Source organism: Uniformispora flossi, assembly GCF_049534875.1.
Classification (GTDB): domain Bacteria; phylum Actinomycetota; class Actinomycetes; order Streptomycetales; family Streptomycetaceae; genus Yinghuangia; species Yinghuangia aomiensis.
Window position 1 is genome coordinate 1 of record NZ_JBMULZ010000019.1, and the last position, 115,343, is coordinate 115,343.

Sequence of the window (115,343 nt, forward strand, 5' to 3'; positions counted from 1 at the left end):
CTACGAACGCAAGCCCGAACACTTCCTCGCCTTCACCGCCATCGCCTGCACCCTCATTTGCTATCGCAGACTCACCAAATGAGATGACGTCTTAGCCGCGGACATGGACGGCGCCGCGGCGTCCGCCGCCGTGGACCGGGACGCCGCCGACGCGCAGAACGCGGGCGCGGAGATGACGCCGACATTCGTGATCAACGGCAAGAAGCTCGTGGGCGCACTGCCGAAGGAGCAGTTCTACGAGGAGATCGACAGCGCTGCGCGCCTGGCCCGCAGCGGCGCCCGGCTGCCGTACTGAGCCGCGGGTCGGGCTCAGCGGCGGCGCCCCAGGTGGCGGGCTACCGGCGGGACCACGACCGCAGCGACCGCGACGTGGGCCAGTGCCAACACCACACGCGTCTCCGCGGCCGCGTAGGCGGGCAGGAACGGGAGGACGAGCGAGACCGCGGCGACCGCCCCCGCGGCGACGGCGTACGTCCGGCCCGGGCGGGTCGCCCAACGAGCCACGGCAAGCGCGAAGAGGAATCCCGCGGCGGCGAACATCGCGGTGAAGCCGACGAAGCCGCCGACGGGGATCGCCTCCGCTTCCGCCTTCGACGTGCCCATGTCCAGCGAAACCCCGGCCGCCCGCACGATCGCCTCGTACACCCCGGCAACCGCGATTCCGGCGAGCGACGCGGCGCCCGCAACCTGCCACGCAGGTCGGGCCGCCGCATCGAAGCGCGCCGAAGTACCTTTCACCGTCTGGCTGTTGGTCGCGACTGCCATGTCATCCTCCGCGTGTTCAGGCCGTGTCTGTGCTGTCGCAGGTTCAGACGGTCGCCGCGGAAGAAACTCATCGCTCCGAGGCGAGAAAGTTTGGAGCCGAAGCGCCGTGTTCCTCGGAGGCGTGGACGATATGGGCCTAGGCATGCGGAGACCGCGTGCCTGTTCCCGAGCCACGGACGGAATCGGCGCGGCTAACTCAGCGTCCCGGGGTTCACCGGCAGCACCGGCGGGCACGGCACCGCCCGCACGGTGAAGCGTTCGGGCGGCTGCGGCCTGGCTGGTATGTCGTAGGCGAAGCAGCGGAAGACGGTGGAGTGGCCGAAGGTCGTCGTGCGGCGTTCCTCGGCTTTGACGATGCCGGTGATGCCGCCCGGGGCGCGGTTCAGGGTGAGGACGCGGATCTTCTCCTCCCAGAAGTCGACGCGCAGGGTGTCGCCCAGCGGTGAGGCCCCGGCGTCGATCTGGCCGGCGACGACGGTCGCCCAATGGCGGGCGTGTTCGAGGGCGAGCTGCTCGGTGCGTTTCAGATCGCGCCGTTGTTCGAACTTGAGCGTGACGACGACTCCGCCGACCACCAGTCCGACGACCAGTACGCCGACGACGAGCAACGAGAGGCAGCTGAACCGCGGTGTCCCCCTGGCCATGCGCAGCCCGCCCGGGTCACTCGGCGCTTATGGCGCGGCGCAGGGCGGCGTCGTGCTCGTCCGCCACCGGGTCGGCGGGGTCGGCGATGTAGACGGCGACGGCGTAGGCATCGTCGTCGTCGGCCAGCCGTTCGCGGACGGTGCGCCACGCGGCGACGTTGGGGTGCGGGACGTCGGTGCAGGCCAGGGCGGGGGTCATCGCGGCGATGGCCTCGTCGAGGAGTTCGGGGCCGATCTCGTAGGTGGCGGTGCCGCCGGGGTGGCCGCAGAGCACGGCGAGGGCGACTGCCGGGAGCGGGCCGGTGCCGTCGTTGGTGTGCGGGAACGCGGTGCAGGCCGGGCCGCCGCTGCGGGTCGCGACGCCGAGCGCCCACTGCGCGGGCGGCCGCCAGCCGGGGATGCGGGCGGCGAAGCGTTCGCGGGCGACGGCAAGTTCCTCGAGGGTGCCCCATTGTTCGTCGGTGGCCATGCGCGCGCTCCCTTGTGATCAGGTCGACGACGAGTCCCGACCGTACCGTGCGGGAAATCCGTGTGCCGGGGTGGTGGCCGCGCGGCTACCGTGGCGGAGCGCCGCGGTCTCCGCGCGGCCGTAGGAATCCCGAAGGGAGGCAAGGCCCGTGCGTCACGCAGGTGCGGAAGCACGTAGTGCGGCGGATCGTCCCGCGGCAGCCGAGCCGTAGGTCCCGACCGTCCCAGCATCGACCCGTATCCAGGGGAGCGCCGCAATGTCCGACCTCACGACGGCACCCTTGGAGGTGCCGCATGCTGTGAATTCCATGTCCGTCGACTCCTCCGACTCTCCCGACTCTTCCGACTCGTCGGGCAGCGGGGCTCCGGCCCGTCCCGACCCGGCGGCGTTGGATTCCTCCCTCGCGTTTCTGGCCGCGCTCGACGGCCTGGCGCCGGACGACCCGGCGCGCATCCGCATCGAGCAGGCGCTCGCCGCGTTCACCAAGTCCGGCCGCAAGCGCCGCCGCGACGCGCAGCGAAAGGCCCGGGCCGAGGCCCGCGCCGGAATCTTCGCGCGGACCGCGACCGGCGCCCGCGACCGGGTCGACGATCTGCCGCTCGACGACGACGCCTTCCCGGCCGGACCGATCGGCACCGTGCCAGGACTGCGCTGCTATGTGTGCAAGGCGCCGTATGCCGAGGTCGACGGGTTCTACCACGCGATGTGCCCGGGCTGCGCCCGCGAGAACCGGGCGCGGCGGCAAGCTCGAACCGACCTGACCGGCCGCCGGGCCCTGGTCACCGGCGGCCGGGTCAAGATCGGTTTCGAACTCGTCCTCAAGCTGCTGCGCGACGGCGCCGAGGTCGTGGTGACGTCGCGTTTCCCGCACGACACGCGCTGCCGGTTCGCCGCGGTGCCGGACTACCGGGTGTGGCGCGACCGGCTGTCGATCGCCGCACTGGACCTGCGCGACCCCGGGCGACTGCTCGCATGGTGCGACGAACTCGTCGACGAGGGACGCCCGTTGGACATCCTGGTCAACAACGCGGCGCAGACGGTGCGGCGGGCGCCGGAGGCGTACGCTCCGCTGCTCGCCGCCGAGCGGGCCGCGCTCGGTGCGGCGGCGTTCGAGCCGGTCACCGCGCTGCCGGGCGGGGCCGCGACGGCGTCGCCTGCGGGGGCGTCGCTCGCGGGGATGTCCCTCGCGGGGGCGTCGCTCGCCGGGATGCCGCTCGCGCTGCCGCTGGACCCGAGCGGACTGGTGCCCGACACGGCGCCGGTCAATTCGTGGACGCGGCGCGTGCACGAGATCGACCCGGTGGAACTGCTGGAGGTCCAACTGGTCAACGTCACGGCGCCGTTCCTGCTGGTGAGCAGGCTGCTGCCGCTCATGCTGCGGTCGCCGCGGCCGCGCCGGTACATCGTCAACGTGTCGGCGGTGGAAGGCCAGTTCGGCCGCCGCTACAAGGCGCCGGGGCATCCGCACACCAATATGGCCAAGGCCGCGCTGAACATGCTGACGCGCACGAGCGCGGCGGACCTGGCCGGGCAGGGCGTCTACATGACGAGCGTGGACACCGGCTGGATCACCGACGAGAAACCGTTGGCGGACCGCGAGCGGGTGTTCCGGGCGGGCTTCCGGACGCCGCTGGACATCGTCGACGGCGCGGCCCGGATCTACGACCCGGTGGTGCGCGGCGAGCAGGACCCGGGGGCGGAGCCGCTGTCCGGGTGCTTCCTCAAGGACTATGCGGTGGCGCCGTGGTGACCGGCGCAGCCGTCGGATAGCCACCGGTGGTGCGCCGGGCGTCGCCCTTTTCGGGGGAACGTCCGGCGCACCCGCGCGTCCGCCGCCGCGGCGGCCGGGGCGCGCATTACTCGGCTTCGGCGAGGATCAGGTACAGCCGCTTGCGCGTGTCGGCCATGACCTCCAGCGCCTTGGTGCGCTGGTCTTCGTTGCCGGTGGCCATGACCTGCCGGAGCGCGTCGTTGACCTGGAAGACGGCGCTGCGCAGCTCGTGGAAGGCGGCGTGGTCGAAGCCTTCGCTGACCTCGTCCCACGGGGTGGTGCCTTCGGGCTGGCGGCCGACCTCTTCGCGGCCGGTGTCGGTCAGCGAGAAGAGCTTCTTGCCGCCGGACTCCTCACCCGCGATGACGCCCTCGTCCTCGAGGAGCTGGAGCGTCGGGTAGACCGAGCCGGGGCTGGGCTTCCACACGCCCTGCGTGCGCTCGCCGATCTCGCGGATCATCTCGTAGCCGTGCATGGGCCGCTCGGCCAGCAGGGCCAGGATCGAGGCGCGGACATCGCCGCGCCGGGCGCGGCCACGGCCGCGTCCCCGGCCGCCGTGCGGACGGCCGAAGGGGCCGCCGCGGCCGAAGTCCGGGCCGCCGAAGCCGCGCGGATCCGGGCCCCAGGGGCCGAAGGCGGGACGGCGGGACTCTCGTTCGCCCCGTCCGGGGCGGTGCTTGTTGCCGTACATGGTGGTTCTCCTTCAGTGGATGTGGTGGCGCCGGCCTCTGCCGGTGCTATCGCGATCCCTTCGCGATGGCTCAACGATATATCGGAACCGGCTCGCGATGCAACAACAAGAATCGGCCAGCTTGTCAAGGCCTCCGTACGCCGACCCGCAAAGCGCATGAACTCGGCCGCGCCGCAGGGGCGTTGACCGCCGGAACCCGGGTACATAACGGGCAAGTACGGCGCATTGCCGGATACGCCATAGGATCGACCGGTCGCGGCGGGTAATCGTCGTCCGGTCAACCGGTGACCGCCCGCGACGGCGACCGAAACGCCGCGGAGTCGCGAGGGAGAAACGCTGTGTGGTGGGCCTGGCTGGGAATCGGCGTCGCGGCTTATGCAGTGCTGCTCGGTGCGGTGATCGCGGTCCTGCGCGCGGCCAAGTCCCGGCACGCCGCCGAACGCGCCCACGACGCGGCGCACCGGGAGGAACAAGCGCAGCGGACCGGGCAAGCGGACGAGGCGGACCCCGCCCCGCACCCCGAATACGTGGCGCTCCCCACTCCTGACGGATCGTCAGATAGCTGCTAGCTTTCGCTTCATGTTCCTCTCCCTTGGGCTCCCCACCCACCTCGTCGACGCCGGGCCGGATCTGATCGGCGCCGAAGCGGTCATGACGATGGCGAAGGCCGCCGAGGCGGCCGGGTTCGACGCGGTGTTCACCACCGACCACCCCTTCCCGGGCGACAAGTGGCTGGCGCACGGCGGGCACCACACCGTGGACCCGATGGTCACGCTGTCGTTCGCGGCGGCGGCGACCAGCACGCTGCGGCTGCACACGAACCTGTTCGTGCCCGCGTACCGGAACCCGTTCCTGTCCGCGAAGATGATCTCCTCGCTGGACGTCATGTCCGGCGGCCGCGTGATCCTCGGCGTGGGCGCGGGCTACCTGGAGCCGGAGTTCGCCGCGCTCGGCGCGGACTTCGCGAACCGCAACGACTACCTCGACGAGGCGCTGCGCGCCATGCGGGCGGCGTGGACGGGCGAGAGCGTCACCTTCCAGGGCTCCGGCTACGCCGCCGAGGGCAACACGATGCTGCCGAAGCCCGTGCAGCCGCGGATCCCGGTGTGGGTGGGCGGCAACAGCAAGCGGGCGATCCGCCGCGTCGTCGACCTGGGCGACGGCTGGCTGCCGATGCCGGCGCCCGCCAAAGCCTCGAAGAGCCTCAAGACGCCGGGCATCGAGACGCTGGACGACCTGCGGGCCCGCCTCGACTACGCGCGCGAGTACGCCGAGTCCGTCGGCCGCACCGACCCGATCGACGTCATCTTCATGCCGCGCGGCCTGAGCATGTTCTCGGGTGCCGGCATCGACGCGGACGCCGTCGTCGAGGACCTCGCCGAGCAGGCCACCGCGGGCGTCACCGGCGTGACCATCGCGCTGCCCGCCACGACCCGCGCCGAGTTCCTCGAGCAGGCCGCGCTGTTCGGCGAGCGGATCGTGCCGCGCGTCAAGAAGCTCTGAACCCGGCGCTCCCGCCTCACCCGCGGGAGCGTCGGCGACGGCGGGCGGCTAGGGCGTGTCTGCGCCGGTGCCGCCCGCCGCGGACCTCATGGGCACGCCCGTACCCGCTGACCGGATCGGTCCGGTCGGGGACCCGATGCGGCCTGGCTGCCCGCCCGCCGCGGCGGCCAGGCTGGACGCATGACCCGAGCCTTGATCGTCATCGACGTCCAGGAGTCCTTCCGCGCGATCGCCCCGCTGTGGGAGACCATCTCCAACCCCAAGATCGCCGACGAGGTGCGCCGCCTGGTGCGCATCGCCCGCGACCGCGGCGACCTGGTCGTGTGGGTGCTGCACACCGAGCCCGGCGACGGCAGCCCGTTCGACCCCGCGTCCGGGCACGTCCGGGTGCTCGACGAACTCGACCGCGCCGACACCGAGCCGCTGATCCACAAGACCAGCCACAACGCGTTCACCAGCACCAACCTGCAGCAGCTCCTCACCCTGCGGCAGGTCCACGACCTGGTGGTGTGCGGCATCCGCACCGAACAGTGCGTCGAGACGACCGCGCGCGTCGCGAGCGACCTCGGCTACCGCGTCACCGTCGCCATCGACGCGACCGCCACCAACCCCATCCCGCACCGCGACCTGCCCGAGGACATCTCCCCCGCCGACCTCCTCGCCGACCCGCGGACCCTGCAGGCCGCGGACGTCATCCGGCGCACCGAATACGCCCTCGCCGGCCGGTTCGCCGAGATCCGCACCGTCGCCGAGCTGGAGACCGAACACACCGCAGCCGCCGCCGGATGACCCCGCCCGCGGCGTACGGCAGGATGGCCGGATCGTGACGACCGTCGCCTTCTTCCTGATGCCCGGCGTACACCTCCTGGACCTCGCCGGGCCCGCACAGGTGTTCTCCACCGCGGCCGACTTCGGACAGCCGTACGACCTCGCCTACGTCGCCGAATCGCCCACCGTGGTCAGCGGCCAAGGCCTGCCGCTGACCGCGGACACCGCATGGCCGCCGCTGGGGCCCGACGACCTCGTCGTCGTCCCCGGCTGGCGCGCCCCCACCGTGGACGCCGTCCTCGGCACCCCGGTCGGCGACCCGGTCCTGGCGGCGCTGCGCGGCCACCACGCCCGCGGCGGCACCGTCGCCAGCGTCTGCGCCGGAGCGGAAGTCCTCGGCCGCGCCGGACTCCTCGACGGACGCCGCTGCACCACGCACCACGACGTCCAGGAAGACCTCGCACGCCGCTGCCCGCGCACCACCGTCGTCCGCGACGTCCTGTTCACTTCCGACGACCGGATCGTCACCTCCGCGGGCATCGCCAGCGGCATCGACCTCGCCCTGCACCTGGTCGCCGTCCGGCACGGGCCCGCGTTCGCCGCCCGCGTGGCCCGCGACATGGTCGTGTACGCCCGCCGCAACGGCCACGAACCCCAGACGTCCGCGATGCTGCGGCACCGCTCGCACCTGGACGACGTCGTGCACCGCGTGCAGAACCTCCTCGACGAACGCTTCGCGGAAGCCCTGCCGCTCACCGACCTCGCCCGCGCCGCCGGCGTCGGCGAACGCACCCTGACCAGGCTGTTCACCCGCGCCACCGGCGGCCTCACCCCGCTCCGCTACCAGCAGGCCCTACGCCTGGAACGCGCCGAGCACCTGATCGCGCACGGCAGCACGGTGGAGGCCGCCGCACGGGCGGTCGGGTTCGAGGACCCGCGGATGCTGCGGCGGCTGCGGGCGCGGGCCGTAACCACCGTTTGACGGCTACTGCCGGTAGGAGCCCAGGAACTTGCCGATGCGGGTGATCGCGTCGTCCAGGTCGTCGACATGCGGCAGCGTGACGATGCGGAAGTGGTCCGGCGTCGGCCAGTTGAAGCCCGTCCCCTGCACCACCAGGATGCGCTCCTGCAGCAGCAGGTCGAGGACGAACTTCTCGTCGTCGACCAGCGGGCACACCTCCGGGTCGATACGCGGGAAGGCGTACAGCGCGCCGCGTGGCTTCACACAGGAGATGCCGGGGATGGCTGTGAGGAGTTCGTAGGCCTTGTCGCGTTGTGCGCGCAGGCGCCCGCCGGGGAGGACGAGTTCGCGGATGCTCTGGTGGCCGCCCAGTGCCGTCGCGATGGCGTGCTGCGCGGGGACGTTCGCGCACAGCCGCATGTTGGCCAGGATGTTGAGGCCTTCGATGTAGTCGGCGGCGTGCGTCTTCGGACCGGACAGCATGAGCCAGCCGGAGCGGAAGCCCGCGACGCGGTAGGCCTTGGACAGGCCGTTGAACGTCAGGCACAGCAGGTCGGGGGCCAAGGACGCCAGGGGGATGTGCTCCGCGTCGTCGTACAGGATCTTGTCGTAGATCTCGTCGGCGAGGAGCAGCAGCTGGTGCTTCCGCGCAAGCTCGACCAGGCCTTGCAGGAGTTCGCGCGAGTAGACCGCGCCGGTCGGGTTGTTCGGGTTGATGACGACGATCGCGCGGGTGCGGTCGGTGATCTTCGCGGCGATGTCGTCGAGGTCGGGGAACCAGTCGGCGGTCTCGTCGCACAGGTAGTGCACGGGAGTACCGCCGGACAGCGACACGGAGGCCGTCCACAGCGGGTAGTCGGGGGCGGGCACGAGGACCTCGTCCCCGTCGTCGAGCAGCGCCTGGAGGGCCATGACGATCAGCTCGGACACGCCGTTGCCGAGGTAGACGTCCTCGACGTCGACACCGTGGATGCCGCGCTCCTGGTAGTGCTGCACGACCGCGCGGCGGGCGTGGAACAGGCCCTTCGAGTCGCAGTACCCCTGCGCGGACGGCAGGCCGAGGATGATGTCGTGGAGGATCTCGCCGGGCGCCTCGAAACCGAACGGGGCCGGGTTGCCGATGTTCAGCTTGAGGATCCGGTGGCCCTCGTCCTCCATCCGCTTGGCCTCGTCGAGGACCGGTCCGCGGATGTCGTAGCAGACCCCGGCGAGCTTCGCCGACTGTCGGATCTGACGGTACGGCAGTTCCTGCGTGCTCACCGGTGGTTCCTCCCGAGGCGGAGCGGGTCGCGCGCGCGGCCGGACGCGCCGGGGCCGCGTGCGCGCGTACCGGGCGAGTCTTCCATGCCGGGACGTATCGCGCCTCCCCGGCACGGGTCGGTGGCGGCGGGTGCTGCGTCGACGGGCGTCGGGTCAGCGGCTGCCGGGTCGGCGGGTGCCGGGGAGGTGCGGGGCGTCAGCGGCGGCGGAGCTGGGCGAGGAACGCGTTCGGGTCGGTGTTCTTCGCCTTGGCGGTCGCCGCGTCGCGCTCGGTGGCGTAGGTGATGAACACCTCGGTGCCGAGGCAGTCCAGCAGCGCGGCGGCGACCTGCTCGGGCGTGGCCGCGGTGGCGGGGTCGACGGGGAACGGCGGGTCGTTGCCCTCGCGTTCCGTGGAGAACTCGGTGAGCGTGGTGCCGGGCACGAACAGGTGCGCGGCGACGCCGGTACCGCCGAGTTCGAGGTGCAGCGCCTCGGTCCACAGCTCGACGGCGGCCTTCGACGCCGCGTAGGCGCCCACGCCGTAACTGAACATGTGCACGCCCATGCTGGACAGGTTGACGATGTGGCCGTCGCCGCGTTCCAGCATCGCGGGCAGGAGCGCGGCGGTGAGGCGCACCGGCGCCTCGAAGTTGACGGCCATGACCTCGTGCAGGTCGTCGGGCGTCAGCGAGGCGGCCTTGCGGCGCTTGGGGATGCCGGCGTTGTTGACGAGGACGTCGACGGCGCCGCCGAGTTCCTCGACGGCACGGGCGGCGAACGCGTCGATGTCGTCGAGCCGGGCGAGGTCGACGGTGAGCGCGACCGAGTCCGGCGTGTAGGCGCGGCACTGCTCCAGCACCGCGGCGAGGCGGTCGGCGCGACGGGCGGCAAGGCCCACGGTCGCACCTTCGCGGGCGAACGCGAGCGCCGTCGCCGCGCCGATGCCGGACGAGGCGCCGGTGACCAGGACGCGCCTGCCTTCGAACCGTCCCACGCGTTCGCGTCGTGCCGTCATCGTTATCGCCCTTTGCCGTGCGTGCCGCGGCCCGGCCGTCATCGCGCACATGTTCGTTCGCGCGCGTGTTCGACCGACATGCCTCCGATCTGACGGATCATGGAGGGCCGAGGCGCCGGAATCAAGAGCTGACGCGCCGTCAGTCCCCCGCCGCGGCGAGCGACCCCGGCGCCAGGTGATGCGGGAACGCGAACACCTCGGCACGGCCGGTCGTGCGGGCCAGGGACTGGTAGCGGCGGTGCACGAAGCGCCACCGGCCGTCGGCGCGGCGGTACTGGTCGTGGTAGACGCCGAACGCGTTCGTCCAGCGGCCGCTCTCGCGATCCTGCCGCAGCTCGCAGATGTACAGGCGGCCTTCGGCGGCATCGGGGTCACCGCCGACCGAGGTCTCGACCACGGTGTTCAGGGGGACGAACTGGAAGAACTCGAAGCGCTCGATGGCACCGGAGATGAAGCCGGACACACCGTCGGGGCCGTGCAGACGCAGGGGCTCGCCTACACCGGTGTCGACGACGACAAGGGCGTCGGGGGCGAAGATCCGGTGGAACTCGGGCCAGGCGCGGCGGGAGACGGTGTCGGCATAGTCGGCTTGCAGGCGGGTGACGGCGATGTAGTCGGCCGTGGAGTCGGTCGTCATGGGGCCTCCTTGATCGGGTTGATCGGGAGGCAACAGCAGAGCGGAGATGGCGTGGAGGATCAAGAGGAACCCCGGTGAACGGCCGACGACGTGGCAGGATTCCGGGCATGACCGCCGTCCCGCCGATTTTCCCCGCCGCGCCCGTCCGCGTGGAAGGCCTAGGCCTCGTCCTCCGCCAGTGGACCGAAGACGACCTCGACGCCATGGTCGCCGTCTTCGACAACCCCGAAGCCGACCGCTTCACGCCGATCGTCTCGCCGTTCGACCGCCAAGCCGCCGCCGACCGGCTGACCCGCTCGCGCGCCGACCAAGCCGCCGGGCGGCGGATCTGCCTGGCGATCACCGAGGACGACGGCGTGCCGATGGGCGAGGTGCTGATCTTCCGCGACGAAGCCCGGGCCGCCGGTGCCGAAATCGGCTACGGGATCGGCCCGCAGTTCCGGGGCCGCGGTCTCGCGTCGCGTTCGGTGCGGCTCATGATCACGTTCGGCTACGACACCATCGGCGTCGACCGCCTCGTCCTGCGCATAGACGAACACAACGAGGCCAGCCACGCCGTCGCCCGTGCCACCGGCTTCGCCCCCGACGGCGAGAAGCCCGTGCTGGAAACCGTCAAGGGCCGCGAAAAGCGCCTCGGCACGTGGGTGCACCGGCGCAGCTGACCCTCACACCCCGAGTTCCCCGCTCAGCACCGACACCGCCTGCCCGATCAACGCCACCCGTTCGCCGTGCAGTTCGACGACGACGGTGCCGCCACGCGCGGACACCTGCCGCCCGACCACCCGCGTCCGGCCGACCCGCGGCGCCCAGTACGGCCCCAGCGCACAGTGCGTCGAGCCCGTCACCGGGTCTTCGGGCACACCCACCGCGGGCCCGAACACGCGCGACACGAAGTCGATCCCGGGCTCGTCGCCGGCCGCGGTGACCGCCACACACCGGTAGGGCAGCCGCGCGACGGCATCCAGGTCCGGCGCGAGCTTCCGCACCACGTCCGCCGACTCGGCCTCGACGAGCAGGTCCCCACCCGCCGCGGCCACCGTCACCACACCGGCGCCGAGGATCTCCGGCAGTCCCACCGGCGCCTCGGTCTGCCGCGGCGGGATCGCCGGGAAGTCCAGACCGATCCCGTCCGGCATCCGGCGTGCGGAGAGAATCCCGCTGCGCGTCGCAAAGCGGGCCACCGGCCCCTCGAAGCCCTCCGACGCGAACAGAACGTGCGCACTCGCCAACGTCGCGTGCCCGCACAGGTCGACCTCGGTCGTCGGCGTGAACCACCGCAGATCGAAGTCCGCCTCGTCCCGCCCGCTCGGCACGAGGAACGCGGTCTCCGCATGCCGCATTTCGGCCGCCACGGACTGCATCCAGGCGGCATCGGCGGCGTGCTCGGGGTCGGGGAGGCAGACACCGGCGGGGTTGCCGGTGAAAGGACGGTCGGTGAAGGCGTCCACGACGTAAATGCGCATGGGGGCAAGGTAGCCGCTGGGGCACCCCCGAGGCAGCCGCCTTTCGTTGGGCTCCGCGAAAACGCCCGGCGGCAGCGACCTGAGCGCCACAGTGGGGGCTCCGGGAGCCGCTGTGGCCGTCCATCCACGCCATGCTCCAGCACACCGCCGCCGCACTCGAGCCGGCAGCCGCCGCACTCGAGCGCGACAGCGGCAACACCCCCCAACCCCCCAACCCCCCGACGAGCCCTTCACCTCCCCACCCCCCGCTGTTACCGTCCGCCCGTGACCGCCTCGATCGACACCATCGACACCCACGTCCACGTCGTCTCCCCCGACACCGCCCGGTACCCGCGCACCCAGGGCACCGGGGACGGCGCCGACTACTGGTCCGACGGCACCGCGACGGCCGAGCACGTCCTCGGCGTCCAGCAGGCCGCGGGCGTGGACAGGTGCGTGCTCGTGCAAGGGGTCGGCGCCTACGGCTACGACTGCCGCTACGTCCTCGACGCCGCGGCCGCGCATCCCGACCGGACCCGCGCCGTGGTCGCCGTCGACCCCGCGGACCCGGCCGCGCCCGAGCACCTCACGCAGCTCCTCGAAAGCGAACACATCTGCGGTGTCCGCCTCTTCGCCGTCTCCGGCGGGCCCGGACGCCCCACCCCCGCGTGGATCGACGCACCCCACACCGCGCACCTGTTCGACGTCGCCGCGGCGGCCGGCATCACCCTGGTCCTCACCGCGTTCGCCGCCGACCTCGGCCGGTTCGCCCCCGCGATCGTCGCCCGCCCCGGCCTCACCGTCGCCCTCGACCACGCCGGCTTCCCCGACCCGGCGGCGGGCGACGCCGGACTCCGACCGGTGCTCGCCCTCGCCGAACTCGCGAACGTGCACCTCAAGATCAGCACGCACCTCTTCACGTCGTACGCGCCGCACGACCCCGCCGACGTGGTCGACCGCCTCGCCGGCACCTTCGGCGACGACCGCCTCCTCTGGGGCTCCGACCACCCCCAGACCCGCACCCCCGACTACCCCGGCATGGTCACCCTCGCCCGGCACGCCCTGCGCCGCCGCCCGGCCGCCGGCCAAGCGGCGATTCTCGGCGGCAACGCCGAGCGCCTGTGGTGGAGTTGAGCCGGGCCGACACACGGCGAAGCCCGACCGGCGGCACTACAACGCCCGGCCTCACGTGCAGGCCGGCACCTGCTCGGCAACCACGCCGCCCGTATCCACCTGCGCCACCGGCACATACCCCTGCTTGCCCTGCACGATGATCCGCGCCCACGTCGGGTCCGGCTTCCCGCTGGTGTACTGCGTCTGTCCCTGGACGGTGCACTCAACCATCACCCGCGTGCCGTGATCGGCGCTCAGCACCGTGCGCCCGCGGATCTCCGGCTGCCGGTAGACCGCCATCGCGACCCGCGACTTCACCGTGCCCTCGATCGCGCCGGGTGCCGCTATCGGGGCCTCGTCGGAGGTCGCCGACGGGCTCGCCGAGCCGGACGCCGCGGCGTTGTCCGCGTTGCCGCCGTCCGGCTTGTCCTCGCCGCCGCCCATCTTCACCACGACGACCACCACCACCAGGAAGAAGATCGCCAGCAGCAACGGGGCGAGGAACCGCGGGCGCTGCGCGGGGGCGTCGAGCGGCGCGACCGGGTCGACCGGATCGTTCTGCACGCGGAACCGTTGGCGAAGACCGCCCAGGACCATGGCACCCCCAAAACCGTTCGGGACGGACAGCCGACACGGCCACCCCGTCCGGACTCGTACCCGCCGACCCGGCGTCACACGACCGGTAGCGTGGCACCATCTTCCCGTCCCGGCGAGCGAATCCAGGAGTCCGACCGCGTGGCAGCCCCCGATTACGCCGCAAATCCACTGCCCGCAACGGTGCTTGACACCCCGTCAGACGGAACTCCGGCGACCGGAACTTCAGCAGCCGAAACGTCGACAGCCGAAACATCGACAGGCGGAACGCCGGCAACCGGGACTCCGGCAGACCAGCCGTCCACCGCCCTCGCCCTCCCCGGCCAAACCGCCCCGCGCACCGGGCTCGCCGACCTCCCCGACACTCCCGCCAACCGCATCGCCGTCGGATTCCTGCTCTCCCACCACGGCAACACCCGCACCGCGTACACCCGCGACCTCGCCGACTACGGAGCCTGGTGCGCCGAGATCGGCATCGAGATCCTCGACGCCCGCCGCGTCCACGTGGACGCCTACGTCGAGCACCTCAGCCGCTCCGGCGCCGCCCCCTCCACCGTCGTGCGGCGGCTCTCCGCGGTCTCCGGGTTCTATGCCTACGCCGTCGACGAAGGCCTGATCGACCGCAACCCGGCCGCCCGCGTCCGCCGTCCGAAAGTCGGTGAGAACGTCCAGTCGACCGGCCTGTCCCGGGCCGAGGCGGGGCGGCTGCTGGCCGCCGCGGAAGCGCATTCGCCGCGCGCCGCCGTGGTGGCGAACCTGCTGCTGTTCTGCGGGCTGCGGGTGTCCGAGCTGTGCCATGCGGAGGTCGGCGACCTGGGCTGGGAACGCGGGCACCGGGTACTCACCGTCACCCGCAAGGGCGGCAAGCGGCAGCGCATGGTCGTCCCGCCGCGCGCCGGCGAGCTGATCGACACGTACCTCGACGGCCGCACCGACGGCCCGCTGGTCGCGACCGTGACCGGCCGCCCGCTCGACCGGCAGGGCGTGTGGCGGCTGCTGCGCACGCTCGCCACCACCGCCGTGCCGCACCTCGCGGACAGCCTCCACCCGCACGACCTGCGGCACGCCTGCGCGACGCTCGCGCTCGACGCGGGCGCGTCCCTGCGCGACGTCCAGGACCTCCTCGGCCACGCGGACAGCCGCACGACCCGCCGCTACGACCGGGCCCGGCACAACCTCGACCGCTCCCCCACCTACGCCCTGGCGGGCCTCATCGACACCCCGGACCCCCGCGACTGAGCCCGCACCCGCATCGTCAAGGCCCCGCACGACCGGGGAGCCGGCACCTCACGGCGTAGGCAGCCAACTCACCTTCCCCGCCAGCAGCACGTACCCCACGAACGCCACCGTGTCGATCAGCGCGTGCGCGAGGAGCAGCGGCATGACGCGGCCCCACCGCTTGTAGAGCCAGCAGAAGATCAGCCCCATCGCCAGGTTGCCGAAGAACCCGCCGATGCCCTGGTACAGGTGGTACGACCCGCGCAGCACCGAACTCGCCAGCGCCGCCTTGGGGAACGACCACCCGAACTGCCGGAGCCGGTGCAGCAGGTAGCCGAGGACGATGATCTCCTCGACGGCCGCGTTCTGGAACGCGGACAGCACCAGGACGGGGATGCGCCACCACACGTCGGGCAGCGTCGTCGGCACCACGGTGAGGTTGGCGCCGGCGCCGCGGGCGGCGAGGTAGAGGCCGAGGCCGGTGCCGCCGATGGCCGCGGCGACGGCGGCGCCGCGGCCGAGGTCGAGCCACTTGTGCCGGGTGTCGACGCCGAGGTCGCGGATGGATTCGCCGTCGCGGGTCATGAAGTGCGCGACGAGGAAGATCGGCACGAGCGCGGTGGCGATGCCGAACAGCTGCCAGGCCAGGTCGAGCCACGGCCGGCCGGGCGCGGCGGACCGGTTGAGGACGGCGGCCTGGTGGGCGAGCCCGCCGGGCCGGGTGACGGAGCCGACGAAGGAGATCAGCGAGGACAGCGCCGACGCGCCGAGGGACAGCGCGAGGACGAGGATCACTTCGTCGCGCAGGATGCGGCGGCGCGGCGGCGGGGCTGCCGCGGCGGCCGGGCGCGGCGGGTCTTCGGCGATCACCGGGACAATCTATAAGCGGCGCCGCTACCCCGTCCCCGGTCCCCCGCCCGTCGGCCGCGTCCACTTCCGGTGCTGCACGTCCAGCCCCGCGACCACGCCCTTGCCGCCCTCGGCCATCCGGATGCCGCCGACGTTGCCGCCCCGCGAGCATTGGATCCGCAGGGTCCGGCCGCGGCGTCCGAAGCCTTGGCCGCCGCGGACCGAGATCCAGCCCGGGTCCTGGATCCGGGACAGCGGGGTGCGGGCGACGGAGCGTTCGCCGTCGACGCCGACGACCATCGAGTAGGTGCCGTCGTACGACCAGACGTCGAGTTCGCCGTGCATCTTGCGCGGGACCACGTACAGGGTGCCGCCGACGGCGAGGATCAGGGCGGCGATGATGACGATGACGATTCCGGCGGTCATCCAGGAGGCCCGTTCGGTGGTTTCCTCGCCGGTGAGTTTCACGGGCGGTGACGGCGGCACGTTGGTGATGTCGGTCGCCAGCGCGAGCGGCCGGTTGAGGTACTGGGTGACCGCGGGGCCCAGCGGCGAGTCGACGGTGCCGGTGACCCGCGGGCGGACTTCCACGGTCGAGGTGCCGCCGCCGAGCCCGGTGCGCGTGCGGGCGGCGGACATGGTGACGTTGATGCGCACCGGGGGCGCTTTCGGGTCGACGATCACCGGGTCGGCGGGCAGTCCGGAGACTTGGGCGCCCGACACGGCGAGGTTCGACACCCGTACGGGGACGCGCGCGGTCGTCGCCTTCAGTTCCAGTACGAGCGGCACGTTCGACGACACGTCGAAGGTGCCGTCGAGGGTGTCGGGGACGATCCAGCGTGCTTCGACGCCCTTGCCCTTCTCTGCGTCGACCGCCGCGGCGCCCTGCTTGGCCCGGGCCTGCCCGGCCCATTCCTGGAGCGGGCCGGAGAGTTCGGGGACGGTTTTGGCGTGCCCGGCGGGGATGGACGACAGCACGGTGCTGATGGCCTTGTAGACGACATCGGCGCCTTGTTCGAAGTCGACGCCGAACCCGGCGATGTCGCGCTGCGCGCCGATCTTGTCGAAACGCGCGCGCAGGGCCTTCCATTCGGGCGTGCTCGGGTCGATCTTGGCGTACGGCTGTCCGGCGGGGACGTCTTCCCTGGCGTCGGACAGCAGGACGACGCCGACCGGTCGCGGCGGATTGTCCAGCGGCGTCTTGTCGATGAGGTCGGCGGCGGAGGCCAGGGCGAGGCCGAGGTTGGTGCCGCCCGGGTCGTCGACGGAGAGGCCGTCGAGGAGTGATTTCGCTTCGGCGGCCTGGACGAACTTCTTCTGCGTGCCGGGTTGGACGGCGAAGCTGATGAAGCCGACCCGGTCGACGGACCGCATGCCGTCGATGAGCTTCTTCACTTCGGTGCGGACGGCGGTGTCGTAGCCGGCGTCGCCCATGGAGAGGGACTGGTCGACGAGGACGAGGTAGTCGACGCCGACGTCGCCGATGCCGAGCGCGGTCAGCAGGTCCTCGCGGCTGCCGGGCGCCGCGGGGCCGGCCGCGGCGTGCGCGGTGCCGACCGGGGCGGCGAAGAGCAGCGCGGCGGCGAGCGCGGCGATGGCGGCGCGCAGGCGGCGCGGGCGCGGCCGTCGGGCGGGTGACTTCACGCGGGCTCCCAGGGGACGGGCTCCGGACGGGGCGAGGTGCGTGGTTCAGGACCGGTGGTGCGGCGGTTTCGGGGCCGTGGAAGTGGCGTCTGGGGCGAGGTCTCGCGGGGCCGCGGCCGGCGCGGTGGCGGCGTGGTCCCGGTGGTCCGGGGCCGGCGGCGATCCGTTGTCGGACCCGTCGTCGGACAGCAGCAGGACGGCGACGGCGATGACGCCGATCAGGATGACGACCAAGGCGACGAGGATGCGGGTGACGAGGGTTTCGCGCTCCATCTTCCAGCGCACCGTGGCGCCTTGCTGCACGTGGGGCAGGCTCGGCCGCCCGCCCCCGCGGAACGGGCCGCGGCCGCCGTGGGTCCGGTTCTCGTCGGCCGGTGCGGCGCCCGGCGCGGGGTTCCCCGGGCCGGAGCCGGCGGGGAGCGCCCGGGTGTCCGCCGTCGAGGCGGGCGCCGGAAGGTTCCCCGAGGCTTCGGGTGGTGCGGGCGGTCCGGGTGGTGCGGGCGGTCCGGGCGGCGGTGCCGCGTTCTTGCGGCGACGGCCCTTCCGGCCCGGCGGGGCGGCCGGGGCCGCCGCGCCGCCTTGCGGGGCCGGCTGGGCGGGCGGGGGCTGGAACTTGCTTTTGCGGATGGCCCGCCGGTGCTGCCGGGCGTGCTTGGCCTCGGCGGCGAGCGCTTCGCCGAACTGCAGGCGGCGACGCTCGGCTTCCGGTGCGCCCCAGGCGCCCTGGGTGACGGCGAGGCGGAGGCTGTCGACGGCTTCGCGCGCCTGCGCGCCGTCGACGCGTCGGGCGACGAGGCCGCCGTACAGGGCGTCGAAGACGGCCACCGCGGGGACTTGGCTCTTGCGCAGCCAGTCGCCGACGGCGGCCAGCATGGGTTTGCGGTCGGTGCCGCCGACGACGGCGACGCCCGCGCGGGACGGCGCGCCGCACAGGCTGTCGGCCCACAGGTCGACGACTTCGCGCAGCGACAGGCCGCCTTGCCGGACCCGGGTGAGGGTGCGGCTCTGCTCCAGCGACGGGTCGTACTGGATGAGGGCGTGCCACCAGGTGTCGTCGAGGATCTGGGTGTCGTACAGGCCCGGGTTCTCCAGCGCGCCGCCCACCGCCCCGGCGATCGCGGCCGCGGTGGAGTCCCCGCATTCGAGCGCGAACGTGCGCAGCAGGAGGCGGCTTTCCCGGCTGACCGGGCCCGCGCCCGGGTTCAGGACGAGTCCGGTCCAGGCGGCCGCCCAGCGCGGGAACGCGACGCGGTCGTGCACGTGGCGGTCGCGGACCGCGTCCAGGTAGCGCTCGACGGACAGCCGCCGCTGCTCGGCGCCGTGCGGCAGGTAGCCGCCGACGACGAGGAGCAGGTCGATGCGGACCGCCGTGTCCGGGTCGGCGATGTGCCGCCGGGTGAGGGCGGCGAACAGGCGCGCCTGGTACTGCTCGTTCCCGGCGGTCTCGGTGAAGGTGGGCCAGAACGCGCTGACGACGCGGTTGAACTCCTCGCCGTTTTCGGTGAGGTCGGCGACGGCGATGGCGTCGCCGGGGGTGGGCAGGCTGCCGGTGGCGTGCCGGGAGCCGAGGATCCGGTAGGGGCGCAGCCAGACCGGCACCGACGCGTTGTCCGGGTCGAGGACCGCCAGCCACTGCCGCCGGTCCTCGGATTCGTACGCGAGGAGCGCGCCCGCGACGACTTTCTCCTGCCACAGGAAGTCGCGGACGGCCTCCAGGCGGCGCGCGCGGGCGGGGCCGATGCGGCGCAGCATGCGGACCATCCGCTCCGGCGGTGCCCCGTCGGCGCCCATGCCGGTGAGGAGCACGTAGGCGGCGGCGTTGCCGAGGCCGAGGCGGTCGGCGAGGGCCCAGATGCGGGCGTCGCGGTCGGGGGTGCCGGGGTCTTCGGGGGCGCCGAGTTCGGCGACGATGGCGGCGACGGCCGCGTCGGCGGCTTTGGCTTTGCGGGTGAAGACCTCGGCGGCGTCGGCGCAGCCGGTGTGGCCGCGGACGGCGGCGGCGAACGCGGCGCCGAGGAGGGCGCGCGTTTCGTCGGGCTTGAGGCGGCCGGGTTCGGCGCCGGCGAGGCGCCGGGCGAGTTCGTCGGCGTTGAGGGTGCCGTTGCGGCTGGCTTCGATGAGCCGGGTGACCCAGTCGAGGTCGCGGACGGCGGTGACGAGGCTGCCGCTCAGGCCGCGGGTCTTGGCCAGGTCGACGGGGGTGCGCATGGCGGCCAGGCGTTCGACGAGGTCGTCGAGGCCGTTGCGCTCCAGGAATGTGGTGACGACGGCGTAGTAGTCGGCGGCGGGCCCCTCGGGCGGGAGCGGCAGGCGGCGGTTGACGGCGAGGCGCCGGGCGCCGGGGATTTCGGCGAAGGACACCCAGGGCTGGGCGCGGGTGTCGGTGCCGGTCCAGGTGTGCGCGGTGAGGTGGGCGCGGACGCCGTAGGGCAGGAGGGCGGTGACGGCGTCGACGATGGCGAGGCGGGTGTGCCGGTCGGCGTTGTCCGCCCCGCCGATGGAGACGGGTCCGGCGAGCATCCAGGCCGCGACGGTGGCCGCCCATTCGATGCCGAGGCCGCGGATCTCCGCGAGGATGTCGGCGCGCGTCGCCGCCGGGTCGGGCAGGCGCACGGACACGGGGGCGCCGGGCACGAGCGGCGCTTCGTCGAGGGCGTCCAGCAGACGGGCCGCGGACAGGCCGGCGGCGGCGGCTTCCGGGTACGGCACGAAGAACACGCGGGCGGAGACGATGGCGCGGTTGAAGCCGTCCTTCTCGCCGCGTGCTTCGACGATCTTGACGACCCACATGGGGCTGCGGTCCTGCCCGCGGGCGGGCGAGACGGTGCACCAGGGCAGGCGTTCGGGGCCGTTGTCGATGCGGTCCGGCGTTCCGGGGAACGTCCGCCACACGACGTTGCTGAGCGCCTTGTACGTGTTCGGTTCGGAACTGCCTTCGAGGACTTCGTAGTCCGAGGTGGATCCGGGGGATTTGCCGAACCACACCCACTGGGCTTCCAGTTCCGCCACCGTCACCGCCTCCGGTCCATCACGGCCGATGTCAGATAGAGCAGCGGTTCGACGACGTTCATCGGTTCGATGACGTCGAGGATCAGCTGGTCGTCGGCTTCCGCGACCACGCGGTGGAAGTCGTCGGGGCCGGGCTGTTCGGGATCGACCCGGCCGACGCCGAGCGAGCTGGTGATGAAGTACTTCACCCGGTTCGGGTGGAAGTTGTTGCGCAGCGCCTGGTCGATGTAGCCGAGGTTGCTCTCCGGGATGGCCCGGGAGATCCAGGTCATGAACGCGGCCGGGTCGGCGATGCGCGGGACACCGGCGTCGTCGGTGTGCACGAAGCCGCCCTGTTTGGCGCGGACGAACACGCGGGGGTCGTCCCATTTCGTCAGGCAGACGGCCAGGTGCTGCGGAAGGCGGCCGTCGACGAGGCTGCCGTCGGCGATGGCGGCGATCCGGAGGTTCTCCATCACGCCGCCGAAGTGCCGGAACGAGTTGCGCTGTTCGAGTTCGCCGATCGGGTCGAGCAGCAGAATGAGGCCGCGACTGTTGACGAGGTGGGTGATCGCCGGGTTCTTGCTGTGTGCGTTCTCGTCGTCGTACGTGCGGCCGGGGGCATCGGTGATCTCCAGCAGGAACGTCTGACTGCGGCCGGGGCCGCGGCGCAGCAGGCCGCGGCGTTTCTCGGTGACGGTGAAGTCCCAGAACTGGTGCGAGATGCCCGCGGTGGCCATCGGGAACGTGCGCTCTTCGGTGAGCATGCGCCGGAAGTTCTGCGCTTCCTTGAGGGCCAGGTTGCTGGCCGGGGTCAGGTTGACCGATACCGCAGGGTGCACGAACTGGTTGACGGCGAACTGCAGCGCGGCGAGGAACGTGGTCTTGCCGGAGCCGGGCGCGCCCCACAGGGACAGCGGGACGACGGCGGTGCCGGTGTACGCGTCGAACGGGACTTCGCGGTGGAGCGCGGGGGCCTCCGTGTCGAAGGGTCCGTCGTAGGTGTCGTACGGCAGGTCGTCCGGCACGTCCTCGGGCAGCAGGGGCCCGCCGCGGGCCGCGAACGGCGGCGGCGCGGACGAGTAGACCGTCTCGTCGTCGTCCGGGTCGGGCGGCGGAGGCGGCGGGTAGGCGTGCGGGTCGGTCATCGGGGGGATCCGCCTCCTCGGAAAGGCAGCGTGCGGCTCGCGGTGTCCACGAGCAGCGGAAGTACCGGTGCGGACGCGGGTGCCGGGCCGGTGAGCAGGGCGGCCCAGACCTGCGGGTCGTCCGGGCCGAAGTGGCCGTCGGCGCCGAACTCTTCGCGGAAGGAGCCGAATTCCCACACCCAGGAACTGCGGTTGCGCCGGTCGGGCTCGGTGTGGCGGTCGTCGACGAGGACGCACCGCAGCCCGTCGCGGCTGCGCAGCGCGGCGAGGTGGGTGCGCCAGTCGAGGCGTTCGGGGCAGGGCATGACGAGGTCGGCGCCGCGCGAGCGGGGGTGCGGGGGCCGGCTGCCGACGGTGACGAGGATCCGCGTGGCGGCGCGCCACCGCCAGGCGGGGTCGGTGCGGTGCGTGTCGAGGTGGTGGACGACTTCTTCGAGCGGGGCCGCGTAGTGGTGCAGGACGGCGGCGGGCTCCCACGCGGCGAGGGCGTCGAGGTGGTCGGCGGGGTCCGCGAACGGGACGGTGCGCAGCGGCGGCACGTGGGTGCCGAGGCCGAAGACGTCCGGGCGGCGGACGCGGCGGCGCGGGTCGTGGTCGGTGTAGCCGGCGAGGGCGAGGCGGAAGCGGCCGGCGCCGTCGTCGAGGCGGGTGAGGCGTTCCGCGAGTTCGGCGGCGAAGTCGAGGCGGCGGCGGACGCGTTCGGGATCTTCGTCGGCGAGTTCGACGGCGCACACGATGTCGGCGTCGAGCCCGCCGCCGAGCACGCGGCGGGTGCCGGCGCCGAACAGGGCGGTGCCGGTGGGGCCGCGGCCGTCGAAGTTCCCGTGGCCGTTCCCGTTCCCGTCACCATTCCCGTCACTGTTCCCGTCGCCACTGCCGTTGCCGTGGCCTGGGAGGATGCCGGGCGGGGCGCCCGGAAGGACGGCGGTGAGCGCGCGGGTCGCGCCGTCGTGGTCGATGCCGACCTCGATGCGCCGGGCGTCGACGAGGCGGACGGTGATCTCGTGGGCGCCGCCGGGGGCCGGGTAGGCGCCGGCCATCAGAACGGGCCAATCGCCGTCCGGGCCGCCGTACGGGTCGACGACGTGCAGCAGTCGCTCGGTGGGTGCGTCGGCGCCGTTGCCGGTGCCGGACGCCGGGAACGCCAGGGCGACGCTCGTGCTGGGGGTGCTGCCGGGGAGGGCGAGGGTGCCGCGCGGGAAGAGTTCGCGGGTGATGACCCGGGTGGTGCGGTGGGCGGTGTCGGCTTCGACGGCGACCAGGGCGTAGGTGTGCCGGGTCGGGATGCCGCCGACGAGGTCGTCGACGAGCCGGTCGAGGGGCGCGGTGCCGTCCGGGACGAGGGTCGCGGACGGCGGGTACTCGGCGGACAGGTGCCGGGCGGCCTGCACGCATATGCGCCAGTGCGGGTCGCGGGAGACGAGGATCCACGCGCTGCCCTCCCCAGGCGTGGTGCGTTCGTGCCGCCACCGTCCGGCCCAGCGGCCGGTCCACGCGCCGAGGGCACGCCCGAACAGCGGGTCGACGGGGGCGGGGCGGCCGTGCCATCCGGTGCCGTCGACGGTGCCGACGCCGCCCGCCAGGACGTAGTCGCCGGTGTCCTCGGCGGCGGGCAGCCAGTCCGGGTGGAGCAGGAGTTCGGGCCAGGGGGTGCGCGGCTCCGCGGCGTCCGGGATGCGCACCGCGCCCGCGGGATCGCGGTCGACCCGGACGGCGGCGGCGCCGTGCCGGGACAGTTCGACGAACCACACCCGGTCGAACTCGCCCGCGGCCAGCGCCACGAGCACCTGGTCGGCGCCGCCGGGAGCGAGCGCACGGGCGCGGGCGTCCTCGGCGCGGATGTCGCGCCACGCGTCGCGTTCCGGTCCCGCACGGCCGTCGCCGCCGCCGCCGTCGCGCGGCGGCGGCAGGTCCGGGAGGCCCGGGAAGCGGGGGAAATGCGGCAGGTCCGGCAGGTCGGTGGTCTCGGGGGTCGGGAGCGTGCGGCCGTCGCGGGCCGGGTCGGGTTCCTCGCGCACCGGCCGGGCGCGGAGTTCGGTCTTGAGGTCGTAGCCGCGGCGGGCCGTGTCGAGGTCGCCGCCGGCCTCCCACGCGCAGAACCGGCAGGCGCCGCGTGCCGGGAACGCGGACAGGCACACCGGGCAGATAGCGGCCGGTACGTCACCCGGCGCACGCCGGTGCCGGGGCGTCACCGCCGCTGCCCGGGTCGTCTCGTGGCGTGCGCCCGCACGCGCGCCCGGGCGCTCCGTGCCCGCGCCGCTTCGATCCTGCCGAATCCGCCCCGCACGGCCGCCACCCCGTCCCCCAGCCGTCGTGGTCCCTGCCCGCCGCGCGGGCGACCGCACCCGGATGTCCACGCGGCGTGACCTGGTGATGAGCCGATGGTAGTGGTTGGCGGCCTTTCCCGGAGGTCATTCCCGCCCGCCGTCGCGAGATCGTGAGGAGGGGTCAAAAGCAGCCAATACCCTTTCGGGAAAGCACGTTTCGGCGCACGGCGGCGGCGCGCCCGCACTCCGGCGAACACGCGTTCGGCCAACAGGCCCGGCAGCGGCCCGGATACGCGCCGTGGAGGCGCATCACGGGATCGTATAGCGGCGGACCGCGCCATCCAATCCCGCGGTGTACAAACGGCGTTCGCCTTCGCGTCCGGCGGCTGCCGGGACGCACGCCGCGGGCGTGCGGATCGTGTGGGCGCGCGTGCCGTCGTCGCGGCTGAGGACGTGGACGCTGCCGCCGCGCAGCGCGGCGTACACCCACTGCTCGTCGGCGGCGACCGCGACCACCGGCTCGCCGAGGGACTCCCGCCAGCCTTTGACGCCGGACGCGTGCACCGCGACCACGTCGCCGCCCGACGTCCCCGCCACCACCAGCCCGTCGCCGGACAGCGCCGGGTCCCCGCATATCGCCGTGCCGAGCCGGGCCAGCACACGCGCGGTGCCGCCGGGCGGTTCGACGAGCCACAGCGTGCCGGCCGCGGTCCCGCACACGACCGCTTGGCCGACGGCCAGCGGCCCGCCGAGGACCGCCCCGTCCAGCCGCCATTTCGCCCGGCACTTCGCGATGCCCGTGCCGAACTCCCAGGTGCGCACGCACCCGTCGATCCCGGCGGTGACCACGGATGCGCCGCACACCGCGGGGCGGCGCACCGGACCGACCGCTTCGCGGGCGGTGCGCGCCGCCATCGCGTCCAGCCGGGCGGACACCAGGTCGCCGTTCGCCATCGTCGCGAGGACGGTGTCCGCGCCTGTCACGCACACGCCGTGCACGGCCACGCCGGTGCCGGCCGAGCCGACGGTCGGGCCGACCCACAGGTCGTGTTCGCGTTTGCCGCTGGAGGCGTGCACGATGCGCAGGCGCCCGCGCCCGGTGCCGACCACCAGCCGCCCGGACACCACGGCCATCGCGCCGGGGAGCACGAGGTCGCCGGATTCGGCGGGGAGTTCCCAGCGCTCCCGGCCGTTCTCGGCGTCCAGCCCGACGACCCGGCCCTGGCAGTGCGCGATCGCGACGACTCCGGCGGACAGCACCGGAGGGCAGCGGATCCAGTCCCGCCCCCGCCATTCCCAGTCGGGACGGGGTCCGCCGGTCCGAGGCGGGACCGACCGCCCGTCGGCGGGGCGCGGACCGGCGAATCCGCCGAGCTCGACGGAACCGCCCGGATTGGCTGAACTACCTGAATCAACGGAACTGCCGGAGTCGACGGAGCTGCCGGGCGCCGGGGCCCCGAACGGGCCCATGCCGAGCGCCATCTCCTCGTCGACGGCGACCGCGGCGCCGACCACGGCCGTGGGCTCGCCGTCGGACCGGGGCACCGCTCCCCCGGACGCCTCTTCGATCCTGCGGTCGTAGTCCCGCATCAGGCGCCGGTGCTCGGGCGGCAGCGTCCGCCACAGCGGCACCGTGTCGCCGGGCAGCCGCATGCTGCCGGCGTCGGCGGTGCGCCCGACGTGGCGGCGCGCGACGGAGTTGACCCACACCGCGGTCGGGCGGCCGTCCGGGTGCCGCACCAGGCAGCGGCGGATCAGCCCGGCCAGGTCGCCGTCCGGCAGCCCCGAGGTGTCCGGCGCCTCGCTGCTGATCTTGCGGAGCACGGTGACGATGGACGCGCCGTCGTAGGGCGGATGCCCGGTCAGCGCATAGAGCAGCGTGCCGCCGAGGGCGAACACGTCGGACGGCCCGGCGGCCTGCGCGAGACCCGCGACGTGCTCGGGCGACATGTACTGCAGCGACCCGATGCGGTCGCCGGTGCGGGTCAGCCGGGGGTCGCCGACGAGGCGCACCAGGCCGAAGTCGATCAGCCAGGCGCGGTCCCGCCCGATCAGCACGTTGGAGGGTTTGATATCGCGGTGGTAGACGCCGAGTTCGTGCATGCGGACGATGGCCGCGGACGCCTGCTCGGCGATCCGCCACACGACCTCCGGCGGCAGCGGCCCGCCTTCCCCCACCAGGTCCTGCAGGGCCGGGGCGCGCAGGAACTCGGTGGCGAGCCAAGGCTTCTCGGCTTCGCTGTCGGCGTCGAGGAGCCGCGGGACGCCGTCGCCGACGACGGTGCCCATGGCGCGCACCTCGTTGGTGAAGCGCTGCCGGAAGCCCTCGTTGCGGACGATGTCCGGGTGGGCGATCTTCACGGCCGCCAACTGCCCCGCCCAGGTGCGGGACCGGCCGAGATAGACCTCGCCGAAGCCGCCGGCCCCGATCCGGCACAGCAGGTCGAAGTCGCCGACCCGGGTGGGACCGGCGCCGTCCAACGGTGCGATCACGCGAGCACCCCCTCCCGTCGTGTCGTCCGGCCACGTTAGCGGGACAGGACGTGCGTTCGCCGCGACTTGGTCGCGCCCCTGCTCAAGGCGTGTTCCCACGGCGCCGATGCGGTGCCGGTACGCCGCCGTCGCGGTGCTCTCGGGTTACCCGGCGGGATCTCCGAACCGGGCACGGACCGCGCCCAGAACCGCTTCCGCCCGCAAGAAATCCGGCCCCGGTGCGGACGGCATCGGGAAAGCCCGCAGGTCGCGGCTCAGCGGCACGGCACCGCGCGCCTCGGCGAGGGCGAGGACGAGTCTGCGGTACGCGGCACCCGCCGCCGTCTCCGGTTCGGCGGGCCCGCCGATCCGCACGGCCCGGCGCCCGCGCTGCGCCGATCCGACCGCGAGCCGGACGCTGCCCGCCGCGGACGCCGTCCACCAGGTCGCCGCCGACACCGCGGCGGCCGCCGGATACGGCAGCAGGCCGAGGATGTCGTCGAACAGCCGGACGCGGTCCCGCATCGGCCAGTCCGCGGCGTCCGGCACGAGCGTGACCGGCCCTTCGAGCAGCAGCGCCGCGACCGAGGCAAGCCAGCCGAGCGGGTACGGCTGCCTCCCGCGCGGCTCCCCCGGCGCGGGCAAGGTGAGCAGGGCCGGCTGCGGCGGGTGTTCCGCCAGGTCGATGCCGAACAGCGCCTGCATCAGCTCGTCGAGGGCGGGGCGGTGCAGCGCCAGGTCGACACCGGACAGCACGTAGTGGCTGGTGCCGACGATCGGACGTCCGAACTCGTCCAGGAACGCCGACCATTCGGTCCACGTGACGGTGTTCGCGGTGCCGTCGGAGCTGCGCTCGAACCGCACCCACGGGAGTGCGTCGGGGCCGCGTACCGCGGGCAGCGGCGTACCTATGGCGCGCGCCCGGATCTCCGCGCCGAACCGCGGGTAGTCGGCGGGCGGTCCGGAGGCTCTCAGCACCCGGTAATCGCCGTGGCTGTCCCCCGGTTTGGCATGCCACGCCCACTCCGCGGCTATGGTGCGTTCCGTCATTCAGGAAGTCTCCCCGGCGAAAGCTCCGACCGAACTGGCAAGCCAGACCATGGGTTCCCAGACGTTGACCGGCTGGACGGGGCGGCCGCGCAGCCGGAAGGCGTCGCCCTGGTAGTCCCATCCCACCGACGTCGTGCCGAAGTAGCGGACCCGGTCGCGGTGGAACCAGGTGCCGAGGACCCTCAGTATCGTGTCGACGTCGGCGTCCCCCCGGGCGGCCAGCCGCCGCAGGGCCGGTTCGATGCCGGCCGCGCCGGGCGCGGACGCGCCGCCGAGGACGCGGTCGCGGACCCGGGCGTCGTCGCATTTGGACACGCACACGGCGACGAAGTGCGGCAGCCGGTCGGCGGCTTCCTCGGGCCGGCCGTCCGGCCTGAGCCGCGGGATGAACCGGCTGAGGCTGGCCGCCGTGTGGGCGGCCGCGGCCGGGCTGCTCAGATCGGCGAGGAACACGATGCCGTGGGTGTCGCGCACGTTCCGCACGGCGTCGGCGCCGTGCGTCAGCGGCGAGTCCGGGTCTTCGAAGTCCCCGCCCGCCCGGTCGTGGAGTTCCAGGTCGAAGGCGACCCGCCAGGACAGCTTCCGGCGCCAGCGGAGCCTGCGGCGGACGGTGCACCGGGCGTCCACCCGCAGCCGCAGGTCTTCCGGCTGCGAGGTCGCGTTCGGGAACACCCGCTGCTCGATGATGCTCACGCCGGCCCGGTGCACGAACTCCTTGGTGGCGTCGTCGCGCGGGGTGATCAGCACGTCGTCGAGGGCGACGCCGGGCAGGTCGAGGTCCAGCCGCGCGCTGCGGTCCGTGGTGAACATCCGCAGGGCGGCGACGACCAGGAACGTGGTCTTGCCGGACGCCTGCCCGCCGAGCAGCGCCACCCGCGGCACCGCACTCGGGCGGCGCCGGTCGCGGCCGGGCTCCGGCTCCGGGGCGGGCTCGGACGGCAGGGTGCCGATCGCGTCGGCGACATCCGCGGCGGGCACGACCATGCGCGCGCCGTCGAGCAGCGCGTCGCCCAGCACCCCCCGCGAGCGGGCGGCATCCGCGTCCGGGCCGGACGTGCCCGGGTCGGCGGCGGAGAGCTGCGGTGTCCCGGACGGGGTCTGCGACGGCGGCGGTGCGGAGCCGGGCGGCGCGGGCTCCGGCTTGCGGAATCCCGGGATGGGCGTGCCGGGTGCCAGATCGGGGCCGCCCGCCGCGAGACGTTCCAGCAGGGCCGCGTTGCGCACGTCCGGGTTGTTCGCGAGGCGGCGCAGCAGGGCCGCGGTGAGGTAGGCCAGCGGCCGGGCACCGTCCGCGATCCGCGCCGGGGCGGGGAAGTCCTCGCCGCTCAGCAGGACCCGGAAGGCGACGGCGTCGGAGCCGAGGCGGCGGGCGACCTCCTGGGCGATCCGGTCGTACATGGCCAGGAGTTCCGCCGACGTGCAGCGGCTCAGGAGGACGGCGCGGACGTCCGCCGGGAAGTCGTAGGGCGCTTCCTCGGGCGGCGCCTCGGCGGCTTCGTCGTCGGTGCGCACGAGCAGGCCGCTGAGGAACACCTCGGCGACGTCCGCCGGATCCGGACGTTCGTTGACGACCGCGTTGACCAGCCGCATCGTCTCGAAGGTGATGGGGGCGGTGCCCGCGAGTCCGTACAGCAGATCGGCGCAGCTCGGCGGGACGGTACGCAGGAACGTGTCCACGCGCTGCTCCGCGGACAGGTCCACCGAAGCGGGCCTGGGAGGGGGCGGCGCGGCGCGCGGCGCGGATCGCGGCACCACCCAGGCGGCGGCGGTCAGTTCGCGGATGCCTTGGGTGCGTCCGACGAGCATGCCCATGAGCCTGCGCACATGCGACCACGGCGGCTCGGCGGTCTCCCGGCCGGGCGCCCAGTGCAGGACCGGGGCGCCGTCGAAGGCCAGCACGGGCAGCGCGAGGAAGTCGGCGTCGTCGACGGGGACCGGCGGGCGGTCGTCGTCGCGGCACACGAGGATCCGCGGGCGGTGCCGGGCGCCGAGCGACGGGCGGAGGACGACGCGGCTCGGGGCGATCGCCGTCTTGGCCCACAGGCGTTCCGGCAGCAAGTGCCACACGACGACGGGTCCGCGCTCGTGCCAGGACCCGAGGTGGCCGATCGCGGCGGCGGACTGCCACCCTTCGCATACGCCGTCGGTGATGACGAACACCATGCCGCGGCCCCCGGCCGCGAGCATGCGGGCCGGGTCGCACGGGGTGATGCGGTCGCTTGCCGTGAACCGCGGTTCGGGCCCGGACACGTCCGCGTGGATCTCCCGGACGGTGCGGAATACGCCGCTGCGCCGCAGCACGTCGGCGAGTTCCCGCAGGACGGCGCCCCACGGTGCGGTGGCGGCACTGGTGTCGCGGACCAGCAGCAGGTCCCAGCGCGGTTCGCGCTGCGGGCGCAGCACGGGGACGAACGCGTCGGCGACGGCCATCGCTTCCGCGGTGCGGTCGATGTCGAGGTCGGTGCGGCCGGGTGCGTCGGCGGTGGAGCCCAGCGGCTTGAGCGCGTTTTCGAGGGCGCGCGCGGCGGGCAGGCGCGGTTCGGCGCGGATCCGCATCGGAAGCGCCCGCACCGGGGTTCCGCTGTCGTCCCACGAGGGCAGTTGGACGGGCGCCGCCGGGAATCCCGGCGTCGGCGCGGGGGGCGGCTTGCCGCCGCCGGGCCCCCAGGCGAATCCGGCGGGCGCGCCGTACCCGGCCCCGCCGCCTTCCGGCTCGGCGGCCGGGTCGGGGCCGGTGTCGAGCGCACCGCCGAGCCACGCCATGGCCGCGTCGGGCGTGCTGCCGGTGAGCCACAGGATGTCCAGGGCGGCGCCGACGTCGTACGGGGGTTCCGGTCCGCCATGGCGCGCGGTGGGGTCCATCCGTCACCCCCCTCCGTGGAGATCGCCCATGACGATGTCCAGCAGGGCGCGTCCGGCGGCGTCGAGCGGGTCGAGGGGCGCGCCGGTGCCGTCGAGGAAGGCGGTGTGCAGGAGTTGGTCGGACGACAGGGTGCGGGATTCGGCGCGTTTCGCGAACGTCTCCACCGGGTCGCCCGGCCGGTAGGCGGCGGGTGCCACGCCGAGTTCGGCCCAATAGCCGGTGTGGCGTTCGAGCAGCATCTGCAGGTCGCGTTTGGTGGGTGCCTGGAGTTCGAGGCGCAGGCAGCGCCGGTGGAACGCGGCGGGGAAGTCGCGTTCGCGGTTGCTGGTGAGCACGACGACGGGGAACTCCGCGCACTCGACCCGGCCGCCGACGACCTCGACGCGCCGGTCCCGCGGCCCGGTCCGGTCGGCCGCGCGCACCGGGACGGACTCCTCGCGGTGCCGCTGGAGTTCGGGAATGTCGAACGTGCCGGTCTCGAAGACGTGCAGCAGGTCGTTGGCAAGATCGCTGTCGCCCTTGTCGAACTCGTCGATCAGGAGGACGCGGGGGCGCCGCCGCGGCACGAGGGCCTCGCCGAGCGGCCCCAGACGCAGGTAGTTGCCGATGTCCTCGGCGTAGTTGCCGGCGTTGTCGGCGATGCCGCCGCGGGCGAGGGTGAGGTCGTGGATGCGGCCGAGGGCGTCGTACTCGTACAAACCGTCGCGGAGGGTCGTCCGGCTGGTCACGCCCCAGCGGAGCACGGGTCCCAGGTCGAGTTCGTAGGCGATGCTCATCGCGAGCGACGTCTTGCCGGCACCCGGAGGGCCGGTCACGAGCAGCGGGCGGCGCAGCCGGATGGCGGCGTTGACCGCGAGCAGGATCTCGGTGCGCTGCTCGGCGGGTAAGTGGAAGGTCCGGGCGACGTAGTCCTCTTGCAGGGTCGGCCGCTCGGCGGCCGGGGCGTGGGCGGCCGGCCGGTCGGCGGGCGGCGGCGGGTCGGCGGGCAGCGGCGGCGGCTTCGGGCCGGCGCCGTTGGGCGGGGCGTCGGCATCGCCGCGGGCCCCGGGCACGACGGCGACGGGGGCCACCGGGGCGGGCGCGACAGCGGGGACCGCCGCGTGCGCGGCGGCCGCATCGTCGTCCGCGGGGATGCCGCCGAAGCGGCGCCACGGCGGCGCCTCCGGCCACGGCACCGGGAGCGCGCGGGGGCCGCCGCTGCCGGGGCCGCGGTAGATGAACCATTGTTCGAGGTCGTCGGTCACTGCCGCCCCTTCCGCTGCGGGGTGCCGAGGCTGGGCCGCGGGTCGTAGGGCACGCGGAGGCCGGGCCGGTCGAGCACCAGAACCACTTCTTCGCGCGGCCGGTCCGGGGCCGCGCCGCGCGGCCACACGGGCCGTCGGCGCGGGTCGCCGCCGCCGTTGCGCCACAGCCAGACCCGTTCGGGCAACTCGTCGATGCTCGCGACGCCGCGCAGGTGCCGGCTCATGGCGCGGACGTAGCCGCGGCCGGGGCAGTCGCGGCCGCCCGCGCAGTCGTGCGGGCACAGGGTGCGGGGCCACAGGGCGAAGATCGCTCCTCCCTCCAGGACCTGGTCGACGCCGTCGGGTGCGCGTTCCTCGGCACCGGCGGCGAACGCCAGCGCGGCGCCGATGTACCGCGATCCTTCCCACGAGTGGAGGGGAATGTCGCGTCTGGCGGCGCCGCAGCGGAACCACTTCACCCGTTCGTGGATCCGCAGGGGGCGCCCTTGGCCGATCTCGTGCATGAAGCGGCCGAACACCCGGCTGAGCGCGTAGCCGCTGGGGCCGCCCATGGTCCGCTCCCGGTCGCGCAGTACCAGGGCACGTGCCTTGCCCAACGGCAGCGCATTGCGTTCGTGGTCTTCCGGCCCCAGGGTAATGCGGTCGAACGCGTAGCCGAAGAGCGAACGCGGCACCAGGATTTCCAGGACCTGCACGTATTTGTCACGCGGCAGGGCGGCCTCGGCGGCGGCGATCGCGGCGCGGAACGCCGCCGCGACGGGTTCGCCGAAGTCGATCCGCAGGTTGCCGAGCGGCAGTTTGAGGCCGTGGGTGCCTTGGTACAGCCAGGCGTCCATGCGGAACGGCCCCGGACTTCCGCCCGATTCGGCGCCGGCCGCGGCGACCCGATCGGTGGCGACGGCGTAGTCGACGACGAGGACCGGCGGTCCGGCGGGCGGTTCCGGCGGCCGGAGGTCGTCGGGGATCTCGTGCCACCACTCCTCGAACGGCGCAAGCAGTGCGTCGGCGGTGTCGCGGGCCCACCCGGCGAAGCCGGTGCGCAGGCACGCGCGGAGCCAGTCGCGCAGCACGTGCAGCGGATGGACGGCTTCGGTGGCGAACCGCACGTGGTCTTCGGTGTTGAAGTACACGGCGTCGCCGAGTTCCGCGAGGGTGCCGTCGCGAGGGAGGCCGCGGGTGCCGTGCAGCCACAGTGCGTGGCGCAGCGCGGTGGTCGCGAGCGGTTGCCCGGCGGCGGTCTCGTAGTCGCCTTCGAGCCGGTCGAGGACGTCCCACAGCGCCATGCGGTGCGGTGAGCCGTCGGGGACTTGGCGGTAGACGACGGCGGTACCCGTGCCGGGCGGGCCGATGAGGAAGAAGTCGGGGGTCTGGCGTTGCGTCTGTTTGGACGCGGCCGCGCGGGCGAAGGCCTGCTGCACGGCCTGCCCGGCGAGGAGGGCGCGGGCGAGCGTGAGCTGTCCGCCGGCGGCGCGGTCGGCGAGTTCGTCGATCAGCAGGTTGGCGAACTTGACGCCGACGGCCTTCTGCCCCGCCGAGGCGGCGAACATCACGAGGGCGCGGCGGGCGGCCTGGTCACTCGCCCCGTCGCTCAGGGGGAAGCCGCCGATGTCCGGGTAGCGGTTCGGCTCGTGGTTGCGGCAGATGTCGAAGACGCCGGACCATTCGCCGAGCGGGCTGTTCTGCCCGGCGCGCTGCTGACGCAGGTAGTCGTGCAGTTTGCCGACGTCCTGGCGGTGCGTGCTCCAGACGCCGTCGTCGTCGAGGCTGGGCACCAGCGCGGACGTCGCGTGCGAGGCGCCTTGCACAGTGTGCTGGCCATGGCCGAGCCAGACGACGAACAGGGTGTCGCCATCGTCGGCTTGCCGGTAGAACGCGCGGACGGCCGCTTCGTAGTCGGCGCGCGAGGTGTTGAGCCGGACGTCGACACCGCGGTCCGCATACGCCTTCACCGCCGTCTCGTCCTCCGACCCCGGCTTGGCCGCCGCCAGCAGGGTGATCCGCCAGCCCGCGCCGCCGTCGAGGAGGTAGTCGAGGTAGCGGCACGCGGTGCGGACGACGTGGGGCAACTGGGGCGGGTCGGCGCCGCGCGGCCCGAAGTAGCCGTAGGCGACGACGAGCGCATGTCTGTTCACGGCTGCCGCCGGGCGAGTTCGGCGATGACGCGGTAGGTCTCCCTCTGCCCCCAGTAACCGCTGTGCGCGTCCGGGAAGAGCATTCCGGTGTCGATCCGCAGGTCGGTGACGGGTACGTCGTCGCCGAAGTCCGGCCGCGCCGGGAAGCCGAGCAGGTCTTGCGGGCAGTGCGCGTTGGTCCAGCGCGTCGGCCAGTGCGCGGGCGTGCCGCCGCGCGCCAGCGTGGCCAGCGCGCCGTAGCGGTAGAGCCGGGAGACCTGCGAACCGACCGTGAACAGCCGCACGCGCGGCCCGTAGTCGGCGCCGGTCAGCGTCTCGAACGCGACGATCCCGCCGAGGCTGTGGCCGACCACGACGACGTCGCCGTCGAGGGCGTCGATCTGCCGGGCGAGGTAGTCGCGGGCGCGGGCGCCGTGCGCCTGGTAGACGAGGATGTCGCCGACGAACAGGTCGGCGCTCGCGTGGATCCGGTCCCGGTACTTCCGGATGCGCTTGCGCGAACCTCCGACGTACGCGATTGCCGCACCGGCGATGGCGGCCTTCGCCCGCCCGCCCTGCTCGCGGCCGCCGAGGGTCTCCTCCAGCCCGTCGATCATCCCGGCCGGGTCGAAGCCGTCCGGCAGCACGTGGTGTTCGCCGGCCAGCAGGACGAACTGCGCCGTGAGCGCGCGGGCCAGGACGATGTTGCCGCCGGCCGCGGCGAACCAGTCCCACGCGTCGTCGCCGACCGAGGGATCGTCGTCGCCCGCCAGCAGCCGCGCCGCGGTGTCCAGAAGGGCCCGCGCCGGGACGCGCACGTCGGGGGCGTGGTCGTCCCAGGCGAACTCCGCCGGTGCGGCGAGGACGGTGTCGCGCACGTCGCGGCCGTATCCGGGCCCGCCGTCCTGCGGGTCGGCGGCCTGCGCGGCGGCGGTGACGCGGATCTCCAGCCCGGGGTCGGCGAGCAGCGACGCCCACGGCAGCGTGCCGTCGCCGTCGGGTGCCGGGGCGGGGCCGGCGTCGTCGTCCGGTCCGGGTTCCGGGAGCAGTCCGGTGTTGCCGCCCCCGACGCCGCAGTCCTCGCCCCAGGCCGGGGCGAGGACACGGTCGACGTCGGGGGCGAACGCCCGGCAGCCGTCTTCGATCAGCCGCAGCGTGTCGGCGAGATCGTCGGCCCGGACTCCGGTGCCGTGCACGAACAGAACCGTGGCCATGGCGTCCCCCGCAGACGTGGTGCCCGGCACGGCGGCCGGAAAGAGCGGTCCGGTGTGGTGATCAGGTTAGCCGCACGCGCGTCCCTCCGGGGTCGCTGTTGTGCAACAGGTCCGCCACACACGGTGATCCGCGGTCCGGTCCGCAGGTTTCGGCCGGGCGCAGCGGCTCAGGGCACCGGCCACGTGTGGACGGGTTCACCGCTGCGCATGTGCTCGGCGTACCGGAGCGTCATCGTGCGCAGCGCGCCGAGCCGGTCGAGGCCGAACGCGTCGCGGGCGTGGTGGAACATCGCGCTCTGCCAGGACGCGCCGTTCACACGGCGGATGCAGCGCTGCTCGATGATGCCGAGGTACTCGTCGCGTTCGCGCGGGTCGATCCCCCACGCGTCCAGGCCGCGGTAGGCACGCGGCAGGAGTTCGCGCAGCACCAGTTCGGTGACCGGGACGCGGCCGAGGCCGGGCCACGACAGTTCCGCGTCGATGCCGCGCCGGGCGCCGGTGTGGAAGTTGTCGGTGGCTTCGGCGAAGGACATCCGCTGCCACACCGGGTGGTCGTCCTCCACGAGGGACCGCACGACACCGTAGTAGAACGCCGCGTTCGCGATGATGTCGGCGACGGTCGGGCCGGCCGGGAGGACCCGGTTCTCGACCCGCAGGTGCGGTTTCCCTCGGGCGACGTCGTACACCGGCCGGTTCCACCGGTAGATGGTGCCGTTGTGCAGCCGCAGTTCGGGCAGGTGCGGCACGTCGCCGCGGTCCAGGGCTTCGACCGGGTCCTCGTCGTCGCAGATCGGCAGCAGCGGCGGGAAATAGCGCAGGTTCTCCGCGAACAGGTCGACGGGCCCGTCGATCCAACGTTCGCCGAACCAGGTGCGAGGCCGGACCCCTTGCGCGATCAGCTCCTCGGGCCGGGTGTCGCACGACTGCTCGAACAGGATCGGCCGGGTCTCGCACCACAGTTCGCGGCCGAAGAGGAACGGCGAGTTCGCTCCGACCGCGACTTGCACGCCGGATATCGCCTGGGCGGCGTTCCATAACGGGGCGAAGTTCTCCGGGGTGACCTGCAGGTGCAGTTGGACGGACGTGCACGGGCACTCCGGCGCGATGGTCGCGAACGTGGTGTCGAGCCGTTCGACACCGTCGATCCGCAGCCGGATGTCCTCGCCGCGGGCGATGAGGATCTGGTCGTTGAGCAGCGTGTAGCGCGGGTTGTGCGACAGGTTCTCCAGCACCATGTGCGCGTCGGTGACGGTCGGCAGGATGCCGATCATGACGATGCGGGCGCCGGCTTCGGCCGCCTTGCGGTCGGCGTAGTCGAGGCTGGTGCGGAGTTCCTCGGCGAGTTCGGAGAACACCGGGCCGGCCAGACGGTGCGGCTGGATGTTCACCTCGATGTTGAACTGCCCCAGTTCGGTCTGGAAGTCCGGACTGGCGATCCGGTCGAGCACGGCGTCGTTGACCATGCACGGCAGGCCGTCGGCGTCGGTCAGGTTCAGTTCGATCTCCACGCCCATGAGCTTGCGCGGGCTCTCGAACCGCTGTTCCGCGAGCATGCGTTCGAGCGTCTCCAGGCAGCGCCGCACCTTGTGCCGGTAACGCTGCCGGTCGGACGGTGTGAACGCGATCTGCTCGACTTTCTCTCCCATCGGCGTACCTCCCCGTTGGCCGCCCCGGTCGGGCTGTCGGTCGTCCACCCTGGGGGTTACCCCGCGGTTCGGTCGGACGTGCGCCCGATCACGCAACCATGTGCGGGACTCCGCGCGTCATCCGGACAGACGGGCCGGCCGGTCCGAAAGGCCGCCGGACCACCGCCCTTCCCCTGGGGATTTCGCGATCACTAGGGTGTGGGCGGCGTCGGCGGACTCCGTCCGCCGGCAGGCCGTCCGGGCATGCCGCCGGGGGGACGGCACCCGGAATCCACGCTCCACCATGGGGGGTTGCCATGTTCTCGTTGCCGGTGCGCAGCATGTCGTTCCAGGCCGCGGTCGCGGTGCTCGCGGTGTTCCTGTGCGGCTTCCTGGTCTGGACCGCGGCGGGGGACACCGTCACGTCCAAGGCCGCGGCGGCCACGCCGGGCGCGACGCCCGACGCGACGCCCGGCGGCGGCGAAGGGCAGTACGAGGGCTCGACGAGTCCGCCGCCGCCGCTGGCCTCCGCGTCCGGGTCGCCGTCCGCGCCGCCGACGAAGGTGTCGTCCGCGGTGCAGGCGAAGCCGGGCCGGACCGAACCCGGCAAGTGGGTGTCGCTCACGTTCGACGACGGACCGTGGAACACCTACACCGACGAAATCCTGGCGATCCTCAAGCAGTACAACGTCAAGGCCGTGTTCTGCATGGTCGGCAACCAGGCCCGCGACCTGCCGTCCGAGGTGCAGAAGGTGGTGGCCGACGGGCACACCCTGTGCAACCACACGATGAGCCACGACGAGCAGCTGTCGAAGAAGTCCCCCGACGAGATCCGCGGCCAGATGCAGCACGCCCTCGACGCGATCGGCAAGGCGTCGCCGGGCACCCCGGTGCCGTTCTACCGCGCGCCGGGCGGCGGCTGGTCGCCGCTCGTGCAGGAGACCGCGGCGTCGCTCGGCATGCGCTCGCTGGGCTGGAGCGTCGACACCGAGGACTGGAAGAAGCCGGGCGTCGACAAGGCCATGGCGACGGTGTCGAAGCAGTTGGGCAACTCCGGCATCATCCTCATGCACGACGGCGGCGGCGACCGGAAGATGAGCGTCGATCTGCTGAAGAAGCTGGTCCCGCAGCTCATCGCGGAGGGCTACCAGTTCACCATCCCGGCCTGACGCCCTCCGGCCGGTCGCGGTGCCCGCGGACCGGCATCCGCCGGGCGTGGCATGTCCCGCCTGTACGCAATCAGCCGTAATCTGACCGGGTGGTGTCCGTTCTCGGACGCCACCCGGGGCCGTGCGCTTCGCCGGGCCCGGCACGGGGCCGACCGAGGAGACGGGCGATCGACGTCGCGTTGCCGCTGCTGCTGCTCGCCGTTCTCATCGCCGCGAACGGCATGTTCGTCGCCGCCGAGTTCTCCCTCATCACCGTCGAGCGCAGCCAGATCGAAGAGCGCGCCCGCGACGGCGACCGCGCGGCGGGCCGCATCCTCAAGGGCCTGCGCACGCTGTCCTTCCAACTGTCCGGCGCGCAACTCGGCATCACGATCACGTCACTGGTCGCGGGCTACCTCGCGGAACCGGCGTTCGCCCATCTCGTGGAGCCCGCGGTGAAGGCGATCCCGGGCGTGGGCGACGCGGCGGCCCGCAACCTCACCGGGCCGCTGTCGCTGGTGATCGCGTCGGCTGTGCAGATGGTGCTCGGCGAACTCGTCCCGAAGAACGCGTCCATCGCCCGGCCGTTCCAGGTCGCCGCCGTCGCGGGCCCGTTCCAGACCGGGTTCTCGACCGCGTTCCGGCCGATCATCACCTTCCTGAACCGGTCCGCCAACTTCTTCGTCCGGCGTCTGGGCATCGAGCCCGAGGACGAACTGGGCTCGGCTCGGTCCGCCGAAGAACTCATGTGGCTCGTCCGGCACTCGGCAACCGAAGGCGCCCTGCCCCCGGGCACCGCCCAGGTGCTGCACCGCGCGCTGCGGTTCGCCGACAAGCGCGCCGAGGAAGCGATGACGCCGCGCACCGACGTGGTGTCCCTGCCGTCCGACGCCACCGTCGCCGACCTCATGGAAGCCGCACGGGACAGCGGGCACAGCCGGTTCCCGGTCCGCGGCGACTCCCTCGACGAAGTGAACCGTCTGGCGGTGGTCCACGACGCCTTCGCCGTCCCGGCCGCCCGCCGCGCGACCACACCGGTTCTCTCGATCGCCCGACCCGCCGTGCTGGTGCCGACCTCGCTGAACCTCGACCGGGTCATCGAACGCCTGCGCGAGGCCCATACCCAACTCGCCGTGGTCGTCGACGAGTACGGCGGCACCGCCGGCGTCATCACCGCCGAGGACCTCGCCGAGGAAATGGTCGGCGACCTCGCCGACGAGCACGACCCGCAGGACGAGCCCAGCGCCCCGCCCCGCCTCCCGTGGGCCGCCGGAGGCGCGGCCCGGCTCTCCGGCCTGCTGCGCGCCGACGAGGTCGAGGAAGCCTGCGGCTGGCGGATGCCCGAGGGCGACTACAGCACGCTCGCCGGCCTCGTGCTCGCCCGCCTGGGACACGTGCCGTACGTCGGCGAAGAGGTCGACGTGGACGACCGCCGCCTGACCGTCACCGCGATGGACAAGCTCCGCGTCGACGAGGTCGAGGTCGCGCCGTTGCCCGGCACCGCCGACGCCGCCCGGGACGGTGCCCGATGACCGGACAACTCGCGCTCGCCGTCGTCCTGCTGCTCGCCAACGCCTTCTTCGTCGGCGCCGAGTTCTCGCTGATCTCCGCACGCCGCACCCGCATCGAACCGCTCGCCGAGTCCGGATCCCGCCGCGCCCGCATCGTGCTGCGCGGCATGGAGCAGATCTCGGTCATGCTCGCGGGCGCGCAGCTGGGCATCACCGTCGCGTCGCTCGGGCTGGGCGCGGTCGCCGAACCCGCCCTCGAACACCTGCTGCACAGCCCGCTGCACGCACTGGGCCTGCCGTCCGGCGCGGCAAGCGTCACCGCCTTCGCGATCGGCCTGGCGATCGTGGTGTTCTGCCACATGGTGCTCGGCGAGATGGTGCCGAAGAACATCGCCCTGGCAGGCCCGGAGGAGTCCGCGCTGTGGCTGACCCCGCCGCTGTGGGTGTTCTCCCGGGTGACCGCGCCGATCCTGTGGTTCCTGGGGCACGTGGCCAACGGCTGCCTGCGGCTGTTCCGGGTGCACCCGGTCGACGAGGTGCGCAGCGTCTACACCGCGGAGGAACTCCCGGCGGTCCTCGCCGAGTCCCGCGAGCACCAGCTGCTCGACAAACGCGGGCACCACCGGCTGTCGGCGGCGCTGACGCTGCAGTCCCGTACCGCCGAACAGGCGATGCGTCCGTGGCCGGACGTTCGGACGCTGCCCGGCCCGGTCACCGCGGACGCGCTCGAACACGCGGCCGTCGACACCGGGTTGTCCCGCTTCCCGGTGATCGAGAACGACCGGGTGACCGGCTACGTGCACGTCCATGACACCCTCGGCCGCACCCCGGACGCCACCGTGCCGGTCCACCCGCTGCACACCGTCCGCGGCGACGCCACCCTCGCCGCGGTCCTCGCCCGCATGCGCGCGGGCCGCACCCACCTCGCGCTGGTGCAGGGCACCGACGGCCGGATCGCCGGCCTGGCGAGCCTCGACGACGTCCTCGCCGGGTTCCTCGCGTGAGCCCCGGCCGGACTCCGCCGCGGCCAGGGCCGCGAGCCCGGATACGCCCCTGATCCGGCGCGATATCGCCCCGCTCCTCCCCCGCCCGCCGGGGGCGCCGCCCCGTGCGCCCCACACGCTCCCCCTGGCGCATCGCCACCCCTCGCCCCACCCGCCAAAAGCGCACAACCGGGCGAGTAGCGGACCCTTCCCACCAGGAAACCGCCCACGGTCCGTTACTTTTCGCAGCCGTTCAAGTACAATGCGCTGACCGGCTTGTACGGTCGGTTCCTGCATGCGCGGCGCAGCACCCGCCCGGCCCGGACCGGCACAGCGGCTTTTCTCGACGGCTTTTTCTCGACCCACGCCCATCGCGGCGTAACCCTGGATGCTGTTTCAGAAATGAGGCGGTCTCATGGTCCTGCGTGTGCCCGAAACGCCCGAGCACGCCCGTGAGGCGGTGCGAGCGGTGCTCGCCACGCCCCGCCGGCGCACGGCACCGCCCCCGGACTCCGCGTTCGCCGGCCCGTCCGGTTCCCCCGACGCCGAGGCGGACGACGCCGACCCGGACGTGCCGGGCCCGACGGCCGTCTGCCCGCACCGCATGTTCGAAATCGACCTCGCCGACCTCGCCGCGGGCCGCGGCGTCGAGGCGGCGCGGCCGGTCGGCTGGCGCTGGCTGATCCACGAACGCGGGCGCACCGTCGGCGCCGTCGAGGTCGCCGAACCGGTCGGCGGCCCTCCCTTGGCCCGGTTCACCGAGGGCCCGTTCACCACCGGCACGGACGCCGCCGTCGCGACCGTCCGCAGCCTCCCGCACGTCGAACGCGGCTACTACGAACTGCGCTTGCTGCACATCCCCGGCCTCTACACGGTCGCCCTCTGGCTCGCCGACCTGGTCGGCTGGCAGGACCTCCTCGTGCCGCTCGCCCCGGCACCCCCGGGCGTGCAGCCGCTGCGCCCGTATCCGGCCGCGGAACTCGCGCACACCCTGGTCGCCCGCGGCGCGCACGTGCTCACCACGACCCAGGCCTGACCCCCCCGCGCAGTCCTCGCACGCCCCTCGCGCAACCCTCGTATGGTCCTCGCGCGGCCTTCGCCTGACCCTCTCGGTGGAAACCCGGTGACGCGCTCGGGTGAGAACTGCGAATTCCGCTGCGGGAGCGCCTCCGCGGGCGGAGACTGGGATCGGATACGAGTCAGGTCGTGTCCGGAACGCACGTACGAACGCACGACCAACGCACCGGCCGGTCGGCAGGCGTCCGGCCCCATCGCGAGGCATCGCGAGAACACACCGAGAAGGTACGACGATGTGCCAGCACCAACCGCAATGCCCACCGGCCGACAGCCCTGACCGGGAAGCCGCGCACGTGGTCGCGGCCCACCCCGAGCAGGGTTGGAGCCTGCTGTGCAACGGAGTGGTCTTGTTCGACGACACGGGGGAACTGCTGCCGGACGGCCGCATGATCGCTCCGCATCGCCCGCGCGTCCGACTCGCCGCCTGAGGGGGCCTCAGGAGGCGTACTCCGCACCGCAATCCCCGCCCATAACGACGTGGGAACGCCGGAGGGCCACACCCGATCGGGTGTGGCCCTCCGGCGTTGTCCGTGACGTCGCAGCGGGTCGGGGCTCAGTTCTCGTACGCGTCCACCGACGGGCAGGAGCAGACCAGGTTGCGGTCGCCGTACGCCCCGTCGATGCGCCGCACCGGCGGCCAGTACTTGCCGGCCGGCGTCATGCCGCCCGGGAACGCGCCTTCTTCCCGCCCGTAGGCGTGCTCCCACGTGTCCGCCGCGACCATGGCCGCGGTGTGCGGGGCGTTGACCAGCGGGTTGTCGTCCGCGGGCAGCTCACCGGCGCCGACCCGGTCGATCTCCGCCTTTATGGCGATCATGGCGTCGCAGAACCGGTCGATCTCGTGCAGGTTCTCGCTCTCGGTCGGCTCGATCATGAGCGTCCCGGGCACCGGGAAGGACATCGTCGGCGCGTGGAAGCCGTAGTCGACGAGCCGTTTGGCGACGTCGTCCACGGTCACCCCGGTGGCCTTGGTGATCCCCCGCAGGTCGACGATGCACTCGTGCGCGACCAGGTCCGCGGGCCCCGTGTAGAGCACCGGGAAGTGCGGCGCGAGGCGCTTGGCGATGTAGTTGGCACTCAGCACCGCAACCTGGGTGGCGCGCTTCAGGCCGTCCGGGCCCATCAGGCGGATGTACGTCCACGAGATCGGCAGGATCGCCGCCGACCCCCACGGCGCCGCGGAGATCGGCCCCACGCCGGTCGCCGGGCCCGCGGTCGGCTGCAGCGGATGGTTCGGCAGGTACGCCGCGAGGTGCTCGCGGACCGCCACCGGGCCGACGCCCGGACCGCCGCCGCCGTGCGGGATGCAGAAGGTCTTGTGCAGGTTCAGGTGCGACACGTCGGCACCGAACGCGCCGGGCTTCGCCAGGCCGACCAGCGCGTTCAGGTTCGCGCCGTCCACGTACACCTGGCCGCCCGCGTCGTGCACGAGCGCGCACACGTCGCCGATGTGCTCCTCGAACACGCCGTGCGTGGACGGGTAGGTGACCATGAGCACCGCGAGGCTGTCCCGGTGCGCCTCGATCTTGGCCTTGAGGTCGTCGAGGTCGACGTCGCCGTTCTCCCCGGTGCCGACCACCACGACGCGCATCCCGGCCATCACGGCGCTCGCCGCGTTGGTGCCGTGCGCCGACGACGGGATCAGGCACACGTCGCGCCCGGTGTCGCCGTTGGCGCGGTGGTAGGCGCGCACCGCGAGCAGCCCGGCCAGTTCGCCCTGCGACCCGGCGTTCGGCTGGATGGAGACCTTGTCGTAGCCGGTGACCGCGACCAGCGCGTCCTCGAGGCCGTGGATCAACTCCAGGTAACCGGCGGCCTGGTCGGCGGGTGCGAAGGGGTGGATCTGCGCGAACTCGGGCCAGGTGATCGGCTCCATCTCGCTCGTCCCATTGAGCTTCATGGTGCACGAGCCGAGCGGGATCATGCCGCGGTCGAGCGCGTAGTCCTTGTCGGCGAGGCTGCGCAGGTAGCGCAGCATGTCCGTCTCCGAGCGGTGCGCGTGGAAGACCGGGTGGGCCAGGTAGTCGTCGGTGCGCAGCAGCCCCTCGGGCAGCGCGTCCGGGGTGGCCTCGTCCAGCGCCGCGACGTCCTGCCCGGCGACGCCGAAGGCGCGCCACACGGCGGCGAGGTCCTCGCGGGTGGTGGTCTCGTCGCAGCTGATCGACACGTGGTCGTCGTCGGCCTGGTACACGTTGACGCCTTCGCCGCGCGCCGACTCGCGCACCGCGGCCGCCCGGCCCGGGACCCGGACGTGCACGGTGTCGAAGAACGCGCCGTGCGCGACCTCGACCCCGCCCGCGCGCAGCCCGGCGGCCAGCACCGCCGCGTACCGGTGGGTGCGGCGGGCGATCGCGGCGAGGCCCTCGGGGCCGTGGTAGACGGCGTACATGCCGGCCATGACGGCGAGCAGCACCTGCGCGGTGCAGATGTTGCTGGTCGCCTTCTCGCGGCGGATGTGCTGCTCGCGGGTCTGGAGCGCGAGGCGGTAGGCCTGGTCGCCCGCGGCGTCGACGGAGACGCCCACGAGGCGGCCGGGCAGCGAACGGGCGAGCTTGTCGCGGACCGCCATGTAGCCGGCGTGCGGGCCGCCGAAGCCCATCGGCACCCCGAACCGCTGCGTGGTGCCGACGGCGATGTCGGCGTCCATGCTGCCGGGCGAGGCGAGCAGGGTGAGCGCGAGCAGGTCGGCGGCGACCGCGACGAGCGCGCCGCGGCCGTGCGCGTCCGCGATCAGTGGCGCGAGGTCGCGCACCCGGCCGTCGGCACCCGGGTACTGGAGCAGCGCACCGAAGAACTCGCCCTCGGGCAGTCCCGCGGAGGTGTCCGCGACGACGACGTCGATGCCGAGCGCCTCGGCACGCGTCCGCACCACGGCGATCGTCTGCGGCAGACACGCCGCGTCCACGACGAACACGTTGCTCTTGGCCCGTCCGGCACGGCGCGCGAGCGTCATGGCCTCGGCGGCGGCGGTGCCTTCGTCGAGCAGCGACGCGCCCGAGACCGGGAGGCCGGTGAGGTCGGCGACCATCGTCTGGAAGTTCAGCAGCGCTTCCAGGCGGCCCTGCGAGATCTCCGGCTGGTACGGGGTGTAGGCCGTGTACCAGGCCGGGTTCTCCAGCACGTTGCGGGTGATGACCGGCGGCGTGTGGGTGCCGTAGTAGCCGAGGCCGATCATCGGCCGCAGCACGGTGTTGCGCGACGCGAGGGCGCGGAGCTGCTCGTGCACGTCGGCCTCGGAGACCGCGGCGGGCAGGTCGAGCGCCTCAAGGGTGCGGATGGCGCCGGGGACGGCGGCGTCGGTCAGCTCGTCGAGCGAGCCGTAGCCGACGTGCGCCAGCATCTTGGCCTGCTCGTCGGCATCCGGGCCGATGTGCCGGGCGGTGAACGGCGACGCGGCCTCGAGCGCGGCGAGGCTGCCGGGACCGGACGCGTGGTGCGATGACGACGAGCTCACGTGGAGGCCTCCAGTGTCGCGGAGGAGACCGCGCGGGTCGCGCGACCTCTCTGCCTCCCCCTCTGTCATCGATACCTGAGAGCTTCACCCGAGCGCCGCAGAAACGCGGAACGGGCTTTCACCGTCGGTGAGCCCCGGCCGCACTCCGCCGGAAAACCGGCGGAACCCGAACGGGACTGCTTTCCAGAGTGCCCATGGCCACGCGGTACGGGTGCCTGAGAGATTCCGGGGAGGGGTTGCTCCTTCGGCGCCCGGATCGGTGTCCGGGACTCTCCCGCGCGACTGTTGGTGCGCCCTCAACGCTACCAGTGCGCCGCCGACGGATAGGCGGAAGATCACCCCGGGACCTGCGGAAACGAGGTCTACGCGGGTAGTGCGACCGGTCGGCCCGCCACCCCCACGGGTTTCCCGGTTTCCCAACCGCCCGTCCAGCCCCGCGGGTACGGTGGGTGGCCGTGCTCGCCGACCTTCCCTCCAGCCCCGCCGGTCCCGCTCCGGCCTGGCCCGCCGCCTACCCGCGTGACTTCGCCGTCGTGGACGTCGAGACGACCGGCCTGACCGTCCGCGACCGCGTCGTATCCGTCGCCGTCCTGCTGCTCGACGCCGGCGGCACGGTGACCGGCCGCTGGTCGACCCTCGTCGACCCGCGACGCGACCCGGGCCCGACCCACATCCACGGCCTGACCCGCGAGGCTCTCACCGGACAGCCGCTGTTCGCGGCGATCGCCGACGACCTCGCCGAACTCCTCGAAGACCGCGTCCTGGTCGCCCACAACGCCGCCTTCGACTGGAAGATGCTCGCCGCCGAATACGGCCTGCTCGGCCGTGACATGCCGACCACGGCCCGGCTGTGCACACTGACCCTCGCCAAACGCCTCGACCTGCCGCTGCCCGACTGGCGTCTGGCCAGCCTCGCCGCGTACTACCAAGTGCGGCAGTTCCGCGCGCACGACGCCGAGGACGACGCCCGGGTGCTCGCCGAGGTGTTCCGCCCCGCGCTGCACGAGGCCGCACGGCGCGACCTGCCGCTGCCGGTGACGACACCCGACCGGCGGAGCGCGGCACGCGTACCGGCGCAGCGCCGTGCCCCGAAAGCGGCGTGCGCGTACGCCAACCCGGGGCCGCTGCGCGACGGCGTGCTGGTGCAGGGCATGCGGGTGGCGTTCACCGGCGACACGCGGGTCCCCCGCGAGGAGCTGGAGGCCCGCGCGACGGCCGCGGGGCTGCACGTGACCGGAAGCGTCAGCGGAAAAACGTCCCTGCTGGTCACCAACGACACGGACACCGGGACGGGCAAGAACCGCGCCGCGCGCGAGCGGGGCGTTCCGGTCGTCGACGAGGCGGCGTTCGTGGCGATGCTGGCGGGGGTGCGCGAAGGCGCACGGGTCGGGGGCGCAGTTCCGGACGGTGCGGGACGGGCCACCGGCTCGGAGGCGCCGAGCACGGCCGCGCCCACGGCTGCCGGGGAAGCCACTGCCGAAGAGGCTTTCGCCGGGACCGCACCGGGCGAGACCGCCGCCGGCGCCGCCGCGGCGGCCGGGGGCTTGGCCGGGGGCTTGGTCAGGGGCTCGGTCGAGGGCTCGGCCGAGGGCTCGGGAAGCGCCGCCGGTGGGCGACCGGACGCGCCCGCCCCCACGCCCGACGCTCCCCCGCACACCCCGCCGGCGGCGCCCGCCGAGCAGGGCTCCGACGCCGCTTCGCCCGCCGCTCGCGCGCGGCGCCCCGGTCCCGCCAACGTCCTGATCCTGCACGGGCGCGACGAGCACGGCGAGGGCGGCCGGGTGCGGGCGCTCGTCGTGGAGCGCGGGCATCGGCTGCGGGTCAACCTGACGCCCACGGTCGACGTCGTCCTCGTCCTGCCGGGTGCCGCGGCCGATCCGCGGACCGCGCGGGCGGCGGCGCTGGGCATTCCGTGCCTCGCCGTCGACGCGTGGCAGGCCCAGTCCGCGTCGCCGGAAGCGGAAGCGGAAGCGGAAGCCCACGGCGTGACCGATCCGGCCGCCTGCCGCGAGCTGCCGCGCGGTGGCGCGCACGACCTGCCCGGCGGTGCCACCCCCGGTGTCTGGACGCTGCACGCGTCGTGGCGGTGGGACTGCGGCGACGGCGAGGTGGATGTCGTCGCGTTCGTCCTCGGGGCCGACGAGAAGGTCCGCGGCGACGACGACTTCGTATTCTGGAACCACCTGTCGACCGACGACGGCACCGTGTCGCTCGACGTCATGGGCCCGGCCGAACAAGGCATCACCGTCGATCTCGACCGCCTCGGCCCCGCGGTGGCGCGCATCGCCGTCGCGGCGGTGCTCGACGGCGGGAGCACGTTCGACGCGGTGGGGGCGATCGAGGTCCAGACGGCCCCGCACCAGGCGGCCGCGCACACGCACTCGGTCCTCGACGCCGCGACCACCGAGCGCGTCCTGCTCCTCGGCGAGTTCTACCGGCGCGGCACCGGATGGCGGTTCCGCGCCCAGGGCCAGGGCTACGAATTCGATGCGATCGCGCTGGCGCGGTCCTACGGGGTCGACGTCGAGGAGTAGCAGTCAGGGGCCGCGCCGGTCGATCGCGCGCATCGCCGACGGTCGACCGGCCGGGTCCGGTCACGCCCCGGCAAGCACCCGCATCCCCGCCGGTATGCGCCCTGCCCCCGTCGCACCGGCACGGGCCGCGACCGCTCACCCTTCCGCCGTCGGCGGCTCCCCCTCCCCCTCCGCCACCAGCGGCAGCGGCGCCGATGCCGTCAAGTCCGGATCGTCCACCGGGAACGTCCGCACACGCCCAGGCGGCGACCCCGGTGTCTCGAAGCGCACCGTCACGCGGCCGACGCCGCTGCCCTGGACCCAGCCCGGGCCGTACGCGGTGTGCGTCACATCCTGGCCGGGGAGCCACTTGGCGTTGCCGAAGCGGCCGGGGTGGAAGACCGGGACGGGTCCGTAGGCGCCGTCCTCGGGGTTGTGCTCGGGACTGTGCTCGGGGCTGGGCTCGGCCGCGGCCTCCTCGTCCGGGGCGGGCTCGCCGGTGCCCGCCGCCGGGGCGGCGGCCGCGTCGGCCGCCTTCCCCACCTCCAGGTCGGCTGCCTCGTCGCCGCCCCCGGCGAACCCGACCTCCGCCCCCGCGACTTCCCCGAACAGGTCCTGCTGGGCGAAGTCCGCCAGCGACGCGACGCCCACGCCCAGCAGCCGCAGGCCGCCGGTGAAGTCGACCTGCGCGGCCAGCCGGTGCACGGTTTCCCGGACCACCGCCAGGTCGTCCGTCGGGGCGCGCAACGTCTCCGAGCGGGTCAGCGTGCTGAAGTCGTAGCGCCGCATCTTCACCACGACGGTGCGGCCGGACCGGCCCGCGGCGCGCAGGCGTTCGACGCAGCGGGCGGCCAAACGGTCGAGTTCGGCGGACACCCGGGCCCGGTCGACCAGGTCGACTTCGAAGGTGTCCTCGACGGACACCGACTTGGCGTCCCGTTCCGCGACCACCGGCCGGTCGTCGATGCCGAGCGCGTGGTCGTGCAGGCCGCGGCCGTGGGCCTGGCCGAACATCCGGACCAGCTCGTCCGGGTCGGCCGCGCCCAGCTCGCCGATGGTGGTGATGCCGACCTTACGCAGGTGCTCGGCGGTGGCCGGACCGACGCCCCACAACGCCCGTACCGGCAACGGGTCGAGCAGAGCGTGCTCTTCACCGGGTGGAACGACCACGAGGCCGTCGGGCTTCGCGGCCTCCGAGGCGATCTTGGCGACCAGCTTGGACGTGGCCAGGCCGACGGACGCGGTGAGGCCGGTGGCGGCCCGTATGTCGGCACGCAGGCGTACCGCGAGTTCGGTCGCGCCCGCGGTGTCGAGTCCCTCGCCGTGCGGGCCGGCCTCCAGGTCGACGAACGCCTCGTCCAGGCTCAGCGGCTCGACCAGCGGCGACAGTTGCCCGAGCAGGCCCATGACACGCTCGCTGACGTCCCGGTACGCGGTGAAGCGCGGGATCAGGAACGCCGCGTTCGGGCAGCGCCGCCGCGCTTCCGCGGTGGGCATGGCGGAGCGCACCCCGAACCGCCGCGCCTCGTAGGACGCGGTGGCCACCACCCCGCGGCCGCCGACGCCGCCCACGACGACCGGCTTGCCGCGCAGACTCGGTTTGGCGGCCTGTTCGACCGACGCGTAGAACGCGTCCATGTCGAGATGCAGGATGCCCGGCTTCTGTCGCATTTCCTCCGATGATCGCGCATCGGTGCGACATCCCGGCGGCGGCACACCCCGCACGGGCACAGGGGGTTCGAGAGGGCGTTGGGCAGCCGCTTCGGCGGGCGGTTCAGCGGGCCGCGGCCAAGGCCTCGTCGACGCCGGGCTCGTGCGGGCCGAGCGCCTGCGGTTCCGGTTTCAGCACCGCCTCGCCGAGGGCCTTGTACGCGGCGAACACCTCGCGGAAGCCGCCGTACAGCGTTACGCCGATCAGTTCGCCGTGCAGCGAGTCGTCGCCCACCCCGTAGGCCGTCACCCCGGCCGCGTCGCACAATGCGAGAGCGCGGCGCAGATGGAACGTCTGGGTCACCACGATCGCCCGGTCGACCCCGAACACCTTCTTCGCGCGCACGCAGGAGTCCCAAGTCGAGAATCCCGCATAGTCGGCGACAACTTGCTTCTCCGGCACTCCGCGAGCGACGAGGTAGCGGCGCATCACATCCGGCTCGTTGTACGAGTCCCGGCCGTTGTCGCCGGACACCAGCAGCACCTTCACCTTGCCCGCCCGGTACAGGTCCAAAGCCACGTCCAGGCGGCGCGCCAGCAGCCGGGACGGCTCACCGTCCTTGACCCCCGCCCCCAGCACCAGCGCGACCGGCGTCGACGGCACGTCGGAGACCGAGCGCAGGCGGCCGCCCGCAACCGCGTACATCCACGTCACGGGTGCAAGACCGAGCACGGTCACGAGGACGGTGGTCTGGAACGCGATGCGCTGCCGCCGACGCGTCCGCAGCGCGCGTGCGAGCCGTGCGGGAACCAACCGGTGAGCCATGCCGGAAGGGACGCCGCGGACCGCGGCGGCGGTTCCGGCGGGTGGCCGGATCAGCCCGCCCGCTCCCGCCGGCGGCGGGCGAGTTCGTCGGCGGGATGAGCGCGGTAGATGACCTCGCCGGTGTCGGGGCGCTCGCCCTGCAGGTGGCCCAGCGACGCCTCGACCTCGCGCCACACCGCGCCCACGGCGATACCGAAGACACCCTGGCCGCCTTGCACCAGGTCGACGACCTGGTCGTACGACGTGCACTCGTACACGCTCGCGCCGTCGCTCATCAGCGTCATCCCGGCCAGGTCCTCGACGCCCCGCCCGCGCAGGTGGGCGACCGCCACACGGATGTTCTGCAGGCCGACCCCGGTGTCCAGGAGCCGCTTGACGATCTTGAGGACGAGGATGTCGCGGAAGCTGTACAGACGCTGCGTGCCGGAGCCGTGCGCCGGTCTGATGCTCGGCTCGACGAGCTGCGTACGGGCCCAGTAGTCGAGCTGGCGGTAGGTGATGCCGGCCGCGGCACACGCGGTGGGGCCGCGGTAGCCCACCTCGCCGGACTCGTCGGCGGACGCCGCTTCCCGGGGCACGCCGTGCGGCGTCAGCGGGCGGGCCGCGCGGGCTTCGCCCGCAAAGTCGCCGGTGCTGCTCACGCCGACCTCCGTTTCGTCTCCCCGCACCTGCCTGCGGCGAGAGGAATGCCGTGAGTCCCGGGCCGCATGCGGCGGAGTGCAACGCGCACGGCTCACCCCCGGAACTGTCGATTTCGACGGTAGGCAGTCACCCACAGCGCGTCAACGACCGCCGCATTCGGCACGCCGAGTGACGCATCTCTCAATCTGCGTTTGGATACTCGGCAACAAGGGTACGCATCGCGACCGCCCTCTGTCGGTTCCGCACCCCAGTTGATCGAATCGGCCCGTTCGGGTGGCCGGGCAGATCGGCGTATTTCACTCGATCGCGCAAGGGTTCCGACGCGGAAACGGAAAGCCGGCCCGCGCCCACGCGGACCGGCTCCGGAAGTACCCGGTACTGATTGCCCGATGTCGCCCGACTACCGGCTTGTCACGGGTGGCCTGTCACTGACTCGTCGTGCCGAAATCCTCGGGCGAGATCTGGTCCAGGAACTCCCGGAACTTCTCGACCTCGTCCTCCTGCTCGTCCGGAATGACGATCCCCGCCTCGTCGAGCACCGCCTCGGCACCGAAGATCGGCGTTCCGGTACGCAGTGCCAGCGCAATCGCGTCGGACGGCCGGGCACTGACCTCGGTCCCGTTCGCGAAGACCAACTCGGCGTAGAACACCCCTTCGCGCAGGTCCGTGATCCGGATTCGGGTCAACTCCTGGCCAAGCGCCTCGAGCACATCCCGGAACAGGTCATGCGTCAACGGCCGAGCCGGCACCACGCCCTGCTGCGCAAAGGCGATCGCGGTCGCCTCCACGGGCCCGATCCAAATCGGCAGGTAGCGATCGCCGCCGGTCTCCTTCAGGAGAACGATCGGCTGGTTGGAAGGCATCTCCACCCGGACGCCCACGACCTCAAGCTCGTTCACATCGCCACACTAGCGCGCTCGGGTGACGAGCACAGATCCCCCCGGCCCCATTCGCGCACGGATTCGTCGCATTTTCTCCGCCGGCGGTAAACGTGCACCCCCCGGAATTTCACATGACTGCAACGGAATCGGCCGCGCTGAGGGGCGGTGGAGGAGGGGGCGAGAGGGCGGGGCCGGATGGGTGAGGAGGCGGGTGACGTGGGACGTTGGCGAGCGCGCTGCGGTAGGTGGCTGGGGGTTGGGGGCGCTGGGGCGGCCGAGGGCCGAGGGCGGGACCGGTGGGGAGGCGGATCGTGCCGTCGACAGGATGGCGATGTGCGGCGGTGGCGATGTGGGGTGGTGGCGGTGTGGCGGGCGGTTGGCTGGCCGCAGGGCAGCCGCGGGGCGGGAGAGCTGCTGGCGGGGCTGTCGCGATCGGGGTGAGACCCGGCTTGGGGTGGCGGGGCGAGGAGAGGGCGGTGTGGGCGGGCGCGTCGGCCGGGCGCACGGGCTCGGCGGGATCGGCGCTCCTCGACGGACCGGCTCCCCGACCGGTCGACCAACCAGTGCCGGCGGCTGCCGCGACTTTCCGCTGGACGTGGCCACAGCCTGTGCCTCGGCGGGGCCAACCTGACGCGGCGGCGCGGTGCACTCATCACCGGGCGAAGTCAGCCCGAGCGTGTGCGGGCGACGCCGCCGCGGCGGAACTCGGCCGATTTCCTCCCGCGGGGCTTTGCCTCGTGCTCCGGCAGAGGCCGCGTATGCCGTGGCTCACGCGGCGCAATGCGACGCCTGGTGATCGCGGTGCCGCCCAGGCCGAGCACGGCGACTCCGCCGAGTGAGGCCACGGCGTGAGCGGCAGCGGGTTGCACGCAACGCCAAGCCCAGCGGTAACCCGTCGGCGGCCGCGGCCGCCCTGACGACACGCCCGGCACGCCCGGCACGCCCACACGGCCTGTGCGACGAGTCGGCGAGTCGGCGAGTCGGCGAGTTTTCGGGCAATGGGTCCGGGGGGCCAGGTTGAGCTGCGGAAGCGACTGGGCGGAGTTGGGAATCCAGGCTGAGCCAGGCCGCCGAGGTCGACCGCGAGGGGGCCGTTCGACGCCCTCGGGGCACGCCCGAGCCGATACCGCGCCGTCCTGCGGCGCGGTTGTGTGCTCGGACGGTTGGGCCGTCGTGGCGCGTGCGTGCGCCCGTCCGCCCAACGAGCGCCGCGGCTGTGGGTCAGCGGTCCAGGAGGGGGCGTAGGGCGGAGCTGACCAGGACGGTGTGGAGGCGGGAGGTGAGGGAGAGCAGGTCGCGGACGGTTTCCTCGGCGCCGGATTTGGCTCCCGCGCCGCGGCGGTGCAGCAGCGGCGCGACGATCTGCTCGGCCAGCGCGGCCTCGCGGTCGGCGGCCGCCTTGACCTGGCGCAGGTGCCGCGGTTCGAGGCCGTACTCGCCCAGCGCGGTGACGAGCCGGGCGACGACGAGGGCGTCGCCGTCGTAGCGGAGGACGGTCCGGGGGGCCGGGTCGGCGCCGGACGCCGTGGCGCGTGCGGGGACCGGGCGGGTGGCGGGCTTGGCCCCGGCGGACGGTGCCGCACCGGTGGCGAGCGGCGACGGAGCCGTGGAGCCGCCGGCCTTGGAGCCGTCGGCCGTAGGCCGGTCGGGCGCGCGGGAGGACGACGTGGTCTCCCCCGCGGTGGTGCCGACAGCATGGTCGGTGTCGGGTTGCTCCCGGTCCGGCGCTGGAAGGGCCGACGCGGTCTGCCCTGCGGTCGTGCCGAGAGCATCGTCGGCGCCCGGTTGCTCCTGGACACGCGTGTCGGCTGCGGGGCCGGGGACAGTCCCGACACTGCCCCCGGCGTGCACCTGATCGCCCGCGTCCGCCGCGGGGCCCAGGCAGGTATCGGAGCCGCCGGGCTGTGCCTGGTCGCGCACGTCGGCCCGGGGGCCGTGGAGGACATCACCGGGTTGGTTTCGACCGGGCGTGTCCGCCGCGGGGCCGTCCGGGGTGCCGGTGCGCGTCTCTGCGGCGCCCGGGGCGGGGTTCGAGGCGGCGTTCGCCTCGGTGTCCGCAGCGACGGCGTCGGGCGCTGGGTGGGCGGCCTCGGCCACTTCGGGGCCCGAGGAGGACGTCAGGGCTTCGGACGCCGTCGAGGGCGCGTCGGTGGGGCTTTCGGGCGCGTCGGGCAGCGTCTTCGACGCGGCCGAGTCCGTCGCCGCGGCATCGTCGGCAGCGGGAGCCGGTTTCCCGAGCACCGTGGCAAGGGTGCCGGTCGGCTCCGGTGCCACCGCGGCGCGCGCGGAAGGCACGTCGCTCGACACGGCATCCGCGTCGGCACCGGTCGTCCGCCCCGAGCCCGGGGCGTCGTCCGGCGCCGCGTCGGCGGCATCCACCGTGTCGGCGGCCCCACGCGCCGCGGGCGATCCCGCAGAGCCGTTCCGTTGGGCGTCGAGAACCTGCGCCGACAGGACGTCGACCGCCATCGCGGCACCGTCGCCCGGCACCACGTCGGCAGCGGCGTCGCGCACGGCCCTGACGCCACCGCCCGGCCCGGTCACAGCCGAGGTGACGGCGTCGACCGTCCGTACATCCGCTGACGCGCCCGGCACCGCAAAGCCGACGTCACCCGTGACCACGTCGGCGCCCGCGCCGCTCCCCCGCGCCGCCGGAACGCCGGCCGCGGCGTCGGCGTCCGCACCCCGGGCCCCCGGCCCCGCGACCTCCACCACCCGCCGCGCCTCGATCAGCCCGAATTCCTCCAGGCGGGTGAGGGCCGCGTCGTCTATCCCCGCCGCCGCCAACAGTTCGGCCCGGGTGAAGTACACCGGGGCCGGGGGTGACGCGTCGGCGGCGGCCAAGGCCGCACCGAGGCCGTCCTCGGCCGGTTCAAGGCCGCGGTCGATGGCGTCGAGGTGGTCCTTGATCACCTTGAGCGGCAGGTACTGGTCGCGCTGGGCGCGCAGCACGTAGCGCAGGCGGTCGAGGTCCGACGGTCCGAACTTGCGGTAGCCCGAGGGCGTGCGCTGCGGCTCGACGAGGCCTTCCGCTTCCAGGAAGCGGATCTTGGAGACGCTGACGTCCGGGAACTCCGGACGCAGCAGCGCCATCACCTCGCCGATGCCGACCAGCGCACGTCCGCCGCCGGCCCGCGGCGGCGTTGATGTCACGCGTGCTCCCCGCTGCCGATCTGCGCGTGGCGGCTCGGGAAGAACACCAGGCGGTACTTGCCGATCTGCACCTCGTCGCCGGCCGCGAGCGGCACCTCGTCGATGCGCTGCCGTCCGACGTAGGTGCCGTTGAGGCTGCCCACGTCGGCGACCGTGAACCCGGCGGCGCCGCGCCGGAATTCCGCGTGGCGGCGGGACACCGTCACGTCGTCCAGGAAGATGTCGCTCTCCGGGTGGCGGCCCGCGGTGGTGCGGTCCGAGTCGAGGAGGAAGCGGCTGCCCGAGTTCGGTCCGCGGCGCACCACCAGCAGAGCGGTGCCCGGCGGGAGGGCCTCGACCGCGGCCTGCGCCTCGGGGCTGAGGACCTCGCGCGGCGCGGGTTCGGCGTCGAGGGCCTCGATGCCGGTGATCGAGATCGTCGACGTCTGCTCGGACGGGCGTTCGACGTCCGGCCGCAGCGGGTTGCCGCAGTTGGAGCAGAAGCGGCTGCCGGCCGGGTTCGGGTTGCCGCAGTTGGCGCACGAGATCGTGTCGGCGGGCGCGCCATATGGCACCGGCCCGGGCTGCGGCTGACCGCCGTACGGCTGCGGCGCCGGAGCGCCCGGATGGCCTCCGCTTATCCGCGGGTCGGGGCCGGACGCGGCGCCCGGCGGAACCGCGCCCGGCGCGGCGGGACCGGTCCCGGGGTACGGCACGCCGGCCGGAGGCTGCTGCGGCGCCTCCTGCTCCGCGCGACGCGAACGACCGAACAGCCTCGCGAACAACTTCACGCGAGAACCTCCCCGAGAGAGCCAGGCCCGCCCATGGGGCAGGTACATGTCGTAGTTGTACTGAAGGTTGTACTCAATGTCGTGCAGAAAAAGGTTGTACTCGAAATGGTGCGGAAGATCCGCGGGACACCCGACGCGTTCATGATCGGTCAGGCGTCCAGGTTCTTGACGTACGTCGCGGCGTCCCACAGCGCGCCGGGCGCGGCGGGGTCGTCGGGGCGTACCTCGAACATCCAACCGTCGCCGTACGGGTCGGAGTTGACGAGTTCGGGCACGGTATCCAGCACGTCGTTCACGGCAACAACGGTTCCGCTGACGGGGGCGTAGACGTCGCTGACGCTTTTCGTCGACTCCAGTTCGCCGCACGGCGTGCCGCCTTCGACGACCGCGCCGACCCGAGGCAGCGTCACGAACACGATGTCGCCGAGGGCGTCCTGCGCGTATTCGCTGATGCCGATCCGCACGGTCCCGTCCACGTCGCCGAGGGAGCGCACCCACTCGTGCTCCGCCGTGTACGTGAGGTCCTCGGGATACATGCGGGATCCGTCCTGTCTTCCTTGCCTCGTGTCGCCTCGTGGGCCGCCGGATGGCACTGCCCGGGACTGCGGGTACGGCGGCCCGGCAGCGCTGGTCCGCCGCCGCTCACGACGATTCTGTCAGGTCTCGATCATCGCGGGGTCAGCCCTTGCCGTCGCCCGGTGCCGTGCGAGCGTAGTCAGGCGCCGTCGGCACCCGCAAGGCGTCGACGACGACCTGCTGAGAGGGCGTCACCACGGCTTGGGCCTGCTTCTTCTCCAGGGTGCGGATCACACCGCCGGGGATGTTCAAAGCGGGTTGCAGGTCTTGGGGGTTGCCGATGACCTTGAACGTGTACGGCGCGGTCACGCGCTGCCCGTCGACGACGATCTGACCCTGCGTCGGTTCGTCGAACCACGTGGACGCGACGACCCGGACCTGGTTGATCTGGATCGCCTCGGCGCCGGCCGCGCGGAGTTCCTGCAGCGTGTCGAGGAGCATGTCGGGGCGGACGTTGCCGAGCGGGTCGTTGATGGTCAGGGTGATGCCCGGGCCGGTGGCTTTGACGGTACCCGCGAGGATGCCGAGGACCTGGGCGCGCTGCTCGGTCTGCTGACGGGCTTCCTCGGCCCGGTTGTTGCTGCTTTCCAGTTGGTCGCGGGCCACTTCGAGCCGGTGCTTCTCGGAGTCGAGGCGCTGGGTGCGCTGTTCGAGTTCGTCGAGGATCCGCACCAGGTCGGACTCGCGCGCCCCGCGCAGCGGATCTGACTCGGTGTTGCTGCGGACCTGGATGGCGAGCCCGGCCCCGAGCGCGAACAGCAGCAGCCCGACGATCAATTGGGCCCGGCTGACGCGCGGCGGCCAGACGGCGCCGAGGAGCCGGCGGCGGCCGGTGGGTTCGTCGGTGTGGGGATGCTCGGGGAAGTCGGAGGTGTCGGGGTCGTCAGGATCGTCGGGGCCCTGCGGGCCGTCGGGTCCGTCGGGTCCGTCGCCGCCGGGACCGCGCGGGCCGCGAGGCCCCTGGGGACCGTTGCCGTCCCCGGGCGCGCCGTCGTGACCGGCGTCGGCGTGGTCGGCGCCGCGCTCGTCGTGCGGACGGCCGCGGTCGTCGGCGGAACGCTTCGCGTCGCTCCCCCGGTCGGGACCGGGTGCCGCGGACGGATCACCGGGCTCGCCGGGCGTGCCGACCGGCTCCGGGAGTTCGGACGTGGTGCCGGACATGCCTTCGGCACGGAACAGCCGCGACACGCCGCCGCGCGCCCCGCGCCCCGCCGCGTGCCCGGGCTCGCCGCCGTGTCCGGACCGCCGCGGACGCAGCGGCACGACGTCGCCGCCCCGCCCGGCATGCGCGGCCCGACCGCGGTCGGACGCCCGATGGCCGGGCGCCGCCGGACGCGCGCCGCCACCGTCGGGTTCCTGGGACGACGCCTGGCCGCGCCGGGGAGCGCGGTGCCCGGGCGAAGCCGGGCGCGCGCTGTCAGGACCGGGCTCGGAAGGGGCCTCGCCGGGCCGGCGCCCGGACGCGGGCGCCTGGCCCGCGGCGCTGTCGGGTCCGTGTTCGGGCGTGCGACGGCGGGTGGGGCCGCCGTCACCGGGCCGGGGCGTGCCGACGCCCGGCTGTGTCGGGCGCGCGCCATCGCCACCGGGCTGAGCGACGCCTTCGCCGGGCTGTGTCAGGCCGTCACCAGGCGGACGCACGGGCGCACCGCCCGTCGCCGCCCCGTCGAGCCCGAGCGGTTCGGGCCCACGGCGCCCGGCACCCGGCCCCGGCACTCCGCCGCGCGGAAGCCGCGACGCGGCAGCATCGCCGCCCGGCCCCGCCACGCCCCCGGCGTCCGGCCTGGGAGCCCGGCGCATGTCGACGGGCCCGCGCAGGCCACCGTGGGGCGGCTGCGGCTGCGGCTGCGACGCGGCGTCGTCGGAGAAACGTCCGGCAGCCTGGCCGCCACGCGGAGCAGCCGACGCGGCGCCACCGGCCTGCGGGCGAGGCACCGGGGAGCCGCCACCGGGTCCCGCGGCCCCGAACTCCGGGTCGGGCGCACGACGCCCGTCGACAGGACCCGGGCGCCCACCCTGCGGCAATCGCGACGAGGCGTCGTCGGGGACACGTCCGGGCTCCACACCGCCGCGCGGCTCAGCCGACGCGGCGGCACCCGTCGGCGGGTGCAGCGACGCGGTGTCGCCACCGGGCCTCGCGCCCCCGAACTCGGGCTCGGGCGCACGACGCCCGTCACCGAGGCCCGGCCGCCCGTCCTGCGGCAGCCGCGACGCGGAGTCGTCGGCGGGGTGTCCGTGCGAAGCGCGTCCGCGCGGGTCGGTCGACGACGCGTCCCCGATCGGCGGGCGCAGCGCCGCGGTGTCTCCCGAGGTCCCGCGCGTCGTCGGACGAGGCACCCGGGGCCCGTCTCCGGCCCCGCCGAAGTCCGGCTGCCGCGTCTCCGCGGCCGCAGCACGTTCGTCGGACCCGCTCGCGCGCCCCGGAACGCCTTGCGGCGACGCCCCCGGCGGGCGGACCGCCGCGCCGAATCCGCTGTCGCCGTCGTCGAAGCCGGGGCCGTAAGGGTTCGCGACCTCGCCGGGCCGCTGCGGGGGCAGATCGCCCCGCGGCCGGTCGGCAGCTTCCGGACCTTGTCCGGGCACCCCGAGCCGCGCACCGGCCGGCGGCACGTCACCGCGCCGCGCGTCACCACCGCGCGACAGATCCACCCGCCGCGGCAATTCCGCGGACGCACCGGAGCCGCGGCCGGCGTCCGAGCCGGAGGCATCGGCGGCACCGGCCTGCCAGTTCTCCCCCGGAGCCGAACCGCCCGGCGCCGCGGGCACGGACGACCCGCCGCCAAGCCCCTCCACCAGCCGCCCGAGCGCCGCGAACCCCGGCTCGGGAGCGGGGGGACCCGAAGGCGGCACGGAATTCACGCCGCGAGCCGTCGGTGTGGGAGTCCGCGGCTCCGCGGAACTACCCGCCGGGGAGGCCGCCCCTGCGGCTTGCCGTCGCGCGGTGTTCCACGGGTCGGCGGTCGGCATGCCGGACGAGTCGGCCGGTCGGGGGGTGACCCGCTCCTCCGAGGCTGCTGCCTGGCCCGCAGGCCGCGAGGCATCGGTGGGCCGTGGCGAGGCGACTCCCGGTCGCGGTCCCCACCCTTCCGAAGCAGCCGAGTCGGCCGGGATCACCGGGGTCACCGGGGTCACCGGGGTCACCGGGGTCACCGGCAAGTCCGTCACCCGACGCGGTAGCCCGCCATCCGCCGCGGGCTCGGACTCGCTTGCAGATGCCGGACCGACGGCCGGCGTGCCCAACCCGTTGCTCAGCCCGTCGCCCGGCGCGTTGTCCCGCCGAGGAAACTCCTCGGCGGCCGGCTCCCCCGCTTCCGCCGCCTCCAAGTCGCGGAACCTGCGGAACGCCGGCATCTCGGGCCGCCCCCGCCCCGCGCCACCGCTGTTTCCGGCCGTGTCGGCGCGCTCGCCGGGTCCTCCGCTGTCGGGCGCGTCCTCGCCTCCCCGAGAGCCTTCCCAGGCGTCCGTCGCGGCACGGCCGTCGGCGCTGCCGCGGCCCGCAAACCCTTCGCCGTTCGGCCCGCGCTCGCGTCCGCGAGCACCGTCCCAGGCGTCCGTCGCGCCGCGGCCGGCGAATCCTCCGTCGTCCGGGTTCTCGCCGAGCGGCGCGCCGTCGCCGCGGCCGTCCATCCGGTCACGGGCCTCGACGCCGTCGAACCAGCCCGCCCCGTCGCGGCCCGCGGGCCCGCCGTCCGCGGTCTCACCGCGCCCCGGCACACCCTCGTGCCCGGCGAAGCCGTCGGAACCGCCGTCCGCCAAGCCGTCAGGCAGGCCGCCTTGCGGCTGTTCGCCGTGGCCGCCGTCGCCGGATCTCCCTACCCCCGGCCTGTCGTCCGCCATGTCGCGCACCCTCTCAGGCCCGGAACACGTGCCGGCGGATCGCCGCGGCGTTGGAGAAGATGCGGATGCCGAGGACGACCACCACGCCGGTGGACAGCTGCGCGCCGACGCCGAGCTTGTCGCCGAGGAACACGATCAGTGCCGCGACCACGACGTTGGACAGGAACGACACCACGAAGACCTTGTCGTCGAAGATGCCGTCGAGGAGCGCGCGGAGGCCGCCGAAGACGGCGTCGAGCGCGGCGACCACCGCGATGGGCAGGTACGGCTCCAGTTCGTGCGGGATGACCGGGCGGGCGAAGAACCCGACCACGACCCCCAGCGCCAGGCCGAGTACCGCGATCACGCTAGTCCTTCCTCGGGCGTCGGCGCGGAGTCGCGCGCGGCCGCGTTGTTCGACGGGTGCGCGGTGGCCGCGCCCGTGGCGGATTTGCCGTTCTTGGGCGGTGACGTGCTGTTCCGCGGAGTCGCCGGGGCTTTGCTGCCCGGAGTCGCGGGGGCCCCGGACGTCGGGGTGGGAGACACCGTACCGGTCTGCGGCGTGCCCGAGGGGCCGGGCGCCTGCGTGGGGCCCGCGGACTGGGCGGGGGCGGGCGGCGCACCTGCCGGTTGGGCGACCCGGAGCTGGATGCCGATGGCGGCGGGGAGCTTGATGCTCTTCTGCGTCGCGAACGTCGCGCGGATGCTGTACCGCTCACTCAGCGCGTGCAGATAGCGCCCGTCGGAGCTGTCCTGGAAGGCCACTTGCATCTTCTTGCCGTTGCCGATCGCGAGGATCGTGTACGGCGGCGACAGCGGCCGGTTGTCCACCAGGATCGACGCCCCCGCGGCGCGGATCGCGGACAGTGCCGTGAGGCGCTGGCCGTTGATGCCTATCGCTTCGGCGCCGGCCTGCCACAGGCCGTCGACGACGCGCTGCAGGTCGCGGTCCAGGACACGGCCGTTGGCGAGGTCCTCGGCGGCTCGCGGGTCCTTGTTGGCGCCGTCGGCGCCGTCCGACTGGGCGGCGTCGTCGACGACGACCTTGAGGCCGGGGCCTTCCACCGGGTCCGCGCCGGTGAGCAGCGCGAGGAGGTTGACGCGTTCGATTTCGTCGGGTGTCAGGTTCTTGTCCTGCATCGCGTCGACCTGGTCGCGCAGCGCGGCGACTTCCTTCTCCAACTGGTCGGCGGTCGTCTCCCGGGTGTGGATGCGGGCGATGAGGTCCCGGCGTTCCTTCTCGGCCTGCGGGGCGGCGATGCGGACCTGGATGGCGGCCATGGTGACGACCGCCGCGATGAGGCCGACGCCGAGCATGACCACGAGGCGGGCGCCGGGGGCGCGGCTGAGGGCGGTGCCCTGGCCGCGCACCGCGCGGCGGGCCGTGGCCTCGGCGTATCCCTCGTCGAGGCTGTGATCCATGATGTTGATCAGCAGCGACATGGACGCGTCGGGCCGCCGGTATTGGGCCTGCCGGGCCGGACCGGGTGTGGGCTTCGGCGTCATGCGCCATATCGTTCCATGCCTGCCCGGCCCGGCGTATGAGGGCCCGGAAGCGGGCGTGCGCGGGGCACGCGGCGCGGCCGGAAAGCACCCCGCCGCGCGCCCCCGCAGCACCCTGCCGAGCGCCCCGGAAACGCCGGTCAGTCGCCCGCGCGCTCCACGACGTGCGACCACTCGTCGAGGAGTTCCGCGGCGGCCGCGTCGTCCGGGCCTTCGGCCCACAAGTGCGTGACGGCTTCGGCGACATCGGGCAGCACGAGCACCCAGCGGCCGTCGGATTCGACGACGCGGACGCCGTCCGTGGTGTCGATGCCGCGGTCCCCCGCCGCCTCGACGACCGAGCGCATGACCATGCCCTTGGCCGCCCACGGCGTCGGCACGTCCCGGCGCAGCACGTGCGCCCGGGGGATCCGCGCATCGATCTGACTGAGCGTCAACTGGGTGCGGGCGACCAGCCCGATGAGCCGGACGAACGCCGCCGTCCCGTCGAACACCGTGCTGAACTCCGGGATCACGAACCCGCCGCGCCCGTCGCCGCCGAACACCGTGCCGTCCTTCGACGCCACGCGCGCCAGGTCGTCGGGCGACGTCGTCGTCCACCGCACCTGCACGCCGTGGTACGCCGCGACCTGCTCGGCGATCCGCGTCGTGGTGACCGGCAGGGCGATATCGCCGCCGCGCCGCTCCGCGGCGACCAGGTCGAGGAACACCAGCAGCGCGCGGTGGTCGTCGATGATCCGCCCGCGCTCGTCGACGAGCGACATGCGTTCGCCGACCGGGTCGAACCGGACCCCGAACGCGGCACGCGACGACGACACCATCTCGCCGAGCCGGATCAGGCCCGCCGCGCGGTCCTCCGCGGTCTCGGTCGGCCGGGCGTCGTCCAGGCCGGTGTTGATCGACAGCGCGTCGATGCCGAGCCGGCCGAGCACGCTCGGCAGCAGCAGCGCCGCGTTGCCGTGCGCCGCGTCGACGACGACCTTGAGCCCGGCGTCGGCGACGCCGGTGATGTCGACGGTCTTCAGCAGCGAACCCGCATAGCTGTCGAACGGGCGGGACGGGAAAGTGAGTTCGCCGATCTCGCCGGGGAACGCGCGGCGGTACTCCTGCCGCCCGAACACCCGGTCGAGCTTGCGCTGCTGGGCCTGCGACAGGTCGGCGCCGCGTTCGTCGAAGAACATGATGTCGACGGAGTCCGGCACCCCGGGCGTCGTGCGGATCATGATGCCGCCCGCCGAGCCGCGCGCGGTCTCCTGGCGGGCCACCGGCATCGGCACGTTCTCCAGGTCGCGCACGTTGATCGCGCTGGCCTGCAGCGCCGAGATCACCGCCCGCTTGAGGGCCCGCGCACCACGAGAGTGGTCGCGCGCCGTGGTGACCGTCGCGCCCTTCTTCAGCGTCGTCGCATAGGCGCCGGCGAGCCGCACGGCGAGTTCCGGGGTGATCTCGACGTTGAGGATGCCGGACACGCCGCGCGGCCCGAACAGGTTCTTCTGCCCGCGCGACTCCCAGATCACCGACGTGCTGACGACCGCGCCCGCCTCGATGGTCTTGAACGGGTAGACGCGCACGCCCGTCCCGACGAGGGACTCCTCCTCGATCAGGCACTCGTCGCCGATCACCGAGCCTTCCTCGATCCGCGCCGCCCGCATCACGTCGGTGTTCTTGCCGACGACGCAGCCGCGCAGGTTGGTCTGCGGGCCGACGTAGACGTTGTCGTGGATGACGGCCTTGTGCAGGAACGCGCCGCGCTTGACGACGACGTTGCTGCCGAGCACGGTGTGCTCGCGGATCTCGACGCCGCCCTCCACCTTCGCGTAGTCGCCGATGTACAGCGGGCCCTTCAGCACGGCGTCGCGGTCGACCTCGGCGCCTTCCGCGACCCACACGCCGGGCGACAGCTCGAAGCCGTCGATGTCGACGTCGACCTTGCCGTCGAGGACGTCGGCCTGCGCCTTGACGTAGCTCTCGTGCGTGCCCACGTCCTCCCAGTAGCCCTCGGCGACGTACCCGTAGACGGGCTTGCCCTCCTCGAGGAGCTTGGGGAAGACGTCACCGGACCAGTCGACGGACACGCCCGCCGCGACGTAGTCGAAGACTTCCGGCTCCATCACGTAGATGCCGGTGTTGACCGTGTCGGAGAAGACCTGCCCCCACGTGGGCTTCTCCAGGAAACGGTCGACGCGTCCTTCGTCGTCGATGATCGTGATGCCGAACTCGACCGGGTCGGGCACCCGGGTCAGGCACACGGTCACCAAGGCGCCCTTGGCGCGGTGGTACTCGACCAGCTTCGTCAGGTCGAAGTCGGTCAACGCGTCGCCGGAGATGACCAGGAAGCTGTCGTCCTTGAGCGCTTCCTCGGCGTTCTTGACGCTGCCTGCGGTGCCGAGAGGGGTCTCCTCGTTCGCATACGTCAGGTGCATCCCGAGGTCCTCGCCGTCGCCGAAATAGTTCCGGACGAGCGACGCGAGGAACTGCACGGTGACGACCGTCTCGGAGAACCCGTGCCTCTTGAGCAGCCTCAGCACGTGCTCCATGATCGGGCGGTTCACCACGGGCAGGAGCGGCTTGGGCATGCTTGAGGTCATCGGGCGCAGGCGAGTCCCTTCACCGCCTGCCATGACGACGGCCTTCATCGAGTCACGTCCTCCTTCGCTTCGCTTCGTCCGCGCGGAGTGGCTCCCGGCGATGCGGGATGCCTCGCGGACGGCTGGGCAGGGGCCGCGCTACGCGTACCCGGTCCCCGCCTGTTTCACCGCGGCAACCAGGCGTCTGGCCTGTACCGCGTACAGAACTCCTGCCCACCAGTACAGAGCGATACCCCACCAAGCGAAGGCCCAGCCGAAGATGGCGGCGAGAGTTGCGACACGTCCCGTGTCGTCGCTGAGCAGCAGCAACGGGAACGCGTACATCAGGTTGAAGGTCGCCGCCTTGCCGATGAAAGAGACCGGCAGGAGCCCGTAGCCGTACTTCCGCAAGTACGGGAACAGCGCACCGATGAACAATTCGCGCGCCACGAGAATGCCGGTCACCCACAGGGGCAGGATGTCGCGGACCGTGAGACCGATGATCGTGGAGATGATGTACAGCCGGTCGGCCGCCGGGTCCAGGATCTGGCCGACCCGGCTGATCTGGTTCCACTTGCGGGCCAGCTTGCCGTCCAGCCAGTCGCTGACCCCGCTGGCCATCAGGATGACCAGCGCGATGATGTCGTGCTTCGGTCCGCCGAACTCCGGCCACAGGACCAGCCACAGGAACACCGGCACGCCGAGCAGCCTCAGGAAGCTCAGCACGTTCGGAATGGTGAGCACCCGGTCGGTGGTCACCGCCAGGTTGCCGCCCGTCGCGGGGCGCGGAGCCGGGCCGCCGTCGGACGGGCCGGGCTCGGGTGCGGGGTGCTGGGCCGCCACGACCACTCGTTCTCCAGATCAGGGCGTCACTCGGGGCGGGAACCGCCGGACGGAACGGACGCCCTGAGCGTATCGGTGCGCGCCCCGCCCCCGGACCCGCGCCCCGCCTCCCCGGCCGGCCGCAACGCCAGATACGCCGCGACGGCGACCAGCAGCAGCCCCGCGAACAGGTACGCGTTCCCGGCCAGGAACTGCACCGCGTCCCAGTGGTGCTCGCGGTCGTCGGCATACGGCAGCTTCCACAGGAGTCCCTGCGGCGTCAGCGCCGGCCGCCCCGGCAGCGCCATCGGCCACGCGAACGCGAGCAGCACGAACCCGACCGGGAACGCCGCCCACGCCGCCTTCACCGCCCACGAGCCCGCCGCCCGCCCACGCGTGACGGCGACGTGCACGACCAGCACCAGCACCGGCGCGACCCACACCCAGTGGTGCGTCCACGAGATCGGCGACACCAGCAGCCCCGTCACCCCGCACGTCACCACCGCGGCGAGTTCCTGCCCCCGCCGGGACAGCAGCGTCGCCGCACCCAGGCCGGCGACCGCGGTCGCCGCGCACAGCAGCAGCCACAGCGGCGCCGCCCCGCCGTCGAAGACCCGGCGCACCATGCCGTTGAACGACTGGTTCGAGATGAAGTCCTGCCCGACGTTGTCGCCCACGCCGATCGCATCGAACCAGTACTTGCGGGACGCCGCCGGAATGAGCAGCCACGAGCCCAGCACCGTGGCCGCGAACGTGCCCACAGCGACGGCCGCCGCCCGGAACCGCCGGGTCAGCACCAGGTACACGATGAAGATCCCCGGCGTGAGCTTGAACCCCGTCGCCAGCCCGATCAGCGCGCCCTTCCACCAGCGGCTGTCCGGGAACGCCAAGTCGACCAGCACGACCGCCAGCAGGATCACGTTGACCTGCCCGAACAGCAGCGTCTGCTGCACCGGCTCCAGCCACAGCGCAGCCCCCGCGACGGCAAGCGTCGCCCCCGCCCGGCCCCAGGAACGCCGGTAGTGCAGCATCCCCCACGACACCCACACGATCACCAGCAGCGACGCCAGCGTCAGACCCGTGACGACGAGCTTGAGGGTGCCGAACGAGAACGGCAGCTTGTAGAAGACCAGCGCCGCGAACGGCGGATAGATGAACGGCAGCTTCCCCTCGCCGAAGCGGTGCGTGTAGAGCCGGTGCTGCGCCCGCTCCAGGGAGTGCCCGGCGTCGTTGTAGACGCCCAGGTCGATCAGCCGCCACAGCGCGTCGGGCTGGTGCCGCACGGTCAGCACCCATGCGGTGGCCGCGGTGGCGGCGACGAACAGGCCGAACGGGAGCCACCAGCGCGCCGGAAGGGTTCGCATGGCGGCATCATGGCGTCGCGCGGGGGGCGCACGCCATTCAGACGCGCGCCCCGCGCCGCGGTGGCGCCAAACGGGTGAAAGCGGGACGGGACGGGCGGGCGAACCGGGATCGTTCGGGCGGCCTGCCGCTCAGGACTCCGCGGCGACCTTCTCCGCCCGCGGCCGCGGCGCGACGTCGGCGGGTTCGGCCTCCGCCCCGGCGCCGGTCCCCGCGGCGGCGGTCGTGCGCAGCACCGACCAGGCGACCAGCACGGTGAGCGCGATGCCGACGAACAGGTAGCTGTTGCCGACGAAGTACTGCCACACGTTCCACCGGTTCTCGCGCTTGCCGTCGCGCGGCACGAGCCAGATGAGGCCCCACGGCTGGAGCTTCTGCCCGCCGTCCCAGTGGCCGTTCACGTCGAGCGACAGCGGCCAGGTGCCGTAGAAGGCCAGGAACGCCGCGGTGGCGTACCACCACATCCGGCGGCGCAGCCGCAGCGCGTGGTGCAGCAGCAGCACGAACGCGGGCACCACCCACACCCAGTGGTGCGACCACGAGATCGGCGACACCAGCAGGCTGAGCACGCCGACCAGGACGACACCGAGGAGTTCCTGCCCGGCGAGCGAGGCCTTCGCCGCGGCGACCATCACGAGGATCGCCAGGGCGGCGCAGCACAGCAGCCACAGCATGCTGCTGAGCGACTCGCTGTCCAGCATGCGCCGGAACATGCCCTGTACGGACTGGTTGTTGAGGGTGCCGACGGGGAGCTGTTCGCTGACCCGGTTGTTGATCTCGGCGATGTCGCTCCAGTACTTCGCCGACGCGCTCGGCAGCAGCACGAAGCCGAGGCCGATGGTGCCGAGGAAGGTGCCGAGCGCGACGCCCGCGGCACGGAACCGGCGGGTCATCGCCAGGTAGACGATGAAGATCAGCGGGGTGAGCTTGAACCCGGCGGCCAGGCCGACTCCCACGCCCTTCCAGCGGCGGGTGTCGGGCTGCCCGAGGTCGAACATGAGGACGGCGAGCAGCGCGAGGTTGACCTGGCCCCATTCGAGGGTCCACACGACCGGCTCGAACCACAGGACGACGGCGAACGTCGCGAGCGTGGCGCCCGCACGCCCCGCCGAGCGGCGGTAGCCGAGCATGCCCCACGACGTCCACACCACCGCGGCGAGCGCGAGGAGGCTGGTGACGGTCATGAACCACTTGAGCCCGGCGAAGCCCATCGGGACGAGCCCGAAGAACGTCAGCGCGGAGAACGGCGGGTAGATGAACGGCAGCTTCCACGTGCCGAAGTTGCTCGTGTACAGCGCGTCCTGATTGTCCTTCAGCGAGTCGACCGCGTTGTAGTACACGCTCAGGTCGAGCATGTTCCACATCACCGTGCGCTGCAGGTACGCCCATATGCCCCAGACCGCGAGGGCGAGGACGGCGGCGGCGATGCCGATGCGCAGCAGGCGCTGCTGGTTGCCGAAGGTCTTGTCGCGGTGCGTTCCGTAGGGGGTCCGCGGTGCGCGCGTGCACAGCTCACGGCAAGACGTGACGAGCACGCGTGGGAAGGACATAACGGCAGGGGACTCCAGGGACGCGCGGGAAGGCCGGCGACGGCGGCCGGGGTCAGGATATCGGCCGACTCCCGAGCCAGATGACGCCTTGTGAGCCGCCTCGGCACAGTATCACCGTGCTCGGACGGTACCGGGTTCCCCGTGCGCCGCTTGCCGCACTGGCGTTTCTTGTTGCGCGTTTATTGCTGTTTCGTGTTCCGTTCGCGTCCCAGTCGCGCATAGAAACCGAGGATTTCCATGTCGTCCACCGAACCGGGGTTGACGGCGGTGTCCAGGCTTTTGCCTTGCAGGAGTTTCTTCACCGGGATTTCGATGCGCTTGCCGGTGAGGGTGTGTGGGACGCCGGGCGCTTCGAGGATCTCGTCGGGGACGTGCCGCGGCGAGACCTCGGTGCGGATGACCTGTTTGATGCGGTCTCGCAACGCGTCGTCGAGGACGGCGCCGGGCGCGGGCACCACGAACAGCGGCATCCAGTAGCCGCCGTCGGGCTGCTCGATCCCGACCACGAGCGACTCGGCGACCTCCGGGATGCGTTCGACGGCCTCGTAGATGTCCGCGGAGCCCATCCGGACGCCCTGCCGATTGAGCGTCGAGTCGGAGCGGCCGTGCACGACGACGGTGCCGCGGCCGGTGAGGGTGATCCAGTCGCCGTGCCGCCACACGCCCGGAAAGGTGTCGAAGTAGGCGGCGCGGTAGCGCTCGTGGTCCGGGTCGTTCCAGAAGAACACCGGCATGGACGGCATGGGCTTGGTGATGACCAGTTCGCCGACCTCGTCCACGACCGGACGGCCCGCTTCGTCCCAGGCCTCGATGGCGCAGCCGAGCAGCCGGGCCTGGAGTTCGCCGCAGTACACCGGCAGCGTCGGGACGCCGCCGAGGAAGGCACTGCACACGTCGGTGCCGCCGCTGACGGACGCGAGCCACACGTCGGGGTGCGCGGCCTCGTACACCCAGCGGAAGCCGTCCGGCGGCAGCGGCGACCCGGTGGTGCCCAGCGCGCGGACCTTGGACAGGTCGTGGGTGTCGCGGGGGCGCAGGCCCTTCTTGCGGCAGGCCATGACGTAGGCGGCGCTGGTGCCGTAGACGGTGGTGCCGGTGCGTTCGGCGACGGTCCACTGCACGTCGGGGCCGGGGTGGCCGGGGCTGCCGTCGTACAACACGATCGTCGCGCCCACGAGGAGGCCGCCCACCAGCAGGTTCCACATCATCCAGCCGGTGGACGTGAACCAGAAGAAGCGGTCGCCGGGCCCCAGGTCGAGGTGCAGGGCGTTGTGCTTGACGTGTTCGAGCAGGATGCCGCCGTGGCCCTGCACGATCGCCTTCGGCAGGCCGGTCGTGCCGGACGAGTACAGGATCCACAGCGGATGGTCGAACGGGACGGGTTCGAAGTCCTCGGGAATCCCGGCGTCCCCGGCGGCCGGCTCGGCGATCAGGTCGGCCCACGCCACCGCGTCGCCGTCCGCCGGCGTGCCGAGCAGCGGGACGTGCACGACGGTGCGGACCGTCGGCAGCTCCGCGATCAGCTCGGCGACCTCGGCCCGCCGGTCGATCTCCTTGCCCGCGTACCGGTAGCCGTCCACGGTGACCAGCGCGACGGGCTCGATCTGCTGGAGCCGGTCCAGGACGCTGCGCGCCCCGAAGTCGGGCGCGCAGGACGACCACACCGCACCGATGCTCGCGCAGGCCAGCAGCGCGACCACCGCCTCGGGGATGTTCGGCAGGTAGCCGGCCACCCGGTCGCCCGGTCCGATACCGAGACCGCGCAGCCGGTGCGCGGCCGCGGCGACCTGCCGGCGCAGCTCGCCCCAGCTGATCTCGCGCGGCTCGAGGGACTCGTCGACGTGGACGATCGCGGTCTCGTCCGGGTGGGTCTCGGCGCGGCGCAGCGCATGGCGCGCGTAGTTGAGGCGGGCGCCGGGGAACCAGACGGCGCCCGGCATCCCGGGATCGGCGAGGACACGGTTCGGCGGGCCGGTGAAGGCGATGTCGAAATAGGCGCAGACCGAGGCCCAGAAACCGTCCGGGTCGTCGACCGACCACTGCCACAGCGCCGCGTAGCCCTCGTGGTCGCCCAGCCCCTGCTCGGCGCCGACGTAGCCGGCGAAGTCGGTGATCCGTGCGGCGGCGACCCGCTCCGCGGAGGGGCGCCAGAGGATCTCCGGGACGGCGGGCTGCTGAGCTGCGGAAGGCATGCGCACATGTTGACACGGGGCCACCCGGCGAGGGATGTTACTTGCGGTAACACCCCACGACACGGCTTCACGACGAGGAGGGCCCGGGCCATGGCGGTTGCGTCTGGCGTCAAGGACCGCGAGGTGACCGCGGAGCGCCTGTTGGCCGCGTCCGCGAAGAACTCGTTCGACCCGCTCAAGGACATCGACTGGGCGGCTCCGCTGCTGCCCGACACCTACTTCATCGCCGAGGAGCGCTGCACCCTCTACGGCACCCGCACCTGGGGGCGGATGAGCGCCCAGCAGCGCATCGACCTGAGCCGCCACGAAGTGGCCAGCACCGCCAGCGTCGGCATCTGGTTCGAGGTCATCCTCATGCAGCTGCTGATCCGGCACGCCTACGACCAGGACATGACGAGCCGCCACGTCCAGTACGCGTTCACCGAGATCGCCGACGAATGCCGCCATTCGACGATGTTCGGCCGGATGATCGAGAAGTTCGAGGCACCCAACTACGGCCCCGGCAAGCACGCGCACGAACTGGGCCGGGTCATGAAGACCATCGGCTTCGGCATACAGACGTTCGCCGCCGCACTCATCGCCGAGGAGATCCTCGACACCGCGCAGCGCGAAATGATGCAGGACGAGACGATCCAGCCGCTGGTCCGCGGCGTGGCACGGATCCACGTCATCGAGGAAGCCCGGCACGTCCGCTACGCCCGCGAAGAGGTCGTCCGCCGCGCGCCGCGCCTCAACCGCGCCGAGATGGCCTTCAGCCGCCTCGTCATCGCCCGCTCCGCACACGTCATCGCCCGGCATCTGATCCACCCCGGCGTCTATGCCGCGGTCGGCCTCGACCCGAAGCTCGCCCGCGCCGAAGCCCTCGCCAACCCCCACCACCACGAGACCCTCCGCGCCTGGGCGCGCCGCCTGGTCAAGTTCTTCGAGGAAAACGACCTGATGGCAGGCCCCGGACTGGCCCTGTGGCGGCGCAGCGGACTGGTCGCCCCGGACTACCGGCCGCCCGCGAAGGCACTCGTCGTGTGACGCGGTGTGAGCATTGCGACTGCCCACCTCCTTGCCCCGGGTAACTGACGTACCGTCAGAATAGGGGGACGGGGCCCGCCCGGCCCCGGACCGACCCCAAGGCGCCAGCCTCCACCGGAACCCTCCGGAGAGGACTGCACCCGACACGAAGGAGGCCCGGGCGATGAAGGACCACAAGCCCGTGGTCCCGGGCTGGTTCACCGCGGACGACGAGGACTTCCGCCTCCTCGGCACCCGGTGCACCGCCTGCGGGACCGTGTTCTTCCCCCGGCAGGACACGTTCTGCAAGAACCCCGCGTGCGCGGGCCGCGAATTCGAAGAGGTCAAGCTCTCCGGGCGCGGGACCGTGTGGTCGTACACCAACGCGGGATACCGCCCGCCGGCGCCGTACGTGTCGGACCCGGACACCGAATGGGTGCCGTTCACCATCGTCGCCGTCGAGCTGGCCGAAGAAGGCATGATCGTGCTCGGCCAGGCCGAGCCCGGCATCACCGTCGACGACCTGACCGTCGGCGCCGAGGTCGAGGTCGTCCCGGGCGTGCTCTACGAGACCGACGAGCACGTCTACACCACCTGGAAGTTCAAGCGGACGGGAGCGGCATCGTGAGCGACCGCGAAATCGTCGTCCTCGGCGCGGGCATGCACCCGTGGGGCAAGTGGGGCCGCAACTTCGTCGAATACGGCATCAAGGCGGCCCAGGACGCCCTCGCCGACGCCGGCCTCGACTGGCGCGACATCCAGTACGTCGCCGGCGCCGACACCATCCGCAACGGCTACCCCGGCTTCGTCGCGGGCGCCACCTTCGCGCAGGCCCTCGGCTGGACCGGCGCCCGGGTCAGCAGCTCCTACGCGGCCTGCGCCTCCGGCTCGCACGCGATCGCCAACGCCCGCGCGCAGATCCTCGCCGGCCTCGTCGACGTCGCCCTCGTGGTCGGCGCCGACGCCGCCCCCAAGGGCTTCTTCGCCCCCGTCGGCGGCGACCGCCCGGACGACCCGGACTGGGTCCGCTTCCACGTCCTCGGCGCCACCAACCCGACCTACTTCGGCCTCTACGCGCGCCGCCGCATCGACCTGTACGGCGCCACCGTCGAGGACTTCGCCCGGGTCAAGGTCAAGAACGCCAAGAACGGCCTCGCCAACCCGAACGCCCGCTACCGCAAGGCGTTCACCCTCGACGACGTCGCCGCGTCGCCGGTCGTCGCCGACCCGCTGCGTCTGATGGACATCTGCGCCACCTCCGACGGCGCCGCCGCGGTCGTGCTGTGCAGCAAGGAGTTCGCCGCCAAGCGCACCACCAAGCCGGTGCGCATCGCCGCGGTCTCCACGGTCACCCCGACCTTCCCGAGCGCCATCATCGAAATGCCGGACATCGCCACCGACTCGTCCGCCGCCGTCGCGCCGAACGACCTGTCGTTCCGCGCCTCGCTCGCGCAGGCCGCCTACGACGAGGCCGGCATCGGCCCCGAGGACCTGAGCCTGGCCGAGGTCTACGACCTCTCCACCGCCCTGGAACTCGACTGGATCGAAGACCTCCAGATCTGCGGCCGCGGCGAAGCGGAGAAACTCCTCCGTGACGGCCAGACGGAGATCACCGGCCGTATCCCCGTCAACGCGTCGGGCGGCCTCGGCTCGTTCGGCGAGGCGGTCCCCGCGCAGGCCATCGCCCAGGTATGCGAACTGACCTGGCAGCTGCGCGGCCAGGCGGGCGACCGCCAGGTCCCGGACGCCAAGGTCGGCATCACCGCCAACCAGGGCCTGTTCGGCCACGGGTCGTCCATCATCGTGACCCGGTAATACGCCCGTGCGCGGTGTCCCGGCGGCTCCCGCTGCCGGGACACCGGCATTTCCGCTCCCCTCTGCTCCCGCCTGCTCCCTCTCCGCTCCCGGGACCTCCGCAGGACTTCCAGGAAGGTGCGTCTCATGGTCTTTCCGGCCGGTGTCGGCGTCGTCGACACCCTCATGGGTCTCCCCAACAAGGACCGCCGCTGGTGGGCGACCGCCATGGCGGGCACGCTGCGCGACGAGGACTCCCGCAGCGGCATGACGCACCCCGCCGGATACATGTTCAAAGACCTTCCGGACATGGAGCGCTCCGCCACCTCCGCGGACGACCTCGTCGCCGCCATGGACGCGTTCGGCGTCGACAAAGCCCTCATCCCCGTCTCCTTCGCGGATGAAGGCACCATCGCCGCGGTCAAGCAGTACCCCGACCGGCTGCTCGGCAGCTTCCAGGTCGACCCGTCGCAGGGCATCGTCGAGGGCGTCCGCGCGCTGCGCCGGGCCCACGAGGAAGCCGGCATCGTCGCGGCGTCGTTCTTCCCGTGCGGCTGCACTCCCCCGGTGCCGATCGACGACCGCGCCGCCTACCCGCTGTACGCGGCCTGCGTCGAACTCGGCCTGCCGGTCTTCGTCAACGCGGGCATCCCCGGCCCGCGCGTCCCCGCGACCGCGCAGGACGTCATGCGGTTCGACCAGGTCTGCTACGACTTCCCGGAACTGACCGTCGTCATGCGGCACGGCGGCGAACCGTGGTGCGACCTCGCGGTCAAGCTGATGCTCAAGTGGCCGGGCCTGCACTGGTCTTCGTCGGCGTTCGCACCGAAGCACTACCCGCGCGCGATCATCGACTACGCCAACACCCGCGGCGCCGACAAGATCCTGTACGCGGGCTACTTCCCATACGGCCTCACCCTCGACCGGATCTTCTCGGAGCTCCCGCACGTGCCGCTCAAGGCGGAGGTGTGGCCGAAGTTCCTGCGCGAGAACGCGCTGCGGGTGCTCGGCATCGCCTAGGGCGTGACCGGTGGATATTCGCGCCCCTCACGTCCTCTGGTGCCGTGCATCGCAAGGCGCAGGCCCGCAGCTCGTACTTTCTCGTACTCGCAAGGGCCTGCAACGCGGCCTTGGGAGGGCCGCCAGGCCCGGATGCGGTGCCAGGCGGCGTGAGGGGTGTGAAGATCCACCAGACACGCCCTGGCCGTCGAGGGTCGTGGAGAGGCGCCGTGTGCCCGCGAACTGATATATGAGAGACCGCTGATCGCCCGGCCGTGCGGAAGCACGGCCGGGCGTCGTGTGTCGGAAATCGGGGGCGGGTCGCTTTGATGCTGCGCGGGGTTGTCGTGCGGTGGTGGGTACTGGCCGTGTGCGCACTGACGGGAGTGCTGTCGGCGGCGGGCGTGTCATCGGCCGCCGGGGCGGCGACGGCACCGGCGTCGTTGGACGCCGCGGCCCGGATCACCGTCTCACCGCAACAGGCCGACGTCGGCACCACGTTGGAGATCCGCGGCACCGGCATGCGCGGCTGCCCGGACGGCAGCATCGACGTCTTCCTGCTGTGGCATCCCGACGGCGGCAACATGGGCGACTACCGGTACCTCCTCGCCGCCGGCCTCCCCATGAACGACGCCAACGGCTACAGCTTCACCCTGCGCCACAAGGTCACCGAACACGAGGTGGACAGCAACCAGGTCCAGGCCGTGTGCCACGCCGCCGACCGGAAAGCCTCCACCGGGGCCCCGGTCGTGGCCCCGGTGAAGATGACCGGCCGGTCGCAGACGACCGGACGCCCGTCTCCCGCACCCATCGCACCGCCCGCGAATCTCCCCGCGAACTCCGCGACCGCGGCGCCGTCGTCCGGACTGCCCGGGTCGACCTTCGTGGTGTGGATCAAGGCGTCGTGCCCGCGCGGCGACGACATGGCGTCGCTGCGGAACAGCATGTGGGCGGCGTGGGACGAGACGGACCTCCTCCCGGACGACGCCCCCTCGACCGCGACCGGCACCGACGGCATCGACCGGGCCATCCGGCTCCAGGTCCCGGTCAGCGGCACGCGCGGCCCCCACAAGATCACCGTGCCGTGCGTCAGCGGCCACGACACCCGCGAGCTGACGACCACCTTCACCGTCACCCCCACCGAACTCGCCGTCACCCCGCGGAACCCCGCACCCGGCGGCCGGTTCCACGCCACCGGCAAGTACTTCACCGGCTGCGCCGACGCCGGTGCGGGACGCACCGGCGAGATCGCCCTGGCCCTCGGCTCCCGCGAGATCGGCCGCACCCGGGTCGCGGCGGACGGCAGCTTCGACGCCGACCTCCTCCTGCCCGCCGACGCCACCGGAAACGTCCCGCTCACCGCGGCCTGCACCGTCGACCACTTCGACGGCACCGCACAAGCCGCGCTCACCCTCGCCTCGGCCGCCACCCCCGTCACGCCGCACAGCCAGGGCGCCCCGCTCGCCCCCGGACGCTCCGCATCCGCCGCGCAACTCCCGCAGCCCGCCGACGTGTTCCACCACCCGGGCACGGTCGCCGCGGCCGCGGTCGGCTCGACGATCGCGATCGCGGTCGTCGGAGCAGGCGCGGAGATCGTGAACCGCACGATCGAGGAGCAGCGCGAACGAATCCGCCGGTTCTTCCGCCCGGGCGGCCGGGCGCCGCGCCGCCACCCGCGCTTCCCCAAGCTCCACGTCCTCGCCTTCGTCCTGCTGTCCTCCCTGTTCGCGCTCGTCGCCGACCCGGGGCTGGACTTCGACCGCGGGACGCTGACACTCGGGCTGGCGATGGTGGTCGCGGTGCCGCTCGCCGTGCTGACGTACTCGGCCAGCGCGGAGGCGTACCGGCGCCGGGTGAGCGGAATACCGTCGGTGCCGTCGCTGGTGTGGGGCGCGCTCGGCATCGCGGCGCTGCTCGCGGTGGTGTCCCGGCTCGCGGACCTGACACCGGGTTACGTCTTCGGCCTGGTCCTGGCGTTCACCGCCCTCGGGGCGCGGGCGCTGACCCCGGCGCAGGAAGGACGTGCGGTCGGGATCGGCGCGCTGCTCCTCGCGCTGCTGGCGGGCGCGGCGTGGGTCGCACGGATCCCCGTGCACGCGGCGGCGGGCGACGCCGGGCACCCCGGCTTCTGGCTCGTCTTCGGCGAGGACGTCCTGACACAGACGTTCGTCGGGGGCGTGGTGGCCCTGGTCTTCGGCCTACTTCCGATGCGGGGCCTGGACGGCGGTCTGTTGTGGGGCTGGAGCAAAACCGCATGGCTGGCGCTCTACGCCGCGGCCACGTTCCTGTTCGTCCTGGTCCTGACCGACCCGGCGGGCGTCGTCGACGGCACGACCACGGCCATGCTGGTCCGCACCGGCGTCATCTTCGGCGTCTTCTTCCTCGGTTCCCTGGCGTTCGCCGCCTGGTTCCGCCTCCGACCTGACCCGTCCCGGCCGGTGGCACCGCCCCCGGCGATCTAGGGAGCCCTCGTCGCCTACGGAACGGGCGCGCTGCCGCCGGTCCACTCGCAGAGCACGGTGAACAGGGCTGCGCCGGCAACGGCGGTGCGGACGCTGCGCAGTCCGAGCGATCCGGCGAACAGCCGCCGCGCCACGAACCACACGCCGACGAGGAGCAGCGGGACGTAGATCACCAGCGCGGCCAGCGCCAACCCCCATGGCGACACCGCGAGTCCGGCGATCGCGATCGACCAGGCCGCGGTGGGGCGCGGGCGCGGCGTCTGCTGGACGACGTAGGCCAGGGCCGGAGCCAGCGCCCAGTGCACCGGGACGGCAAATCCGCGCAACGCGGCGAAGACCAGCAGCAGGGCACCGACCGGGGCTGCCCACACGGCTCCGGCGGGGATCTCGCGGCCGAGAACGCGGATCCGGTCGCCGTTGCCGTTGACGGTGTCTTTGCCGTTGCCGTTGCCGTTGCCGATGCCGTTGCCGATGCCTTTGCCGGTGCCGTCGCTGTTGCCTCCGCTGTAGGCGGCGCTGTCGCGTCGCCACAGGAACCACGGCAGGGCGAGTCCGGGAGCCACCGCGCTGACCGGCCCCAAGAGCAGTGCCATGTAGGTGATGATGCCCGCGCGGCGCGGCCGTACGCCGAGCACGGGTGCGCCGGCGACGGCGATCAGCGGCCAGGCTGCGGCGAGGAGAAAGAGCACGTTGTTGCCGGCCACCGGGCGGAGCGCGCCGGCGAGGACGGCGGTGGCGAAGGCCATGCCGACCGCGGCCGCGGGGAGGCTCCCGGCGATTGCGGCGGCATTGCGTGCGCCGGCATTGCTTGCGGCGGCATCGGTCTCGTGCGGGCCATCGGTGTGCGGAGTCGGGTGCTCGGTTGTCTCGCCGGTTCTGGGCATGCCGCTCACTTCCCCTTCGTGAACGCGCCGGTTTTGGTGGCGGGCATCACCATTACAGCGTCCGGTCGTTGGGCCATGTGGCGCAGGGTGTGGGCCGGTTGGAGGAACCGCGGTCGCACACCTGTCTGACCGGGGCGGGATCGGGGGAGCCATGAGGCCGGTCGGTCCGGCGCCGGTTGGGGCGGGGGCCGGGGAAGAGACGGGGCAGGGATGGGGCAGGGCGAGTGGCGCAAGTGGTGAGCGGTGTCGTGGACGAGGCGCCGGATGCTGCGACCGGACCGGCGGAGCCGGCGTGTTCGTCGCGGCTGTGCGGGGCGGCGACGCGGCCGGAGCGGCGGCCGGGGCATCCACGGTGGCGGGTGACGGTGGCGGTGCTGCGGGAATGCGCGAGTGGCGAAGGCGCTGTGCTGGTCGTGCCGTTCGGGCCGCGGGGGTCGTCCGAGCAGGTGCGGGGGCCGCAGCGCGCGCGGGAGTCGCCCGGACTGCCGGGGTTGCGCGCGCCGGACGGCCTTCCCGTGCTTCCTCAGGGGGCCAGCGACAAGGCCGCGTCCAGCGGGCCCGCGTCCGGGCGGGGGTCGATGACGGCCAGGACCGGGACGGTCACGCCCGCGTCCACGTAGGCCTGGATCTTGGCGCGGCACACCTCCGGGCTGCCGTGCACGACGAGGTCGTCGACGAGCGCGTCCGGGACGAGTTCGAGGGCGCGTTTGCGGTCGCCCGCCGCCCACGCGTCCCACATCGGCTGCAGCAGCTCGCCCCGGCCCAGCCACCGGTGGAACTCGGCGTACACCGGCACGTTGAGGTACGACGTGATCATCCGCCGTCCGATCGCCCGCACCAGCACCGGGTCGTCGATCGGGCAGACGAAGATCCGCGCGACGATCTCCTTGTCCGGGCCGCCCTCGTGGACGTACGGCGCGACCTGGCGGACGTCCTCCGCGGACAGCCAGTTGACGATCGCCCCGTCGCCTTCCCGCCCGGCCAGCCGCAGCATGCCGGAGCGCAGCGCGGCGACCAGGATCTTCGGCGGGGTCTGCGGCGGCCGGGTGAGGCGGAAGCCGCGGACCTGGAACGTCTCGTATTTCTCGGTGACCTTCTCGCCGGTGAACGCGGCGCGCAGGAAGCGCACCGTGTCCCGGACCCGCTGGTACGGGCGGTCGAACTCGGCGTCGTTCCACGACTCGACGATGAGCTGCGACGCCGAGCCGATGCCGAGGTGGAAACGCCCGGGCGCCAGGTCGGCGAGGGCCGCGGCGCTCATCGCGAGCGTCGCCGGGCCGCGGGTGTAGGGGGACACGATCGCGGTGCCGAGCCGCACGTCGGGGTCGGCGAGCGCGGCGACGGTGAGCGGGGTGAACCCGTCGAAGCCGTCGATCTCCGCGGACCAGATGTCGGTGTATCCGGCCGCGGCCAGTTCGGCGATCAGCCGCGGATGCTCGGCAAGGGGTGCGTTGAGCGGGACGGTGATGCCGTACCGGTGGGCGGTCATGCGCACTCCCTGGGCGTCGCTCGTTCGGCCGACCCACAAGTACCACAGCGGAGCGCGGATGTGATCGGCAGGCCGGTCGGCATGTCGTCTCGATGGCGACCGGTTTTACGGCATATGTTCGGAATTCCGGGCGGATTCCGAACGGATTCCGGTGGGTTCCAGTGGGTTCCGGGGAGATTCCGGCCCGGTTCGGCGGCACGACGACTGCGGAGGCATGCGTTGGCACTCAAGCACCCCGGCGGCCCGACGGGTCCGGACCGCGATGTTCCGGTCAACCCGCTCTACACGCGCGACGACATCCAGATTCCGCGCCACCGGATCCCGGAAGGCGAGATCGAGCCGGACACCGCCTTCCAGATCGTGCACGACGAGCTGATGCTCGACGGCAACGCACGGCTCAACATGGCGACGTTCGTCACCACGTACATGGAGCCGCAGGCCGGCGTGCTGATGGCCGAGTGCCGCGACAAGAACATGATCGACAAGGACGAGTACCCGCAGACCGCGATCATGGAGCTGCGGTGCGTGTCGATCCTCGCCGACCTGTGGAACGCGCCGGACGCCGAACGCGCGATGGGGTGTTCGACGACCGGGTCCAGCGAGGCGTGCATGCTCGCCGGACTGGCGCTGAAGCGGCGGTGGCAGCAGCGGCGCAAGGCCGCGGGGCTGCCGTACGACAAGCCCAACCTCGTGATGGGCATCAACGTCCAGGTGTGCTGGGAGAAGTTCGCCAACTACTTCGAGGTCGAGCCGCGGTATGTGCCGATGCAGGGCGACTGCTTCCACCTCGGCGCGCCGGAAGCGGTGGCGCTGTGCGACGAGAACACCATCGGCGTGGTGGCGATCCTCGGGTCGACGTTCGACGGGTCGTACGAGCCCGTCGAGGAGATCTGCGCCGCGCTGGACACGCTGCACGCGGGCGGCGGGCCGGACATTCCGGTGCACGTCGACGGCGCGTCGGGGGCGATGATCGCGCCGTTCCTCGACCCGGACCTGGTGTGGGACTTCCGCCTGCCGCGGGTCGCGTCGATCAACACGTCAGGGCACAAGTACGGGCTCGTCTACCCCGGCGTCGGCTGGGTGGTCTGGCGCGACGACGAGGCGCTGCCGAAGGAGCTGGTGTTCCGGGTCAACTACCTCGGCGGCGAGATGCCGACGTTCGCCCTGAACTTCTCCCGGCCGGGGGCGCAAGTCATTGCGCAGTACTACAACTTCCTGCGACTGGGGCGGGAGGGCTACCGGCGGGTGCAGCAGAACTGCCGGAACGTGGCGACGTATCTGTCGGCGCACATTGCCGATCAGGGGCCGTTCGAGCTGCTGACCAAGGGCGACGAGCTGCCGGTGTTCGCCTTCAAGGTGCGGGCCGAGGAGACGCGGTTCAACGTGTTCGACGTGGCGCGCGGGCTGCGGGAGCGGGGGTGGCTGCTGCCGGCGTACACGTTCCCGGCGGAGCGGACGGACTTGGAGGTGATGCGCGTGGTGGTGCGGAACGGGTTCAGTCACGATCTTGCGGATGTGCTCCTGGAGGACCTGCGCAGACTGTGCGAACGGCTCAAGGAGCAGCCGCATCCGATGGCGGGACCGGCGGCGGGCGGGTTCCATCACTGAGGGCGTTTGCCGGTGCGGCGGGGGTGAGGTTGCTCCCTCCGCCCTTTCCACTGCGGTGTGTACGTGTGCTCCCCTTCACTTCTCCGGCTCTGACGCTTTCGCTTGCTCTCGGGGGGGGGTGAGGCGGGCGGCGGTCCGAAAGTGCGCGGCCCGACGCCGAGGGTGGTGCGCGGGCAGTCGGGCCTCTCCTCCTGCCGCGGCCCACTTCTGCCCTCGCCTTCTCGATCTCGCCATGCCCTCCGCCGGCGTTCCCCACCCGCTCCCCGCCGCACCTCCTCCGGCGCTTCCTTCTTCGGCGCGTCGTGCATCCAACTCTCCACTACCAGCTGTTCGATTAGTCGAACTGGGGTGTCGAAAGTCGTTCGGTTCTGGGGTAGCGTCGGGCGCCCGCCCTCGGACTCGCTGGGGGCCGCCGCGACGGGAGTGCGCGACGTGCCGACGTTTTGCCTCAACACCTTCACGTTCTCGCCGTTCGCGGGGGCGCCGAAGCCGGTCGACTTCGCGGAGCTGCTGGACGGTGTGCGCGCGGCCGGGTTCGAGGCGCTGAGTCTCGACGCGTTCACGTTGGCGGCGTACCGCGAGGCCGGCGCGTCGTACGAGCAGCTCGCCGCGCAGGTCGCCGCTGCCGGGCTGACGTGTCCGGAGATGCTGGGCTTCGTGGTCGCGGAGGACGAGGCGTCGACGTTGGACGGGGCACGGCAAGTGGCCGAGGCCATCGCGGCGTTCGGCGCGTCGTTCGCGCTGGGCATGGTGACGATCGCGCCGGATGCCCGGTGCCGCGACCTGTTCGCGGGCTGTGCGGAGATCATCGCGGCGGCGGGCGGGAAGGCTGCCGTGGAGTTCCTGCCGTTCAGCCCGGTGGCGACGGTTGCCGACGCGCGGGCGTTGGTGCAGCACGCGGGCACGGACCGGGCGGGCGTGCTGGTCGACTCGTGGCATGTCTTCCACGGGCCGGGCAGCCTGGACGACGTCCGTGCGCTGCCGGTCGCGGAGTTCGGCTATGTGCAGCTCGACGACCATCCGCGGGCGCTCGGGGCCGACGCCGACCTGTACACCGAATGCATGACCGGTCGCGTGATGCCCGGGGACGGGGTCTTCGATCTGGCGGCGTTCCGCGGGGCGGTGGAGGCGACGGGGTTCGACGGGGTGGTGAGCGTCGAGGTGATCAATCCGGAGCTGGCGGCGGCGGGGCCGGCGGCGTTCGCCGAGGCGGCGATGGCGGCGGTGCGGCGGGTGTGGAGCTGAGGGCGGCACGGCCGTAGCGGTTTGACGTTTCCGAGAATCGCTATCCGCAAAGCTACTTTCCGGATAGCGACTCCCGCCACAGCCATCAGCCCCGGTCGGCCTCGGGCCGGCTCTCCCACCTCCACTTGCCGAGGACGCGGTCGCGGCCGGCCAGGTCGGCGCGGCCGGTTGCCCACAGCAGGGTCTGCCATGGGTCGGTGTCCTTCGGCACGGCCGGGAACAGCCGGTCGCGGACCCTGGCGCACAGGTCGGCCGGGGGTTCGAACGCGAGTCCGAGACCGCGCGCGACATCGTCCACGTGTACGAGCGTCTCGATGACGCCCATCGCGGCGAAGCCTTCCGGGTCGGAGATGCCGTAGCTGTGGAAGCCGCGCACGTCCGGGCCCTTGACCGCGACGACCGCGGACAGCAGGCCGCCGCTGACCTCGACGAGGTGGCAGAGGCCCTCGAGGCCGCTTTCGCGGTCGGCCCACAGGGAGTTCGACGGGCCTTCGGTGCGCGGCTGGGTCCACGCGAAGGGCGGGTAGTTCCGCGTCCAGGGGCGCGGCGCCGAGATCGCCGCGGCGTAGAACACCAGATCGTCGATGAGGTGTTCGACGGTTTCCCAGCAGGTCCAGGTGAGGGGTCCGGCGGCGGAGTCCCAGTCGGCGTCGGTCGGGGCCGACTGGAACACGGCTACGGCAAGGGCGACGGCGTGGTCGACGTCGGCGGGAGCGACCGGGGTACGGTCGGCAAAGGCGTCAGGCATGCGCGCGACCCTAGCCGAGGGGCAGCGGACCGGGCCGGACATTTCCGACCGAACAATCCGCCGACTCGGCCACGCGCCTACGCGGCCAGCCAGCCCGCCATCCATCCACCCGGTCACCCACACGGTCAGTCGCCCGGCCGCTTCTCCGTTCGGTGCTTGGCGAATCGTCCGTTCGCGCAGCGTGTGCACCGCCGCGGCTGACCCCGACGGCGCTCGACCGCCCGTACGACGCACTTCCCTCGACATCATGACGGCGCACCGCCACGTCAGGCCCCCGGCACCGCCGCCTGGTACGCGGCGAACAACGGCACCGTCCCGGACGCGTCCATCACCGCGCAGGCGAACGGGCGGTCGAATGCCAGGTCCAGAATCCGTTTCTTCGCGGGCGAGAAGCTCATCCGCACCATCGTCACCGACGTTACGGCCGCGGCTTCGACGCCCTCCTCGTCCACCTTGACGAGTGATTCCTGCACCACGTCCTCGATGCACAGCGGCTCGTCGGCCAGCGCCGCGAAGTCGGCAGCGTGCGCATCGAGCGCGGCGTGGACACCGAGCGCGGGCAGGTGCGCGGCCACGTCCAGCGTCGTGCGCAGTGCGAACCGGGGCAATGCCAGGGCGACTTCGTCATACTCGAGCGGCGTGCCCGCGCGGCGCGGTGCCCAGGCGGCGGACATCACGGGCGCGGGCGGCGCGCCTTCGGGGCCGAGCGCGAACCGTATGAGCGCGGGGCGCTCCCCGGCGCAGGCGAGTTCCACGACATGGACCGGGCCGAGGTGCGCACCGATCGTCCACGCGTCGGCGGCGGCCAACGTGCGGTGCATCATCGGCACCGGCGCGGGCGTTCCCGAGGCTGGTGTGAAGTCACGCGGACGAGTGAAGTCCGGGTCGAACGGAGTCCCCCACCGCGCTTTGAGCGCCAGCACGTTGGCGAGGAGCAGCCGGACGGTCGGTGCCACGTCCACCGGCAGCCGCGTGATCAGTCCGCCGGTGGCGTCGGCCACCCACGCGTCGATCGTCGCGCGGCCCGCCAACGGGCCGAAGCCGATCTCGGGGAGTGACGCGCGGAAGGCGTCGCGCAGCGGGGTCGCACTCCAGAGTCCGGTGGCCACGGCGAGCGCGTCGGTCGCGCCCAGCTCCGCCGCCGCCGCGGACACCGCGGGCGCCGCTTCCGGGCCCGCGACGCCGAGCAGGTCGGCGAGTTCGTCCGCCGTCTCGCCCTCCGCGCCGCACGCGACCGAGGCCAGCGCGAGCCACAGCCCCGCGGGCGAACACACCGCGTTCCCGCCGGCGGACGCCACCGCCGGATCCGACAACACGCCGTCGAGCCACCGCGAACCCAGCTCGCGGATCTCGCCGGCGTACTCGCGCACGGTCATGGTGGTGTCGCCGTCCGGCATCGCTCCGCCCGCCTCGCCCGGTGAATGATCGTCCCTTCGACGCTACCCCGGTTCGGGGTCGGCCGGCCCGCATGCCCCACCGCAGCCTCAGCACTTTGCCTCCGCCGCACTTCGGGCCCCTCCCTCTCCCGCTGTCACTGGGAGACCTCGCGTCGAGGCCCCTCCCCCGCCTCCGCCGCCGCCGGATCACTCCGACCCACGCAGTCTCTTCGGCCCGGTAACACCCCGTCCAACCCGAAAAACCCACCCTGTGGAAAACCCATCCACCCACCGCCCAACCACCCACACCGCTCGCCCGCGCAACGCCGACCCCCCAAAGGCCCCTGGCGTCTACATCCCCCCACCGCCAGAATCCCGCGATGAGCACCAAACCCGACCACACCACCCCCGACCCCCTCCACGACCTCCTCGCCCGCCAGGAGATCCACGACGTCGTCCTCCGCTACTGCCGCGGCGTCGACCGGCTGGATCTCGACGCCGTCCGCGCCTGCTACCACCCCGACGCCACCGACGAGCACGGCAGCTTCACCGGTGGCGTCGACGCCTTCCTCGCCTGGATCGGCCGCCTTCTGCCCCGCTACACGATGACCATGCACGTCGTCGCCAACCACCTCGTCGAGTTCGCCGGCCCGGATCTCGCCCGCGCCGAGACGTACGGCATCGCCTACCACCGCAGCGACGGCGGCGACCCGCGCGGCAATCTGACCACCGGTTTCCGCTACATCGACGACTTCGCCCGGCGCGACGGCGCATGGCGCATCGCCAAGCGCGTAGCGACCACCGAATGGGTCCGCATCGACGACGCGGCCGGCCAGTGGCCGGTGCCGGAAGGCATGCTCACCGGCCGCCGCGACCGTGAAGACCCGGTCTACGCGCCGTTGTCCGACCCGGAACACGACGCCGATCCGACACCCTGACGACGATTTCCGGACATCCCGGCAACGCCTCGGGAAACTCTCACTGGACGCAATGCTGAACCTTGTTTTCTTGCGTCCAGCTCAATACGGTCCTCGCGGCGGGGGGCAGGCACCGACGAGAAGAGGGGTTCCATGGCGATTTCGCGCAGGTCCGTACTCACCGGAGGCGGCGCCGCGAGTGCCGCACTCGTCGTCGGGGGCGCGGCGGCCACTCCGGCCGCCGCGGCCGACGACCCGGCGGGGACGCCCGGCTCCGCGCTGCTGTGGGACAAGCCGGGCGCCCTCGGCGCACCCAGCGTCACGGGCCTCCACCTCCAGTTCGGCGCGGACGCGTCGCGCGAGGTGGTGGTGTCCTGGCTGACCCTCCAACCGGTGGCGAAGCCTCATGTACAGTACGGCACCGCGCAGGCCGGACTCGGCCGCAGCGTGGAAGCGGAGACCCGGCACTACCGCGACGGCCTCAACAACATCGAGGTCTTCGTCCACCACGCCCGCCTGACGAAGCTTCAGCCGGGCACGCGGTACGTCTACTTCGCGAGCCACCAGGGCTCGACACCGGAAAGCGGCGTGTTCGAGACCGCGCCCCGCGGCCGCCAGCCGTTCACGTTCACCAGCTTCGGCGACCAGGGCACCCCGAACCTCCGCAAGGAGGTCAAGCTCCCGCCGGGCACGCCGTCCCCGAACGGCCCGTACCCGATGTACACCGCCGACGCGGTCGGCACGCAGGCCTCCGCCGACATCGTCGCCGCGATCGAGCGCGTCAACCCGCTGTTCAACCTGGTCAACGGCGATCTCTGCTACGCGTCGATCGGCGCGATCTTCGGCGGCGCCAATCGCGTGCAGACGTGGGCGGACTGGTTCATCAGCAACAGCCGCTCGGCGCGTTTCCGGCCGTGGATGCCGTGCGTCGGCAACCACGAGAACGAGAAGAACAACGGCCCGGTCGGCGCGGCGGCCTACCAGGCGTACTTCACCACGCCGGATGCCGGCGCGGACGACGAGCTGAAGGGCCTCTGGTACGCGTTCACCGCCGGCTCGGTGCGCATCATCAGCCTCGCCAACTGCGACGTGACCTACGAGGACGGCGGCGACTCCTACATCCGCGGCTACTCCGGCGGCGCACAACGCCGCTGGCTGGAAAGCGAGTTGAAGGCGGCCCGCGCGGACCGCGACATCGACTGGATCGTCGTCTGCATGCACCAGCCGTTCATCTCCAGCAACAAGGGCGGCGGCAGCGACCTCGGCGTGCGCGAGGCGTGGGGCCCGCTGTTCGACCAGTACGGCGTCGACCTGGTGGTCAGCGGCCACGAACACCACTACGAGCGTTCCCACCCGGTCCGCGGCCGTCTCCCCAACGAGACCCGCACTCCGACGCCGGTCTCCACCAAGCAGGACGTGATCGACACCGGCCTCGGCACCGTCCACATGATCATCGGCGGCGGCGGCAACTTCGCCACTTCGGAGAACACCCTGTTCGAACGCCCGCAGGGCCAGGTGATCGTCGCCCTCAGCGACAAGCCGAGCCCGATCCTGCCCGGCCACAAGGACTCGGTGAAGGTCACCGAGGACGCCCCGTGGGCGTCGGTCCAAGACCGCGTCCACAAGCACGGTTTCGCCGCGTTCGAGGTCGACCCGGGCGACAGGCGCTCGGGCCGCACGCGCATCAAGGTGACCTACTACACCTTCGACGGCGCCTACGCCGACCTGACCCCGGTCGACCGCTTCATCCTGGAGAAGGACCGCGCCGACGCGAGGCACTGACGCACGCGAAGCACTGACGCACACGAAGCAACGTACGGGACGGCAACTGCCGGGCAGCCTCAGGCTGCCCGGCAGTTGCCGTCTGGGGCGGCCGCCCCGCGCCCACCCCGCCCCCACCTTGACCCCCGCCATTTGAACATGTTCAAATCAACCCCGTCAGCGACTTTTGAACGCGTTCAATTCCGGAGCGTGGGCCATGGTGCTCCTCGTCAACCTGCTCGCCACCCTCGGCATCGCGGCGGTCTTCCCCGCACGTCTGCGGCGGATCGACGACCCCTGCGTGCGGGCGCTCTCCCGGGTCTGGCTGCTGGCCGCCGGCCCCGGCGCGATAGCGGTGTGGATGCCTCGCGGCCCCGACGCCGTGGCGATGACCGGGCTCTACGCCGCGGCCGCCATCGCCCTCGCCGGCTGCGTGCCCCTCCGCTTGGCCCGCGCGAAAGCCGCCACATCACACGAACTCACGCTGATCGCGGCTCTCCTGATCCCCCTCGGCGCGGCCGCCGCTCAGCTCGCCGACCGCGCCAACGGCGATTTCGGGCACCTCACGGCACCCCAGCTCGCCTTCGCCGCCGCGCTCCTGCACCTCGGCGCCGCCACAGCCGCAGTCCGCGCCGCCACCAACGACGACCGACGCACCAGCACCAGCACCAGCACCAGCACCAGCACCAGCACCAGCACCAGCCGAGCCACGCCCTCCCCCGAACCGCCCCGCCGGCTCACCCCCGTCGCCGGCGCCGCCCAATAGCCGGCCCCGAAGCAGCCTCCGCTACGGGACACTGACCCCCGGCGCATCCCGCAGCAGCGGCGCGTCCGTCTCCGCCGCCGCCTCGCCCACCGCAACCACAGCCGCAGCCGGCTGCCGGAACACCCGCGTCGCGTGGATCTGCCCCAGGCCCTCCGGAATCTCCGGGTCGGGCTGCGGCAACCCCGGCCGCAGGTGCTCCTCCACCGAGATGTACTTCAACCCGGCCCGCAGGTCCGCGTCGTTCCGCAGTCGCACGACCAGCGGGAACTCCGCCAGAGCGGTCGTGTCGAACAGGCCCGTCGTGTAGATCAGCTGCACGCCGAGCGCGTCCGCGACCGCCCGCTGCAGCTCCAGCAGGTACGACGCGTTCGCGCGCCCGATCGGGTTGTCCAGGAAGAGCGTCCCCGCGTGCCGGTGCCGGGCGCGCCCGCGGTCGTTCGACCGCAGCGCCGCCATCGTGCAGTACAAGGCGATGGCCGCGGTGAGCAACTGGCCGCCGGAGAACACGTCTCCCATCTGCCCCACCGGGACGCGCTCGGCGCGCAGCACGGAGTCCGGCTTGAGGATCTCGACCTGCACGCCTCGCGGCTCCAGGCCCGCATGCACGCTCCGCAGGAGCAGCGTCATGCCGTCGCGCCGTACGGCCGGGCCTGCCTTCCGGGCCGCGCGGGTGGCTTCGTCGACGACCTCGCCCAGGCGTTCGGACAAGTGGGCCGCGTCCGGGTCGTCGAAGCGGATCCGCAGGAATTCCTGCCCCGACCACTCGCCCAGTTCTTCCGGCAGCCGGGACAGCCGCTGGGCCGCCCGCAGGGTGGTCAGCGACGCTTCCACCATGCCGCGGAGCCGGTCGACGATGCTGTCGCGATTGCGTTCGATCTGGGCGAGTTCGTCGGTGAGGACGCGCAGCCGCGGCTCGAACGCCGCCGCCCAGGCGAGCGCGTGTTCGGGCAGGGCGGACAGCGGCAGTTCGCGGATCTGCTGCCGCGCCGGCATGCGGACCTGTTCGAACTTGGCCGCACCCGCATGCCGGACGACCGCTTCGGCTCGCTCCCGCACCTGGCCTTCGGCCGCGGACAGTTCGCCGGCGGCGGTGCGCAGTGCCCGTCGGCAGGACGTGGCCGCGTCGCGGGCATCCGCCGTGGTGCCCTCGAACGCCGGTGTCTCGTCGTCGTCGGACGTGTGTGCTTCGGCGGCGGGCAGCGTGTCGGTGAGCGACACGGACACTTCGGCGAAGCTGGACGCTGCGGTTTCCGCGTCGGTCAGGGCCCGGACCAGGCGGGTGTGGGCGTCGCGCGCGGTTTCCACCTGGTCGGTGCAGGAGGCGTGTTCGGCGGCGGCTTCGCGCAGGAGTTCCTGGGCGTGGGCCGGGTCGCGCGGGATACGGTCGTCGGGGAGTTCGACGTGTGCGTCGCGGCCGTCGCCGGGGGCGTGCCGTTCGACCTCGCCGCGCAGGCGGCCGAGGAGTTCGTTGGCGGCGTCGGCACGGCCTTCGAGTGTACGGACGTGTTCCTCGGCGCGGCCGGCCGCGGCGAGTCGGGACGGGCCGTCCGCGCCGTCCGGTCCTTCCAGCAGTTCCGCGGCGTGCCGCCGGACGCGGGCCGAAAGCCGGTCCAGTGCGGCCTGTGCCGCGGCTTGTTCGCTTTCCGCTCGGGCCTGTTCGGCGCGCAGGTCGGCGCCGACGCCGACCTTGTCGTACAGCACCGAAGCGGTCCGGTAGGCCTCGCGCAGAGCGGGCAGGGCGGCCGGGGGTGTGCCGTCGGCCGTTTCGGTCTCGTCCGGTGCGCCGCTGATGTCGGCGCGTTCTTCCAGCAGGGCGCGGGCGGTACGGCGGGCGTCGTCGGCGGCGCGCTGGGCTTGGCGGCGGTCCTGGTCGGCGGCGCGGGCGAGGGTGAGGTTGGCTTCGGCGGCGCGTTCGTGTTCGCCGGTCTCCTGGTCGAGTTCGCGGATGCGCCGGGTCCAGCCGGCGCGTTCGCGGAGTCGGAAGGCGAGGCCGGCGAGGGTGTCGGCGCGGCGGCGGGCGAGTTGGGCGGCGTCCATGCGCCGGTCGCGCTGCTCGGTGGCGCGGGCGCGGGCGGTTTCGGCGGTGTCCGCGGCGGCTTGGGCTGCGGTTCCGGCGGCGCGGGCGTCGACGAGGGCTTCGGTGGCGGCGCGGACGGCGGCGACGAGTTCGGCGACGCGGCCTTCCGGGCAGGCGGTGCGCCAGGCGGCGAGACGTCCGGCGAGGGTGCGGTCGCCGTCGAGGCGGGCGGCGCGAGCGCGGATGGCGTCGTCGCGGTCGGTCGCGCGGCGGCGCAGGGCTTGGCGTTCGGTGTCCGCGGCGCGTTCGTCGTGCATGGCCGGGTTCGGCGGGACGAGGAACACGGCGTCGCCGCCGCCGGTTTCGTTGCGTGCCGTCAGCAGGGCGTCGGGGGTACCGACGGCGACGGCGGAGCGGGGCAGGAGTGCGGCTTCGGCGAGGGCTTCGCGGGCCCGCGGCATTTCGGTGGGGGCGGTGACGATGACGCCGTCGACGAGGTCGGGGTGGGCGTCGAGGACGGCGGCGTGGCGTTCCGCGGGAACGGATTGGGCGAGGTAGCGCCAGCCGGGCAGGGCGGGGATGCCGTGTTCGCCGAGGAATTCGACGGTGGCGAGGACGTCGGGGCTGGGCGGCAGGAGTCCGCCGTCGCCGAGTGCGGCGAGGATGCGGGTGTCTTCGGCGGCGTCGGTGCGCAGCTGGAACAGGGCTCGTTCGCCGTCGGCGACGGCGTCGCCGAGGAGTCCGGCGAGGATTTCGGCGGCTCGGTCGAGGACGGCGGCGGGGCCGGCCGGGTCCGCGTCGGCGGCGCCTGCCTCGCCTTCCAGTCCCAGGAGTTCGCCTACCCGCGGTTCGTCGAGGAGTTCGCGGGCGGTGGCCCGGACGCCCGACAGGTCGTGTTCGGCGGCGGCCAGCCGGTCTGCCGCGCGGGCCGCGGCGAGTTGGGCGCGGCCGCTCTCTGCTTCCGCATCGCGGACGGCGTTCGCGGCTTGTTCGACGCCGGTGCGGGCTTCGGCCCATGCCGCGGAGGCGGCTTTCTCTTCGGCGGCGGCGCGTTCGGCGGCTTCGGCGGGGTCGTCGTCCTCGGCGATCCAGCCGGCGTCGACGGCTTGGCCGAGTTCGGTGCCGACCTCGGCGAGGCGGGCGCGCAGGTGGACGGCTTCGCTGCGGGTGCGCTGCGACTCGGTGGCGGCGACGGTGGCCGCGCGCTGTGCGGCTTCGCCGCGTTCCTGGAGGTCGGCGGCGCGCTGTTCTTCGTCGTCGGCGCGTTCCTCGGCGACGCCGGCGGCGGCGTTGAGGGCGCGGACCAGTGCCCCGGCAGCGGCTTGGCGGGCGGCGAGGGCGGGGGCGGCGTCGCGTTCGGCGGCCTGGATGGCCGTGGCGACGCGTTCGGCGCGGTCGGTCGCGGCGCGGTGCCGCAGGGCCGCTTCGGTGCCGAGCCAGGCGGCGTGCAGGCCGCGGGCGTCGGTGAGTTCGCGTTTGAGGGCGGCGGCGTCGGTTTCCGCGGCGGACAGGCGCATGCCCGCGTGCCGGTGGGTGATCTCGGCGGTGATGAGGGCGGTGTGGGCGCGGGAGCGCTGTGCCGCGTCGACGGCTTCGGCGGCCGCGGCGACCTGGTCGGACAGGTCGGCGGCCCGGCCGCGTTCGCGTTCGGCACGGTGGGCGAGGGCGCGGCCGAGGCCGCGGGCGTCCTGCTCGGCGGCGTGGTGGGCGGCGCGGTAGCGGCCGCGGCGGTCGGCGGCGTCGGCGAGCTGGTGGAGGAGGCCGGTGGCGCCTTCGACGAAGTCGCGTTCGGCCATGAGTTCGGCGCGCTGGGAGAGTTTGGCGGCGAAGCCGTCGACGAGGTCGGCGAGGCCGTCGGTGTCCGCGGTGTCGGTGACCGCGCGGAGCAGCAGGTCGACGAAGTCGGCGTCGTTCTTGACCGCGAACAGTCCCGCGGCCTCGCCTTCGTCGGCGTTCATTTCCCGCTGGTAGCGGAAGAGTTCGGGATCGAGGCCGAGTTGGGTGAGGTGGTCGTTCCAGCGTTCGTGGATTTCCTCCCAGACGACGTCGACGTCCGGGTAGAGCTTGGCGGTTTCGGCGAGGGCGTCGCGGAAGCCGCGCATGGTGCGGCGGCGGCCGGACGACACGACCGGCAGGTCGTCGAGGGTGAGACCGGGGCCGGGGCGGAACGAGTACCACGCCTCGGCGAACTTGCGCGGGTCCGAGGACACCTGGCGGCCGCGCCACTCGCTGACTTTGCCGACGACGACGAGTTCACCCGTGCGGGTGTGCTGCCATTCGAGGGCGACGTGCCCGCAGTCGTCCGCGAGGAGGAACTTACGGAGCACGCCGGAGCTGGCGCCGCCGAGGGTGTTGCGGTGGCCGGGCAGCATGACGGAGAAGATCAGTTTGAGCAGCACGGATTTGCCGCCGCCGTTCTCCAGGAACAGCACACCCGCGGGTGCCGGGCGGCGCGGCGGGCCGATCTGTTCGCCCTCGAACAACTGGGCTTGGCGCGGTGCCGGTTCGGGCACCGGCTCGCCGACGCCGCGCAGGTCGAGCACGGTGTCGGCGTAGCGCGCACCCGCGGGCCCGATGGAGAACAGGCGGACGCGGGACAGCTCGTACATCGGTCTTCCCTCGGCTGGTTGGCGGGTCGTCGTCGGGGAGTGCGGCGGGGCGGCCGGATGGTGGGGCCCGGCGGTGCGGCCCGGTGGCGGTGCGGGTCAGACGCCGTGGAACGGGAGTCCGGCGCCGGGGGCGAGTTCGGGTTCGCCGTCGGTGGGCGGTACCAGTGTCGGGGAGCCGTCCGACACGGGGACGATGCCGAGTTCGAGGAGTTCGCTCATGGCGGCGCTGCCCGCCATGTCGCGGACTTGGAGCTGGTAGCGGGCGGTGGTGCGGTAGGTGCCGCCGGATTCGTCGGAGACGCGTTGCAGGAATCCGGAGTCCACGAGGAAGGCGACGGCTTTGCCGACGATGCCGATCGTGGATGCGGAGAGGCGGCGGGCGTCCTTGGTGGCGCCGGTCGCGCTGCGGCGCGCGTACACGCGCCAGGCGGCTTCGAGGCCGGGCTGGTCGACGGCCGGGTCCGCGTTCGAACCGGCTTCCTCGGCACGTTGTTCGAGGCGGCGGCAGGCTTGGCGGACGAACGCGTCGACGCCGTGCACGCTGAGCCGGCCGACGTAGGTGTCCTCGGCGAGGTCTTCGGGGCGCGGGAACGCCAGGGCCGCTATGGCGAGGTGGGCGAGGCCGTGCAGGAACCGGTCGGCGGACTCGGTCGACGCGCGGCGTGCGTAGTCGCTCATCCGGACCGCGAACACCGAGTCCTCGGCGGCGGTCACCGCCATGCCGGCCCGCGGCGACACTTCGAACACGACGAGGCCGAGACCGGCGGCGACGGCGTCGCACAGGGCGGCGAAGCGCGGGTCTTCGCGGTGCCGGCGGACGAGTTCGGCGTACTCCTGGTCGCGGGCCGGGAGCAGCTTGGGCTGCAGGCCGAAGGCGACGAGCCGGGCGGCGTCGCTCACGTCCGCGGGCGTCATCACCGCCGTGCCGGGGCGGCCGGCCTGGTCGGCGTCGGCGGGGCCGGGGATCGGACGGTCCGTCGTGGAGTGCAGGTCGGTCATGCGTTCGGTTGCCCGTCGGTCAGGTCGAAGGAAGCGTCGTGGAGCGGGGTGTCGAGCACGGTGTCGCGCGGGGCCGGCGCCGGGTCGTCCGCCATGGCGCCGGGGTCGGCGGCCGGTTCGGCGGCGAGCAGGGCCGTCCCGACGATCAGGTCGGCGCCGCCGACCTCGGGGTCGTCGAGGACCGCACCGTCGTCGACGGCGACGAGGAGCGACCGGTCGCCCTGCCGCATCGCGGTCCCGACCGGCGGCGACGCGGCGTGGAAGGCGAGCAGCGCGACCAGGTACGGCAGATCGGGGTCGCTCGCGCGTGCTTCCGCGAGCAGGCCGGACAGCCGCCGCGGCGCGTCGGGCGGCAGGTCGAGCAGCGCGGCGGCGGCATCGTGCTGGGCTTCGCTGTAGCGGCTGTCGTCCGGGGTGGCGACGAGGTCGGGTTCGGGGACTTCGGCGCCGAGATGTTCGCGTTCGGCGGGCGGCGTCAGCAGCAGCTCGGCGAGGTCGTGCAGGCGCACGGAGACGGGGGTGCGCAGGCCGGTGCCGGCCGCGAAGAACCGGTCGGTGACCGTGCGGGCGTCGCCGACCGGGAGTTCCAGGACCGGGCGCAGCAGTTGCCCGTACAGGTCGAGCCCGGGGCGCTGCGGCCGGGCCGCGAACGCCTGCCGGTCCTGTTCGGCGCGGAACAGCGGCCCGGCTTCCATGAGCCGGGTCTGGAGCTGGGTGTGGCGCCGGATGCAGTCCTGGACGATGTCGACGAGTTCGGCCGCGCCGCGCTTGTGCTCGGGTTCTTCGGCTTCGTCGCGGGCGCGGCGGATGTTGGTGAGGATCGCGTTCTCGTGCCGGTAGCGCTCGGCGACGTGGTCGAGGGCTTCGTCTATGAGGTCGGGGACGGCGTGCAGCCAGTCGACGGCGCGGACGTTGCGGCGGGTGGCCTCCAGCGCGCGGCGCAGCGTCTCTGCGTACTGGACGGTGCGGTAGCGGGCTTGTTCGGCGGCGAAGCGGGCTTCGGCGAGGCGGCCGCGGCGGATCAGGTGTTCGAGTTTGACCTCGGCGGCGATCTGCGCGCTGGTCACGTCGGTGTCGAGGGCGCCGACGAGGACGTTGACCGCTTCGTCGGTGGCGCGCAGGAAGATGTCGCCGTCCGGGCCGGGGACTTCTTCGAGGAGCTTGAAGTCGTAGTCGCGGCGGACGTAGCCGTCGGCGGGCGTGTAGGTGCCGTAGACGGCGCGGAAGCCGCGGTCGACGCTGCCGACGTTGATGAGGTTCTCGAGCACCCAGCGGGCGACGCGTTCGTGTTCGGCGGGGCTGCGTTCGGGAGCTTGGGCGGCGACCCGGGGCCGGAGCCGGGCGACGACTTCCTCGTGGTCGGCGCCCGTGTCGAAGTCCATCGTCACGGTGACCAGGTCGATCGCGGTGAGGCCCAGCTCGGCCATGGCATAGACGGTGTATTCGCCGGCGAGGTTGACCTTGCGCGCTTCGAGGTCGTGCAGTGGCGCGGTGCAGGCCAGGGCCTTGAGCCGCCGTGCCAGGCCGTCTTCGGTCACGCCGGACCGGTACGGCATCGCCCCGGGAAGATGCGGGGTGCCAACAGGTGCAGCCTGGGCGGAAACGGTCACGGTCGACAAGACTAGAGCGTCCGGGCGACAGTCCTTGCCACCCGAGGCGCCGCGCCCCGGGCGCGATTCTAGCGGTGCGGCAAGGGGCCCCGGCGCAGGTGCGCACGCGAGCCCGGACCCGGCGCCGGGAGCGGAAACCCCGCAACGCGACCCCGCAACGCGACCCCGCAACGCCCGCGGGTGCCTTCGGCCCGCTCGGGCTTCGAGCCCCCGGAAAACGCGCGAGCGGCCCGTGGGGGTCTGCCCTGGGCCGCTCGTCGCGTCGTCGTGGTCGGTTGGGGGTGGTGGCCGCCGGGTGGGTTCGGGGGTGTCGGGGGCTCCCGAAGCCGCGGCGGCCGGTGGTGCGGTCGTTCAGCGATTCCGGTGCGGCCGGTGCCGTGGTGGGGCGGCCGCTCCGAAAGCCGGGTGCTTCACAGGGCCGCCAATCGTCGCCGCACGGCGCTGCGCACGCCCTCGTCTTCCGAGGGGTCGCGGGCGAGTTCGCGGAAACGTTCCAGGACGCCGTCGACGGCGAGGTCCGCCCGGTCGACGGCGATGCGGCGGGTGCCCGCTTCGCAGTCCCACAGGCATTCCACCGCCGTGGTGCCGCCGAACGCGGGTTCTATCCGCGCCAGCGTGTCCACCGCGCGGCCGCGCAAACCCGCGCACGGGCTGCCGAGGTAGACGTCCCGTACCGGTTCGACCGCGTCGACGAGGCCGAGTCGGCCGACGCCGTCCACGAGGTCGCCGAGGGCGAACCGGCGGTCGCCGCGGTGGTCGTGCCGACATCGCTGCAAGGCGGCGATCAGCACCGGGCCGTCGGCGGGTCCGCCCGCGCCGGCCAGTATCCGGACGGCGACATCGCCGAGCGCGCCGTCCTTGCCCGCGCCGAGCCAGTCGCGGGCCCGACCGACCGCCTCGCGGGTGCGCAGGCCGCCGACGGCTTGGACCGCGGCTTGGCGGACCACCGCGGGCGATTCGTCGCCGAGGGCGTTCTCGGCGAGGTCGAGGAGTGCGGGGTCGCCGAGGTCGCCCAGGTAGCGCAGTGCCGCGACGCGGGCGCCGGCGGCGCCGGACCAGGCCGCGGCCAGGATCAGCGCACGGTGTTCGGCGGTGGCGACGGATGCGAGTCTTCTGCCGCAGACGAAGCTGCGTCTCGGGCTCGCGGCCGCCTCGGACAGCACTTGGTCGACCGTCGGCTGCATGCGCGGCGGCACCTGCGGTCCGTCGGCGGGTGCCGTGTCCTGTCCGGCCGCGGACTTGCCGCGGGCCAGCTCCCAGCGCCACCAGTCGAGGTCGACCTGTTCGACGATGGCCCGCATGCGGGCGTCCTGGAAGCCCCACACGCGCCAGGGGCGCATGCCGGTGCCTCGGCGGACGCAGTCGTACAGTTCGTCGTCCTCGCCGCGTTCCAGCGCGAGGGCGAGCATGCCGGACAGCGCGGCCGGGTCGGCGGCGCGGGCGAGGTGCTCGACGGCGAGCGTCCAGTCGCGGCCTTCCGCGGCGTAGCGGCGCAGCAGGGCGACGGCGTCGGCGCGGCCCGCGCGGGCGAGGGTGCCGAGGACGGCGAGCGGGAGCGCGGTGCGGTCCGCGTCCTCGTCGGTCCAGTCCTCGTCGCAGATCAGGTGGGCGGCGAGCGCGTCGAGGCCGGCGCCGAGCCGGTCGTACAGGCGCGCGTAGTACAAGGAGCGGGATTCGGTCGCCGGGACCGCGCGTGGATCTCGCAGGACGCAGGAGTCCAGCGCGGCGATCACTTCGGCGCGCGCGGCGGGGTCGGCGGTCGCGAGAGCGCGGCGCGCCCCGTCGCCGTGGCCGCTGCGCAGGCGCGCGAGCAGATCGCTGGGCGAGGGGCGGCCTGCCGGGGCCGCGGCGTCGGCGGCCGTGGCGGCCGTCTCGCGTGCGGCGTGTGCCCGACTGGTCATGACTTGTTCCTGGCTGGATCGAACATGTCGCCAGCATCCGACGCCCCGGATCAGGGGGCAACAGGATTTCACCGACATGAACCCCAGATGGCGATTTTGCCTCGCCTTTGCGTCGCGGTCACGGTGTGCTGGTCCCGTGGCCACACGGCGGCAAGAGGCGCGGCGCGGCGTGCCTGGTGTCCGGTGCCGGTCAACCCTGCCGCGGGAGGGTGATCCGGGGCCGGTGCCTGCGTACCGCCCGGTAGTCCTCACCCGGCAGCGGGGTGAGCATACGGGCCGGCACGAACGCCTCCTGTGCGCAGGTCCGGGTCTGGACCTCGCCGGCGTGCAGGACGGCGCCCCAGACGGGCCAGGTGACGCGGGCCCGCCAGGTGCCGTCGGCGTACTGGTGCCAGCTGACGAGGGTCACCTCGATGTGCTGGCCGTCCGGCAGCCGGAGCCGTACGCGCGGGGCCCGCGAGCGGCGGTGCCGCCGCCCGAACCCGGGCAGGGTGCGCAGGTCGGCGGGGGTGCCGGGGCCGAGCGTCTCGTCGGCGGGCTCCGGCGCGGGGCCGGGGACCCGCACCTCGTCGGTCGGCGGCGCGGTCGTGGTCGACGCGGCTTTGCTCGGGGTACGTCCCGGTCGACGCGCCGCACCGACGCCGGCCCCGGTCTTGCTGTGGGTCACGGCAGGCATTGTGGGGTGGGGGCGCCGGGTGAATGGGGGAAGCGGTCGGCGGGTCGGTGACCCAACCACCCGTGTGGACCAGAGAACGCGAGTTGCGCCCTGTGGACAACCTCGGCTGTCCACAGGGCGCGCGCATACGGCCTTCAGCCGCTCACGTCGGTTACGACACCACGCGCAGATCCGGGGCCGCCCCCAGGTCCAGCCCCAGCATCGCTGCCAAGTCCTCGACCAGATTGGTCGCCTGAGCGGTCGTCAGGCGTTCGACCGTCCACTCCTCGGTCGGGCGGCCCTCGGCGTCGGTGTGCGGGCCGAACCGGAGTTCGACGGGACGCTCGGCGTCGGTCGAGCGCAGGACGGGGACGCGGGCGACCAGGGTGACGTTGTTCGACATGCGGTACTCCGTTCGGACGAAGGGCACAGCGCCCTCCGCGCGAATATCGACAATTCGGCCCGCGGGCTGAAGTGGCCGTCGGAGTGACACGCTCCGCACGGGATGCGGAGGGCGGCGTGCCGGGTATGGCCCCGGAGGGGTCCTCCGTACCACCATGGAGGGCGACGAACCGGCTGCACCCGCTCCCCGGCCCGACGCCGGGGCTTCTCTCGGAGGATCAGGTGACCGACGCGTGCGAGCCGCTCGCGGCCGAGCCTGCCGAGCGTCTCCTCGCCCTCGCCGCCGCGCATCCCTCGCCGGCGGCCCGGGCCGATCTGCTCGCCGTCCTGTCCTGTGTGGCGCTGCCCGAGCAGTTGCGTCCGCGGCTGGCGGTGACGTTGATCGACGCGCTGTCCGACGCCCAGCCCGAGGTGTTTCCGGACCTGGTCCGGACCGCGGCGGGCAGCGACGCCCCCGCGGTGGTGATGTGGGTCCGTGCGTTCGCGGCGTCCCCGGGCCCCCGCCGGCATGCGGCGCTCGAGGCGCTCGTGGACGTCGGCGACCCCGACGTCGGCATCGAGCTCGAACACCTCATGCGCTCCCCCGACCCCGGCGACCGACTCGTCGCCGCCCGGCTGACCCAGCGCCACACCCGCCGCGCCCCGCGCCTCCGCAACGGCGACACAATCCCTCCGCCGCCGGCCCCCGAAGGCGCGGCCGAAACCGCGCCCGAGACCCCGGGCGAAGCCGCTCCCCGACCCGCCACCGCCCTCTCCAGCCTCCCCGCCCTCACTACTCCCCTCGACGCTCCCCCCACCCCACCCGACGACCCCTGGCGCCCCACCTACCACGGCATCCTCCGGGTGGTCGGCTCCCGCTGGTTCGAGCTGATGCAGCGTCATCCCCCGATCCACGCCACGTCGTTGCCCCCGGAGCGGCTGGGACCGCTGCTGGTGGACCGGCTGTTGGACAGCGCGGTCGCGGCCGGTGCCGCGGAACCGCTGGAACTGCGGGAGTGGCCCGCGGAGATGCCGTCCGAGACCGCGGTGCGGCTGGCCCGATCGCTCAACGGCGCCTATCTGCCCGACCGGGCCGGCCTGTTCCGCCGCTACCGGCTCGCCCGCCGCGGCGAGGGCCCGGATCTGGCCGTGTCCGCACAGTCGTTGGCCGAGCTGGCCGGCGTCGGGGCGCCGGAGGTTGCGGTGACGGAGTTGCTGGGGCCGCTGCTGGCGGACGATCCGTGCGAGTGCGCCGAGGCGGCGGCATTCCTGCGTACCGCGCTCGAACAAGCCGCCGCGGCACGCAAACACCGGACACACCCCGCGCACACCTGACACCGGCCACGGCCGCCCCGGCCCACACCCCACACGACACACGACACACGACAAAAAGCGGACGGCCCGCGGGTTTCCCCGCGGGCCGTCCGCCGCAATGCCGTTCGGCCGGGATCAGATCGACGACAGGAACTTCTGCACGATCGGTCCCGCCGCCTTGCCGCCGGATTCGCCCTTCTCGACGAGCACCGCGACCGCGATGTCGTCCTTGAACGCGATCATCCAGCCGTTGGTCAGCACCTGGCCGCCTTCGCTGAACTCGGCGGTGCCGGTCTTGGCGCCGACGGTGCCCGGGATGCCCTGGAGCATCTTGGCGGTGCCGCCCGCGACGACGCTCTGCATGAGCGACTTGAGCTGCGCGGCCAGCGCCGGGTCGACCGGCTTGGCCGCGGCGCGCTTGGGGGCCGGGTCGGTGACGATGATCGGCTGGTTGAACGTGCCGGAGTCGACCGTGGCGGCGACCGAGGCCATGACGAGCGGGCTGGCCTGGACCTTGCCCTGGCCGATCATCGACGCGGCCTTCTCGTTGTCGCTCGCGGCCGCCGGGACGGAGCCGTCGAAGGTGCTGGCGCCGACGTCCCACTGCTGGCCGATGCCGAACACGTCGTTGGCGACCTTGGTGAGCGAGTCCGCCTGGAGCTTGTCCCGCTGGCTGATGAAGCCGGTGTTGCACGACTGCTGGAAGTCGGTGCCGAAGTTGGCGCCGGGGATCGGCGCAAGGCCGTCGTAGTTCTTGAACGTCTGGCCGTTCACGACGACGGTGTTGTCGCACGCCGCCGGGTCGTTCGGCTTGAGGCCGGCCTGGATGAGCGCGGCGGCGGTGACCGTCTTGAACGTCGAGCCCGGCGCGTAGTGGCCGTTGAAGGCGCGGTTGTCGCCGGTCGCCGGGTTGTTCGCGACGGCGCGGATCTCGCCGGTCTTGGCGTCGATCGCGACGATCGCGGCGTTCTTGTCGAGGCCGGTCATGGCCGCTTCGGCCTTGGACTGGAGGCCCTGGTCGATGGTCGTCTTGACCGCCGTGCCGGGCTTGCCCTGGATGTCGACGAGCGTGGCGACGTCGTTGCCGTTCGGGCCCTTGATGGTGAGCTTGGTGGTCGCGGTGCCGCCGAGCTGGGCCTGGTAGCGGGCCTGGAGGCCGCTGGTGCCGACCTGGTCGCCGGCCGCGGCGTTCTCATAGCCGGGTTTGGCGAGGATCTCCGAACTGGCGTCGCCGACGGAGCCGACGACCTGCTTGGCCGCGGTGGCGGTCTGCCGGGTCTGGTCGGCGATCTGCACGCCGGGCAGGTTCGCGAGCTTGGCGCGGGCCTGGCCTTCGTACACCTCGGTGCGGAGGCTGACGACCGGGACGGACTGGTTCGGGTCGGCCTTGGCGACCCGGTCCTTGAGCTTGGGCACGTCGACGTCGAAGACCGGGTCGCCGAGAGCGGCGTACACCTGGTCGGGCTGCGTCATCTTCGCGGGCCACAGCGAGATCGCCACGACCTTCGTGGCACCCGCCAGCGGCTTGCCGTCGCGGTCCAGGATCGGGGCGCGGTCGGGCGACTTGCGGGAGTTGGAGAACTTCGCGCCGTCGACGTACTGCGGGTGGATGATCGTGGACTGCCAGTGGACGAGCGTCTTGTCGTCCTTCTTCTGCACCGGCACCGCGGAGTCCCACTCCACAGGCGCCGTAACGCCCTGGACGGTGACCTTGGCGTGGTAGTTGAGGGTGGCGGGCTTGTCGCCGTCACCCTTCTTGTAGTCCTTCGCCGTGTACTCGCCGGCCTTCAGCTGAAGCTGGTTGGCCGCGGCGGTGAGCCCGGCCGTCGCCTTGGCCGGGTCGTCGGTGAGTCCGGCGGCCTTGGCGATGTCGCCGGCCTGCCATGCGGCGAGGAAGTCCTGCGCGGTCTTCTGCGATTCGTCCTTGCCTCCGCCGCCGCTGCTGCAGCCGGAGAGCCCGATCGCGACCACCACGGACAGGGCCACCGGGACCGTCGCCCGCATCCGACGCCTTGACCTGCCCACGCACGCCTCCTGTTGCCACCAACCGCCGCGTCCCCGGCGGTATGTCTCCGCCACGCTACCCAACGGCGGCGGATGGTCGGTCGCCGGACGCAAACCACAGACGTCTTGTGACCGAGCTGTTGATGTTCTTATCCGACCGAGGGCGTGGACAAGGCGCGGTTCCGCGGCACGGCGTGGCCGGTCGGACACCCCGTGCACACAAAAGCGCCGGAACGCGGCCGGGAGCACCGGAAAATCCCAGGAAACCCCCGGGGAACTCTGCACGCCCGCCACGTGGACGGCCAATTCGTCCGTTTCCGGCTTATCCCCGCAAATCCCCCCACGGGCACGCCGCATCGCGCGCGTGCCCTCCTCCCCACTGCGGATGCGCGGGGCGGCCCCTCATCCTCCCGCACGAAAACTGCTGCCGTGCGGAAACCAATGGGCGGGGTCACGCGTCGGATAAAGGCATGGGGCCGAACCGCGTGGTCCCGCAACTGACATCCGGTCGGGGAAATGCCGGTCGAGCAGGAGGAGAACGGGGCGATGGGGACCACGAGGATCGCCATTCCGACACCGCCTAGGTACGGGTGGCAGGAGGACGCGTCGTGCCGGGGCATGGACGCGGCGTTGTTCTTCGGGGACGACCAGGAGCGTCCCGGGGAGCGCCGCGCCCGGGAGCGGGTCGCGAAGAAGGTGTGCATCAGCTGCCCGGTGCGGCGGCTGTGCCTGGACCACGCGTTGACCGTGCCGGAGCGGCGCGGTGTGTGGGCCGGGATGGGCGAGACGGAGCGTGCGGCGCTGCTGCGGGAACGCGAACACGCGGCGTAGCGGGCGGGCACCGCGTATCGGGGTGCCGGCGCGGTTGGATCCGGGCGTCGCGGGGGCGGCCGGGCAGGGCACCATGCCGCGTCCGAGCGGTGCCGAGGCACGGCCACGCGGATTCCGTGCGGCCTCTATGCCGTCTCGTCGAGGTCGTCTTCGCGGACCAGTCCGCGGACGCCGAGCCGTTCGCCGACTTTGGGTTCCGACGCGTCGACGATCACCGCGACGCCGGCCCATTCCGCGCCGGATTCGCCGACCATGCGGCGGACGGCGTTGGCCTGCGCGCCGGTTTCGATCCATTCGTCGACGAGGAGCACGCGGTCGCCGGGCCCGAAGAGGCGGCGCGGGGCGACGAGGGTGAGTCCGCCGTCCTGGTATTCGGGCGGGGTTTCGGCGCGCAGCATGGGGTCGTTGGCGTCGCGGCGGAGCGGGTCGCCGCCGGTGCGGTGGTCTTTGCGGATTTCGACGAAGCCGACGCCGAGGTGCAGGGCGGTGAGCGGGCCGAGGACGAGTCCGCGGGTTTCGATGCCGGCGACGACGGTCGGGGCGGGGGTGCCGGGCGGGTCGGCGTGGAGTCCGGCGAGGGCGGGGCCGAGGAGGCGCAGGACTTCGGCGTCGCGCCACCAGCCCGACAGGTCGGCGAATATTCCTCCGGGCGTTTCCCGCCAGGCGAAGGTCTCCTTGAGCCGCTGGACGACCCGCTGACGGTCGGTCACGCCCATGTCCTCCCGATTGCCCCCGATGTCATCGACCGGGCAAGGCTACCGGTCGGACAAAGTCACACGACACGGAACACCGGGCCGCGCGGGGTGAACGGAAGGCGGGCGCCTTGGGGGACGAGGAAGGCGTGTTCGCGGCGGACGACGACGCGGTCGCACGCGGCGTCGGTGATGACGAGGACCGGTCCGTCGGCGGGGAAGTCGTCGGCGCGCTGCAGGAGATCGATGCCGGGTTGCAGGACGGTGCCGCCGCGGCCGCGGATGCGGACGCGGGTGGCGATCTCTTCGACGGGGAGGTAGCCGGCGTCGTAGGCGGCGGCGTCGCAGAACACGACGCGGGCGCGCGGCACATCGCGGGCGGCGGCGTAGGAGGCGATGGCGCCGAGGGCCTTGCCGAGGAGTTCGCGGTCCATCGATCCGGAGGTGTCGAGGACGACGCCGAAAGTGCATTGCGCGACGAGTTCTTCGGGGAGGACGCGGCCGGGGCGGGGGATGCCGGGGGTGGCGGCTTGGCGGCGGGAGGCGCGGGCGTAGGAGCGGCGGGGTTCGGGGGTGCGGACGTGTTCGTCGAACCAGCGGGCGAGTCTGGCGTCCCAGGCGAGGGGCGGGTGTTCGAGGGCGCGGATTTCCTCGACGAGTCCGGCGGGGACGAGGCCGCGGCCGTGGTCGTGGTAGGCGAGGCCGGTGGAGAGGGCGCGGCGGTAGAACGCGTCGAGGTCGACGGCGTTGCGCGGGGTGCCGGGGCGGTCCCAGGGTGCGGGGGCGGCGGGCCGGCGGTCGCGGGCGCGGGTGCCGCGCCGGTCGGCGGCGGCCGGTTCGCACAGCCAGTCACCGAGGACGTCGCCGGTTTTGCCGCCGTGGGTGCGTCCGGCGAAGGTACGGAGTTTGCGGGCGCGGCGGAGGTCGGTGACGAGGGTGTCGTAGACGGCTTCGGCGGACAGGCCGGTCAGTTGGGGGTCGTAGAGGAGTCCTTCGGGCATGTCGCCGACGCCCATCTGCACGAGCCAGTCGTTGATGACGAAGTCGCAGGCGATGTTGAAGAGTTCGGGGTCGCGGCCGGCGACGCGCCGGTCGTGGCCGAGGGCGGCGTGCAGCATTTCGTGGGCGAGGACGAACCGCCATTCGGCTTGGGTGAGGGCGGCGTGGGGGTTGATGTAGATCTCGCCGGCGCGGGCGCTGACGGCGGCGATGGAGATGTCCCAGGCGCGGGCGGTCTCCGGGTCGTCGACGATCGTGAGCCCGGCGGCGAGTGCGCCGAGCAGGGGGTAGGAGGCGACGAACCAGTCGAGGGCCTTGTCCCAGGGGCCGCGGCGGGTTTTGCGCTGGACGCCGCCGGCTTGGTCGTGGGCCTTCTCCATCGCGTCCTGGGCGGTGCGGGCGAGGCTGCGGGCGAACAGGCCCGGCCAGTCGGTGTCCCAGGGTTCGGTGCCGGCGTAGTGGCGCGGGGCGGGGAGGTAGCGGATGCAGGGCTTTCCGGCGTTGGGGGTGAGAGCGCGGAGTTCGCGCGGGATGCCTTCGTCGGCCCAGCGGGCGGCGAGGGCGAGGACATCGCCGGCCGGGAGTTCGGGCAGGTGGTAGAGCGGGACGCCGACGCGCACGGTGTCCCGGGCGAAGCGCTCGACGGCGACGCAGCACGCGACCGCGTAGGTGTCGGGGATGGCGGGTTCGCCGGGGCGGTCGAACCGGACGCCCGCTTCGCGCAGCCGGTCCGGGTCGAGGTGGCCGAGGCCGAGGTGCAGCAGCATGTGGGTGACGATCCAGGCCCACTCCCCCGGGCGGCCGTCCTGGTACGGGTTGTGCCGGATGCGGCCGGTCGAGGTGATCTGCGCCCAGTCGACGGGGTGTTCGGCCGGTTCGAAGGCCGTGGCGGCCATCAGGCCGAGCAGGATCGACTGGTCGGCCACGATGCGGGTGCCCGCTTCGCGGGCTTCGCGACGGCGTTTCTCGAGTTCGTCGGGGCGGCGGGCCACGGGCTCACTTCCTCGCGCGGGCGGCGACCAGGCGCGGCATGTCCTGCGCGGCCTCGACAAGGAACCAGCCGGGCAGCCGCAGTTCCCCGTCGTCGCCTTCGGCGATGACGAGCTGGGCGATCTCCAGGGAGATTTCCGCCAGTTCCACCAGAAGCGCCTTGGCGCGGAACGCGAACTGGCGTACGGACGCGGACGCGTGCTTCCGGTCCGCGGGCAGTTCCTTGACCAGCCGGGCGCGGAACGTCTCGGCGAGGAAGTACAGCAGGTCGCGGTCGGCGGGCGCGGCGGGCCAGCGCGCGTCGCCTTTGAGGATCGCGTCGAGGCCGTAGGCGTTGCGGACGGTCTTGAGATAGGCGAGGAACGCGGCGGCGTGCGTCGGGGTGAGCGTGCCGTAGGCGAGGAGGGCGACGGTGTCGGCGGCGTTCTCGCCGGTGAGCGTGTCGCCGTAGGACGCGAGCGTGTCGGACAGCATGTGCCAGCTGCGCGGGGTGGAGAACGGCTCCTCGCTCTTCGGCGGGGCGCTCCACAGGTGGTCGGGGCGCTGGGTCAGGTATTCGACGATCCACGGGTGGATGCCGGACCGCATCGCCCACGCCAGCCAGTCCGCGGCGGACGCGCGCAGGTGGACGTGCACGAGCCGGTTCGCGAGCGCGGACGACATGGGGCGGGCGAGGGCGTTGTCGGTGGCGCGGTTCCCGGCGCCGATGACGACGGAACCGGCGGGCAGCTCGTACGAGCCGATGCGCCGGTCGAGGATGAGCGAGTAGAACGCCTTCTGGACATCGGGCGAGGCGGCGTTGAGTTCGTCGAGGAACAGGCAGTACGGCTCGTCGCGGGCGATCTGCTCCGGCGGGCAGAAGCGGCTGCGGCCGTCGGCTATCTGCGGGACGCCGATGAGGTCCTCGGGCGCGAGCTGGGTGCCCAGCAGCGACACGCAGTCGAAGCCCAGGCTCGCGGCGAACTCGCGAACCAGGGAGGACTTTCCGATGCCGGGTGCGCCCCACAGGAACACCGGCCGCACCACGGCCACATGGAGGAGCACCTCGGGCAGGTCGGCGGGGGTCACGGTGACGGCTGATTGCACGCGGGGTTCCGTTTCGGGGCTGCGGAAATCGGGCGGGCGGACGCGGGTGTGGGGGGAAATTGCGGGGACGCGACCGCACGTTCCGTACTGGCGTTCGAAAGACCCGAAATCGGGCGCGCCCGGGAGGGGACATGCGGCGCGAAGCGGGTCCAGGGTGGCGGGCGAGGCCGTACGATGTCACCCGGTTTTACTCCGGGTTACGTCTCCGGGTCCCGCCCCGGGCGTTGCTACCACCAACCGCGTGCACCGTCCTCTAACGTGTGTCCCAGACGACTTGATCACAGTTGCCGGACCAGGTAGGAGAGCGCTCCCGATGACGATGGTGCGGCTGCGGCGGCAGGATCCGCGCGTCGTCGGTTCGTACCGGCTGCTGCGCCGACTGGGCGCGGGCGGCATGGGCGTCGTCTATCTGGGCACCGACCGGCACGGCAACAAGGTCGCCCTCAAACTGATCCGCCAAGAGCTGGCGAACAACCCCGAGTTCCGGTCCCGTTTCGCCCGCGAGGTGGCCGCGGCCGCGCGCGTGCGCGGCAACCGCACGGCGCCGCTGGTGGACGCGGACCCGGAGGCGGCACGGCCGTGGCTGGCGACGGCGTACGTGCCGGGCCCGTCGCTGCAGCGCCGGGTCGGCGAACGCGGCCCGCTCAACTGCCTCGACCTCGCCCGCATGGGGTCGGCGGTCGCGGACGGGCTGGTGTCCGTGCACGCGGTGGGCGTGGTGCACCGGGACGTGAAGCCGTCCAACATCCTGCTGTCGCCCGACGGACCGCAGATCATCGACTTCGGCATCGCCTACGCCGACGGCGCGGGCACGCTCACCCACACCGGCACCGCCGTCGGCTCCCCCGGGTTCCTCGCACCCGAACAGGTGCGCGGGCAGCCCGTCACTCCGGCGACGGACGTGTTCGCGCTCGGGGTGACGCTGGCGTATGCGGGGCGCGGCAGTTCGCCGTTCGGCTCCGGACCGGTGGACGCACTGCTCTACCGGGTCGTGCACGAAGAGCCGGACCTGGAAGGCGTGCCGTCCGCGGCCATCCCGCTGGTGTCCGCGTGCCTGGCGAAGGACCCGCTGATGCGGCCGCGCGCCGAGGAGGTCCGCGACCGGCTCGCCGCGCTGGCCCGGCGCATCGCCGCCGACCCGGACGCGTCCGCGGTGGACGGGCCGCGCACGAACGGGCGTTCGCCGCGCCCGGGCAACGGGCCCGCGTCCGGCCCGCGCACGATGCCGCGGCCCGGACCGGGCGTGCGCTCGGGCCCGGTGCGGCCCGGGTCGGGGCCGCTGCGCACGAACGGGGCCGCGGCGTCCGCGGCCGCGGTCGCGGCGGCGGCCGATTCGGTGCTGGGGCCGGAGTCGGGCCGCAACCGGGTACGCGCGGCCGACGGTTCACCCGCCGGGCGCGGCGGCGCGGGCTCGTCCGGCACGGCCGGGCCCCGGTCGCGCGGCGGTTCCTCGCGGCCCCCGCAGCGCGGCCCGCGGACCTCGCCGCAGCGGCGCCGCCGCGTCCTGGTGCACCAGGCGATCGTGTTCGTGATCGTCACGGCCGTCGTCGCCCTCGCGATCGCGGCGTTCCAGGGCTCCGACGACAAAGCGCCGCCGTCGCCGAAGACCACCGGCGCGGCCGCGACCGGCGCGGCAGGCGCCCTCGCCCCCGCCGCGACGACCGCCCCCGCGGACTGGGCCAACCGCACCTACGCCGACCCCACCGCCGGGGGCGCCTCGGTCACCCTGATCAACGGCTCCGCCACCGTCGGCACCGACCGCGTCGACCTCACCGACACCCTCCCGGCCGCCTTCCGCGGCGAACCCGCCGCCGTCGTCGTCCTCACCCGCACCCCGGGCAACGGCGGCCCCGCCACCCAGTTCGTCGAACTCTTCCGCTTCGACGCCGCCACCCCGGTCCCCCTCGGCGTCAAAGCCGTCCCCCTCGACCCGGGCGCCACCGCCACCAAGTGGTCCGTCGAACCCGGCGCCATCCTCCGCACCGCCACCTTCCCCGGCGCCCCGGACGTGGTCAGCCGCTACGGCGTGAAGGCCGACGGGTCCCTGGCCTGAGGCCGGGCGACATGTCCGTATCGCCGAGGCCGCGGTTCTAGACTCGGACCATGGTCAATGACGACACCCAAGAGATGTTCGACCACATCCTGCGGCTCATCGACGAGCATCCCGAGCTGATCGGCGACGTGAAGTTCGAGACCACGCCCACGGGCATCGTGGCGATGAGCCCGGCTGACGCGGCACACGCCTGGATCATCGACAACCTTCGCGATCAGCTCAAGGCCGGGCTCGGCAGCCGAATCAAGGTCGCCGAGTCCCTGGGCTTCGTCGCAGCCGGGCTCAAGAAGATCCCCGACCTCTTCGTCATCGACTACGACCAGGTTGGCCCGCAGTCCGACGGCTACGTACAAGACACCCAGGGCGTCTGGCTCTTCGCCGAAGTCACCTCGCCCTCCACCCGCGCCGCCGACCTCGGGCTGGCGCACTCCACCACGGACCCGGGCAAACCCTGGGTCTACGCCGAGGCCGGCATCCCCCTCTACCTGGTTGTCGACCGCAAGGAAGCCCGGGTGCTGCTGTACTCCGAACCCGGTCTCGGCGGCTACCCCGAACCCGTGATCCGCTCGTTCGGTGAATCACTATGGCTGCCCAGGCCGTTCGGGTTCGAGCTGGAGACCGAGCCGCTCAAGGAGTTCGTCTGACGCCGGGCCCGCGTCACGGCCACGCAAAAACGGCGCCCGCCACGGGGAGTGGCGGGCGCCGTTGGGGGTTGTGCTGCCGGTCTTGCCGTGCCGAGCGGCGGGACCGGGGGGTGAAGGCAGGTCAGCCGAACTGGCGTTCCAGGTCCTTGAGCTTCCGTTCCAGGGAGTCCAGGCGCGGGAGCGTCATGGTGTCGTCTTCGGCCGTCAGGTCGATGTGCTCGCCACGGGCCTGGGACGACGCTTCGGCGGTTGCGGGGGCAGCTGTGGAGTGGTCGTGGCCCTCTATGGCCGGCTCCGAAACAGCTTCGGAGCCCCCACCTCCCGGCAGCGCCGCGATCTCCTGGCGCGAGCCGGACGACCGGCCCCAGCTTCCGCCACTGCCCTCGCCGCGGCTGAGCGCCTTCAGCTGAGCGCGCTCGCGGCGGCTCTGCAGACGGCGGTGCTCACGGTCCTCCTGCTTCGAGCGGCGCTCCTCGCGGACCTCCTCGACAGCCTCGTCGAGGGTACGCACGCCTTCGAGCAGCATGAGCGACCAAGCCGCATACGTCTCCCGCGGGGCACGCAGCCACCGCACGATACGGATCTGCGGCAGCGGACGCGGCACGAGGCCCTGCTCGCGCAGCGCCGCACGGCGGGTCTGCTTGAGCGCGCGGTCGAACAGCACCGCGGCGGACAGCGACATGCCGGCGAAGAACTGCGGAGCGCCCGCGTGTCCGATGCCGCGCGGCGCGTGGACCCAGTTGAACCAGGCCGAAGCGCCCGCGAACGTCCAGACGAGGATGCGGGAGCCGAGCGCCGCGTCACCGTGGCTGGCCTCGCGGACGGCGAGGACGGAGCAGAACATCGCGGCACCGTCGAGGCCGAGCGGCACCAGGTATTCCCAGCCGTCGGTCAGGCCGAGGTTCTCGCGCCCGAAGCCCATGAGGCCGCGGAACGACAGCGCCGCGGCGACCGCGGCGCAGCAGAACAGCAGCGTGTAGGACGCGACGCCGTACCAGAGTTCCTTGCGGCGGCGGCGAGCTTCCTCGCGCTCCCAGCTGTCGTCCGACGCCAGCGCGGAGTCGGACTTCTTGGAGCGCAGCAGGTACGCCACCAGCGCCATGAGCGCCACGAGTTCGACCAGGCCGACGATGGCCCAGGCCAGGGGTACACCCATGATTTTCATGAAGCGGTACTGCCTCACTTCCCATGCCTGGTCCGGATTGCGGACGCCGGATCCCCGTCGGCCCGGGCGAAACGGCGCGCACCGGACCGGAGTTCGGAGCGTTCCCTGCGCGCCGGATGCCCCCTTCGTACGGCGCCCTATCTTGGCGGAAAATCCGCCGCGCGTCGTCCGAACGACGGAACAACCCCCGCTGCGGGTGAAACCTACTTCACTCTCAGGGGATTTGCTCCGGCGCAGAGGCCGCGCGCTGAGGGAACAGCCCGAAATCCGGTGCGGTCGAAAACTCGACCGACCGACGATACAACCGTTCGAGGTACAAGCGCGAAAACGCGCCGCTTCCCTCGGCAAAATCCGGATGACAATCGGGTGCCGTAGCCAGGACCCTTGTGGCACAACGGACATGACGGACCCTCACCGCGGTCCCAGTCTGCCCTACGTCGCTTCCGAATCGCGCACTTCCGGGTGCGCTTCACTCGTGAGGAGTACCCCCGCATCGCCCACGAAGGAGTGAAACTCCACCGCCGGACCCTGGTGCTCGACGGCCGCACGTACACCGTGCTCGGCTTGCGCCCCGCGAACCGCGAGCGTTTCGCGGTCAACCACTTCCACGGCACCTGGCACGTCGTCAGCGACCGGGCCGGCGCGCTGCTGCTGGCGAAGCTGATGTGGGCGCTGTCGTACGAGCGTTCGCCCGGCACACTGGTGCTGATCGACCATCCGTTCCTGGACCCGAACCCGTTCGACGCGGAGAAGTCGCCGCCGATCGTGCTGACCGCGCACAAGCTGACCGTGTTCGACGCCGGTACGGCGCGCGAACTGCGGCGCAAGCTGCCGCTGTCGGCGCCGTCGGAGGGCACGGTGCGGTACCGCGCGCCGGGGCTCGCGGCGGCGGCCGCGGACCCGGACGGGTGGCTGGCGGCGCGGCTGCCGCGGCCGTACCACTGGCAAAACCACCGCTACACGCGGCCGACGGTCGACGTGCGCTCCGGGGTGCTGCACGTGGGCGGCAGCGCGGACGAGTTGCGCGAGTGGGCGGTGCGCCTGACCCGGACGAACCCGTATGTGGTGATGCCGCACACGTCGGGCGGCATGGACTACGACCACCTCGGCGACGACTACAGCCTCGAGGTCCAGGTCTTCGCCGACTACCGCCTCCGGGTGAGCGCGGCACGCCAGGCCCGTGCGCAACTCGAGGCCGAGGAGCCGGAGATCGCCGCCGCGTCGCCGGACGAAGCGAACCCGGTGCTGTGGGACCGGAGCACGCGTATCCACCACCGTATGCGGCGCGACCGGGTGATGGCCCGGAAGCGCCGCTCGCGTCGGGCGGTTCAGGCGGTTCAGGCGGATCGGGCAGGCCGGACAGGCCGCGCGGGCCGGGGTCAGCCCGCCGGCCGCCCGTAGGCCACCGCGTAGAACGCGACAGCCGCGGCCGCGCCGACGTTGAGCGAGTCGACGCCGTGCGACATCGGGATGCGGACGCGGCGGTCCGCGGCCTCCATCGCCTTGCGGGTGAGCCCGGGGCCTTCCGCGCCGAGCATGACGGCGCAGCGTTCGAGTTCGGCGGCGGGTACGTCGTGGAGCGGGACGGAGCCTTCGGCGGGCGTCATGGCGAGAAGCGTGAGTCCGGCGTCTTTGACGGTGGCGAGGGCGTGCGGCCACGGGGCGAGGCGGGCGTAGGGGACGGAGAACACCGCGCCCATGGCGACCTTGACCGAGCGGCGGTAGAGCGGGTCGGCGCAGTCGGGCGAGAGCAGGACGGCGTCCATGCCGAGGGCGGCGGCGCCGCGGAAGATGGCGCCGATGTTGGTGTGGTCGTTGACGGCTTCGAGGACGGCGACGCGGCGTGCCCCGGCGAGGAGTCCGGCGGGGTCGGGGAGGGGTTTGCGCTGCATGGAGGCGAGGGCGCCGCGGTGGACGTGGTAGCCGGTGACTTGTTCGACGACGTCGGGGGTGGCGACGTAGACGGGGCCTTCGGCGTGGGCGATGACGTCGGCCAGGGCTTCGGCCCAGCGTTCGGTGAGGAGCATCGAGCGCAGCGGGTATCCGGCGTCGAGGGCGCGGCGGATGACTTTTTCGCCCTCGGCCATGAAGAGGCCTTCGGCGGGTTCGCGGCGGCGGCGCAGGTCGACGTCGGTGAGGCCGGTGTAGTCGTGCAGGCGCGGGTCGGCGGGGTCGTCGATGGGGATCACGCGGGTTCCTTGGCTCCTCCGTCGTTGCCGCTGCCCGGTTCCGTGGTGCCGTCGGGGTGTGCGGGGGTGCTCTTGAGGTGCGGCGGGGCGAAGTAGCGCAGGAGGTGGTAGCCGACGATGGTGACGATGGTGCCGAGGGGGATGCCGTCGAGCTTGAAGTCGTCGGTGATGTCGAGGGATACGTTGCCGATGCCGATGACGATGCCGGCCGCGAGGGGCACCAGGTTGAGCGGGTTGCCGAGGTCGATGCGGTTCTCGTTCCAGATCTTGGCGCCGAGGAGGCCGATCATGCCGTAGAGGACGACGGTGATGCCGCCGAGGACGCCGCCGGGGGTGGCGGCGACGATCGCGCCGAACTTGGGGCAGAGGCCGCACAGGATCGCGAAGGCGGCGGCGGCGTAGTAGGCGGCGGTGGAGTAGACGCGGGTGGCGGCCATGACGCCGATGTTCTCGGCGTAGGTGGTGGTGGCGGGGCCGCCGACCGAGGTGGAGAGCACGCTGGCGGCGCCGTCGGCGGCGATGGCGCGGCCGAGTTCGGGGTCGAGGTTGTCGCCGGTCATCTCCGCGACGGCTTTGACGTGTCCGGCGTTCTCGGCGATGAGGGCGATGACGACGGGCAGGGCGAGGAGGACGGCGGAGAGTTTGAAGTCGGGTGCGTGCAGGGCGGGGAGCCCGAACCAGTCGGCGTCTTTCACGCCGCCGAAGTTCACCCGGTTGTGGTCGGTGACCTGGCCGGAGCCGGTCACCGCGTGGATGGTGCCGAACACCCGGTCGAAGACCCAGGAGAGCACGTAGCCGAACACCAGGCCGAGGAACACCGCGATGCGGGACCAGAAGCCGCGCATGACGACCATGGCGGCCATGGTGAAGGCCATCGTGAGCAGGGCGACCCACTGGTCCTGCGGCCAGTAGGTCTTGGCGACGACGGGTGCCAGGTTGAACCCGATGATCATGACGACGGCGCCGGTGACCACAGGCGGCAGTACCGCGTGCACGATCTTCGCGCCGAGGGCGGTCACCACGAGCCCGACGACGCACAGGACGGCGCCGACGACGAGCATGGCGCCGGTCACCGTCTGGACGCTGCCGCCGGCCGCCTTGATCGACGCCGCCACCCCGACGAACGACAGGCTGGACCCGAGGTAGCTGGGCACCTTGCCGCGCGTGATCAGCAGGAACATGACCGTCGCGACGCCGGACAGCATCACCGCGAGGTTGGGGTCGAGCCCCATGAGCACCGGCGCGACGAAGGTGGCGCCGAACATCGCCACCACGTGTTGCGCACCGAGCCCGGCGGTCCGCCCCCAGCTGAGCCGCTCGTCCGGCCGCACGACCTCGCCGGGCCCGGGGGTTCCCCCGGTCCCGTGCACCTTCCATCCGAGGCCGAGCCCCATTGCGCACTCCCACTGCTCCGTCACCGGCCGCCGACGCTCCACGGGCCGAACCGCGCACTACGGTACCGGCCAAGATCACGGCGTCCCTGGTCCCCCCGATCCCGGAGGACGGAACGGGCCGACGATGCGCATACCGCAGTATGCTCGGGTCATGGCGGACACGACGCGCATCACGGTGACCTTGCCGACCGAACAGGTGGACGAGCTGCGGAAGCTCACCGACAACATTTCCGGGTACGTGGCCGCGGCGGTGGCCCGTCAGCTGCGACACCAACTGCTCGGCGCCGACCTGCAGCGCCACCAAGAAGAGCACGGGGCGTTCACCGAGGAGGAGCTGGCCGAGGCGCGCTCCCGGATCTTCGGGGCGACGGGCTCGGGCGGCTCGGCGAGTGCGGCGTGAACGAGCACGTCGAGACCGTCGTCCTGGACTCCCAGGGGGTCTCCGCCTGGATCGCCCAGGACCGCAAGATCCTCGCGATCTTCCAGGTGTTCCACACGATGGGTGCCGATTTCGTCATCGGCGCCAACACCGTCGTCGAAGTGAGTCATGCCCGTGTGAACATGCCGCGGCTGCGCTGGGTGCTGTCCCGCGTCAAGGTCGAGCCGGTGACCGAGGAAGCCGCGAAGGCGTCCGCGGAACTGCTCAAGGCCGCGGGTCTGCACGGCCACAAGTACGCGATCGATGCGACGGTCGCCGAGATGGCCCTGCGCCAACCCGGCCCGGTGGCCATACTGACGTCCGACCTCGACGACATGACCCGACTGTGCGGCGCCCGGATCCGGCTCATCGGCATCTGAGCACGGCCGCGGGCGGGACGGTCGGCCTCGGGGACGGCAGGGCGTCCGCGAGGCCGTCCGGGGCGGCGTAGGCGTGGCTAGAGGGGCCGGACGCGTTCGGCGACGGCGACGACCTCGCCGATGACGACGATGGCCGGGGGGCGCATGCCCGCGGTCTGGGCGTCGGCGGCCGCGGTGGCGAGGGTGGTGCGGAGGGTGCGCTGGGTCGCCATGGTGCCCTCTTGGACGATCGCGACGGGGGTGTCGGCGGCGCGGCCGTGGGTGATGAGGGTGTCGGCGATCGCGCCGAGGCGTTCCATGGCCATCAGGAGGACGAGGGTGCCGCGGAGGCGGCCGAGGGCGGCCCAGTCGACGAGGGAGTCGGGGTTGTCGGGGGCGACGTGGCCGGACACCACCGTGAACTCGTGGGTGACGCCGCGGTGGGTGACCGGGATACCGGCGATGGCCGGGACCGAGATGGCGCTGGTGATGCCGGGCACGACCTCGACGGGGATGCCCGCTTCGGCGCACGCGATGGCCTCTTCGAAGCCGCGGCCGAAGACGTAGTTGTCGCCGCCCTTGAGGCGGACCACGAACTTGCCCGCGGATGCGTGCTTGATGATCTCGTTGTTGATGGCCTCCTGCGCCATCGCCCGCCCGTACGGGATCTTCGCCGCGTCGATGACCTCGACGTCGGACGGCAGCTCGTCGAGGAGCGCCCGCGGCCCGAGCCGGTCGGTGACGACGACGTCCGCTTCGGCGAGGAGGCGGCGGCCGCGGACGGTGATCAGGTCGGGGTCGCCCGGCCCGCCGCCGACCAGCGCCACGCCGGGCGTCTTGGCGCGGAAGTGCGCCGCGCCGAGGGTCCCTTCGCGGAGTTCCTCGAGGATGCGGTCGCGGACCGCGGCGGCGCGCCGCGGGTCGCCGCCGGCCAGCACGGCGATCTGGAGGCCGTCGTGCCGGCCGCTCGCGGGCGTCCACGCGCTGGCCTGCGACGCGTCGTCGCTGCGGACGCAGAAGATCCGGCGTTCCTCGGCGTCGGCTTCAACCGCCGCGTTGACGGCCGGGTCGTCGGTCGCCGCGATGACATACCACGCGCCGTCCAGGTCGTCGGCCCGGTAGCCGCGGCGTTCCCAGCGGAGTTCGCCGTCGTCGGCCATCGCCTCGACGGACGGCGTGGCGTCCGGTGCGACGACCAGGACCTCGGCGCGGGCGTCGACCAGGCCGGGCAGTCTGCGGCGGGCGACCGTGCCGGCCCCCACCATGACGACCTTGCGGCCCGCGAGCCGCAGACCGGCCGGGTAGGCGGGGATGTCGTCGTACTTCGGGGACATGGCGTGGCTTCCGCTCTTTCGGACTGCTGCTCGGCGTCGGGTCTGCGTCGGACTACTTCAAGGCTGCGTCGGTTCTGCGTCGGTTTGCTTCGGTTCTGCTTCGGTTCTGCGGGGGTTCTGCGGGGGTTCGGCGGTGCGACGCACGGGACGTGCGGTGCTGTCCCGTAAGTATCACTTTCGTGTTTCCGGATCATTGCGCACCGGCCGGGTGCCGTCGGTGCGTGCCAGTCCCCGGGCGCGGCCGTGCGGGCGGTCCGGATCGTCATCCGGCCCGCCCGCACGGCCCCTCGCCTCGCGCTACTCGGTCTTGCCGCTGACCCCCGCGGAGTCGAACGTCGCGACGTCGTGCAGGACGCGCGCCGCGCTCTGCACCAGCGGCAACGCCAGCACCGCGCCGGTGCCCTCGCCGAGCCGCAGTTCCAGCTCGACGAGCGGACGCAGGCCGAGCTTCGCCAGCGCGGCCGCGTGGCCGGGCTCGGCGGAGCGGTGCCCGGCCACGCAGGCCGCGAGCGAGTCCGGCGCGATCCGGTGCGCGGCCAGCGCGGCCGCCCCGGCGATCACGCCGTCCAGCACGACCGGCGTCCGCATCGCCGCGGCGCCGATGACGAACCCGGCGATCGCCGCGTGCTCCAGGCCGCCGACCGCGGCGAGCACCCCGATCGGGTCCTCCGGGTCGGGCTTGTGGTGCGCGAGCGCGGCGCGGACGACCTGGACCTTGCGGTCGTGCGTCTTGTCGTCGATGCCCGTGCCACGGCCGGTGACCTCCACCGGGTCGGTCCCGGTGAACACGGCGATCAGCGCCGCCGACGCCGTGGTGTTGGCGATGCCCATGTCGCCGGTCAGCAGGCACTTGTTGCCGGCCGTGACCAGGTCCCGCGCGGTCTCGATGCCGACCTCGATCGCCTGCAGGACTTCCTCGCGGGTCATCGCCGGGCCCTGCGTCATGTCCGCGGTGCCGGGACGCACCTTGCGCGGCAGCAGCCCGGGCGCGGACTGCGGCAGCTCGGCCGCGACGCCGACGTCGACCACGCACACCTCGGCACCGATCTGCCGGGCGAACGCGTTCACGACCGCGCCGCCGCCGAGGAAGTTGTGCACCATCTGCGCGGTGACTTCCTGCGGCCACGGCGACACGCCCTGCGCGTGCACCCCGTGGTCGGCGGCGAACACCGCGACCGCGGCCGGCTCCGGGATCGGCGGCGGGCACTGCCGGGACAGGCCCGCCAGCTGCGCCGAGATCATCTCCAGCACGCCGAGCGACCCGGCGGGCTTGGTCATGACCTTGTGCCGCTGCCACGCCGCACTGAGCGCCTTGGCATCCAGCGGACGCACGGCGCGCAGCGT

Annotated in this window: 88 protein-coding genes and 2 riboswitches (1 of these 90 running past the window's edge); of the genes, 32 read left to right on the forward strand and 56 right to left on the reverse strand. The window is 73.0% G+C overall.

Features of this window, described 5'->3' with window-relative positions; genetic code table 11:
- Window positions 1-103 precede the first annotated feature (103 nt).
- The gene (locus ACPA54_RS31275; RefSeq protein WP_423534784.1) at window positions 104-295 is read left to right on the forward strand and encodes a DsbA family protein; all 192 of its coding nucleotides are present in this window, start codon (window positions 104-106) and stop codon (window positions 293-295) included.
- A 14-nt stretch (window positions 296-309) separates the two neighbouring features.
- Here ACPA54_RS31275 and ACPA54_RS31280 read toward each other — a convergent pair whose 3' ends face one another.
- The 3 genes from ACPA54_RS31280 to ACPA54_RS31290 all read right to left on the reverse strand — a co-directional run bounded on the left by ACPA54_RS31280 (window position 310) and on the right by ACPA54_RS31290 (window position 1,878).
- Window positions 310-765, reverse strand: a complete 456-nt coding sequence (locus ACPA54_RS31280; RefSeq protein ID WP_423534786.1) for a DUF6069 family protein — start codon at window positions 763-765, stop codon at window positions 310-312.
- A 191-nt stretch (window positions 766-956) separates the two neighbouring features.
- Window positions 957-1,409: a hypothetical protein gene (locus ACPA54_RS31285; RefSeq protein ID WP_423534787.1), complete on the reverse strand. Its 453-nt coding sequence runs from the start codon at window positions 1,407-1,409 to the stop codon at window positions 957-959.
- Between the two features lie 16 nt (window positions 1,410-1,425).
- Window positions 1,426-1,878: a hypothetical protein gene (locus tag ACPA54_RS31290; protein WP_423534789.1), complete on the reverse strand. Its 453-nt coding sequence runs from the start codon at window positions 1,876-1,878 to the stop codon at window positions 1,426-1,428.
- A gap of 307 nt (window positions 1,879-2,185) precedes the next feature.
- Here ACPA54_RS31290 and ACPA54_RS31295 point away from each other — a divergent pair, with 307 nt between their 5' ends.
- Complete coding sequence (locus ACPA54_RS31295) at window positions 2,186-3,628, forward strand: SDR family NAD(P)-dependent oxidoreductase (RefSeq protein WP_423534791.1); 1,443 nt, start codon at window positions 2,186-2,188, stop codon at window positions 3,626-3,628.
- A 106-nt stretch (window positions 3,629-3,734) separates the two neighbouring features.
- Here ACPA54_RS31295 and ACPA54_RS31300 read toward each other — a convergent pair whose 3' ends face one another.
- The gene (locus ACPA54_RS31300; protein ID WP_423534793.1) at window positions 3,735-4,340 is read right to left on the reverse strand and encodes a PadR family transcriptional regulator; all 606 of its coding nucleotides are present in this window, start codon (window positions 4,338-4,340) and stop codon (window positions 3,735-3,737) included.
- Between the two features lie 338 nt (window positions 4,341-4,678).
- Between ACPA54_RS31300 and ACPA54_RS31305 the strand changes: the two genes are divergently transcribed.
- From ACPA54_RS31305 to ACPA54_RS31320, 4 genes are all read left to right on the forward strand, one after another.
- Window positions 4,679-4,909: a hypothetical protein gene (locus ACPA54_RS31305; protein WP_423534795.1), complete on the forward strand. Its 231-nt coding sequence runs from the start codon at window positions 4,679-4,681 to the stop codon at window positions 4,907-4,909.
- A 10-nt stretch (window positions 4,910-4,919) separates the two neighbouring features.
- Window positions 4,920-5,843, forward strand: a complete 924-nt coding sequence (locus tag ACPA54_RS31310; RefSeq protein WP_423534797.1) for an LLM class F420-dependent oxidoreductase — start codon at window positions 4,920-4,922, stop codon at window positions 5,841-5,843.
- A 180-nt stretch (window positions 5,844-6,023) separates the two neighbouring features.
- Entirely contained in the window at window positions 6,024-6,632 is a 609-nt protein-coding gene (locus ACPA54_RS31315; protein WP_423534799.1) for a cysteine hydrolase family protein, read from the forward strand.
- A gap of 34 nt (window positions 6,633-6,666) precedes the next feature.
- Window positions 6,667-7,593, forward strand: coding sequence for a GlxA family transcriptional regulator (locus tag ACPA54_RS31320; RefSeq protein WP_423534801.1), 927 nt, complete (start codon window positions 6,667-6,669; stop codon window positions 7,591-7,593).
- A 3-nt stretch (window positions 7,594-7,596) separates the two neighbouring features.
- On the opposite strand, the gene ACPA54_RS31325 is transcribed toward ACPA54_RS31320, so the two are convergent.
- The 3 genes from ACPA54_RS31325 to ACPA54_RS31335 all read right to left on the reverse strand — a co-directional run bounded on the left by ACPA54_RS31325 (window position 7,597) and on the right by ACPA54_RS31335 (window position 10,466).
- Window positions 7,597-8,832: a pyridoxal phosphate-dependent aminotransferase gene (locus tag ACPA54_RS31325; protein WP_423534803.1), complete on the reverse strand. Its 1,236-nt coding sequence runs from the start codon at window positions 8,830-8,832 to the stop codon at window positions 7,597-7,599.
- A 196-nt stretch (window positions 8,833-9,028) separates the two neighbouring features.
- Complete coding sequence (locus tag ACPA54_RS31330; RefSeq protein ID WP_423534805.1) at window positions 9,029-9,829, reverse strand: SDR family NAD(P)-dependent oxidoreductase; 801 nt, start codon at window positions 9,827-9,829, stop codon at window positions 9,029-9,031.
- Window positions 9,830-9,968: 139 nt separating this feature from the next.
- Window positions 9,969-10,466 (reverse strand): nuclear transport factor 2 family protein, encoded by a 498-nt coding sequence (locus ACPA54_RS31335; protein WP_423534806.1) that lies wholly within the window; start codon window positions 10,464-10,466, stop codon window positions 9,969-9,971.
- A gap of 107 nt (window positions 10,467-10,573) precedes the next feature.
- Between ACPA54_RS31335 and ACPA54_RS31340 the strand changes: the two genes are divergently transcribed.
- Complete coding sequence (locus ACPA54_RS31340) at window positions 10,574-11,128, forward strand: GNAT family N-acetyltransferase (RefSeq protein WP_423534808.1); 555 nt, start codon at window positions 10,574-10,576, stop codon at window positions 11,126-11,128.
- 3 nt (window positions 11,129-11,131) lie between these two features.
- Here ACPA54_RS31340 and ACPA54_RS31345 read toward each other — a convergent pair whose 3' ends face one another.
- The gene (locus tag ACPA54_RS31345; RefSeq protein WP_423534810.1) at window positions 11,132-11,929 is read right to left on the reverse strand and encodes a PhzF family phenazine biosynthesis protein; all 798 of its coding nucleotides are present in this window, start codon (window positions 11,927-11,929) and stop codon (window positions 11,132-11,134) included.
- A 264-nt stretch (window positions 11,930-12,193) separates the two neighbouring features.
- Between ACPA54_RS31345 and ACPA54_RS31350 the strand changes: the two genes are divergently transcribed.
- Entirely contained in the window at window positions 12,194-13,042 is an 849-nt protein-coding gene (locus tag ACPA54_RS31350) for an amidohydrolase family protein (protein ID WP_423534811.1), read from the forward strand.
- A gap of 51 nt (window positions 13,043-13,093) precedes the next feature.
- Here the strand turns inward: ACPA54_RS31350 and ACPA54_RS31355 are convergent, their stop codons facing one another.
- Window positions 13,094-13,585: a hypothetical protein gene (locus tag ACPA54_RS31355; protein ID WP_423534812.1), complete on the reverse strand. Its 492-nt coding sequence runs from the start codon at window positions 13,583-13,585 to the stop codon at window positions 13,094-13,096.
- Window positions 13,586-13,756: 171 nt separating this feature from the next.
- Between ACPA54_RS31355 and ACPA54_RS31360 the strand changes: the two genes are divergently transcribed.
- Window positions 13,757-14,854 (forward strand): tyrosine-type recombinase/integrase, encoded by a 1,098-nt coding sequence (locus ACPA54_RS31360; protein WP_423534814.1) that lies wholly within the window; start codon window positions 13,757-13,759, stop codon window positions 14,852-14,854.
- Between the two features lie 48 nt (window positions 14,855-14,902).
- Here ACPA54_RS31360 and ACPA54_RS31365 read toward each other — a convergent pair whose 3' ends face one another.
- The 12 genes from ACPA54_RS31365 to ACPA54_RS31420 form a co-directional block, all read right to left on the reverse strand.
- On the reverse strand, window positions 14,903-15,703 hold the full coding sequence (locus ACPA54_RS31365; protein ID WP_423534816.1) for a CPBP family intramembrane glutamic endopeptidase: 801 nt from the start codon (window positions 15,701-15,703) through the stop codon (window positions 14,903-14,905).
- Window positions 15,704-15,727: 24 nt separating this feature from the next.
- Window positions 15,728-17,326 (reverse strand): vWA domain-containing protein, encoded by a 1,599-nt coding sequence (locus ACPA54_RS31370; RefSeq protein ID WP_423534818.1) that lies wholly within the window; start codon window positions 17,324-17,326, stop codon window positions 15,728-15,730.
- Window positions 17,327-17,371: 45 nt separating this feature from the next.
- Window positions 17,372-20,341 (reverse strand): hypothetical protein, encoded by a 2,970-nt coding sequence (locus ACPA54_RS31375; RefSeq protein WP_423534820.1) that lies wholly within the window; start codon window positions 20,339-20,341, stop codon window positions 17,372-17,374.
- Entirely contained in the window at window positions 20,338-21,462 is a 1,125-nt protein-coding gene (locus ACPA54_RS31380; protein ID WP_423534821.1) for a hypothetical protein, read from the reverse strand. Before ACPA54_RS31380 ends, ACPA54_RS31375 begins: the two co-directional genes overlap by 4 nt.
- Window positions 21,459-23,600, reverse strand: coding sequence for a hypothetical protein (locus ACPA54_RS31385; RefSeq protein ID WP_423534823.1), 2,142 nt, complete (start codon window positions 23,598-23,600; stop codon window positions 21,459-21,461). The genes ACPA54_RS31380 and ACPA54_RS31385 overlap by 4 nt, the downstream gene beginning before the upstream one ends.
- Before the next feature lie 438 nt (window positions 23,601-24,038).
- Complete coding sequence (locus tag ACPA54_RS31390; RefSeq protein WP_423534825.1) at window positions 24,039-26,222, reverse strand: protein kinase domain-containing protein; 2,184 nt, start codon at window positions 26,220-26,222, stop codon at window positions 24,039-24,041.
- Window positions 26,223-26,366: 144 nt separating this feature from the next.
- Complete coding sequence (locus tag ACPA54_RS31395; protein ID WP_423534827.1) at window positions 26,367-27,251, reverse strand: hypothetical protein; 885 nt, start codon at window positions 27,249-27,251, stop codon at window positions 26,367-26,369.
- On the reverse strand, window positions 27,252-30,113 hold the full coding sequence (locus tag ACPA54_RS31400) for an SAV_2336 N-terminal domain-related protein (RefSeq protein ID WP_423534829.1): 2,862 nt from the start codon (window positions 30,111-30,113) through the stop codon (window positions 27,252-27,254).
- A 3-nt stretch (window positions 30,114-30,116) separates the two neighbouring features.
- Window positions 30,117-31,358, reverse strand: a complete 1,242-nt coding sequence (locus tag ACPA54_RS31405) for an AAA family ATPase (RefSeq protein ID WP_423534830.1) — start codon at window positions 31,356-31,358, stop codon at window positions 30,117-30,119.
- The gene (locus ACPA54_RS31410) at window positions 31,355-33,490 is read right to left on the reverse strand and encodes a hypothetical protein (protein ID WP_423534831.1); all 2,136 of its coding nucleotides are present in this window, start codon (window positions 33,488-33,490) and stop codon (window positions 31,355-31,357) included. The genes ACPA54_RS31405 and ACPA54_RS31410 overlap by 4 nt, the downstream gene beginning before the upstream one ends.
- Window positions 33,487-34,683, reverse strand: coding sequence for an alpha/beta fold hydrolase (locus ACPA54_RS31415; protein ID WP_423534833.1), 1,197 nt, complete (start codon window positions 34,681-34,683; stop codon window positions 33,487-33,489). The genes ACPA54_RS31410 and ACPA54_RS31415 overlap by 4 nt, the downstream gene beginning before the upstream one ends.
- A 167-nt stretch (window positions 34,684-34,850) precedes the next feature.
- On the reverse strand, window positions 34,851-36,329 hold the full coding sequence (locus ACPA54_RS31420; RefSeq protein WP_423534834.1) for a glutamate-cysteine ligase family protein: 1,479 nt from the start codon (window positions 36,327-36,329) through the stop codon (window positions 34,851-34,853).
- Between the two features lie 296 nt (window positions 36,330-36,625).
- On the opposite strand from ACPA54_RS31420, the gene ACPA54_RS31425 reads away from it, so the two are divergent.
- The 5 genes from ACPA54_RS31425 to ACPA54_RS31445 all read left to right on the forward strand — a co-directional run bounded on the left by ACPA54_RS31425 (window position 36,626) and on the right by ACPA54_RS31445 (window position 41,455).
- Window positions 36,626-37,477, forward strand: coding sequence for a polysaccharide deacetylase family protein (locus tag ACPA54_RS31425; protein WP_423534836.1), 852 nt, complete (start codon window positions 36,626-36,628; stop codon window positions 37,475-37,477).
- A 179-nt stretch (window positions 37,478-37,656) separates the two neighbouring features.
- Window positions 37,657-38,988, forward strand: a complete 1,332-nt coding sequence (locus ACPA54_RS31430; protein ID WP_423534838.1) for a hemolysin family protein — start codon at window positions 37,657-37,659, stop codon at window positions 38,986-38,988.
- A complete protein-coding gene (locus tag ACPA54_RS31435; protein ID WP_423534840.1) occupies window positions 38,985-39,971 on the forward strand; it encodes a hemolysin family protein in 987 nt (328 codons plus the stop codon). The genes ACPA54_RS31430 and ACPA54_RS31435 overlap by 4 nt, the downstream gene beginning before the upstream one ends.
- Before the next feature lie 394 nt (window positions 39,972-40,365).
- Window positions 40,366-40,986 carry a hypothetical protein gene (locus ACPA54_RS31440; RefSeq protein WP_423534842.1) on the forward strand — a complete coding sequence of 207 codons (621 nt, stop codon included), beginning with the start codon at window positions 40,366-40,368 and terminating at the stop codon, window positions 40,984-40,986.
- A 274-nt stretch (window positions 40,987-41,260) separates the two neighbouring features.
- The gene (locus ACPA54_RS31445; RefSeq protein WP_345678648.1) at window positions 41,261-41,455 is read left to right on the forward strand and encodes a DUF5999 family protein; all 195 of its coding nucleotides are present in this window, start codon (window positions 41,261-41,263) and stop codon (window positions 41,453-41,455) included.
- Window positions 41,456-41,580: 125 nt separating this feature from the next.
- Here the strand turns inward: ACPA54_RS31445 and gcvP are convergent, their stop codons facing one another.
- A complete protein-coding gene (gcvP, locus tag ACPA54_RS31450) occupies window positions 41,581-44,397 on the reverse strand; it encodes an aminomethyl-transferring glycine dehydrogenase (protein WP_423534987.1) in 2,817 nt (938 codons plus the stop codon).
- Window positions 44,398-44,539: 142 nt separating this feature from the next.
- Window positions 44,540-44,672, reverse strand: a riboswitch (glycine riboswitch).
- Between the two features lie 2 nt (window positions 44,673-44,674).
- Window positions 44,675-44,768, reverse strand: a riboswitch (glycine riboswitch).
- A 168-nt stretch (window positions 44,769-44,936) separates the two neighbouring features.
- Between gcvP and ACPA54_RS31455 the strand changes: the two genes are divergently transcribed.
- Complete coding sequence (locus tag ACPA54_RS31455; protein WP_423534844.1) at window positions 44,937-47,015, forward strand: DEDDh family exonuclease; 2,079 nt, start codon at window positions 44,937-44,939, stop codon at window positions 47,013-47,015.
- Window positions 47,016-47,150: 135 nt separating this feature from the next.
- On the opposite strand, the gene ACPA54_RS31460 is transcribed toward ACPA54_RS31455, so the two are convergent.
- The 15 genes from ACPA54_RS31460 to ACPA54_RS31530 form a co-directional block, all read right to left on the reverse strand.
- Window positions 47,151-48,665, reverse strand: coding sequence for a DNA polymerase IV (locus ACPA54_RS31460; protein WP_423534846.1), 1,515 nt, complete (start codon window positions 48,663-48,665; stop codon window positions 47,151-47,153).
- A gap of 103 nt (window positions 48,666-48,768) precedes the next feature.
- Window positions 48,769-49,470, reverse strand: a complete 702-nt coding sequence (locus tag ACPA54_RS31465; protein WP_423534848.1) for a SanA/YdcF family protein — start codon at window positions 49,468-49,470, stop codon at window positions 48,769-48,771.
- A 50-nt stretch (window positions 49,471-49,520) separates the two neighbouring features.
- Window positions 49,521-50,111 carry a MerR family transcriptional regulator gene (locus tag ACPA54_RS31470; RefSeq protein WP_423534849.1) on the reverse strand — a complete coding sequence of 197 codons (591 nt, stop codon included), beginning with the start codon at window positions 50,109-50,111 and terminating at the stop codon, window positions 49,521-49,523.
- A 426-nt stretch (window positions 50,112-50,537) separates the two neighbouring features.
- Complete coding sequence (locus tag ACPA54_RS31475; RefSeq protein WP_281473054.1) at window positions 50,538-51,011, reverse strand: bifunctional nuclease domain-containing protein; 474 nt, start codon at window positions 51,009-51,011, stop codon at window positions 50,538-50,540.
- Between the two features lie 1,203 nt (window positions 51,012-52,214).
- The gene (ftsR, locus tag ACPA54_RS31480; RefSeq protein ID WP_423534850.1) at window positions 52,215-54,146 is read right to left on the reverse strand and encodes a transcriptional regulator FtsR; all 1,932 of its coding nucleotides are present in this window, start codon (window positions 54,144-54,146) and stop codon (window positions 52,215-52,217) included.
- Window positions 54,143-54,916 (reverse strand): FHA domain-containing protein, encoded by a 774-nt coding sequence (locus tag ACPA54_RS31485; protein WP_423534852.1) that lies wholly within the window; start codon window positions 54,914-54,916, stop codon window positions 54,143-54,145. Before ACPA54_RS31485 ends, ftsR begins: the two co-directional genes overlap by 4 nt.
- A gap of 149 nt (window positions 54,917-55,065) precedes the next feature.
- Window positions 55,066-55,452 carry a glycine cleavage system protein GcvH gene (gene gcvH, locus ACPA54_RS31490; protein WP_423534853.1) on the reverse strand — a complete coding sequence of 129 codons (387 nt, stop codon included), beginning with the start codon at window positions 55,450-55,452 and terminating at the stop codon, window positions 55,066-55,068.
- Between the two features lie 142 nt (window positions 55,453-55,594).
- Entirely contained in the window at window positions 55,595-56,755 is a 1,161-nt protein-coding gene (locus tag ACPA54_RS31495; protein ID WP_423534855.1) for a DUF881 domain-containing protein, read from the reverse strand.
- Between the two features lie 2,584 nt (window positions 56,756-59,339).
- Window positions 59,340-59,672 carry a small basic family protein gene (locus ACPA54_RS31500; protein ID WP_345678655.1) on the reverse strand — a complete coding sequence of 111 codons (333 nt, stop codon included), beginning with the start codon at window positions 59,670-59,672 and terminating at the stop codon, window positions 59,340-59,342.
- Window positions 59,669-60,811 (reverse strand): DUF881 domain-containing protein, encoded by a 1,143-nt coding sequence (locus ACPA54_RS31505; RefSeq protein ID WP_423534857.1) that lies wholly within the window; start codon window positions 60,809-60,811, stop codon window positions 59,669-59,671. The genes ACPA54_RS31500 and ACPA54_RS31505 overlap by 4 nt, the downstream gene beginning before the upstream one ends.
- A 137-nt stretch (window positions 60,812-60,948) precedes the next feature.
- On the reverse strand, window positions 60,949-63,444 hold the full coding sequence (locus tag ACPA54_RS31510) for a sugar phosphate nucleotidyltransferase (protein ID WP_423534859.1): 2,496 nt from the start codon (window positions 63,442-63,444) through the stop codon (window positions 60,949-60,951).
- A 90-nt stretch (window positions 63,445-63,534) separates the two neighbouring features.
- The gene (gene clsA, locus ACPA54_RS31515) at window positions 63,535-64,134 is read right to left on the reverse strand and encodes a cardiolipin synthase ClsA (RefSeq protein ID WP_345678697.1); all 600 of its coding nucleotides are present in this window, start codon (window positions 64,132-64,134) and stop codon (window positions 63,535-63,537) included.
- A 110-nt stretch (window positions 64,135-64,244) separates the two neighbouring features.
- Window positions 64,245-65,561: a glycosyltransferase 87 family protein gene (locus tag ACPA54_RS31520; protein ID WP_423534861.1), complete on the reverse strand. Its 1,317-nt coding sequence runs from the start codon at window positions 65,559-65,561 to the stop codon at window positions 64,245-64,247.
- Between the two features lie 129 nt (window positions 65,562-65,690).
- Entirely contained in the window at window positions 65,691-67,109 is a 1,419-nt protein-coding gene (locus ACPA54_RS31525) for a glycosyltransferase 87 family protein (protein ID WP_423534863.1), read from the reverse strand.
- A gap of 179 nt (window positions 67,110-67,288) precedes the next feature.
- Window positions 67,289-69,301 carry an acetoacetate--CoA ligase gene (locus ACPA54_RS31530; RefSeq protein WP_423534865.1) on the reverse strand — a complete coding sequence of 671 codons (2,013 nt, stop codon included), beginning with the start codon at window positions 69,299-69,301 and terminating at the stop codon, window positions 67,289-67,291.
- A gap of 90 nt (window positions 69,302-69,391) precedes the next feature.
- Here ACPA54_RS31530 and ACPA54_RS31535 point away from each other — a divergent pair, with 90 nt between their 5' ends.
- The 5 genes from ACPA54_RS31535 (at window position 69,392) to ACPA54_RS31555 (ending at window position 75,561) form a co-directional block, all read left to right on the forward strand.
- Window positions 69,392-70,327: an AurF N-oxygenase family protein gene (locus tag ACPA54_RS31535; protein WP_423534867.1), complete on the forward strand. Its 936-nt coding sequence runs from the start codon at window positions 69,392-69,394 to the stop codon at window positions 70,325-70,327.
- 163 nt (window positions 70,328-70,490) lie between these two features.
- Window positions 70,491-70,934, forward strand: a complete 444-nt coding sequence (locus tag ACPA54_RS31540) for a Zn-ribbon domain-containing OB-fold protein (RefSeq protein ID WP_345678662.1) — start codon at window positions 70,491-70,493, stop codon at window positions 70,932-70,934.
- Complete coding sequence (locus ACPA54_RS31545; protein ID WP_345678698.1) at window positions 70,928-72,121, forward strand: lipid-transfer protein; 1,194 nt, start codon at window positions 70,928-70,930, stop codon at window positions 72,119-72,121. The genes ACPA54_RS31540 and ACPA54_RS31545 overlap by 7 nt, the downstream gene beginning before the upstream one ends.
- A 126-nt stretch (window positions 72,122-72,247) precedes the next feature.
- Window positions 72,248-73,120: an amidohydrolase family protein gene (locus ACPA54_RS31550; RefSeq protein WP_423534869.1), complete on the forward strand. Its 873-nt coding sequence runs from the start codon at window positions 72,248-72,250 to the stop codon at window positions 73,118-73,120.
- 308 nt (window positions 73,121-73,428) lie between these two features.
- On the forward strand, window positions 73,429-75,561 hold the full coding sequence (locus ACPA54_RS31555; protein ID WP_423534871.1) for an FGLLP motif-containing membrane protein: 2,133 nt from the start codon (window positions 73,429-73,431) through the stop codon (window positions 75,559-75,561).
- 14 nt (window positions 75,562-75,575) lie between these two features.
- Here ACPA54_RS31555 and ACPA54_RS31560 read toward each other — a convergent pair whose 3' ends face one another.
- Both ACPA54_RS31560 and ACPA54_RS31565 read right to left on the reverse strand, forming a co-directional pair.
- Entirely contained in the window at window positions 75,576-76,445 is an 870-nt protein-coding gene (locus ACPA54_RS31560) for a hypothetical protein (RefSeq protein ID WP_423534873.1), read from the reverse strand.
- A gap of 523 nt (window positions 76,446-76,968) precedes the next feature.
- Complete coding sequence (locus tag ACPA54_RS31565; RefSeq protein ID WP_423534875.1) at window positions 76,969-77,934, reverse strand: LLM class F420-dependent oxidoreductase; 966 nt, start codon at window positions 77,932-77,934, stop codon at window positions 76,969-76,971.
- A gap of 219 nt (window positions 77,935-78,153) precedes the next feature.
- Here ACPA54_RS31565 and gad point away from each other — a divergent pair, with 219 nt between their 5' ends.
- Both gad and ACPA54_RS31575 read left to right on the forward strand, forming a co-directional pair.
- Window positions 78,154-79,542, forward strand: coding sequence for a glutamate decarboxylase (gene gad, locus ACPA54_RS31570; protein ID WP_423534876.1), 1,389 nt, complete (start codon window positions 78,154-78,156; stop codon window positions 79,540-79,542).
- Window positions 79,543-79,974: 432 nt separating this feature from the next.
- Window positions 79,975-80,787, forward strand: a complete 813-nt coding sequence (locus ACPA54_RS31575; RefSeq protein ID WP_423534878.1) for a sugar phosphate isomerase/epimerase family protein — start codon at window positions 79,975-79,977, stop codon at window positions 80,785-80,787.
- Between the two features lie 85 nt (window positions 80,788-80,872).
- Here the strand turns inward: ACPA54_RS31575 and ACPA54_RS31580 are convergent, their stop codons facing one another.
- Window positions 80,873-81,535: a hypothetical protein gene (locus ACPA54_RS31580; protein WP_423534879.1), complete on the reverse strand. Its 663-nt coding sequence runs from the start codon at window positions 81,533-81,535 to the stop codon at window positions 80,873-80,875.
- 266 nt (window positions 81,536-81,801) lie between these two features.
- Window positions 81,802-82,932, reverse strand: coding sequence for a serpin family protein (locus ACPA54_RS31585; RefSeq protein ID WP_423534881.1), 1,131 nt, complete (start codon window positions 82,930-82,932; stop codon window positions 81,802-81,804).
- A gap of 359 nt (window positions 82,933-83,291) precedes the next feature.
- On the opposite strand from ACPA54_RS31585, the gene ACPA54_RS31590 reads away from it, so the two are divergent.
- The 3 genes from ACPA54_RS31590 to ACPA54_RS31600 all read left to right on the forward strand — a co-directional run bounded on the left by ACPA54_RS31590 (window position 83,292) and on the right by ACPA54_RS31600 (window position 86,355).
- Window positions 83,292-83,849 carry a nuclear transport factor 2 family protein gene (locus ACPA54_RS31590; protein ID WP_423534882.1) on the forward strand — a complete coding sequence of 186 codons (558 nt, stop codon included), beginning with the start codon at window positions 83,292-83,294 and terminating at the stop codon, window positions 83,847-83,849.
- Window positions 83,850-83,981: 132 nt separating this feature from the next.
- The gene (locus ACPA54_RS31595; RefSeq protein WP_423534884.1) at window positions 83,982-85,610 is read left to right on the forward strand and encodes a purple acid phosphatase family protein; all 1,629 of its coding nucleotides are present in this window, start codon (window positions 83,982-83,984) and stop codon (window positions 85,608-85,610) included.
- Window positions 85,611-85,806: 196 nt separating this feature from the next.
- Window positions 85,807-86,355: a YndJ family transporter gene (locus ACPA54_RS31600; RefSeq protein WP_423534885.1), complete on the forward strand. Its 549-nt coding sequence runs from the start codon at window positions 85,807-85,809 to the stop codon at window positions 86,353-86,355.
- 21 nt (window positions 86,356-86,376) lie between these two features.
- On the opposite strand, the gene ACPA54_RS31605 is transcribed toward ACPA54_RS31600, so the two are convergent.
- The 6 genes from ACPA54_RS31605 to ACPA54_RS31630 form a co-directional block, all read right to left on the reverse strand.
- Window positions 86,377-90,981: a coiled-coil domain-containing protein gene (locus ACPA54_RS31605; protein ID WP_423534887.1), complete on the reverse strand. Its 4,605-nt coding sequence runs from the start codon at window positions 90,979-90,981 to the stop codon at window positions 86,377-86,379.
- Window positions 90,982-91,077: 96 nt separating this feature from the next.
- Complete coding sequence (locus ACPA54_RS31610) at window positions 91,078-91,896, reverse strand: hypothetical protein (protein WP_423534989.1); 819 nt, start codon at window positions 91,894-91,896, stop codon at window positions 91,078-91,080.
- 80 nt (window positions 91,897-91,976) lie between these two features.
- Window positions 91,977-93,536, reverse strand: a complete 1,560-nt coding sequence (locus ACPA54_RS31615; protein ID WP_423534888.1) for a hypothetical protein — start codon at window positions 93,534-93,536, stop codon at window positions 91,977-91,979.
- A gap of 464 nt (window positions 93,537-94,000) precedes the next feature.
- Window positions 94,001-95,491 (reverse strand): HEAT repeat domain-containing protein, encoded by a 1,491-nt coding sequence (locus tag ACPA54_RS31620; protein ID WP_423534889.1) that lies wholly within the window; start codon window positions 95,489-95,491, stop codon window positions 94,001-94,003.
- Window positions 95,492-95,681: 190 nt separating this feature from the next.
- Window positions 95,682-96,158 (reverse strand): hypothetical protein, encoded by a 477-nt coding sequence (locus ACPA54_RS31625; protein ID WP_423534891.1) that lies wholly within the window; start codon window positions 96,156-96,158, stop codon window positions 95,682-95,684.
- Between the two features lie 160 nt (window positions 96,159-96,318).
- Window positions 96,319-96,549: a hypothetical protein gene (locus ACPA54_RS31630; protein ID WP_423534893.1), complete on the reverse strand. Its 231-nt coding sequence runs from the start codon at window positions 96,547-96,549 to the stop codon at window positions 96,319-96,321.
- A 221-nt stretch (window positions 96,550-96,770) separates the two neighbouring features.
- Between ACPA54_RS31630 and ACPA54_RS31635 the strand changes: the two genes are divergently transcribed.
- Entirely contained in the window at window positions 96,771-97,862 is a 1,092-nt protein-coding gene (locus ACPA54_RS31635) for a hypothetical protein (RefSeq protein ID WP_423534895.1), read from the forward strand.
- A gap of 114 nt (window positions 97,863-97,976) precedes the next feature.
- On the opposite strand, the gene ACPA54_RS31640 is transcribed toward ACPA54_RS31635, so the two are convergent.
- Window positions 97,977-99,845, reverse strand: coding sequence for a penicillin-binding transpeptidase domain-containing protein (locus tag ACPA54_RS31640; protein WP_423534896.1), 1,869 nt, complete (start codon window positions 99,843-99,845; stop codon window positions 97,977-97,979).
- Window positions 99,846-100,391: 546 nt separating this feature from the next.
- On the opposite strand from ACPA54_RS31640, the gene ACPA54_RS31645 reads away from it, so the two are divergent.
- Complete coding sequence (locus ACPA54_RS31645; protein WP_358354603.1) at window positions 100,392-100,676, forward strand: WhiB family transcriptional regulator; 285 nt, start codon at window positions 100,392-100,394, stop codon at window positions 100,674-100,676.
- Window positions 100,677-100,801: 125 nt separating this feature from the next.
- Here the strand turns inward: ACPA54_RS31645 and ACPA54_RS31650 are convergent, their stop codons facing one another.
- The 3 genes from ACPA54_RS31650 to ACPA54_RS31660 all read right to left on the reverse strand — a co-directional run bounded on the left by ACPA54_RS31650 (window position 100,802) and on the right by ACPA54_RS31660 (window position 104,443).
- Window positions 100,802-101,386 carry a phosphoribosyltransferase family protein gene (locus tag ACPA54_RS31650; protein WP_423534898.1) on the reverse strand — a complete coding sequence of 195 codons (585 nt, stop codon included), beginning with the start codon at window positions 101,384-101,386 and terminating at the stop codon, window positions 100,802-100,804.
- 62 nt (window positions 101,387-101,448) lie between these two features.
- Window positions 101,449-103,359: a vWA domain-containing protein gene (locus tag ACPA54_RS31655; RefSeq protein WP_423534900.1), complete on the reverse strand. Its 1,911-nt coding sequence runs from the start codon at window positions 103,357-103,359 to the stop codon at window positions 101,449-101,451.
- A 4-nt stretch (window positions 103,360-103,363) separates the two neighbouring features.
- The gene (locus tag ACPA54_RS31660; protein ID WP_345678684.1) at window positions 103,364-104,443 is read right to left on the reverse strand and encodes an AAA family ATPase; all 1,080 of its coding nucleotides are present in this window, start codon (window positions 104,441-104,443) and stop codon (window positions 103,364-103,366) included.
- A gap of 313 nt (window positions 104,444-104,756) precedes the next feature.
- On the opposite strand from ACPA54_RS31660, the gene ACPA54_RS31665 reads away from it, so the two are divergent.
- Together ACPA54_RS31665 and ACPA54_RS31670 are read left to right on the forward strand one after the other, a co-directional pair.
- A complete protein-coding gene (locus ACPA54_RS31665) occupies window positions 104,757-106,496 on the forward strand; it encodes a serine/threonine-protein kinase (RefSeq protein WP_423534902.1) in 1,740 nt (579 codons plus the stop codon).
- Window positions 106,497-106,546: 50 nt separating this feature from the next.
- Window positions 106,547-107,140, forward strand: a complete 594-nt coding sequence (locus ACPA54_RS31670; RefSeq protein ID WP_423534904.1) for a Uma2 family endonuclease — start codon at window positions 106,547-106,549, stop codon at window positions 107,138-107,140.
- 121 nt (window positions 107,141-107,261) lie between these two features.
- Here the strand turns inward: ACPA54_RS31670 and ACPA54_RS31675 are convergent, their stop codons facing one another.
- A complete protein-coding gene (locus tag ACPA54_RS31675; protein ID WP_423534905.1) occupies window positions 107,262-108,296 on the reverse strand; it encodes a DUF2637 domain-containing protein in 1,035 nt (344 codons plus the stop codon).
- A gap of 471 nt (window positions 108,297-108,767) precedes the next feature.
- On the opposite strand from ACPA54_RS31675, the gene ACPA54_RS31680 reads away from it, so the two are divergent.
- Window positions 108,768-109,706 (forward strand): hypothetical protein, encoded by a 939-nt coding sequence (locus ACPA54_RS31680; protein WP_423534906.1) that lies wholly within the window; start codon window positions 108,768-108,770, stop codon window positions 109,704-109,706.
- On the opposite strand, the gene ACPA54_RS31685 is transcribed toward ACPA54_RS31680, so the two are convergent.
- On the reverse strand, window positions 109,685-110,494 hold the full coding sequence (locus ACPA54_RS31685) for a TrmH family RNA methyltransferase (RefSeq protein ID WP_423534908.1): 810 nt from the start codon (window positions 110,492-110,494) through the stop codon (window positions 109,685-109,687). The genes ACPA54_RS31680 and ACPA54_RS31685 overlap by 22 nt on opposite strands.
- The gene (locus ACPA54_RS31690) at window positions 110,491-111,888 is read right to left on the reverse strand and encodes a uracil-xanthine permease family protein (RefSeq protein ID WP_423534910.1); all 1,398 of its coding nucleotides are present in this window, start codon (window positions 111,886-111,888) and stop codon (window positions 110,491-110,493) included. Before ACPA54_RS31690 ends, ACPA54_RS31685 begins: the two co-directional genes overlap by 4 nt.
- 151 nt (window positions 111,889-112,039) lie before the next feature.
- On the opposite strand from ACPA54_RS31690, the gene ACPA54_RS31695 reads away from it, so the two are divergent.
- The gene (locus ACPA54_RS31695; protein ID WP_423534912.1) at window positions 112,040-112,288 is read left to right on the forward strand and encodes a type II toxin-antitoxin system CcdA family antitoxin; all 249 of its coding nucleotides are present in this window, start codon (window positions 112,040-112,042) and stop codon (window positions 112,286-112,288) included.
- Window positions 112,285-112,686, forward strand: coding sequence for a DNA-binding protein (locus ACPA54_RS31700; protein ID WP_423534914.1), 402 nt, complete (start codon window positions 112,285-112,287; stop codon window positions 112,684-112,686). The genes ACPA54_RS31695 and ACPA54_RS31700 overlap by 4 nt, the downstream gene beginning before the upstream one ends.
- Window positions 112,687-112,763: 77 nt before the next feature.
- Here the strand turns inward: ACPA54_RS31700 and cobA are convergent, their stop codons facing one another.
- On the reverse strand, window positions 112,764-113,999 hold the full coding sequence (cobA, locus tag ACPA54_RS31705; protein ID WP_423534916.1) for a uroporphyrinogen-III C-methyltransferase: 1,236 nt from the start codon (window positions 113,997-113,999) through the stop codon (window positions 112,764-112,766).
- A gap of 297 nt (window positions 114,000-114,296) precedes the next feature.
- Window positions 114,297-115,343, reverse strand: partial view of a nicotinate-nucleotide--dimethylbenzimidazole phosphoribosyltransferase gene (gene cobT, locus ACPA54_RS31710; RefSeq protein WP_423535004.1) — the final stretch only. Its footprint extends 6,204 nt past the window's final position; 1,047 of the gene's 7,251 nt are visible here — the last part of the coding sequence; its start codon lies off the right edge, out of view; its stop codon occupies window positions 114,297-114,299.

Coding starts and splice junctions, on each gene's coding strand:
- ACPA54_RS31275 (WP_423534784.1), top strand. CDS start 104: ATGGACGGCGCCGCGGCGTCCGCCGCCGTGGACCGGGACGCCGCCGAC.
- ACPA54_RS31280 (WP_423534786.1), bottom strand. CDS start 765: ATGGCAGTCGCGACCAACAGCCAGACGGTGAAAGGTACTTCGGCGCGC.
- ACPA54_RS31285 (WP_423534787.1), bottom strand. CDS start 1,409: ATGGCCAGGGGGACACCGCGGTTCAGCTGCCTCTCGTTGCTCGTCGTC.
- ACPA54_RS31290 (WP_423534789.1), bottom strand. CDS start 1,878: ATGGCCACCGACGAACAATGGGGCACCCTCGAGGAACTTGCCGTCGCC.
- ACPA54_RS31295 (WP_423534791.1), top strand. CDS start 2,186: ATGTCCGTCGACTCCTCCGACTCTCCCGACTCTTCCGACTCGTCGGGC.
- ACPA54_RS31300 (WP_423534793.1), bottom strand. CDS start 4,340: ATGTACGGCAACAAGCACCGCCCCGGACGGGGCGAACGAGAGTCCCGC.
- ACPA54_RS31310 (WP_423534797.1), top strand. CDS start 4,920: ATGTTCCTCTCCCTTGGGCTCCCCACCCACCTCGTCGACGCCGGGCCG.
- ACPA54_RS31315 (WP_423534799.1), top strand. CDS start 6,024: ATGACCCGAGCCTTGATCGTCATCGACGTCCAGGAGTCCTTCCGCGCG.
- ACPA54_RS31330 (WP_423534805.1), bottom strand. CDS start 9,829: ATGACGGCACGACGCGAACGCGTGGGACGGTTCGAAGGCAGGCGCGTC.
- ACPA54_RS31335 (WP_423534806.1), bottom strand. CDS start 10,466: ATGACGACCGACTCCACGGCCGACTACATCGCCGTCACCCGCCTGCAA.
- ACPA54_RS31340 (WP_423534808.1), top strand. CDS start 10,574: ATGACCGCCGTCCCGCCGATTTTCCCCGCCGCGCCCGTCCGCGTGGAA.
- ACPA54_RS31345 (WP_423534810.1), bottom strand. CDS start 11,929: ATGCGCATTTACGTCGTGGACGCCTTCACCGACCGTCCTTTCACCGGC.
- ACPA54_RS31380 (WP_423534821.1), bottom strand. CDS start 21,462: ATGACCGACCCGCACGCCTACCCGCCGCCTCCGCCGCCCGACCCGGAC.
- ACPA54_RS31395 (WP_423534827.1), bottom strand. CDS start 27,251: ATGACGGAACGCACCATAGCCGCGGAGTGGGCGTGGCATGCCAAACCG.
- ACPA54_RS31400 (WP_423534829.1), bottom strand. CDS start 30,113: ATGGACCCCACCGCGCGCCATGGCGGACCGGAACCCCCGTACGACGTC.
- ACPA54_RS31415 (WP_423534833.1), bottom strand. CDS start 34,683: ATGGCCACGGTTCTGTTCGTGCACGGCACCGGAGTCCGGGCCGACGAT.
- ACPA54_RS31420 (WP_423534834.1), bottom strand. CDS start 36,329: ATGGGAGAGAAAGTCGAGCAGATCGCGTTCACACCGTCCGACCGGCAG.
- ACPA54_RS31425 (WP_423534836.1), top strand. CDS start 36,626: ATGTTCTCGTTGCCGGTGCGCAGCATGTCGTTCCAGGCCGCGGTCGCG.
- ACPA54_RS31435 (WP_423534840.1), top strand. CDS start 38,985: ATGACCGGACAACTCGCGCTCGCCGTCGTCCTGCTGCTCGCCAACGCC.
- ACPA54_RS31440 (WP_423534842.1), top strand. CDS start 40,366: ATGGTCCTGCGTGTGCCCGAAACGCCCGAGCACGCCCGTGAGGCGGTG.
- ACPA54_RS31445 (WP_345678648.1), top strand. CDS start 41,261: ATGTGCCAGCACCAACCGCAATGCCCACCGGCCGACAGCCCTGACCGG.
- ACPA54_RS31460 (WP_423534846.1), bottom strand. CDS start 48,665: ATGCGACAGAAGCCGGGCATCCTGCATCTCGACATGGACGCGTTCTAC.
- ACPA54_RS31465 (WP_423534848.1), bottom strand. CDS start 49,470: ATGGCTCACCGGTTGGTTCCCGCACGGCTCGCACGCGCGCTGCGGACG.
- gcvH (WP_423534853.1), bottom strand. CDS start 55,452: ATGTATCCCGAGGACCTCACGTACACGGCGGAGCACGAGTGGGTGCGC.
- ACPA54_RS31505 (WP_423534857.1), bottom strand. CDS start 60,811: ATGACGCCGAAGCCCACACCCGGTCCGGCCCGGCAGGCCCAATACCGG.
- ACPA54_RS31510 (WP_423534859.1), bottom strand. CDS start 63,444: ATGAAGGCCGTCGTCATGGCAGGCGGTGAAGGGACTCGCCTGCGCCCG.
- ACPA54_RS31520 (WP_423534861.1), bottom strand. CDS start 65,561: ATGCGAACCCTTCCGGCGCGCTGGTGGCTCCCGTTCGGCCTGTTCGTC.
- ACPA54_RS31525 (WP_423534863.1), bottom strand. CDS start 67,109: ATGTCCTTCCCACGCGTGCTCGTCACGTCTTGCCGTGAGCTGTGCACG.
- ACPA54_RS31530 (WP_423534865.1), bottom strand. CDS start 69,301: ATGCCTTCCGCAGCTCAGCAGCCCGCCGTCCCGGAGATCCTCTGGCGC.
- ACPA54_RS31535 (WP_423534867.1), top strand. CDS start 69,392: ATGGCGGTTGCGTCTGGCGTCAAGGACCGCGAGGTGACCGCGGAGCGC.
- ACPA54_RS31540 (WP_345678662.1), top strand. CDS start 70,491: ATGAAGGACCACAAGCCCGTGGTCCCGGGCTGGTTCACCGCGGACGAC.
- ACPA54_RS31550 (WP_423534869.1), top strand. CDS start 72,248: ATGGTCTTTCCGGCCGGTGTCGGCGTCGTCGACACCCTCATGGGTCTC.
- ACPA54_RS31555 (WP_423534871.1), top strand. CDS start 73,429: ATGCTGCGCGGGGTTGTCGTGCGGTGGTGGGTACTGGCCGTGTGCGCA.
- ACPA54_RS31560 (WP_423534873.1), bottom strand. CDS start 76,445: ATGCCCAGAACCGGCGAGACAACCGAGCACCCGACTCCGCACACCGAT.
- ACPA54_RS31565 (WP_423534875.1), bottom strand. CDS start 77,934: ATGACCGCCCACCGGTACGGCATCACCGTCCCGCTCAACGCACCCCTT.
- ACPA54_RS31580 (WP_423534879.1), bottom strand. CDS start 81,535: ATGCCTGACGCCTTTGCCGACCGTACCCCGGTCGCTCCCGCCGACGTC.
- ACPA54_RS31585 (WP_423534881.1), bottom strand. CDS start 82,932: ATGCCGGACGGCGACACCACCATGACCGTGCGCGAGTACGCCGGCGAG.
- ACPA54_RS31590 (WP_423534882.1), top strand. CDS start 83,292: ATGAGCACCAAACCCGACCACACCACCCCCGACCCCCTCCACGACCTC.
- ACPA54_RS31595 (WP_423534884.1), top strand. CDS start 83,982: ATGGCGATTTCGCGCAGGTCCGTACTCACCGGAGGCGGCGCCGCGAGT.
- ACPA54_RS31600 (WP_423534885.1), top strand. CDS start 85,807: ATGGTGCTCCTCGTCAACCTGCTCGCCACCCTCGGCATCGCGGCGGTC.
- ACPA54_RS31605 (WP_423534887.1), bottom strand. CDS start 90,981: ATGTACGAGCTGTCCCGCGTCCGCCTGTTCTCCATCGGGCCCGCGGGT.
- ACPA54_RS31610 (WP_423534989.1), bottom strand. CDS start 91,896: ATGACGCCCGCGGACGTGAGCGACGCCGCCCGGCTCGTCGCCTTCGGC.
- ACPA54_RS31615 (WP_423534888.1), bottom strand. CDS start 93,536: ATGCCGTACCGGTCCGGCGTGACCGAAGACGGCCTGGCACGGCGGCTC.
- ACPA54_RS31620 (WP_423534889.1), bottom strand. CDS start 95,491: ATGACCAGTCGGGCACACGCCGCACGCGAGACGGCCGCCACGGCCGCC.
- ACPA54_RS31630 (WP_423534893.1), bottom strand. CDS start 96,549: ATGTCGAACAACGTCACCCTGGTCGCCCGCGTCCCCGTCCTGCGCTCG.
- ACPA54_RS31640 (WP_423534896.1), bottom strand. CDS start 99,845: ATGCGGGCGACGGTCCCGGTGGCCCTGTCCGTGGTGGTCGCGATCGGG.
- ACPA54_RS31645 (WP_358354603.1), top strand. CDS start 100,392: ATGGGGACCACGAGGATCGCCATTCCGACACCGCCTAGGTACGGGTGG.
- ACPA54_RS31665 (WP_423534902.1), top strand. CDS start 104,757: ATGACGATGGTGCGGCTGCGGCGGCAGGATCCGCGCGTCGTCGGTTCG.
- ACPA54_RS31670 (WP_423534904.1), top strand. CDS start 106,547: ATGGTCAATGACGACACCCAAGAGATGTTCGACCACATCCTGCGGCTC.
- ACPA54_RS31675 (WP_423534905.1), bottom strand. CDS start 108,296: ATGGGTGTACCCCTGGCCTGGGCCATCGTCGGCCTGGTCGAACTCGTG.
- ACPA54_RS31690 (WP_423534910.1), bottom strand. CDS start 111,888: ATGGGGCTCGGCCTCGGATGGAAGGTGCACGGGACCGGGGGAACCCCC.
- ACPA54_RS31695 (WP_423534912.1), top strand. CDS start 112,040: ATGGCGGACACGACGCGCATCACGGTGACCTTGCCGACCGAACAGGTG.
- cobA (WP_423534916.1), bottom strand. CDS start 113,999: ATGTCCCCGAAGTACGACGACATCCCCGCCTACCCGGCCGGTCTGCGG.